Source organism: Roseovarius sp. BRH_c41 (assembly GCF_000961715.1).
Classification (GTDB): Bacteria; Pseudomonadota; Alphaproteobacteria; order Rhodobacterales; family Rhodobacteraceae; genus Roseovarius.
This window is the reverse complement of sequence record NZ_LADY01000026.1, coordinates 55574-168702: the sequence shown is the minus strand read 5'-3', so window position 1 is coordinate 168702 and position 113129 is coordinate 55574. Positions and strand designations below refer to the sequence as shown.

Here is a 113129-nt window from a genome sequence, read left to right as displayed (position 1 = left end):
GGCAATCCCGCCGAGACATCCAGCAACACCAAGAAAACAGATGCGCAGGCGAGGCAGGCCACTGTAACCCAGGGCAAGCCGCTCAGCGCCGCGCCAAAGACAAATAGCAGCCCCGACATCAAAAATCCTGCCCGAACAGCATGGCGGATAGACCGACGCTGCATCCAGCGCAGCATCAGCGGCGTCAGAAACAGCATGCCATTCGAGACAGAGAGCAGCATACCGCCGAGATCTTCGCCCAATCCCTGCTCAAGCGCGAAGATCGGCAAATAGACCACATAGGCCCACCACCCGCAGGAGCGGATTACGGCAAAAATCCAGCCGGCCACCAATCGGGGCTGTGCAAAAAACCTTGGCATCCAGGCAAGCGGATTGGGAGCCGGACGGCGTGCGCGGGTGATCAGGCGTCCATTCCCGAGCCGCATATAGAGAAAGAGCACCATCATCGTGAGCGCGGCCACCCCGGCAATCATAAAGGGCAACGGTCGCCAGACACCCAGAAGTGTAACGCCGAGCCATGGCCCCACCGTCCAGCCCAGCGCACTGTAGAACATGCGCGACGTCTCGCATCGACCGAGCTCAGTCTTGGCGATGAAATCGAGGACATAGGCATTAAAGCAGACAAAGACGGTGACCGTCGCGGCGGTGATAAGAGCCAGCGCGCCGATCATGCCCAATGCACCGCCCTGTGCCCCCAAGGTTGCGCCCCCCGCAAACATCGCACAGCCCATAACGTAGATCCAGCGACGCGGCATGAAGCGTGAAACGAACGGCACCATAAGCCCGGTGACAAGCGACAAGATACCCACAAGGAAATAGACCTCGGACACGAGTGCCGCGTCCCGGAGGGCGCGGTACATCTCGAGCGGCATAACGGATATCAGGATGCCACGCGCCATCGCCTCAGTGCCTGCCAGCGTGGCGAAACCTCGAACGGAGGGCGCGGGTGCATGGCGGAGCCATTCAGGAATGCGGCGTTGGTGCATCGTGTCGTTCCAATTTTTCGTAAGACTGACCACGGATATCGAGGGCGTGATTGGCAAACGACGACATCCTGTCGTTTTTGGAATGAGAGCCGCAAATTTTATTGGACCGTGTCGGCTGCTTCGAGCTTGCAGCGCATTGAGCGGCGCGGCAAAGCTGTCGCGATGTTCCATCCGCGCGCACAAGATCCTGCCCTTGCGGCCTTGCTTACCCTTCTGGCCGCCGCTTTGCTCGCGGGCACAACGCTTTTGGCCAAGGCGATAGGGACCGGGGCGCTCGGCACACCGCTGCCTGCGCTGCAGATCAGCCATGGAAGATTTCTTTTTGCGTTCCTCGTGATTGGCACGATGATTGGGGTGAAGCGGCCGCGCATGACCCGTCCTGACTTTGCCACCCACACCAAGCGATCAAGCCTTGGCTGGGCGGGGGTCACGTTAATGTTCGCCGCAGCGGCTTTCATTCCTCTCTCGGATGCAACCGCGATCAGCTTTCTCAACCCGGTGTTTGGCATGATGCTGGCAATCCCGCTTTTGGGCGAGCGCGTGGGTCCGGTTCGATGGGCGGCGGCGGGCACTGCCTTGATTGGTGCGGCAATTCTGATGCGTCCGGGTAGCGGGATCGTCGAATTTGGCGCGATACTGGCACTTGGGGCCGCGCTCTGCCTTGGGGCGGAACTGATCTTTATCAAACGCCTGTCGGGACGCGAGGGGCCGTGGCAGATTTTGCTCGTCAACAATGCCATTGGTCTCACAATCGCCAGCCTTGCCGTTGTCTGGGTCTGGCAGGCTCCCAATGCGGCACAATGGGCGGCGCTTGCGGCGATTGGTGTCCTGATGGCAGCGGCTCAGACCTGTTTTGTCAATGCCATGGCACGGGGGGATGCGAGCTATGTGGCCCCGTTCTTTTACACCGCGCTCATCTTTGCCGGGATCTATGACGGGGTGGTGTTCGGTGTCTGGCCTGACACCGTGTCCCTACTTGGTGCGGCTGTGATCGTCTGCGGCGCGGCCCTCCTTCTGTGGCGCGAGGGACGACGACGGGTTCCGCCTGGCTCGGTTTCAGGCGGATGACGTAACGCCACGTTTGACAAGTTCATAAATTCTTTGGCTAAACTTGTGACGAGGGAGGATACCATGCCGTTGAGCATCCTGTTGCCGATGGTTGTGCTTGGAATAGCGGGCATTGCGGTGCTTTTGCATGTGCTTGGTCTTTCGCGCAGAGCAATCCTAGCCGACGAGAGCGCCGCAAGCAGGGCATGGCTGCGCGAATTTTCCGGACATAGACCCACCCGCGTCATCCTATGCCAAAACCGCTTGGCCGCATTGGTCAAAACCGAGCAAGGCTACGGCGTCGTTTGGCCGATGGGTGCGGATACGACGGCTCGTTATCTGACCCAAGCACACATCACCACCGACGCAAAGGGCCTGCGCATCAACCTACCCGATTTCACAGCCCCGCGCATAGGCCTGTCTCTGGACCCTGACGAAGCGGCTCGCTGGCTCGAAACCCTGAAGGAACCAGCATGACGGACATGATAAGCTTTCCCGATGTGGTGAACTGGGCCGTACCGTTTTTCATCGCCGCGATTCTCGCAGAACTTCTCTGGATCACCTTCAAAGGGCGTGGCGGGCGATACGAGACACGCGACGCGTTGACCTCGCTTGTCATGGGTGCCGGCAATGTGGCCTCTGGTATTCTGTTCGGCTTCATCGCCTATGGGCTTTTCATGCTGCTCTGGCGGATCACACCGTTTGATCTGGGGACCTCTCTTTGGATCGTTGCGCTCTGCTTTGTGCTGGACGATCTGAGCTATTACTGGGTGCATCGCTTTGGTCACCGCGTTCGTTGGGTTTGGGCGAGCCATGTCAATCACCATTCTTCGCAGCATTACAATCTGACCACCGCGTTGCGTCAAACCTGGACCGGAATATTCACCTTTATGATGATCCTGCGTGCGCCGTTGATCCTGTTGGGGTTTCACCCCGCGATGGTTCTATTCGTAGGTGGTATGAACCTGATCTATCAATTCTGGATTCACACTGAAACGATTGGACGCCTTCCGCGCTGGTTCGAGGCTGTAATGAACACGCCCTCGCACCACCGCGTGCATCACGGGCGAAACCCTCGCTATCTTGATTGCAACTACGCCGGTGTCTTCATCATCTGGGACAAGCTATTTGGCACATTCGTGCCTGAAATGGACGAAGACAAGGTTGATTACGGGCTCGTCCACAACCTCGGCACTTTCAATCCTCTTCGCGTTGCCTTTCATGAGTGGGTCGGGATTTTCCGCGACGTGTTGCAGCCGGGTCTTTCTTGGCGAGAGCGGGCAAAATACTGTCTGATGCCGCCGGGCTGGAGCCATGACAACAGCCGCGGCACATCCGAGGTGATCAAGGCACGGTATGTCTCCCAGCATCCCGAGCTCGCTGGCACGCCAGGATTGCCACACAATCCCATTGGGCAAGCTGAGCAAATTAACGCCGCCCACAAAAATGTTATTTGACCGATCATTCCAAACAAAGTCATGTGGTCGAAGGCACATTGCGCCATCACTCAAGAACAGGTGCCGCTCCGCAGACTGTCGTGGGACGGACCACGAGCACCCGGCATCTTGGGCAAGGGCCCATTACTCACCCTTGTCCAAGGTGTCGGGGAAGTTCTAACGTTGTGACTATTGAGTGGCCGGTTTAATCCCTAATCATGCCGACATAGACGGATCAACCATGCCTTGGGAAAAGTCCTATGATGAAGCTGAAGTGCTCGAGTCTGCCATGCTCGCCTTTTGGACACAGGGCTATCAGGGTACCTCTATCGCTGATCTGGTATTGGCCACGGGTCTCAACCGTGGCAGTCTTTACGCCGGGTTTGGCAATAAGCGTGACCTCTTCCTGAGGGCCCTGAAACATTACGATCAGAGCTACAGGGTCGGGTTTCTCATGAAACTCCGACAGGACCGAGCACCGCGTGACGCAATTCTTGCAACATTCGACGCCATTGCCAGAGGTAATGACACGATGCCGGGAGGCTGCCTGATGGTGAATTCAGCCATGGAACTCGCCCCCCATGATGATGAAATCGCCGTCTTGATCGAAGACAGCATGGGGCAGGTCGAAGCCTTCTTTGTTGACTGCCTAGCTCAGGACAATCTCGAAAATCGGACCGAGGCTCAAATCACGGAAACCGCCAAAGTCCTGCAAGGGCTCATGGTGGGCCTTTTGGTCATGACCCGTGCCAATCGCGAAAGCCCCTCGATCGGCGCAATCCTCGCACAGGTGCGCAACCTCTTGGCCTGATCCGCCTACCAGCGCCCCGTCAAACTGCGTGCCAGCAAGCTGAGCTGCGCACGGGCGGGTGCCACACCAAGCCGCCCCTCGGCCACCGCGCGCGGATCACGTATCACACGCCCCAGAACCGGCCCCGCCAGCCAGAGCGGCAAGAGCGCCGCCCCTGCCGCGCGTGACACCTGCCGGCGTGCAGCCCGCGCACGGCGCAGCCGCGCCAACCCGTCCTTGGCCAAGGCCCGTACGGCCTCGGGGCGACCATCCACCAAGGGCTTGCGCCCCGCCGCCTCCAGCGCCGGAATGGCGCGAAACCAATTGGCAAGGCCAAGGGCATAGCCCGCATCGCGCAGCACCTCCGGCGCCGCCGGACCAAGCGCAAGCGCCGCCGCCTGCAAGAGATTGCCCGATGTGGTCTCAATATAGTGGGCAAAGGCAGCGGCATCCTCGAAAGGCTCGCGCGTAATGTCCCATCGCCGCGCCTCGACCAGATCCGTCAGCAGCGCGGCCCCGGACGCATCCAGCACATGCGCCAAAGGCGTCACCACCTCATGCCGCCGCACAAGGCCACCGGCCGCGATTTCCTCCAGCGCATCGGCCCACCATTGCAGCCGCATCTCAGCGATCATCGGCTCTTGCGTGACCCAAGGCGCGCGCGCCACCTCGATATTGAAGGCATAGACCGGAAAGAGCACTGCGCGTGCCGCAACAGGTGCCGCCATCGCTGCCAGAAACCGCTCAGGATCGGCTCGGCGTACCAAATCGGCACAGGCAGTTAGATCCGCGTCAAAACTTTGGCTCACGCCGCCCCCTGCCCGTGCAAGAGCTTCCAGTTGATCGCATCCAGCAGCGCCTCGAAACTGGCGTCCACGATATTGGGGCTGACCCCCACCGTGGACCAGCGCCGCCCCTGCCCGTCCTCACTGTCGATGATGACGCGCGTCGCGGCCTCGGTGCCACCTTGGGTGATGCGCACTTTGAAATCAACCAGCCGCATATCGTCGATCTGGCCCTGATAACGGCCCAGATCCTTGGCCAGTGCCTTGGCCAGCGCATTGACCGGCCCGCGGTCACAGCCGTGATCGTCCATCGACTCGGACACCGACAGCTTCTTGTCACCGTCCACCTTGACCACGACCACCGCCTCCGAGAGGCTGACCATGCGGTCATACTTGTTCTTGCGCCGCTCTACCGTCACCTTGTAGCGCTTGACCTCAAAGAAGTTGGGCATCTGACCCAGCTCCTTGCGCGCGAGGATTTCGAAACTCGCCTGCGCGCTGTCATAGGTATAGCCCTCTTCTTCGCGCGCCTTGATCGTTTCCAGCAGCCGCGCCAGCGCCGGATCACCCGGCTCCACCACAATCCCCGCCTCGCTCAGACGCTGGCGCAGGTTCGATTGGCCTGCCTGATTGGACATCGGAATAATGCGCGCATTGCCAACGGCGGCAGGGTCGACATGCTCATAGGTCGAAGGGTCCTTGAGGATGGCACTGGCATGCAGCCCCGCCTTATGAGCAAAGGCCGAGGCCCCCACATAGGCCGCCTGCCGCAGCGGCACGCGATTGAGGATCTCGTCCAACTGGCGGCTTATGGCAGTCAGGCCACGCAACCCGTCAAGCGTAACGCCTGTCTCATAGCCGCTGGCATAGGGTTCCTTGAGCAGCAGCGTCGGAATGAGCGTGGTCAGATTGGCATTGCCGCAACGCTCGCCCAAACCATTGAGCGTGCCCTGCACTTGCCGCACGCCTGCGTCTACCGCCGCCAGGCTGCCCGCAACCGCATTGCCGGTGTCGTCATGGGTGTGAATGCCAAGCCGCGCGCCGGGAATACCCGCCGCTATCACCTCGGTCACGATACGCCCGATTTCAGGCGGCAGCGTGCCGCCGTTCGTATCGCAGAGCACGACCCACCGCGCGCCCGCGTCCATCGCAGCGCGCAGGCAACTCAGCGCATAGGCGGGATTGGCCTGATAGCCGTCAAAGAAATGCTCGGCATCGAACAACGCCTCGCGCCCCTCGGCGACGACATGCGCGATGGAGCGGGCGATATTGTCGGTGTTTTCCGCAAGGCTGAGCCCGAGGGCGGTTGTGACGTGGAAATCATGGGTCTTGCCCACGAGGCAGACCGCTTTGGTCCCGGCGTTCAGCACCGCCGCCAAGACCTCGTCATTCTCAGCTGAGCGCCCGGCGCGTTTGGTCATGCCAAAGGCGGTCATCGTCGCGCGCGTGGCGGGGGCATCCGCGAAAAAGGCATTGTCCGTCGGGTTCGCCCCCGGCCAGCCGCCTTCGATGTAATCGACCCCCAGCCGGTCAAGCGCATGGGCGATCTGGGTTTTTTCCTGCGTAGAAAAACTCACGCCTTGCGTCTGCTGCCCGTCGCGCAGGGTTGTGTCGTAGAGATAGAGGCGGTCGCCGGTCATTTAGCACCCCCGCGCGGAATCAAGGCACCGCAGGTGCCGCCGCGCAGCGCCCGACCGCCCCCCCGGGCGGGCGCTTTCGCAACGTCGCAATCCTCACAATCGTTCAGGTATTTTACACCATAAACTGCTCCCCACATCTGTTGCAGCGCCCCCCCGGCGGTCGGGCACTGCGCGGCTTGCAGATGGTGTGCGAAAAAGCGCGTCACTTCAACGCCTCCAGCTTGGATGAGTCGAAGTCCCACCCCAAATCATATTCCACGCCGTCCTTACTAATCTTCAGTTCAATTCCAGAATCGACCAATGCCGCTTTAATCGCGTCCGCAGTCCTCCAGTCCTTTAAAGCTCTTGCGTCCTGCATGCGCACGATCAAAGCCTCAATCTTTTCTTTTTTCTCCTGTAAGTGTTCCGCATAAAGATGCTCAACATCTTTCCAATTGGATGAAATACCCAACAAGTCCAACGTCACCAATAGACGAGAAGCATCATCGCTCGACTCCAAATTATCAGCGTGCTCCTGCAGGCGCTTGATAGCCAAATGCGTGTTTAAATCATCGCACAAAGCTGCAACGACGTCGTCAAAGGGCTCATGATAGCGCTCGGCTCCATCCGACCACCTCTCACTGCCCTCAGCAATTTGCCTTAATTTTCGTAGCGTCTTCTCCGCATCCCGCGCCTTCTCCGCCGTCCAGTCCATCGGCTTCCGGTAATGTGTCGAGAGGAACACGAACCGGATCACCTCTCCCGGTATGCCCTGATCCAGCAAATCCCGCACCGTAAAGAAATTGCCCAAAGACTTGGACATTTTCTTGCCCTCGACCTGCAACATCTCGTTATGCAGCCAGTAGCGCGCGAATTCCCCCTCGGGATGCGCACAGCAGCTTTGGGCGATCTCGTTCTCGTGGTGCGGGAACATCAGGTCATTGCCGCCGCCGTGAATGTCGAAACTCTCGCCCAAGAGCTCATGCGCCATGGCCGAGCATTCGATATGCCAGCCGGGCCGTCCGCGCCCCCACGGGCTGTCCCACCCCGGCAAATCATCGCTCGACGGTTTCCACAGCACAAAATCCATCGGGTTGCGCTTATACGGTGCTACCTCGACCCGCGCGCCTGCGATCATGTCATCGACCGACCGCCCCGACAGTTTGCCATAGTGCTCGCGCCAGCTATCCACAGCAAAGAGCACATGGCCTTCCGCCTCATAGGCATGGCCCTTGGCGATCAGCCCTTCGATCATCGCCACCATCTGCGGGATATATTGCGTCGCGCGCGGCATCGCCTTTTGGTGGTCCGGATCATTTCGAATGGAGGGTTCCAGCGCCCCCAAGGCCGCCATATCGTCCAGAAACCATTGCGTCGTTTCCGCTGTGATCTCGGAAATCGAACGCCCGCTCTCGGCGGCGCGGGCGTTGATCTTGTCGTCCACATCGGTGAAGTTGCGCACATAGGTCACGTGCTCCGGCCCGTAGACATGGCGCAGCAAACGATAGAGCACGTCGAACACCACGACGGGGCGCGCATTGCCAAGATGCGCCCGGTCGTAGACCGTGGGCCCACAGACATACATCCGCACGTTATCTTTATCGAGAGGCTCGAAAACCTCTTTCCGCCGGGTCTTGGTGTTGTGCAGTTTCATCGTGGTCATTTTGTCCTCGCGCGCGGTCCCGCGGCGGGCTTAGCAACTTCGTGATCACTTGGAAACACAAGACCGGCCCGCCTGAGAAAACTCAGGTGATATTGCAGCAGATAATGCAAGGTGCGGTGCTCATCATGCTGTCCTAGCCCCCGCCGCAGCACCCGTCAAGCACGACGATAGGGGGCGCATTTGCGACACGGGTCGGAAATGGGACAGACAGCAGATGCAGAATCAGATGGTCTGGGTGTGTTCTGAAGGAGAGCCTCATGCACCCACGCAGCAAGATCGCACTTGTTGTCCGCACCATCGGTGCGGAACGGGGCAGAGCGGCGCGCGGGCGCCCTGTGTTCATCTGAGATAAGCACAGCCAACGCGTTCTTCTTTAACAGGAATTCTGAGATATGACCGAAACAATCACGCGCCGCGCAGGTGGCCGCGCGGCCCGCCGTGAGGCCCGCTCCAACCCCCTCGCCGCTAATCTGCGCCCCGTCCATCCGGGACAAGAGGGCGGCACCTATTGTCCCCTGAGCCAAGCGCAGATGGGCCGCATTCATCACGCCGTTCTGAACGCGCTCGAACAGATCGGCCTCGCCGATGCGCCGCCGTCTGGGGTGGCCTATTTGACGGGTGCGGGGGCTATTCTCGGGTCGGATGGACGCATTCGGTTCCCGAGGGCGCTGATTGAGGACACGATTGCACGCGCAAACCGGTCGATGACGCTGTTTGGTCGCGATCCCAAACATGACATGCTCTTGCAAGGCAATCGGGTGCATTATGGCACGGCGGGCGCGGCGGTGCATCTGGTTGATGTGCATAATCGCACATATCGCGAGTGCACAGTGCAGGACCTGCACGATGCCGCCCACATCGCTGATCAGCTCGACAACATCCATTTCGTGCAGCGTCCCATGGTGTGCCGAGATATTGTCGACAACCGCGAGATGGATCTGAACACGCTCTATGCCTGCTGTGCGGGGACCACGAAACACGTAGGTGTGTCCTTTACTGAGCCGGGTTTTGTGGCCGATGCAATGCAGATGCTTCACCTCATTGCGGGCGGTGAAGACAAATGGCGCGAGCGACCTTTTGTCAGCAATTCCAATTGCTTCGTCGTTCCACCGATGAAGTTCGCCACCGAGTCTTGCCTTGTGATGGAGGAATGTATTCGCGGCGGAATGCCCGTTCTACTGCTCTCGGCAGGCCAGGCTGGGGCCACCGCACCCGCCCCCATAGCTGGAGCCATCGTGCAGGCGACGGCGGAATGTCTGGCCGGACTGGTCTATGTCAACGCGATCAAACCGGGCTTTCCGGCGATCTTTGGCACCTGGCCATTTGTCAGTGATCTGCGCACCGGAGCCATGTCGGGCGGATCGGGTGAGCAGGCGCTTTTGACCGCTGGCTGTGCGCAAATGCACAAGTATTATGGGTTGCCGGGGGGGGCGGCGGGGGGGATTGCGGATGCGAAACTGCCGGATATGCAGGCTGGTTGGGAGCAGGCGACGTCGAATGTCATGGCCGGGCTTTCGGGGCTCAACATGGTCTATGAGGCGGCGGGAATGCATGCCTCTCTGTTGGGGTTTTGCCTTGAATCACTGATACTTGGCGACGATCTCATTGGTCAAGCTCTCAGGTGCACGCGAGGGATTGAGGTGGATGAGGACACGCTGAGCCTTGAGGTGATCCGCGCCACCTGTATTGGCGGTCCCGGTCATTTTCTTGGGGCAGAACAAACACTTAGCAGGATGCAGACGGATTATCTCTATCCCTGCCTCGCCAACCGATCCTCGCCCAAGGAATGGGATGAGTTGGGGAAACCTGATTTGATCGCAAAAGCCACTGAAAAGAAAGAGAAAATTCTGTCAGAGCGCGCGTCGGCGCGGTTTGATCCAGTGACAGACGCGGAGATCAGGGAGCGGTTCAAAATTCACCTTCCTGCGTGAGCTTTGCACCATAACCGTCGGATTAAAAATACTTAAAAGTAAATCTCAAACTTCCCGCATCTACCCGCGCCTGCTTGGCGCGGGTAGATTGAGCCGTTTGAGGCTGACCGTACGGATGTGCGGTCCCACCGTACGTTCATGCGATGCTCAGACTTGTGCGAAAATGCAGCGCCGCGTTCAGAAGAAAATATCCGCCAATGCGTCGCTCGAGTCTTGCGGTGCGGTGGCGGGTGGCACTGGAAAATCTGATTTGCCCGAGAAAACACGGTCATGGCCCCGGCGCTCGGATCCCATCGTATAGATCGCATAGAGTTGATCCAAGCGACCCTGCTCTGAGGCAAGAACATCATATTTGGTCTGCCCGCAGTTGGCGGGTGAAATCAGACCATGAAGATCCGAGATGAAGGAGGCTAGATCGGAGTCGGCCCTCTCGAAAGCAGACAGGGCCTTGTGGCTGGCGAGCAGAGCGGTCTTGAGGGCATAGCCCTCTATGACACAGGCCGCCTTGACCCCACAGACCGCCTGATCGGTGCCCTGCAACCGTTCTGTGAGGTCACACGCGATGGCGATTGTGCGCGACATCGTGTCGGCGGCGCGCAGGACATCGGGCATGGGTGTCGCGGCAAGTGCCGTGGTCGTCGCGTCGATCTGATCAAAGATCTCGTTGGAAGTTCTCGTCAACGACAGAACCTGACGCGAGAGTTCCTGCAAGGCACAGGCCTCGGAGCCGATGTTGCAGCAGACGATGAATGTATTGAGCCCGAGCAATCGGATTTGATGATCCAGCAGCCCCATATCAGCGGCGAGACCCTGAATCGCCTCGATATGGTCTTGGGTCATCCGGGTGATCCGCAGGAGCGTGTCCAGATTGACCTGTGACGACGTCAGAGCCGCAGACAGGCTATCGGCGCAGGCAATCATCGCCGAAACGCGCTTTCTCTGGGTGTCGTTCGGATCAAGATAGACCTGTTCCGCAGCGGAGAGAACCTGTTCGGCCCGGAGGTGTATGGCCGTCAGCCGTTGGAGCACCGACTGGACATCGCCCGTGATGTCATCACGGCTTTCTTCAGCCTGACAGACGGCGAGATATGTGAGAGCGTCGGAGGCGTCCTGACGCTCTTGCGCCAGCGCGGCGCCGAGAGCGGCGCGCGCGATGACATTGATATGTTCCAGACGTTGCCGGACGGAGTCCCCTCTCTGAAGTTCGCCGACGATGGCGGAAACCTCGGCGAATATGTCCCGCATTCCGGTTTCGATCACGGCGTTTCCGGCGGCCAATTCGTGATGGTCGCGTTGAGTCTTGCTGACTTGCTCTTCCAGACCGCGAAGGGCCGGACCGACCGTTTCCGTCATGTCTCGCGACAGGTTGAGAGACCCAAGATCAAGATCCGTCATATCGTGCTCGATGATTTCAAGGCGGTCCTGAAGCGATTTGAGCTGTTCGTTGGCGGTTGACGCAATGCGGGCCAATTCGATGGAGAATTCGTCGATCTTTGGCTCTCGCGTGGTCAGCGAATTGCCCAAGATACGCGAAATGGGCGCAGAGGTGGACATGGTGCGGGTCACCACGGGGATAGGCCGTTGGGCCATGATCTTGCACAGGAAATCCAGTCCGGACATGCGCGGCAGTTCCATATCCAGCAGCATGACATCAGGCAGACCCGATTGCATTTTCGAGACCGCGATGAAGGCATCCGCCGCCGTGGCGAAGAGTTTCAATGTCGGATCGGTTTCCACGATGCGCATGAGCATGGCACGCGCCGAGGCGGAATCGTCCATGATCAAGACGGAAATCTGAGGTTTGCAGGCAACATCCAGCATCACGCGGTCTACTCTTTTTGATAAACAGCCGTTGTGAGCTGTTTGAGATTGGGCTGTTTCACGGTCATGGATTCCGAATGGCCGACCACCAGATACCCTTTGGGCGCGAGGTGGCGTGCGAGGCGCGCGATCACCCTGGCCTGATCCTCGGGCTCGAAATAGATGAAGACGTTGCTCAGGAATATGATGTCGACGTCCTGATCCACGGGGTAGCTGTCATCTATCAGGTTGAGATGCGTGAAATTTGTCTTGCCCCGGAGAGGTGGCACGATCCGTGCTATCCCGCGCATGTCCTCTGTCTGACCCTGCATGGTGTAGCGCGTGCGCAGGGCTTCGGGGACCGGTGCCAGGGCCTGCGTGGTATAGATCGCGCGGCGGGCGGCCGCGACCATCCGGTTGGAGATATCGGTGCCGAGAATGGCGTATTGAAAGACCGTGCCCTTGCGCGCGGCCTCTTCGAGCAGCATCGCCGCCGTATAGGCCTCGGAGCTATCCGAACAGGCGGCGCTCCAGACCTTGAGGTCGACGGTCTTGTCGAGGCGTTGCTTGCGGTCGATGATATCGGGGAGCATATCCGTGACAAGACAGCGGAAATGGGCCGGTTCCCGGAAGAAATCGGTCTTGTTGGTGGTGATCAGGTCGATGACATCGCTGCGTTCCGCGCCAAATCCACCATCCTCGAAGAGATGGCGGAAATACTCCTCGAGCGAGGTGAACCCGAGCGTCTGCACGCGGCGGCGCAGACGGCTCTCGATCATCACCTTTTTGCCGGAGGGGAGTTTGATCCCGGTTTCGCGGGAAATCACCTCTGCGAAGTGGTCGTGGTGGGATCTGGCGCGGGACAGGCTCATGTCAGGGCAAGCTCTTGTGGGGTCTCGATGGGGCGTTCGGTTGCAAACGCGGGGGATTTGCGCCGGACGCCTTCGGCAAAGAGCTTTTCGAGATTGAGAATGCAGACGAAATCGCCGTTGCGGCGGCCGATGCCGGTGAGCACACTTTCATCCCAGGTGGTGATGCCGGCGTCGGCGGGGGATTTTATCCCCCCCCTCGTCCAGGTCCGTCACCTCGATCACCCGTTCGGTTTTCAGACCGACGGTTGAGCTGTGCTGGCCGTTGAGCAGGCTCAGGATGAGAATGCGCGTCTCGGAGGTGTCCTTGGTCGGGCCTCGGGACAAAAGCTCTGAGAGGTCGGTGACGGCGATGCTCTCGCCTCTGACATCAATCAGACCCAGAAGTTCCGCCGGGCTGTTGGGCAGCGCGGCGATGGGTTGGGTGTCGAGGATCTGCTGGACCCGGTTCACGGGTACAGCAAAGAGTGAGCCACTCGATTGGAAGGTGACGACTTGGGTGTTTTCGTTCATCGGTCAGCCCTCACGCCGCGTCGCGGGATGAAAAACCATGGTCGAGATCGTCCTTTTCGGCACCAAGGTTGAAGGCGAAGCCAGCGGAGTTCCGTCCGGCTTTGCCCGAGGAGGATTTGACCGAGCGAACAGTTGCGCGGGCTGGGGCGGACCGTTCCTGTGTCTGAACACCGGCTTTGGCGGACAGGACAAAGTAGGACACCGCTTCCTGCAACTGCTCGGATTGGCTTGAGAGTTCCTCGGCGGCAGACGTGTTCTCTTGGGTTACCTTGTCGAGTTGCTGGATCGCCAGATTGACCTGATTGGCCCCGGCAGAAAGCTCCTGCGAGGCCGCAGAAATTTCGCTGACAAGAGAGGATGTGCGTTCGATATCCGGCACGAGACCTTGCAGCATGGCCCCTGCGTTCACCGCTGACCGGACCGTGGTGGCAGAGAGGGCAGAGATTTCTGTCGCCGCTGTCTGGCTGCGTTCGGCCAGTTTACGCACCTCTGCGGCGACAACCGCAAAGCCGCGTCCGTGTTCTCCGGCGCGCGTAGCCTCGACTGCGGCGTTCAACGCAAGCAGGTCGGTCTGGCGCGCAATCTCTTGCACGACCATGATCCGGTTGGTATCGGTGCGGCAGCGGTGATCACGCTCTCCATCGCGCGGCGGGTGACAAAGGCCGCTGATCTGGCTCATGGACTCTCGCAAGGGGATCTGCGTCAGACGCTCGACGTGACGGGGCGCGATGAGGTTTCGACCTTGCAGGCCTCGATCAACGACATGGTCCTGCGCCTGCGCGATATCGTGGCCGATGTGACAAACTCGGTACGCAACGTGTCTTCGGGCGCGACCCAACTGGCGGAAACCTCGGAGGACCTGGCGCGCGGCGCGTCCGATCAGGCGGCCGCCACAGAAGAGGCCTCTTCTGCCGTGGAACAAATGACCGCGAATATCACGCAGAGTGCCGAGAGTTCGCAGACGACCGAAGGCATTGCGATCAAATCCGCCGAGGATGCACGCGCCAGCGGCCGCGCCGTGGCCGATGCGGTCAGCGCGATGCAGACGATTGCGGACCGTATCATGATCGTTCAGGAAATCGCGCGGCAAACCGATTCCTTGGCGCTCAACGCCGCCGTCGAGGCCGCACGCGCCGGGGAACATGGCCGGGGATTTGCCGTGGTGGCCGCCGAGGTGCGCAAGCTGGCCGAGCGCAGCCAGACCGCCGCCGCCGAGATATCCGCGCTATCCGCGACAACGGTGAGCACGGCGGTCGGCGCCAGAGCGATGCTGGCAGAGCTGGTGCCCAATATCGAGCGCACCTCGGGGCTGGTCACGGAAATCAGCGATGCCTAGCGCGAGCTCTCGACCGGATCGTCGCAAATTGCGCTCTTGATTCAACAGCTTGACCGTGTGACCCAGACCAACAACGCCGCCTCTGAGGAATGGTCGAGCAGCGCGACCCAGCTTGCCAGCCTCGCCGAGGAGCTGACGGTTGCGGTTGGGTTCTTTAAGGTGTCGGATCAGCCCGCCGCAACGGCACCGCGCGAGACCCGGAGTGTCGCGCCCAGTTCGGTCATCCCGCTCAAGCGTGGGACGTCCCCGGCGCGGGCGACAAAGCCTGTCGGTGCTCAAGCGGGGAGCGGGTTTGAGTTTGATCTGGGTGGTGTGGGCGACGCGTTGGACGCTCGCTTTACACGCAAGGAACGCGCCTGAGCGAGCGGTCGGGGCAGGTTGGGAAACCCACCTGCCCCGAGGTATTGGTTCAGTCGTTCCACGCCTTGTCGATGCCGTTGATCTGGACGCGGGTCGGCAGACCCAGCCGGTCCAGAACCGTAAGGAAGGGTTTGGGGTCCAGTTCTTCGACATTGCGCATGGTGCCGGTATCCCAGTCGCCCTGCGCGATCAGGATGGCGGCGGCGACGGGCGGCACGCCAGCGGTGTAGGAAATCCCCTGGCTGCCAACCTCGTCAAAGGCTTGCTTGTGGTCGGCGACGTTGTAGACAAAGACCTCGACCGGCGCGCCGTCCTTGGTGCCTTTGACCAGATCGCCGATACAGGTCTTGCCGGTATAATCCGGGGCCAAGGATGCGGGATCGGGGAGCACCGCCTTGACGACTTTGAGCGGCACGACCTCCAGCCCCTCGGCGGTTGTGACGGGATGTTCCGACAGCAGGCCAAGGTTTTGCAGCACGGTGAAGACGTTGATGTAATGCTCGCCAAAGCCCATCCAGAACCGCACATCGGCGTTGGGGTAATTGGCGGCCAGCGAATGCACCTCGTCATGCCCCGAGAGGTAGGCGCGGCAGGTGCCGACAACGGGCAAATCCCAATCGCGCCCCACCTCGAACATCTTGTTCTCTTGCCAGGCACCGTTCTGCCAGGAATAGACGGTGCCGGTGAACTCGCGGAAATTGATCTCGGGGTCGAAATTGGTCGCGAAGTAGCGCCCATGCGAGCCGGCGTTGATATCCACGATGTCGATGGAGGTGACCGTGTCCATATAGTCATCGGCAGCCAACCGCGCGAAGGCATTGACCACGCCGGGATCAAATCCGATGCCGAGAATGGCAGTCACGTCGTTCTGTGCGCAGAGATCGCGCTTTTTCCATTCGTAGTTGGCATACCACGGCGGCGTTTCGCAGATCTTGGCCGGGTCTTCGTGAATGGCCGTGTCGATATAGGCGGCCCCTGTTTCGATACAGGCGTCGAGCACGGACATGTTCACGAAAGGCGAGCCGACGTTGATCACGATCTCAGCCCCGGTCTCGCGGATGAGGTCTGCCACGGCAGCGCTGTCCATGGCGTCAATTTCATGACTGGCGAAGGTGCCGGGCTGTTTCATCGCTGATTTTGCGTGAACCGAGGCGATGATCGCGTCGCATTTGGCGAGCGTGCGCGAGGCGATGTGCAGATCGCCCAACATATCGTTATTCTGAGCGCATTTATGGGCGGTGACCTGAGCCACGCCACCGGCACCGATGATAAGCACGTTACGTTTCACTTCTGCTGTCTCCTTTTGTTGCAGGACAGGGGAAGGAGGGCGATCAGCCCCAGGAAAGAGAGAGGGTGGTCCTCATGAGAGCGAGGCGGCATAGTCCTCGAAGGTGAAGTTGCGAATCAGATCGACGGTCCCATCGGGGCGCCGGATGGCGATGGCGGGCATGTTGACGCCATTGAACCAGTTTTTCTTGACCATCGTGTAACCGGCGGTATCGGCGATGGAGATACGGTCGCCGATGGACAGCGGTGCCGCAAAACGCGCTTCGCCGAAAATATCGCCCGCAAGGCAGGATTTGCCGCAGATTTCATAGGCATGTGATCCCTCCTGCGGCAGCTTGGCGCTCTCGCGGTAGATCAGCAGGTCGAGCATATGCGCCTCGGTGCTGGAATCGACGATGGCGAGATCCTTACCGTTGTCGAGCAGATCGAGCACCGTCACCTCGAGCGTCGTCGATTGGGTGATCGCCGCCTCGCCCGGCTCGAGATAGACCTGCACGCCGAAGCGCTCGGCAAAGCCCTTGAGCCGCGCGGCAAGCTTTTCGAGCGGATAGTCGTCGCCGGTGAAATGGATACCGCCGCCGAGCGAGACCCATTGCAGCCGCTCGAGCACCGGCGCGAATTCCGCCTCGATGCGGGCAAGCTGCTGGTCGAAGAGGTCGAAATCGCTGTTCTCGCAATTGTAATGGATCATCACCCCGGAAATCCGGTCGATCACGCCCAAGATCTTGTCCACGTCCCATTCGCCCAAGCGCGAAAAAGGCCGCGCCGGATCGGCGAGATCGAAACTCGACGTTGAAAAGCGCGGGTTGAGGCGCAGGCCGCGCTCGATCCCGGCAGACTGGGTGTCATAGCGTGTCAACTGGCCCACGGTGTTGAAGATGATCTTGTCGGCGTAGGACACTGCCTCGTCGATCTCGGCATCGGACCATGCCACGGAATAGGCATGGGTTTCCTTGCCGAACTTTTCGCGCCCCAGCCGCAATTCAAAGAGCGACGATGAGGTGCTGCCATCCATATAGGGCTGCATCGTTGGAAAGGCCGACCAGGTGGCAAAACACTTTAGCGCCAAAAGCGCCTTGGCCCCCGAGAGCGCGCGCAGGCGCTCGATCTTGTGCATGTTCTGCAAGAGGCGCTGTTCGTCGATCAGATAATAGGGTGTCGGGATCATCTGGCCCCCCTTTTGCTGTCACAGGGTCATGCGGTGTCGCGCAGCGCATACCCCCCCGGGTCACGCGATGCAATGGCAGAGCGGCCCAATGCGCCGGGCAAGACCGCCGAACGGATTGACACAAAACGGGAACATGTGTAGAACAAAACCAAATGACCCCTGAGAGGATCCGGCCCATGCTGACCAAAAAACAACTCGATTTGCTGGAGTTTATTCAGAAGCGTGTGCAGCGGGACGGGGTTCCACCCAGTTTTGACGAGATGAAAGAGGCGCTTGATCTGCGGTCGAAATCCGGCATTCACCGCCTGATCACGGCGCTGGAGGAACGCGGGTTCATCCGACGTCTGGCGCACCGTGCGCGTGCGTTGGAAATTGTGCGTCTGCCCGAGAGCCTAGGGGGCGAGGCGCGCCACAGCTTTACCCCCCGCGTGATCGACGGCGATCGCCCGGATGGCCCGCGCCCGGCCAATTCCCAGCCGGTCGAGGTGGCGCATGCCTTTGAGGTGCCTCTGATGGGACGCATCGCCGCTGGTGTGCCGATCGAGGCGATTGCCCATGTGCAACACAATGTGTCGGTACCCGGCACCATGATCCGGGGCGCGGCCAATCACTATGCGCTCGAGGTGCGCGGCGATTCGATGATCGAGGCCGGGATCAACGATGGCGATGTGGTGATCATCCGCGAAACCTCGGTGGCGGATAATGGCGATATCGTCGTGGCCTTGATCGAGGATCAGGAGGCGACGCTGAAACGCTTTTATCGTCGGGGCAATGCCATCGCGCTCGAGGCGGCAAATCCCGCCTATGAAACCCGCCTCTTTCCCGAAGATCAGGTGCAGGTTCAGGGGCGGTTGGTCGGGTTGATCCGCAGCTATTGAGAATTCCAGAGCCTCTGTCCGATGAGATCGCGCGCGGTGACAAGGCGCAGGCCATTCGCGGTGGCGTAATAGGCCAGTGATCCTGTGGCGCGCAGAGTGTCAGGTGTAACGATCTGGCAATCAAGGGTTTCGGCCGGAGCGGTGTCAGGTGTGACGCTGAGAACGACCAGCCTGGCCCCATTGCAGCTGAGCGGCTTGGCGGCTGCGGCCTTGCCCGCCACGACGCGGACACCGCGGCTCTGGGCCAGACCCTCGGACCAGCGGGCAAAGGCCGCCTCGCGGCTGGCGTCGTCGCCGTCATTCTCCAACCAATTATCTGCCACGAACCCACCTCCTGTCGGTTTGTTGAGCGCGCGCCCGGCCTCTGTCATGACTCCGATCAACGCGCCAGTGTCCGAGACGACCATGACGGGCCGCTCTGTGAACGACCAGAACAGCGTGCCCAAGATGATCGGCAAGACGCCCAGAAACCGCGTCCGGCCCTGCCAGAGCACGATAAAGAGTGCCCCAAAGGCCAGCACGGGCAGCACATAGGGGCCGGGTGCCATCACCGGCACCCGCGCCCCGTCCAGTGCCGTAACCCATTCCGCGACGCCGAGAATCCAGCGCAGGCCAAGCTCCATCACGCGCAGTGCGATCCAATCCATCCCAAGCGGCACCAAGAGCGTGGCGATGACCGCCGCAGGCATGACCAGCGCCCCCATCAACGGCACGCTCACAAGATTGGCCAAGAGACCGAATTGCGCATATTGGTTGAAATGCGCGGCGGCGACCGGCGCCGTCGCGGCCCCGGCCACGGCTGAGGAGATCACCACCGCAAGCACCGGGCGCAGCCAGCGCGGCCCACGCGCGAGCCCCGCATCGCGCAGCCAGCCAAACACCGCGACCAGAGCCACGGTTGCCGCAAAGGACATCTGAAAGCCGGGACCGAGCAGCGCCTCGGGGTGCAGGGTCAGCACGATCACGGCCGCCACCGCCACCGCCCGCAGGCTGAAGGCACGACGTTCGAGCATCACGGCCCCAAAGATCACCGCGACCATGACAAAGGCGCGTTCGGTCGCGACATTGCCGCCCGAGAGGCCGAGATATCCCGCAGCCGCCAGAATGGCCAAAGCGGCCGAGAGCTTCTTGGCCGGAAGGCGCAGGCCAAGGCGCGGCGCGGCGGCAAAGCCGAGGCGGACGGCGGCAAAGACAAATCCCGCCAATAGCCCCATATGCAGCCCGGAAATCGCGAGCAGATGCGCCAGGTTGGAGATGCGCATGGCGTCGAGTGTCGCAAGGCTCAGCCCCGCGCGGTCGCCGGTCATGATCGCCGCGGCAAAGGCACCGGTCTGCCCCGGCAGGCGGCTCTGCACATGCTGCGACAGCGCCATGCGCGCCCGAAAGAGCGCCTGGCCACCCTGCCCCGCCTCGAGCCGCAGAACCGGCGTGCGGGTATAGCCGACAGCACCGATCCCCAGAAACCACGCGTGGCGCTGGAAATCAAAGCCGCCCGGTTCGACCGGCCCACCTGTCGGGCCGAGATGCGCCGTCATGATGACGCGCAGGTTGGGCTGTGGCGTAAAATGGGGTTGATCGCCGTGCAGGGAGACACGCACCCGGCGCGGCGTGCGGTTCGGGTCGGTGCGGTGCAGAACCACATGGTCGAGCGTCAGGCGCAGCGCGTCCGAGGCTGAGCGGTCGATGCCCACGATCCGCCCTTCGACCGGGCCATAGTAGCGCCAGCCCAGCATCGGCCCCGCCACCAGATGCGCCCGCAGACCCGCGAGCGCGAAGCCCGCCAGTATCAGCGTCATGGCCCAGAGAAGCGGGCCGGTCCATTCGCGCCCGCGTGCGGCCAAAAGCGCCAGCAAGAGCGCGCCCGCGCCACAGCCCCAGAGGACCGCAACCGAGGGTTCGCGCAACAGCGAGAAATAGGCCCCCACGCCACAGGCCATAAGAACCGGCACCCAAGGAAACAGCGCGTCGCGCTGTGCCAGCCAGATCGACTCTGCCCGGTGCCAGATTGGGTGCCAGGTCGGGTGCCAGATGCCCAAGGCTTGTTTCCCCCATGACGGGCCGATAGACAGGCGACAACGCTAGCCCCATCATCGTTACCGAGAGGTTAATCTGTCCCATGTCGCAACAGGTCGTGACCCGTTTTGCCCCTTCGCCCACTGGCTATCTGCATATCGGGGGGGCGCGCACGGCGCTGTTCAACTGGCTCTTTGCGCGCGGGCGCGGCGGCAAGTTTCTGCTGCGGATCGAGGATACCGACCGGGCGCGCTCGACTCCTGAGGCGACTCAAGCGATTCTGGATGGGTTGGCCTGGCTCGGCCTCGAGCATGACGGCGCGGCGATCAGCCAATTTGAGCGCGCCGACCGCCACGCCGAGGTGGCATGCAAATTGCTGGCGGAGGGGATGGCCTATAAATGCTTTGCCACGCAGGATGAGATCGAGACCTATCGCGAGTCCGCGCGCGCAGAGGGGCGCTCGACCTTGTTCCAGAGCCCGTGGCGCGACGCCACGCCCGATCAGCACCCCGAGGGCGTGCCGCATGTGATCCGCATCAAGGCCCCGCGCGAGGGCGTGACGGTGATCAAGGACGAGGTTCAGGGCGATGTGACCATCGGCAACGATCAGCTTGACGATATGGTCCTGCTGCGCGGCGATGGAACGCCGGTCTATATGCTGGCCGTGGTGGTGGATGATCACGACATGGGTGTCACCCATGTGATCCGGGGGGATGATCACCTCAACAATGCCGCGCGGCAGATGATGATTTATCAGGGGATGGGCTGGCCGCTGCCCGTCTATGCCCATATCCCGCTCATTCACGGACCCGACGGCAAGAAGCTGAGCAAGCGGCATGGCGCGCTTGGCGTCGAGGAATATCAAAAGATGGGCTATCCGGCGGCGGGGATACGCAACTATCTGGCGCGGCTTGGCTGGAGCCATGGCGATGCGGAATTCTTTGACGATGCACAGGCGCAGGCGTGGTTCGATCTCAAGGGAATCGGCAAATCCCCGGCGCGTCTGGACTTTAAGAAGCTGGAGAATCTCTGCGGTCAGCACATTGCCGCGGCCGACGATGCTGCGCTGCTGCATGAATTGTGCGATTTCCTTGCGGCGACGGAGCAACCGGCCTTGGATGACGCAAAAATGACGCTGTTCACCAAGGGCATGTATTGCCTCAAGGAACGCGCCAAGACATTTCCGGAACTCCTTGATAAAGCGGCTTTTATCCTTGCGACGCGGCCCATTCAGCCGGAGGAGAAAGCCGCCGAGCAGCTTGATTCAGTATCCCGTGGTATACTGGGAGAATTGACGCCGCAGTTGCAAACTGCTACGTGGACACGTGAGGCTATCGAGGGTCTGGCGACCCAATTCGCCGAAGACCATGGAATGAAGTTCGGCAAGCTGGCAGGCCCCCTTCGGGCGGCTCTGGCGGGCCGCAGTGCGACACCGAGTGTGTTCGACATGATGCTGGTTCTCGGGCGGGATGAAACCATCGCCCGGCTATCCGATGCGGCCTGTAGAGGGGATTAATCCCTTGGCAAGGCGTTACGTTTATCCAGCCTGAAGCGCAGATGGCGCATGCGGGCGCTGAAAGGGAGGACCCCTGATGTCAGACGACAAGAGAGTGGCGAAGCTGGAGATTGCGGGCAAGACCTATGAATTGCCGATGTATTCCCCCACGGCGGGCCCGGATGTGATCGACATCCGCAAGCTCTATGCCGATGCGGGCGTGTTCACCTATGACCCCGGCTATACCTCGACCGCAAGCTGTGACAGCACCATCACCTTTATCGACGGCGACAAGGGTGAATTGCTGCATCGCGGCTATCCGATCGACCAATTGGCCGAGAAATCGCATTACCTCGAAGTGTGTTATCTGCTGCTCTACGGCGAATTGCCGAGCCCCGCACAACTCGAGGATTTCGAGAGCCGCGTGACCAACCACACGATGATCCATGAGCAGATGCATTTCCTGTTCCGCGGCTTTCGCCGGGATGCGCATCCGATGGCGATCATGGTGGGGGTGGTCGGCGCGCTCAGTGCGTTCTATCACGACAGCACCGATATCACCGATCCCTGGCAGCGCGAAGTCGCCTCGATCCGGCTGATCGCCAAGATGCCGACCATTGCCGCGATGGCCTATAAATACACCATCGGTCAGCCGTTCGAGTATCCGCGCAACGACCTCGACTATGCGTCGAACTTTCTGCGCATGTGCTTTGCCGTGCCGGCGGAGAATTTCGTGGTCAACCCGATCCTGAGCCGTGCGATGGACCGGATTTTCACGCTTCATGCCGATCACGAGCAGAACGCCTCGACCTCGACCGTGCGGCTTGCCTCGTCTTCGGGGGCCAACCCGTTTGCTTGCGTCGCGGCCGGGATTGCCTGTCTCTGGGGGCCGGCACATGGCGGTGCCAATCAGGCCTGCCTCGAGATGTTGCAGGAAATCGGCACGCCCGATCGCATTCCGGAATTCATCGCCCGCGCCAAGGATAAGGACGACCCCTTCCGCCTGATGGGCTTTGGTCACCGGGTCTACAAGAATTTCGATCCGCGCGCCAAGGTGATGAAGCAATCCGCCGATGAGGTTCTGGAACTGCTGGGTGTCGAGAACAACCCGACGCTTCAGGTGGCCAAGGAGCTGGAAAAGCAGGCGCTGGCCGATCCGTATTTCTCGGATAAGAAGCTGTTCCCGAATGTGGATTTCTACTCGGGGATCATCTTGGAGGCGATGGGCTTCCCGACCTCGATGTTCACGCCGATTTTCGCGGTCAGCCGCACCATCGGCTGGATTTCGCAGTGGAAGGAAATGATCGCCGATCCGCAGCTCAAGATCGGACGCCCGCGCCAGCTCTACAAAGGGGCAACGCTGCGCGATTACGTGGATATCGAAAAGCGCTGAGGCGCATGCGCCCTCCCAAGACAAAAGCCCGGCTCCATGCCGGGCTTTTGAGTTTTAAAAAGTCGTAACCTATCCGGGTGCCAGTCCCGCGCCGATCATCATGCCTGCACCAAAGAGACTAGCCGCCGACAGCAGCGCCCAGCCAAAGAGTTTTGCCATCGAGAAAGGCCGCTCGCCAAAACAACGTCCGTCGATCCCAGACACAACAATGCGGTATGGCTTGCCCGCATAGCGATAATGCAGGATCCACAGCGGCAAGAGCACGCGTCGGAACCGGATTTCCGAAAGGTGCCCGGTCCAGGTGATATTCCTGATCCGCCCGCCGCCAGCATCCACCTGAATGCGCCGCCTTACCTGCTCTTCTATGTCCCGGCGCAGCTTGATCAACCCGTCAGACACCCGGCTCCCGTGCAGATCCGCCGCAAACCCAGCCAGATATTCCGGCTGATAAGGTTTGAGCCATTGAGGATAGAACCCGTGCATGATCCCGTCGCGAATATCCGGCGTGACATGGTCCGAGGCCCCGATCACCACGTCATCAAGCACCATCATTACCTGCCCGGAGACCCTCCGCCAGCGCGCAGATTTTCCGTGTCCAGTACGCCGTTGGGCCGTGTAGTTCACGTCTTTGGCCGCATCGAAGGTCCAGAAAGGTGCATAGACCGCCGCGATCTGGCCCGCTGTCACCACCTTGGAAAGCGGTGTCGGCGCTGACCAGAGCCCACGCACCCAGCAAGCGATTGCATCACCTGCGTCGGCCTTTGTATTGCCAATGGGGATAAGAGCAGAAGGCGTATAATGCGAATGCCCCCCGAACAGGACCACCGAACCGTTGCAATAGGGGCATTGTTCGGACACCGCACGGCCCACAAACACGACCTCACCGCCACAGGTATCGCAGCGATGTGCGTGCTCAATCTCGGGCGGCTCATCCTCGGGCGCGCCGGGATCATAGGCCGCCTCGCGCCGCGGGTTGAGGCCCGAATCTACAACGATCTCTGTCAGACGCCCACAGGAGTCGCATCTGAGGGACTGTGTTTGCGGATCAAACCCTTGCTGCCCACCGCACGACGCACACCGCAGGGCCGCCTGCACAGCGTCGAACTCTGGTTTGGTCTGCGCCCACGGGTTCATTGGTCGGACCCCATGATCATCACGGCAAGTTCAGTCACGAAACGCGACCGCTCCATCGCCCGCATCGCGGCCCCATCCAGATCCCCGGTTTTGGCCCAATCACCGTAGAAGGCACCGACAAAGAGCAATAGCAGCCCCCAGACCCCGACAAAGGACCACCCGCGCATACGCCGCAGCAGGCTCGGTGCGCTCGCCTGCATGCCGCATTTGCCTTCCATGATATCAATGCTCTTGCGTATCGGCCAAATGCCAATCAGCGCCATAACGCCAAGACTGCCAAGCGCCGACAGGACAAGCATCATGCGCCCGGCCCTCGCGGCTCAGCGCCCCTCAAACTGTGCGGGGCGTTTTTCGAGGAAAGCCACCACGCCTTCCTTGAAGTCGCGGCTCTGGCCGCAGGCGCCTTGCAATTTGGCCTCAAGGTCAAGCTGGGTTTCAAGCGTGTTGTCCCATGTGCTGCGGATCGCCTGTTTGATGGCACCATAAGTTTGCGTTGGTCCCTTGGCCAGATGGGCCGCACGGGCGCGCCAATGGGCGGCAAAGCCTTCGTCGCTGACCGCCTCCCAGATCATGCCCCAATCGCTCGCCTGACGCGCGGAGATGGGTTCCGCAAAGAGCGCGGCCCCCATTGCCTTGGCCATGCCCATCTGACGCGGCAGCGCATAGGTGCCGCCCGCATCCGGAATGAGGCCGATGCGGGCAAAGGCCTGAAGGAAATAGGCGCTCTCGGTCGCGATCACCACATCCGCCGACAGCGCCAGATTGGCCCCTGCCCCGGCCGCCGGTCCGTTGACCGCGCTGATCGTCGGCACCGGGCAATCGGTGATGGCGCGCAGCATCGGCACATATTCCTCGCGCAGCACCCGCTCGAGATCGAGCGTCGTGGCATTGCCCCCGTCGCCCAGATCCTGCCCCGAGCAAAACGCACGGCCCGTGCCCGTGAGCACCACAACACGCGCCTCGCGTCCCGCGTGGATCACCGCATCGGTGATCTCGGCCCGCATCTGGGTGTTGAGCGCGTTCATCTTATCCGCGCGATTGAGGCAGAGGAGCGCCACGCCGTCGGCGATCTCCAGCGTGATGGTTTGATAGTCTTTCACGGATTCGGGCCTTTCGGTCTGGTTTTGGGTATCAAACCCCAGACCTCCGTCCACGCCAAGCGAAACCGGGCGTCAGTCCTTGAGGATTTCGCGCAGGCGGCTTTCCTCGGCCTCGCTCAGCCGAGCCACGTCGGTTTCGGGCGCGCGTGACCGGCCCCGCAGATAAACCGCGCCAATCACCAGACCGGTTCCCAGCATCAGCGGTCCGGCCAACCACAGGAGGATGTTGGACCCGCCGATCCGGGGCTTGAGCAGGACATATTCGCCGTAGCGGTCGACGATGAACTGGACCGCCTCTTCGTTGCTGTCGCCCGCCAGCAACCGCTCGCGCACCAAGAGGCGCAGGTCGCGGGCCAGTTCGGCGTTGGAATCGTCGATGCTTTCGTTGCGGCAGACCAGACAGCGCAGGCCCGAGGAAATATCCCGCGCCCGCGCCTCGAGCGCGGGATCGTCAAGAACCTCATCCGGCTGCACAGCGAAGACCGGCGCGGCGATCACGCAAAGGGCGAGGATCAGGCGTTTCATTCCGCAGGCACCGCCTTGGCCAGTTTGCGCGCGCCAGCGGCCACGCGGTAACGCCGGTCGCTGAGCGACAAGACCCCGCCAAGCGCCATCAAAAGGGAACCGCCCCAGATCCAGTTGGCCAGTGGTTTGTAATAACTGCGCACCGCCCAGCCGCCGCCGATCTGCGGATCTCCGATCACGACGTAGATGTCACGCAAGAAGGCATTGTCGAGCGCGGCCTCTGTGGTGGGCATCTGCGCCACGGGGTATTCGCGTTTCTCGGGCTTCATCTTGGCGATTTCGCGCCCGTCCTTGGACAGGGTAAAGGTCGCCAAGGTGGCAAAGTAATTGGGGCCATCCTCTTTGTGAACCTCGTCGAGTTGCAGCGTGTAGCCCGCGATGTCGAACTGCTCACCCACCTGCAAGACGCGGATGTCTTCTTGTTGCCAAGCCATCATCGCCGCAATTCCGGCCATGGTCACGCCAAGCCCGCCATGCGCCACCGCCTTGCCCCAATCGGCGCGCGGCAGGCGGGTGAGGCGTGCAAAGCGCCCCGCCCCACGCCCCGTGCGTGTCCAGATATCGACCATTGCGCCGCCAATCAGCCACGCCGCCAGAAAGAGCCCCATGGGACCGAGCGCCGAGCGCCCGGTCTGCATCGCCCAAGCCAGAGCGCCGATGGCCACGGCAAGCGCGAAGACCGGGGCCAGTTGCCGGATGATCCGACCCAAAGTGGCCCGCTTCCACGGCAGCATCGCGCCCACCGGCAACAACAGGCCAAGCGCCACCATGAAGGGGGTGAAGGCCGCGTTGAAGAACGGCTCTCCCACCGACAGTTTGCGATCAAACAGCATTTCGGCGATGAGCGGCCAGATGGTCCCGATAAAGACCACGAAACAGGCCACCGCCAGCAGGAGGTTGTTGAGCACCAGCACGGATTCGCGGCTGACAAGGCTGAACACGCCCTTGGCCTGCATCACACCGGCGCGCGCCGCAAAAAGCGTGAGCGCGCCGGCCATGAACACAGCAAGGATGGCGAGCAGAAACACGCCGCGCTCCGGGTCCGTGGCAAAGGCATGCACCGAGGTCAGAACGCCAGACCGGGTGATGAAGGCACCGACCATGGAGAACCCGAACGCGATGATCGCCAAGAGGATCGTCCAGCTTTTCAGGCTTTCGCGCTTTTCCACAACGATAGCGGAATGCAGCAGGGCGGCGGCAATCAGCCATGGCATGAAAGACGCGTTTTCCACCGGGTCCCAGAACCAGAACCCGCCCCAGCCCAATTCGTAATAGGCCCACCAAGAGCCAAGACCGATGCCGATGGTCAGGAAGATCCACGCGGCCAGCGTGTAGGGCCGCACCCACCGCCCCCATGCCGCATCAACGCGCCCTTCGATCAGGGCCGCAACGGCAAAGGAAAAGGTCATCGAGAGGCCGACATAGCCGAGATAGAGGAACGGCGGATGGAAGGCGAGACCGGGATCTTGCAGCAGCGGATTGAGATCCTGCCCGTTGAAGGGCGGAACTGCCATGCGCAGGAACGGGTTGGAGGTCAGAAGGATAAAGGCAAAGAAGGCCACGCCCACCATCGCCTGCACGCTCAGCACCCGCGCGCGCAGAGACGGCGGCAGATTGGAGCCAAACCACGCCACCGCCGCGCCGAAGAGCGTGACGATCAGGACCCACAAGAGCATCGAGCCCTCGTGATTGCCCCAGACGCCCGTGACCTTGTAGAGCATCGGTTTGTCGGTGTGGCTGTTGAGCACAACCAGACGCAGCGAGAAATCCGAGGAGACAAAGGCCCATGTCAGCGCGGCAAAGGCCATGGCTGTCAGCAAGAACTGAATCGTCGCCGCCGGTTCGGCCAGGGCCATCCAGCCCGGCCAGCGTTTATAGGCACCAATCAGCGGAACGGTGGCCTGAACACAGGCCACCAGAAAGGCAAGGATGAGGGCGAAGTGACCGAGTTCTGTAATCATGCCCTGAGTATAGGGCAGGACCAAGCCCCGGCCAATCGCAATCGGCGCGCGCGCCGGATCACATTGTCGCGGGGCTCAGCCGCGCCGCCGCCACTCCGCCAACGCGGGATTATCGGTTGGGGTCAAGGCGCTCAACGCCACCTCCGCATCGCCGCCGCTATCGGCCACACCGGGGCTGGTGGGGCCGAGTGCGCGCAGGGTCCGGATGCTCTCGGCCACCAGCGGCGCACGGGCGATGGTGCTGGCGATGGAGCGTTGAAAGTCCTGCCCTTTGGCCTGATAGCGCGCACCGAAATAGAAACTGACAATCGCCCCCAAGAGCCACCAGAGCGGCTCTGGCACCAGCGCCAGCCCTGCCATGCGCTCGCCGAACCACAGGGGATCAACCATCGCCGCCACAAAGAGGCCGATCGTGCCAAGCGCCATTGCCGGGCGCGGAATGCGGTTCAGCCCGTCGATGATCCGGTCGAACAACCCGCGGTTCTCCAGCCGGAACTCGCCTGCCATCTGCTCCAGTGCCGCGCGCTGCGTCTCGACGCTGCGCTGGTCAGCGGCCTCGGCGTTGACGCGAAACACCTCGGCGGTCTCGCGCACCACATTGGCACCGCTGCCAAAGAGCGCCCGCAGAATATCCATCACCATGCGCTGATCCTCGCGTTGAACTGGGCCTGGCTGAGATGAAAGCGTGGCGAGATGAAGTCTTCCGCGCGTGTGATCCAGCCGCCCTTGCCGCCGGCGCGGCTGCGGGCGAATTTGCGGCTGGCGGGGCGGGCGTCGGCGAGGCTGAGGTAATAATTGCGCCGCGCAATCCCATAGGCATCGGCAATATGATCCGGCGCGGCCTTGGCTGCCACCTCAGCTGCCGTCACGGTAATTGGCCCGATCAGCCCATCCACCTCGATCCCCTGGCCCATCTCCCGCAACAGCCGTTGCAGGATCTTGACCGCATTCACCCCGGCGTTGACATACATGTCGAACACGCTGGCTTGCAGGCTCTCTGGCAGGCGCGCGATGCCGGGACGGCGATAATAATGGTCGATCAAGAGCGCCACAGCCCGATCACGCGTGAGCGCCCGCACATCGGAGGCATCCACCGCCCCGTCGCCTGTGAGGTCCAGCCCCAGACGTCGCAGCGTGTGGATCGTCACGCCAAAATTCGTGGCCCCGCCCGGATCATCGGGATCGTCCACATAGCCGCCCTCTCGGGCGACGATCTCTTGCGCAATCCGCTCGACAGTTTGCATCCGCTGGCCCGCCTTTTCCCGTGAAACACGAGCCTCAGCATTGGGACCAATCGTTAACGCCGCCCTGTCAAACCGCACGCGCCCCGGCCTTGCCTGACCGGGGCTTCTTCTTGGGGAAAATACTCAAATCCGTCAGAGGCGGCCTTAGCTGCCATTCGGGTCCTTGTAGACGCCCTGCGCCTTGAGCGCATCGACCACTTCCTTGGGCATATAGGTCTCGTCATGTTTGGCGAGAATTTCGCTGGCGACAAAGGTCCCGTCGCGGTAGCTGCCGGTGCCGACCATGCCCTGATTTTCCTCAAAGAGATCGGGCAGCACGCCCTTGTAGGTCACAGGCACCACGCCGTTGCCATCGGTCACGTTAAAGCGGATGGTCTCGCTCTCGCCGCGTTTGAGACTGCCCGCTTCCACCAGCCCACCGATGCGGAACACCTCTGTGGGGCTGGGCGGTTTTGCTAGCACTTGGGTTGGCGAGCGAAAGAAATTGATCCCGTCGCGCATGCCATAACCGATCAGGCCGGTGGCCAGCACAAGCGCCACGGCGGCAATCGCGATGACCTGCACGCGGCGCTTTTTCTTGAGCGATTTCATCGGTGTCATCCTTACGGGAAGACCGGGGCCAGCATCAGCCCCGTGGTCTCGGGTTCAGATAACATCAGATTGGCGTTTTGCAACGCCTGTCCGCTGCTACCTTTTGTCAGGTTATCAAGGACTGCAATCACGATCGTGCGCCCGGCACGCCGATCCGCCACCACGCCGATATGGCAAAAGTTACTGCCGCGAATGTGGCGCGTGCTGGGTGTCTCGCCCATCGGCAGAACCACGATGAACGGCTCCTCGGCATAGGCCGCCGCCAGTGTGGCGTGAATCTGCGCGGCCTCGCCCCGGACATAGCCGGTGGCGAGAATCCCGCGATTGGCGGGGATGAGATGCGGGGTAAACTGAACTTCGACGGGGCGCCCGGCAAGGGCAGAAAACTCCTGATCGAACTCGCCCAAGTGCCGATGCGTGCCGCCGACCGAATAGGCGTGATAGCCCTCGGACAGTTCCGCATGCAGCAGATTTTCCTTGAGGCTGCGCCCCGCGCCGGACACGCCGCATTTGAGGTCGAGAATGATCTCGTCGAGATCAATCACCCCGGCAGAGATCAGCGGCCGCAAGATAAACTGCCCCGTCGCCGCGTTACAACCCGTGCCCGCCACCAGCCGTGCGCCGCGAATGTCCTCGCGGTAGAATTCCGTGAGGCCGTACACCGCCTCTTTCTGAACCTCGGGAGCAGCATGGGCATTGCCATACCATTTCTGATAGGCGCTCGGATCACGCAGCCGGAAATCTGCCGACAAATCCACGATCTTGAGGTCGCGCGGCAGCGCCGCGATCACCTCTTGGCTGGTTTTGTGCGGCAATGCGCAGAAACAGAGGTCTATGTCAGAGAAATCAATCTCGTCGATGGTGACAAGATCGGGCAAATCGAGATGCCGCAGATGCGGAAACACCTGTCCCATGCTCTGCCCCGCCTTGGAATTGGCGGCGAGTGCGGTGATCTGCATGGCCGGATGGGTGGCAATCAGCCGGACAAGCTCGGCCCCGGTGTAGCCCGAGGCGCCCAGAATGGCGATGTTATGGGTCATTGTGACCTCACTTTCAGATGGGTTGAGGATAGGTCTATTTCGGACCCGCCGCAATGCGTCAGGCCCGTGAGATACGCCCGAAACGGATGCGGTCAGGCTGCCGAGAACTTGATCTCTCGTCGCAGGAATTGCGTGGCGCGGGAGGACACCCGCTTGGGATCGCCGGTGGTCAGGAACGCGGACTCGGTGCCCGCTCCGATCTTGTTCGGGTGCCGCCCCAGATAATCGGCAAGGCTCGACGCCACCAGATTGGGCTGCGAATAGACCGCCACATCGGGGCCGAGCGCGTCCTGAAACACCTCTTGCACCAACGGATAATGCGTGCAGCCCAGCACCGCCGCCTCTGGATGCGGCATCTTGCGCTTGAGCGCGTCGACATGGCTGCGCACCAGCGCTTCGGCCAGAATCATGTCGCCCTCTTCGATGGCATCAACCACGCCGCCGCAGGCCTGCGCCTCGACATCGACCCCTATGGCGCGAAACGCCAATTCGCGTTGGAACGCCCGGCTGCGCACGGTCGCGGGTGTCGCAAAGAGCGCCACGTTCTTGACCGCCACTTCGCGGGGCGGGGAATTGTCGCCCCATTGCCGCTCGGTCAGCGCCTCGATCAGCGGCACAAAGACGCCCAGCACCCGCTTGTCACGCGGCACCCAGGATTCCTGCATCCGCCGCAGCGCCGCCGCCGAGGCGGTGTTGCAGGCCAGAATCACCAGATCACAGCCCGCTGCGAACAGGCGATCCACCGATGTCGTCGTCAGATCGTAGATATCATCGGCATCGCGCACGCCATACGGTGTATGCGCGTTGTCCCCCAGATAAACAAAGGGTACATCCGGCAAGCGTTTGCTCACCGCATCCCACACCGTCAGGCCGCCCAGCCCGCTGTCGAAAATCCCTACCGCCATGTCCCGCGTCCAGTGCCGTTATTCGAATTCAAACCCGATTTCAGAAGAGACAACCGGGCTTGGCGACAATTCATAAGTCTTGGCGCGCAGGAATGCCATGAGGGATTTCGTGTCGCCGGCATATTGCGACAGTGTGCTACGCGGGATCGGATCGCCCACCACCACGCGCACCGGTGTATCGATGCGCTTGCGGAATTCCTTGATCAAGAGGCCCATGCGCAGCGTCACATGCAGATGGCTGGCGAGTTGAAAGAGGCGGCTGGTGTGTCCATCGAAATAGACCGGCACCACGGCGGCTTGGCTCTTGGCGATCATCTTGGCGGTAAAGCCGCGCCAACCGGGGTCCATCGGGTGCGAAAACGGCTTGGCCGCCGTGCTGACGGTGCCGCCCGGAAAGATGCCGATAGCCCCGCCCTGCCCCAGATAGTCGAGGGCTGTCTTGCGGGTGGCCAGATTGAGGGCGACCGCCTCCTTGGTCTCGTCGAAACTGATCGGCAGGATGACCTTGTTCAGATCCTCGGCCTTGCGAAAAATCTGATGCGCCAGAATGCGGAAATCGCCGCGGGTCTGGCTTAGGATATGGCCCATCATCAACCCGTCGAGAATGCCGTAGGGATGATTGGCGATCAGCACCAAGGGCCCCTCTTTCGGAATGTTCGAGAGGCTGCCGCCCACCACATCAAGCGTGAGGCCATAGCGCTCGACGATCACGTCCCAGAAATCACGCCCGCCCGCCACTTCGCTCTCATAGCCAGCCGCGCGCTTGATCAACGCGATTCGCCCGGTGAGGTTTTCCATCGTGCGGATCATCGCGCGCCCGCTCTTGGTCTGAGCCGAATAGGCGTAGGAAATGTCACGGGCAATCTGGCGATCTGGGCGCATGGGCGATCCTCGGCTGAGTCGCGTCTCGTTAAGATTATGCGACAGATGTGACCAGATCCCATGACAGTTTCGTGACGCCTATTCCGCCGCCTGTGCCATTTCCGCCCCGCCCGACCGGATCACCGCCAAGAGCTCTGTGCGCCGGGTTGCGGCCTTGGCGGCGTTGGCCTCCTTGACCGGACCAAAGCCCCGGATCGACAGCGGCAAGAGCGCCAGTGCGATGATCGCATCGCGGGTGCGGGCGGTGAGCAGCGGCAGAACCTCGGCCATATCGCCCTCATATTGCGTGATCAGCGCCCGTTCCAATTTACGCTCGGCGGTGCGGCCAAAGGGATCAAGCGGCGTGCCGCGCAGGATTTTGAGTTTTGCCAGCAGACCGAACGCCCGCAGGATGCCGGAGCCGAATTCGCGCTTCTTGGGCCGACCGTCGCTGCCCATCCTCGACAGCATCGGCGGGGCGAGATGGAATTTCAGCGTGAAATCCCCCCCGAACTCGGCCCGCGCCTTGTCCGCCGTCTCCAGATGCAGGCGCGCGACCTCGTATTCGTCCTTGTAGCTGAGCAGTTTGTGATAGCCCTGCGCCACCGCGTCCTTGACGCCCGCATCGGTGATCCCGTCCAGCAGGCGCAGATACCGCCGCGCCAGCCGCTTGCCCTGATAGGCGGTCAGATGCGTTTCGCGGTAAGCAATGCGTTCAGCCAGCGTTTTCGGCTTGGCAAGCACCGTGGGGGTCAACAGTTTCCCGACCTCCGCCGGATAGAGCGCCGTCCAACGCCCCACCTCAAACGCCCGCAGATTGGCATCGACCGCCGCCCCATTGAGACGAATGGCCTCGGTGATGGCGTCATGGCTGAGGGGCAACAGCCCGCGCTGCCAAGCCGCGCCAAAGATCATCATGTTGGAATAGATCGAATCGCCCATCACGGTTTTGGCCAGATCCGAGGCATCGAACATCTGCACCGCATCGCGCAACCGCGCCTCAAGTGCGAGTTGCAGGCGGTCGGCAGGCAGGGTGAATTCGGTGTTGCGGGTGAAATCGCCGGTGATGATCTCGTGGCTGTTGACCACCGCGCCGGTGCGACCCGGACGTGTCAGACCCAGCGTCTTGGCCCCTGCACTGACCACCAGATCGCCCCCGATGAGCGCATCACATTCCCCAGTCGCCACGCGAATGGCGCTGATATCGCCGGGGGTCTCGGCCAGACGACAATGGATATGCACCGCGCCGCCCTTTTGTGCGAGACCGGCCATTTCCATCATGCCCGCCCCCTTGCCATCAATCTGCGCCGCCTGCGCCATCACCGCGCCGATGGTCACAACCCCGGTGCCACCGACCCCGGTGATCACCACGTTATAGGTGCCGTCAATCGCGGGCAGCCCTGGGGTTGGCATCTCGGGCAGGGTCAGATCGGCGGTGCTGTCCTTGCGGATCTTCGCGCCTTCGAGCGTCACAAAAGAAGGACAAAATCCCTTGAGGCAGGAAAAATCCTTGTTGCAGCTCGATTGATCAATCGCCCGCTTGCGGCCCAGTTCGGTTTCCACCGGCACGATCGAGACGCAATTTGACTGCACCCCGCAATCGCCGCAGCCCTCGCAGACGTCGGTATTGATGAACACGCGGCGGTCGGGATCGGGGAACTTGCCCCGCTTGCGGCGGCGGCGCTTTTCGGCGGCGCAGGTCTGGATATAGAGGATGACACTCACCCCCTCGACCTCGGCCAGCCGTTCCTGCACGCTCATCAGATCGGATCGTTCTGAAAATTCAATACCTTGTGGGAAGGATTTAAAGTCCACGTCCTCTTTCTCGTCATAGACGACCGCCAGATGTTGCACCCCCATGGCGCGCAATTCGGCGGCGATGCGCGGTGCGTTCAGCCCGCCCTCGTTTGCCTGCCCGCCGGTCATTGCCACGGCGTCATTGTAGAGGATTTTATAGGTGATCGTCGTGCCTGCGGCCAAGGCTGCGCGGATGGCCTGCACGCCGGAATGGTTATAGGTGCCGTCGCCAAGGTTCTGGAACACATGTTTGCGCGTCGAAAACGGCGCCTCGCCGATCCAATTTGCCCCCTCGCCGCCCATATGGGTGAAGCCGGTCGTCTCGCGGTCCATCCACTGCACCATGTAGTGACAGCCGATCCCGGCATAGGCACGCGCGCCCTCGGGCAGCTTTGTCGAGGTGTTATGTGGGCAGCCCGAACAGAAATAGGGCAGACGGGTCGCAATCTCGGCGGCGTTGTCATTGCGCCGCGCCTCTGACAGCGCCTCGAGCCCCGCCTTGATCCGGTCGGTGCCGCGCCCCTCTTCGATCAGGATGCCGCCCAGCTTTTCCGCGATCCAAATCGGATCAAGCGCGCCGCGCGTCGGGAAGAGTTCCTCGCGGTGCATGCCCCCGGCACCGCCCTTGTACCAGCCATAGACGCGCCGCCCGCGCCGGTCGTCAAAGATCGCCTCCTTGATCTGCACCTCGATGAGCTTGCGCTTTTCCTCGACCACCACGATCAGATCAAGGTCTTCGGCCCAGTCGTGAAACCCTTGCATGTCGAGCGGGAACACCTGCCCGACCTTGTAGGTGGTGATGCCAAGGCGCTCTGCCTCATTGGCATCAACCCCCAATAAGTCCAAGGCATGCACCAGATCGAGCCAGTTCTTGCCCGCCGCAACAAAGCCGATCTTGGCCCCCGGCTTGCCCAGCATACGCTTGTCCATTCCATTGGCACGGGAAAACGCCTCGGCGGCAAAGCGTTTGAAGTCGATCATCCGCGTCTCTTGCGCATGCGGCGTGTCGATCAGGCGAATGTTCAGCCCGCCTTCTGGCATCGGGAAATCGGGCGTCACAAGCTGCACGCGGTCCGGGCGGCCATCGACCACCGAGGTTGCCTCGACCGTATCCTTCATCGTCTTGAGACCCACCCAGACCCCGGCAAAGCGGCTGAGCGCATAGCCGTAGATGCCGTAATCGAGGATTTCCTGCACGCCCGCCGGGCTGACCACCGGCATATAGGCATCGACCAGCGCCCATTCGCTCTGATGCAGCACGGTCGAGGATTCGCCCGTGTGATCATCGCCCATCGCCATGAGCACGCCGCCATGTTTCGACGTGCCCGCCATATTGGCGTGCCGCATCACATCGCCCGAGCGGTCCACCCCCGGCCCCTTGCCATACCAAAGGCCGAACACGCCGTCATACTTGCCCTCGCCCCGGAGTTCCGCCTGTTGCGCGCCCCAGAGGGCGGTGGCTGCCAGATCCTCGTTCAGCCCTTCCTCGAAGCGCACCTGCGCCTCTGTCAGGACCTTTCCGGCGCGCCGCATCTGGAGATCGACGGCCCCCAAAGGCGAACCGCGATAGCCCGTTACAAAGCCCGCCGTGTTCAGCCCTGCGGCGCGGTCACGGGCTGCTTGGGTCACCATCAAACGTACAAGCGCCTGCGTGCCATTGAGCAGAACGGGTGATTTCTCCAGATCGAAGCGGTCGTTCAGCGTTACCTTTTGCGTGGTCATAGCGTGCCTCCCTTGGTTGAGGGCCATGCCTCAATATAGAGCAATATTAGGTCATAATTCATGACCTACCAAGTGGAATTTTACGAAAATGTCGCACCTCCCCTATAGTTGACCGAGGATTATCTGCTATTGCGTCATAGGCGTTGGTTTCCTCAGAAAGTTAAATTTATGGATTGGGACAAGCTCAGAATATTTCATGCGGTGGCGGATGCCGGGAGTCTCACCCATGCCGGAGAGCAGTTGCATCTGTCGCAATCGGCGGTAAGTCGCCAAATCCGCGCGTTGGAAGAATCGCTGAATGCCACCCTGTTTCACCGCCACGCACGCGGGCTGATTCTCACCGAACAGGGGGAATTGCTGTTCGATGCCACCCGCGCGATGATGAAACGGCTCGATGCCGCGACCGCCCGCATTCGTGACAGCGAGGAGGAGGTGTTTGGTGATTTGCGCGTGACCACGACCACCGGGTTCGGCACGCTCTGGCTGGCACCGCGCCTGCCCAAGCTCTATGAAAAATACCCGGATCTCAAGATCGACCTCATGCTTGAAGAGCGCGTGCTCGACCTGCCGATGCGCGAGGCCGATGTGGCGATCCGCATGAAAGAGCCGTCACAGGCCGATCTTATCCGCAAGCGGCTCATGAGTGTGCATATGTGCCTCTATGCGACGCAGTCCTATCTGGAAGTGCACGGCGAGCCAACATCGCTGGATGATATGAACGCGCATCGCCTGATCTGTCAGAACCCGCGTTCGGCGCAGGTCGGGGCCGGTGCGATGCTGGTGAACGAGTTGATGACCAATGACATCTCCTCGCTCTTGACCGTCAACAACTACTTTGGCGTTCTCCAGGGCGTTCTGCACAATCTCGGCATCGGCGTCCTACCAGATTACCTGACGCGTGATTTCCCGCAATTGGTGCGCGTTCTGCCCGAGGTGCAATCGGTCGAAGTACCGGTGTTTCTTGCCTATCCGGAAGAGTTGCGCCACTCCAAGCGGATCGCCGCCTTTCGGGATTTCGTGCAGGACGAGATTATATCCTATCGCAAAACGCTGAAAGAACAGGCGGTTAGCTGAGGTTCCGGGCTAAACGGGTTTCAGCCATGCATCTCTTGCATAGCGGACATGCTGCATGTGCGGCATTTTTTTCCTTGAATGGACGGAGAGGCACCCTTAATTGCCAATCGTGACGGTGATAGCCGCAAGGCAGTCACCCTCATACCTCCCTGTTGGACTTCGGCCGAGCTTAGTGCTCGGCCTTTTTTTTCGTGGTGCCAGAATTTGAGGCAGGCCGCTCAGATCACCGGCAGGGCGGATGGGGCAAACCGGGACAGGCGCTGTGCCCGACCTTCGCGGATCACGATGTTTTCCTCATGCACCATGATCGACCCCGGTGCGAGTTCCACCCCCGGTTCCAGCGTGATCACCATACCGGGCTTGAGGAGGGTATGATCCTTGGCCGTCAGGGACAGACCTTCGGTTAGTTGCATGCCCAGACCGTGCCCCAGACGGCCCGAGGTTTCATCGCCGCCGGTGATCCGCGCCATCGCCCGCCAGACATCAGAGGCGGTAGCACCGGCGCGCGCCGCCTCTTCTCCGGCCTCGGTGGCCTCGATCAACCGCGCATGCGCTGCGCTTTGCTCTGCCGTGGCATGGCCAATCGCGAAATTCCGGTCATAGTCGCAGAAATACCCGTCCCAGACCGCGCCGGTGTCGAGCATGAGCACATAGCCCGCTGCCAGCGGCGTGTCGCCGGCGGGCGAGATCACATCCCCATAGCCCAATGGCCCGGCGCCTCCGGCCAGATACGGCACCCAATCAGCGCCCTTTTCGAGCAAAAGCCGCTGGAAATCGCGAAACACCGCGCAGAGCGGCACGCCGGGCTCTGCAATCTCGGCCACCCGGTCAAAGGCGCGCCCGGCGATATCGCAGATATGCGCGATCTTGACGATTTCGGCCTCGGATTTGACGGCGCGCAGCCCCGCCATGATCCCGGCATCATCGCGAAACGCCAGAGCACTCGCACGTTTCACCCGCTCGAAATCCGCCAAGGGCATGCGCACATGGCTCTCGGGGCCCGAGGGCACACCCACGGGGCCGCCAATCTCGCGCAGCGTCTCGGCCAGCAGCGACACGCCATCATCCTCGGGGTCCGGGGCCGCCCAAGTGCGAATATCGCGCAGCCCTGTCCGCGCCATCAGCGGCGCTCCAATCGTGGGGATCACCGCCACCGGATCACCCGAAGCAGGCAGGATCAAAAACCACGGACGGCTTGGGCTTTCCCAGAACCGCGTGAGATATCCGGTGAAATAGCGGATTTCCGGCTCTGTCGTCAGCAAGAGCGCGCCAAGCCCTGCCTCGGCCATGCCGAATTGCGCCGCGCGCAGCCGCGCCCGGAACTCTGCCTGCGAAAACCCGCGCCTCATGCCTCTGGTCCTTCGCTCAGGATGCAGAGCACCCGAGCGTCCGCGCCGAGCGCGAGTCCCGGCAGCGCCGCCAAACCCGCCGCGCCCGACGGCGTCGTGGCCAATCCCTGTGCTGCCAATCCAGCCAGCACCGCCTCGGCCTCTTGATCCGTGATCGTCACGAACGCATCCGCGTCCCGCGCCAATCCCTTGAGCGCAATCAGCGACGGCACCTTGCAATCGAGCCGCCCCATGGTGGAGGCAGGTCCAGTTGTCTCCAGTGGACGGCCTGCGCGAATGCTCTCGTAAAGGGCTGGCGCGCGGTCAGGCTCGACCACAATGATCCGGGGCGCATCGCCCCAGACCTGCCGGAACCATGCCGCACAGGCCCCGGCCAGCCCGCCAACGCCCGCCTGTAGCAGAATATGCGTTGGTGCCTCGGGTATTTGGCGCGCGGCCTCTTCGGCCATGGCCAGATAGCCCTCCATCAACCGGTGCGGCAGATCGAAATATCCCGGCCAGGAACTGTCTGACAATAGGGTCCAGTCGTTCTCCATCGCCGCGCGCCCCGCCGCGACCATGCTGGCCTCGTAATCTTGCCCTTCTCGCACCACGTCGGCCCCTTTGGCCCGCAGCCGCGCGGCAAAACTCTCGGGCACGGTCTCGGCCAGATAGATCACCGCCCGCGCGCCAAAGAGCCGCGCCCCCGCCGCGACAGACATGCCGTGATTGCCCGCACTCGCCGTCACATAGCTGCGCCCCACAAGCGCGCGGCTCATATCTTCGGGCCCGGTCTCTGCCGCTTCATGGGCGATCACATAGGCCGCGCCCAGCGCCTTGAAACTGCCCAGCCCCATGCGCCCGCGTTCGTCCTTGGCCCAGATTTTTGGCCCAAACCCCATGACCGGCACCAGCGGGGTCTCTGTCGCCGCCGGACAGCGCCCCAAGAGCGCGCGCACCGCGTCCACATCGACGCTCGGCCATGGCGCGCCGGTCAGCACGGCCTCGGGCAAGCCCTCACCACGCCACGGATTGTCGATTTCTTGCATCTCGCCCCCTGTCCCTCACGAAAATGGCGGGTCTTGAGACCCGCCATTTCAAACCTCACCGCAGTGTAACAGCGCTCAGCTTGCCGCCGCAACCGCGCGGCGGGTCATCACCCCCACCAGATGCGCGCGGTAGGCCCCCGAGCCATGCATGTCCGAGATCATGCTATCGCCCGAGAGCGTCAGCCCTTCGAGAGCCTCCGGCGCGAAGTTGGCCGTGAGCACCGCCTCAGCCTCGGCCCAGCGGAACACCCCGTCTTCCGAGGCACCGGTCACCGCCACGCGCACGCCGTCCGCATATTTCGCGACAAACACGCCGACGAGGGCAAAGCGTGAGGCGGGTTGCTCGAACTTCTGGTAGTTGGCCTTTTCCGGCACCGGAAACCGCACTTCGGTGATGATCTCTCCATCTTCAAGCGCGGTGGTGAACATGCCCTGAAAATAGTCATCCGCCGCGATGCTGCGATTTGACGTGATCACCGTCGCCCCCGATCCCAGCACCGCCGCCGGGTAGCAGGCCGAGGGGTCGTTATTGGCGAGGCTACCGCCGATGGTGCCACGGTTGCGCACCGCCGGATCACCGATATGACCCGCCAGCGCAGCAAGCGCCGGATAGGCCCCGGCCCCTGCGGACACAGCGGCATGGGTGGTTCCCCCACCGATGCAGAGCGCGCCGTCGTCGGCGCTGCAAATCCCCTGCATCTCCTTGATCGCCGAGAGGCACACCAGCTTGGCGGGTGCCGCCAGCCGTTGCTTGAGCGTCGGGATCAGGGTCTGCCCCCCGCCCAGCGCCTGCGCCTCCTCAGACCCGAGGGCCGCGATGGCATCCGCGATGGTGGCGGGACGTTCGATATCGAATGCATACATGATCGTTCTCCTTACCCTTGCATCGCTTGCCAGACGCGCGATGGCGACAGCGGCATATCAATATGGGTGACGTTCCGGCCCGAGCGTTGCAGCGCATCAATCACCGCGTTGACCACCGCAGGCGGGCTGCCGATCGCCCCCGCCTCGCCACAGCCCTTGACGCCCAAGGGGTTGTGCGTGCAGGGCGTCTGACAGGAATGATCGACCTGATAGAACGGGACATCATCGGCACGCGGCATGGCATAATCCATGTAAGACCCGGTCTGAAGCTGACCGTTCTCATCATAGACGCAAGCCTCGAGCAGCGCCTGCCCAATCCCCTGCCCGATACCGCCATGCACCTGCCCCGACACGATCATCGGGTTGATGATATTGCCGAAGTCATCCGCAGCGGAGAATCGCTCGATTGTGACCTTGCCGGTTTCGGGATCGACCTCGACTTCGCAGGCATAGGCCCCGGAGGGATAGGTGAAATTCGACGGATCGTAAAACGCCGTCTCTTCCAGCCCCGGCTCGATATCCGCCAGCGGATAGTTGTGCGGCACATAGGCGGCGAGGGTCACATCGCCCCAGGCCACGGATTTATCCGTGCCCGCAACGCTGAACTTGCCATCCTTGAGTTCGATATCGGCATCCGATGCCTCCATCAGATGCGCCGCGATCTTCTTGGCCTTGTTGATGATCTTTTCGGTCGCCCGCACCATAGCCGAGCCCCCGACAGCGATAGACCGGGAGCCATAGGTGCCCATGCCCATCGGCGTGTTGGCGGTGTCACCATGCACGATCTCGATCATATTGGCGTCAATGCCGATCATCTCGGCCACAACCTGCGCGAATGAGGTCTCATGCCCCTGCCCGTGGCTGTGTGAGCCGGTCATCACCACCAGACCACCCGTTGCATTGACCCGCACGGTGGCACTCTCATATAGGCCCGCGCGCGCGCCTAATTGCCCGACAAGGTTCGAGGGCGCGATGCCGCAGGCTTCGATATAGCAATTGATGCCCAGACCGCGCAGCTTGCCCTTGGCTTCGCTCGCCGTGCGTCGCGCCTCAAAGCCCTTGAAATCAGCGATCTCTTCGAGCTTGTCCATGGTTGCGTGATAATCGCCTGTGTCATATTCCACCGCCACGGGCGTGGCATAGGGGAATTCCGTAATAAAGTTCTGGCGGCGCAGCGCGATCGGATCGACCCCCAATTCCCGCGCCGCCTTGTCGATGACCCGCTCCAATTGATAGGTCGCCTCGGGGCGGCCCGCGCCGCGATAGGCATCAACCGGCACGGTGTTGGTAAACACCGCCTTGACGTTCACATAGATCAGCGGTGTGCGGTAATTGCCCGCCATCAGCGTGCCATGCAGCCAAGTCGGCACCGACGGCGCAAAGGTGCTCAGATACGCCCCCATATTCGCATGGGTATCGGTGCGGATGGCGGTAAAGTTGTTGTCCGCATCCAGCGCCAATTCGATCTTGGTCACATGGTCGCGCCCATGCGCATCGGTCATGAAGGCCTCAGAGCGCGAACAGGTCCATTTCACCGGGCGATTGAGTGCCTTGGCGGCAAAGGTGCAGAACGCCTCTTCCGCGTAGTGAAAGATCTTGGAGCCGAAACCACCGCCCACATCGGGGGCCACCACGCGCAATTTGTGCTCCGGGATGCCCAGCACGAAGGCGCCCATCAAGAGGCGGATCACATGCGGGTTCTGCGAGGTGGTGTAGAGGGTATGATCGCCTGTCGAGCGGTTGAAATCGCCGACCGCCACGCGCGGTTCCATCGGATTGGCAATCAGGCGGTTGTTGATCAACTCGAGCGAGGTGACATGCGCGGCCGTCTCAAAGGCCTCGTTCACCGCCGCCTTGTTCTCTTCGACAAAGCCCCAGTCATAACACAGGTTGCTCTTGAGGTCGTCGTGCACCTTGGGCGCGCCGTCCTCGAGCGCCTTCTTCATGTCCACGACAGCAGGCAATTCCTCGATGTCGAGGACAATCGCCTCAGCGGCGTCGCGCGCCTGCGCATAGGTCTCGGCCACCACTGCGGCAATCGGATCGCCGACATGGCGCACCTTGCCACGCGCCAGAACCGGATGGCCCGGCTCCTGCATCACCTCGCCGAAGCGGTCCGTCACCTGCCAGCCGCAGGGCAACCCGCCGATGCCTTCGAAATCCGCACCGGTAAAGATGCGGATCACGCCGGGCATCCCCTCGGCGGCGCTCGTGTCGACCTTGTTCAGCCGCCCATGCGCCACATCCGAGCGCAGGAAATGCACATAGGCCTGCCCGCGCAGGTTGATGTCATCGGTGTAATGGCCATTCCCGGTCAGAAACCGGATATCCTCGCGGCGCGGGGTCGCGGCCCCAATGCCTCCGTCTTTCGGCATGTCATTCTCCTCCCTGATCGAACGGGGTCACCCCCATGATCACCCGCAGCGCTTTCTTCTTGCCCGAAATATCCCGGGGGGCGCCGCAGGCGCGGGGGCAGCGCCCCCAAATGCACCTTATTCCGCGGCGATACGGCTCACGTCCTGACCGCTCGCCGCCAAGATCGCCTTGACGATGTTGTGATAGCCGGTGCAGCGGCAGATATTCCCCTCTAGGTAATCGCGCACCTCGGTCTCTGTCGGCGTCGGGTTCTCAGCCAAGAGGGCCGCCGCCGACATCACCATGCCCGGCGTGCAAAAGCCGCATTGCAACCCATGGTGATCCTGAAACGCCTGCTGAATCGGATGCAGCGTGCCGTCAGGTTCGGCCATGGCCTCGATGGTTGTGATCTCGGCGCCTTCCGCCTCGGCGGCGAACATGGTGCAGGATTTCACTGCCTTGCCATCCACATGCACCACGCAGGCGCCACACTGGCTGGTGTCGCAGCCCACATGCGTGCCCGTCAGGCCAAGCGTCTCTCTCAGAAATTCGACAAGAAGCGTGCGGCCCTCGATCTGGCCCGACGCTGGCTTGCCATTCACGGTCATTTTGACCTCAGGCATTGGCTCCTCCCGGTTTGATGTGTTCGTCTCCCTCTGAGACCTTAGTAGGAAAGGCCTCGCTGTCCAGTGCGACTAAAGCATGCCTCCCGCGACTTGAGAACCCGATTTCTTTGGCCTCAGCTGCGCCCGGCCCGGCGCGGCTGTGGTCGGGTGGGAATTTCCTTGAGCAGGCCACCCACGCCCATCGCCGCAATCTCTGCCGCCCCGCAGGGCAGACCGCAGGCGACCCGCGCCAGAACCCAGTCGGCCCCATGTAGAACCGGGCTACGCGCTGATCCGGGCAGGCCAATGACAGGCCGCGCGCCCAAGCGGCCCAGAAAGAGCAGATTGCCCGGATCCACCGGCATGCCAAACCGCTCGACCTGTCCGCCCGCCGCGCGTAGCGCCTGAGGGGCGGTATCAAACGGGTCCGACGTGGCCGAAGCGGTGAGAATCAGCACAATCTCACCCTTGGCGCTGGTGATCGCCGCCGCCAGCGCCGCCTCGTCATGCGCACAGAGCACCGTTTCCACCATCTCCATGCCCAGCCCGGTGACACGCGCCGCAATCGCATCGCGCCCCTTGTCTCCCGGCCCGCCGGGGACATCGGTGATGATCAGGCTCGCCGTGCGGTACTGTGCCACCGCCAGCCGCACCGCGCCCTGCGCCGCCTCTGCCGCGCGCTCCAGCGCCGCGCGAGGCACGCCGTAGGCGATGATCTTGACCGTCGCGATCATGCCGCCTGCGTGGATCTGATGATGCTGCGCCACGGTGGCCACTGTGATCATCGGATCGACCGCATTGGCCGCATGGATGGCCGCGACATCAAGACAGACCACACCGGGCCGCTCGGCACTCAGGTTGACGCGACCGGTGAAGGGCGTGCTCAGGGCAAGGTCGGGGGTCGTTGCGCGCAGGGCCGTCGCCAGGGCCTCTGCCGCTGCGTTCTCGTGGACATCCTGCGCATCGAGAACGGCCACCGTAACCGCAGCATAGCCCGCTGCGCGCAAGGCCGCGATCTGCGTAGCATCGAGCACGACACCCTTGCGCAACCGCCCCCCGGCCACCTGTTCGGAATGCGCCAGAATGCCGCCCTCGGCCTGATCCAGCGGCACGGGGCCGAATTTCATGCGCCTTTCCTTAGCACGCGGGTCATCTCGGCCAGGATGCTCACCGCGATCTCAGACGGGCCAGCCGCGCCGATATCGAGACCGATGGGGCCATGTATGCGAGAGATGTCAGCCTCTGAGAACCCGACCTCCTGCAACCGCGCCACCCGCTTGGCATGGGTGCGGATCGATCCCAGCGCGCCGATGTAAAACACCTCCGAGCGCAGCGCCTCGATCAGTGCCGGATCATCCAGCTTGGGGTCATGGGTCAGCAAAACCAATGCGGTGCGGGCATCCAGACCAAAGGCACGCACGCCCTCATCCGGCCAGTCGTGCAGCACAATCTCGCCCGGAAACCGCGCCTCTGACGCAAAGCTCTCACGCGGATCAATCAGCAGCGGATCATAGCCCGCAATCCGCGCCATCGGCACGAGGGCCTGCGCAATATGCACCGCCCCCACGATGATCAGGCGCAGCGGCGGGTTGTGAATGGCCACGAATGTCTCGCCATCCTCCTCAAAGCCAGAGCGGTCCATGCGGAACCGCGCGCCGTGCCCCTCGCGCTCCAATCGCTGTCCGTCCCGCCCGGTGACATAGGCCACGGGAATACGGGCATCCCGTGCCAAAACCAGATCCGCCAGCAGATCCTCGGGCATCACCGATCCGATTGGTTCCACCAACACGCGGATCGTGCCGCCACAGGCGAGCCCCACGGCAAAAGCATCGCCATCCGACACGCCGTAGTGCAGCTCCACCGGCTTGCCCGCCTCTATTGCGTCAAGCGCCTCGGCCACCACAGCGCCCTCGACGCAACCACCCGATACCGACCCGGCAATCTCACCCTCTCCGGAAATCGCCAGTTGGCTCCCCACCCGGCGCGGCGCACTGCCCCAGGTTTCGACCACCGTGGCCAAGGCCGCCCCCTTGCCCGCCCGATACCACGCCAGCGCGGTTTCCGGGATGTTGTCAAAGCGATCCATTTTGCTCATCTCCCCTGCATCGCCGCCATCAGCCGCGCCTTTTCGCCACTGTCGTCGCGGCGCGAGATGGCCTCGGCCAGCTCCTCCAGCGTGGCGATGGAATGGCCGGCGCGTAAGGCGTCCACATGCGGCAGCATCGCTCGGATGCCTTGGGCCTTCGGCGCAAAGCCTTCCCACCTAAGCAGCGGGTTGAGCCATATGAGCCGCCGCGCTGATAGATGCAGCCGCTCCATCTCATGGCTGAGCGCCTCAGGCGCATCACGGTCCAAACCGTCCGTGATCAAGAGCACCACCGCCCCCTGCCCCATCACCCGCCGTGACCAGTCGCGGTTGAAATCGTGCAGACAAGCGCCGATGCGCGTGCCGCCCTCCCAATCCTGCGCCTGTTTTCCGGCGGCGGCAAGGGCCGCATCGACATCCCGCGTCGCCAATTGCCGTGTGATGTTGGTCAACCGCGTGCCAAAGGTAAAGGCATGCACCCGCGCCCAGCCCGCGCCCTTTTGATTGGCAACGGCATGGAGAAAATGCAAAACCATCCGGCTATACTGGCTCATAGAGCCTGAGATATCGCAAAGCACCACAAGATTGGGCCAGCGCTCGCGCGGCTTTTGCAGGTGAATGCGTCGCATTTCGCCACCATGGCGCAGCGCCGCGCGCAGGGTCCGGCCCGCATCAACCCGGCGACCATTGAACGCGGCCATACCACGACGCGACGCAAAGGGTTTGACCGGCAAGGTCAGCCGCGCGAGCATACGTTTTGCTTGTGCGACCTCTGCCGTACTCATCTGCTCAAAATCGAGGGTGCGCAGCCGTTCCTCGCCCGAGAGGGTGGCGCTGGCGTCTACGTCGATCTGCACCTCATCGCTGTCGTGCTCTTCGATCTGTGGCGCGTCGCGTGTCACCCCGTCCAAGAGCGCTTCGGCTGCACGCTTTTCCGCCGCCTGCGCGCTGCGGTCCTCCTGCACGCCCCGGATAGCGGGCAGCATCATCGCCATCATATGCTCCATGTAGCGCGGATCGCGCCAATAGAGGCGAAAAATCTGCGCGAAAACAACCAGATGCTCGGGTCGCGTCACGAGGCAGGCGCGCAGCGTGTAAAAGAAATCACTCCGGCTGGAAAATCCGGCAACCGCCACGGCGCGGATCGCATCCAGCACCCGACCAGTGCCGATTGGCAACCCCGCCGCCCGCAAGGCCCGCGCGAAATGCGTGATGTTATGCGTGAGCTTGGGATCGTCCGGCAATTCGAGGGTCGGCAGCTCAGTCATGCCCATATAACTCTAGGGTTCGTTGAACATTCTGGGCATGGATATCGGCGTAGGGCGCGAACCATTCCAAAATACCGGTCGCCAGATCATCCGCGATGATCTCTTGCAGCGGTGTCACGCATTTCTCTGGTGCCGCTTCTAGTCCCATAAGCCAACGAATATAGCGTTGCGTCGCGCGGATAACCTCGGGGTCATACCCACCGCGCGCCAAAATGTCCGGTGCCCCGTGATCCGGTAGCACAAACTGCGGCTCAAGCGCGGCCAACCGATCGAGATCTCGTAAATGCGCGGCGAAATCCGCAGGCTCATCCACATAGGTCACACAATCCTCGACGGTGTCACCTGCCAGCAAAATCCGCCGCTCTGGCAACCACAGCACTGTGGCATCATCGCTGTGAATATTGGCCTCGATCAGCGTGACCCTCTGGTCGCCAAATATCATGTCAAACTGCCCGGAAAAGACCTGCGTCGGCAGGATCAGCGGCTTGATCTCTGGCAGGCCATGATAGGTGCCCGCTTCAATCGCTTCACGCCGGTCTGCAAGATGCGCAGCCGTGCGCGCGTTTGCAATCACCTCGCAGTCGGCAAAAGCTGACGTGCCGGCAACATGATCCAGATGCCAATGGCTATAGATGACCGTGAATTCGGTAACACCCATCTGCTCAAGATGCGCCCGTATTGCCGCGCCATGCTCGGATGAAACGCTGGTATCATACACCAGCGCCGATTGTCCTGCGACCAGCGCATAGGTGGCAATACCCAGACCGATTGCCCCTTCGTCAACCCAGTTGTCACCCTCCATGAATCGGTAACCCGGCACCCGGCCATCGTAATAGGCGTATAGTCCGGGATGCGGTTGAAGGATGCGCAAGTGCTGCGTTTTGCCCATTATTGCGACTCCAACCCCGCACGCACCTCATCCAGCAGGCGCTTGGCCTCGGAGCCCTGCAATTTTGAGATGTCATCCTGATATTTCAGGATTGCCCCCAGCGTATCTGCAATCACCTCGGGGCTGAGCGCTATCACATCAAGCGCCAGCAGGCATTTGGCCCAATCAATGGTCTCCGCCACCCCCGGTTTCTTGAAGAGATCCTCGGTGCGCAACCGCTGCACAAAGGCCACGATCTCGCGGCTGAGCACCTCTGCGGCCTCAGGCGCGCGGGCGTGCAGAATCTCGATCTCCCGGTCAAACGTCGGGTAATCCACCCAATGATAGAGGCACCGCCGCTTTAATGCGTCATGCACCTCGCGGGTGCGGTTGGAGGTGAGGATGACAATCGGCGGCTCGGGTGCGTGGATCGTGCCCAATTCTGGAATCGTCACCTGAAAATCGCTGAGCGCCTCCAGGAGAAACGCCTCGAACGGCTCGTCGGTGCGGTCGATCTCGTCAATGAGGAGCACCGGCGCGCCACCCGGTTGCGGGCGCATCGCCTGCAAAAGCGGACGCTCTATGAGGAACTCTTGGGTGAACAGTTCGTCCTTGAGATGGCCCCGGTCCACGCCCCCCGACGCCTCGGCGGCGCGGATGGCGATCATCTGCCCGGTGAAATTCCACTCATAGACCGCGCTCGCCGCATCCAGCCCCTCGTAGCATTGCAACCGGATCAATCGCCGCCCCAGCGCCTTGGCCAAGGCCTTGGCGATCTCGGTCTTGCCCGTCCCGGCTTCGCCCTCAAGAAAGAGCGGTCGACCAAGCGTCAAGGCCAGATAGGTCACGGTGCCAAGCGCCCGCCCGCAGACATAATCCTGCCCGGCCAGCAGGCTTTGCACCGCGTCAATGGATGTGGGGGTCTGCACGCTCTTGCCTCCGGTTTTCACTGCGTGCACCAGAACTGCATCGCAACCCCCGGCGGGTCAAGGGCGGCCCGCTCACACAATCGTGGGAGCCTCCCCCGGAAAGCCCTTGGTTTCTCCAAAGTTTTGCCCGATTTCAGGAACAGTCTATATACCAACAGGACCGCAGTCGAACGGTTCCGACACGACCGAGGGCACGAGTGATCATGCAGGACAACGCCGATATTTTTGATGCCGATCTCTCTGGTCTTGGCTGGGCAGAGTGGTGCGAACGTGCCAACGACCTCGCTGGCGACGACGGCTATGCCGAGCGGTTGGGAGACAAACATGTCGCGGTCCTGATCGAGCGCAAGCCGACATTGCTGGTGACGTTCGAATGCTTTTCCCGACTGCCGGACCTGTCGCCGCAATCGCAACCGCTGGGCTGGTCGATGACCAAAGCGCTTGGCTGGTCGCATCTCTGCCTGATCAGCGCACAGGATACATGGTTTCGCGACAGCCGGGTCTATGGCTATTTCGACCGGTTGATCGACGACGGATTCTTTGACGAGTTCGAGCAGGTGATCTTTTACGGGGCCGGCCCCTGCGGCTATGCGGCGGCGGCGTTTTCGGTGGCCGCCCCCGGTGCCAAGGTGGTGATGCTCAGCCCGCAGGCGACGCTCGATCCGCGCGTGGCCGAATGGGACGACAGGTTCCTGCGGATGCGCCGGGCCTCGTTCAGCGACCGCTACGGCTATGCGCCCGACATGCTGGATGCCGCCGCCTCGGCGGTGCTGCTCTATGATCCCGAGATCGAGCTTGATGCGATGCATGCCGCGCTCTTTACCCGCCCCAACGTGATGAAGTTCCGCACTCGCTATCTGGGCTATCAGATAGAGCCGGCCTTGTTGCGGATGGGGGTGATCTTTCGTCTGCTGGCGCAGGTCAGTGCCGATAAGCTGACACGCCTCAGCCTCGCGCAACTCTATCGCAAGCGGCGCGAGGATACGCCCTATCTCGTGAGTGTTCTGCAACGGCTGATGGCTGAGGAGCGACCGCACCTGACAATCCTGCACTGTCAAAACGCCATTGCGCGCGGCGTCGGTGGCCCACGGTTTCGCAAGGCATTGAAGCTCATGCAAACGCGGATGCAGGAAGAATAGGACGGGCCCGCGCCGACTCTCTGGTCTTGGGCGGTCCGATTGTGTATGCGCGAGCGCATGACCCAGACCCTGACCCTCCGCCGCCCCGACGATTGGCACCTGCATCTGCGCGATGGCGCGATGCTGCGCGCCGTCCTGCCTGAAACCACGCGCCATTTCGCCCGCGCCATCGTGATGCCCAATCTGGTGCCGCCGGTGGTCACCGGACAGGATGCCGCCGCCTACCGCGCACGGATCATGGCCGCGATGCCCGAGGGCACGGATTTCACCCCGCTGATGACGCTCTATTTGACCGAAGAGACCGATCCAGAGGATGTGGCGGCCGCCCATGCCGCGGGGCTTATCTCGGCGGTCAAGCTCTATCCCGCCGGGGCCACCACCAATTCCGCGAGCGGTGTGCGCGATTTCGACAAGGTGCGCGGCGTGCTGGAAAAGATGGCCGACATCGGCCTGCCGCTCTGCGTGCATGGCGAAGTGACGGACCCGAGCGTTGATATCTTCGACCGCGAGGCGGTCTTTATCGACCGCGTGCTCGATCCCGTGCGCCGCGCCACCCCCGGTTTGCGCGTCGTGATGGAACATATCACGACCGCCAATGGCGTCGACTATGTGCGCGCCCATGATCAAGACCTTGGGGCCACGATCACCACGCATCACCTCGTGATCAACCGCAACCATATCCTCGTGGGCGGGATCAAGCCGCATTATTACTGCTTGCCCGTGGCCAAGCGCGAGGAGCACCGCCTCGCTCTGCGCGCCGCCGCCACCTCTGGCGATGCGCGGTTTTTCCTCGGCACCGACAGCGCGCCGCATATCGATCCGCTCAAGGAAAGCGCCTGTGGCTGCGCGGGGTGTTTCACCGCGACCAATACGATGTCCATCCTTGCGCATGTGTTCGAGGTCGAGGGCGCGCTTGAGCGGCTCGAGGGCTTTACCTCGCTCAACGGCCCTGCCTTCTATGGCCTGCCCGCCAATGAGGCCACGCTGACCCTGACCAAGGGCGATGCGGTCACCTACCCCGAAAAGATCGACACCGGCGACGGCCCCGTCACCGTCTTTGACCCCGGCTTCGCGCTCGATTGGCGCGTGACCTGAGTTTCATCGTTCCCTCAATACTCTCGCCGGAGGCCTCATAACTCTTCGGCGCACTGCTCAACCCAAGGACCACGCCATGATCCCCGCCACCTACCCACCCAAGGACGAAATCGCCCGCCTCACCGCCCGGATGCTGCTGGAAATCGGCGCGGTGCATTTCAACGCGGCCGAGCCCTTTACGCTGGCCTCCGGCCTGCCCTCGCCCACCTATATCGACTGCCGCAAGCTCATCAGCTACCCGCGCATCCGCGCGACGCTGATGGATTTTCTCACCATCACCGTGATGCGTGAGGCCGGGTTCGAGGCGTTCGACAATATCGCGGGCGGCGAGACGGCGGGCATTCCCTTTGCCGCCCTTGTGGCCGAGCGCATGGCCCTGCCGATGACCTATGTGCGCAAGAAACCCAAGGGCTACGGGCGCAACGCCCGTATCGAAGGCGCCATGACCGAGGGGCAGCGCGTCCTTTTGGTCGAGGATCTGACCACCGATGGCGGCTCAAAGCTGAGCTTCGTGGATGCCATCCGCGAAACGGGGGCCACCTGCGGCCACACAGCAGTGATATTTTACTACGGCATCTTCCCCGAGACCGAGAAAACCCTTGGCGATCACGGTATCGCGCTGCATCACCTCTGCACTTGGTGGGATGTTCTGTCCGAGGCACGCGCGCAGGCCATTTTCGATGCCGCAACCCTGAACGCGGTCGAGGATTTCCTGCGCGATCCGCGTAAGTGGCAGGCGGCACACAAGAAATAAACTTGTCCTCAGGGGGTGGGGATAACCCATCTCTCGAATCGCAAAGCGCGTCCAGATGTGGTAGGCTAAAGCGATGAGGCCACAGGATGCGGGTGCCCCGTTTGCGGCGCGCGCCTATCCACCGGCTTATCCCGCCAAAGGTCCACAGAGTTATACAAGTGGCGGGCGTCGCGGGATTGGCCTAGAACACGCGAACCAAGACGACCGAAACGATACCGATAAAAAACCGATAGACGGGGACCGCAGGCATGAATGAAATCAGCGCTTTCAATCCGACCGGAGCAGAGATTCAATCCGCCGATAGCGTGCCGCATTCCATCGAGGCCGAACAGCAACTCCTCGGCGCGATTCTGACCAATAATGACGTCTATGATCGCATCGCCGCCATCATCGGGCCACAGCATTTCTACGATCCGGTGCATGCCCGCATCTTTGAGACCGCCGCCGCCCGCATTGCCAAGAACAACCTCGCCTCGCCCGTGACCCTGCGCGCATTCCTGGAGAATGATGAGGGATTGAAAGAGCTTGGCGGTCCCGCCTATCTCGCCAAACTGGCAGGCGCTGCGATTTCAACCTTTGCGGTGCGCGACTATGCGCAGATGATCTATGACCTCGCGATCCGCCGCGCCCTGATTGCCCTTGGCCATGATATCGCGGGCAAGGCCGCGCGCGTCAACGTGGATAGCGAGCCCAAGGATCAGATCGTCGAGGCCGAACAAAAGCTCTATCAATTGGCCGAACAGGGCCAGTCCGAAAGCGGATTTCAAAGCTTTCTCAAGGCGGTAACTGACGCTGTTAATGTGGCCAATGCCGCCTATCAGCGCGAAGGCGGGCTGGCGGGCATCTCGACCGGGCTGGTCGATCTCGATGGCAAACTGGGCGGGCTGCACAAATCCGACCTTCTGATCCTCGCCGGTCGCCCGTCGATGGGCAAGACCTCGCTGGCCACCAATATTGCCTTCAACGTGGCCAAGGCCTATCGCCGCGGCACCCTGCCCGATGGCACCGAAGGTGCGGTGGATGGGGGCGTCGTGGGCTTTTTCTCGCTCGAGATGAGCGCCGAACAATTGGCAGGCCGGGTGCTGGCCGAAGCCTCGGAAATCTCGTCGCATAAAATTCGTCAGGGCGATATGGACGAAAGCGAATTCCGCCGCTTTGTCGAGGCTGCCAAGACGCTCGAATCCTGCCCGCTCTATATTGACGACACCGCCGCCATCCCGATTTCGCAGCTTGCGGCCCGCGCGCGGCGGCTCAAACGGACCCATGGTCTTGACCTGCTGATCGTCGACTACCTGCAACTGGTGCGCGGCTCGTCCGACAACCGTGTGCAGGAGATTGGCGAAATTTCTATGGGACTCAAGGCGATAGCCAAGGAACTTAATATCCCCGTGGTCGCGCTCTCGCAGCTCTCGCGTCAGGTCGAGAACCGCGAGGACAAGCGGCCGCAATTGTCGGACCTGCGCGAATCCGGTTCTATCGAACAGGACGCAGATGTGGTGATGTTCGTGTTCCGCGAGGAATATTACAAGGAACGCGAAAAGCCGGGCGATCACGAAATGGACAAGATGGCCGAATGGCAAGAGGCGATGTCGCGCCTGCATGGCAAGGCGGACGTCATCATCGGCAAACAGCGTCACGGCCCGATTGGCACGGTCGAGTTGAGCTTTGAGGCTCAGTTCACCCGGTTCGGCAATCTGGTGAAATCCTGGCAACAGGGCGGCAACGCCGACTATTAATCCGCCCGTTGACGGGGGCGCTGCCCCCGGCCCCCCGAGGTATTTCGGGCCAGATGACACCCAATCCAGAAGCAAGCCAAGTCGCACCATGCCCCGCTATGCCCTCAAGATCGAATATGACGGCGCGCCCTTTGCCGGCTGGCAGAGGCAGGTTGACCACCCGTCGGTTCAAGGCGCAATCGAGGCGGCGCTCGGACGCATTGAACCGGGCCCACACACCATCGCTGCCGCCGGGCGCACGGATGCCGGGGTGCATGCGCTGGCGCAGGTCGCGCATTGCGATCTGCCGCGGGATTGGGGGACGTTTCGCCTGTCAGAGGCCCTCAATTACCACCTCAAGCCGCTGCCCGTCGCAATCACTGGCTGTGCGCGTGTCCCCGAGGACTGGCACGCGCGATTCTCCGCAACCGAGCGGCAGTATCTCTTTCGCATCCTGTCACGCCGGGCGCCGGTCACACTCGATCAGGGGCGCGTCTGGCATGTGCGCCCAATGCTGGACATCGACGCGATGCGGGCGGGCGCGGCGCATCTCATCGGCACGCATGATTTCACCACCTTCCGCTCGACCATCTGTCAGGCGGCCAGCCCGATCAAGACATTGGACTCGATAGAGATTTCAGAACATTCCACGCCCACCGGAATGGAGATCCATTTCCAATTGCGGGCGCGGTCCTTTTTGCACAACCAGGTCCGCAGCATCGTTGGAACGCTCGAACGCGTGGGGGCGGGATCGTGGCATCCCGATCAGGTGCGCGGCGCGCTTGACGCCCGCGACCGCGCCGCCTGCGGTCCGGTTTGCCCGCCCTATGGGCTCTATCTCGCGCATGTTGTCTACGACATGGAGCCCTTTGGGACGGATTAATCCCCGCGCAACGGTCCCGTGACGCACCCGTGACGCGGTTGACGGAGCGGTGGGCGCCTGCGCATCCGGTCGGAACGAAAAGAGGAATCAGAACAGGTGGCTGGACAGGGGGAGCGTGGTTGCGCACCGTTTTCCGAACCGTTATCAGACTGATATGGCCCCGTAGCTCAACTGGATAGAGCACGGACCTTCTAAGTCTGGGGTTGGGGGTTCAAGTCCTCCCGGGGTCGCCATGTCTGCATCGCATTCTCTCTGCGATGTTCGCTGTCTCAGGCGATCATTTCGATTCGGGTGCCCGGAAACTGTTCGACCGCCACAATCGCATGTTCTCGCCGCATGAGCGCAATCGCGGTGGAAAGCCCGTCGGCCACGGCCGCAGAGGGGGACGAGACGCTGACGATCTTGTGGCGGGGACGATGGCCATTCGGGCAGACGATATACACGCCGTCATCCGATTTTTTAACGCCCATCGGTTTCGTGGTGGCGAGCGCCCGGTTGCAGAGCGCAACATGATGATCGTACTCACCATTAGCAGAGTTAATCCTCGCCTTCCAAGTATTCCCAATTGGGTTCCGCCCAATCGCCTGCAACTCCCCAATGTCAATGAGCACATCGGTCAAACCCTCGGCGCGCAGAAACGCGGCGATCCGGTCTGTCACATACCCCCGGGCGATTCCGTTGAGGGTTAGCGCCATGCCGGCGCGCTCAAAGGATATTTCACGCGCATCAATTTTGACCTTGTCCCAACCAATGAGCCCGAAGACCCGTGCCCGTGCGCGCGCCATCATACCAGCCTGCAAAAGCGGCTGCACCGTGGGGTCGAACGCGCCACCTGTGGCCTTGTTCAGACGATCCGACAGGTCGATCACGTTAAAGAACTCGGGCGGTGGGGCCACAAGGCGCCCGGTCTGGTTGAGCTGAACCAAAGTGCTGTCGGGGCGAAAGAGGCTGAACAAGCGATCAAGCCGATCCAATTCGGCCTCAAACGCCGCAAAGATAGGCTGTGCGGCCTCGGGATTCAGTCCTGCCAAAACCAAGCTGGCGGGCGCACCCATTGCCCGACCTTGCCAGCGGGCACTTTGGGACGCCAAGGCAAACGAGGGTGCCGCGATGGCTGTGGCAGCGATGGTCAGAAAGCGGCGGCGGGTCAAATTCATTTATAAAACTCCGGGGCTTGACTATGAGAGCCATGCCGGAGGTACTCAAAGAGGATGGATAAAAAGGGGACTAAAGAACCTCTGAGAATCACACCGAACAAGTGGCCTTAACCACAACCTATGGGCTAGGACAGCGGGGCTTTTTGATCCAAATCAAAGTTTCCGGGGATTGCATAAAAAGATTACTCGAATTGGCTCTTTTACACCCAATGCGAAATCGGTGGTCGCCTCAGAGGGGCCGCCACCGTTGAGAGAGGCGCACAAGGCCGATGCCGCAGGCAGCCCCGAGACCGTCAGCGAAAAGGTCCGCCCATTCGGCGCCACGCCCCACATAGGGCTGCACAATCTCGATCAGGCCGCCATATGTCAGCGCCGCGACCCAGATCAATCGCCAATGCTTGGGATGCCGCGCGGCCATGGGGAGCACAAGCAGGCCAAAGGCCAGCACGTGCGCCGCCTTGTCTAGCCCCATAGGTGGCGCAACGCCCGTCGAAGAGGGCATCAGTGTCGTTATGCCAATCGCGAGCGCCAGCAGAAAGGTGAGAACTTGGGCCATCCCTGCCCTTACCCTCCGCACGGGCCCGCTTCAACCCAAAGGCTCAGAAGTCGAAGAGGTCTTCCAGAAATCCGCCACGCTTTTTCCGCCGGGATTGCCCATGGTCCGAATGGCCCCGGTCCGAATACCCACGGCCTCCATGATCCGGAGCGGCCTGCGGTGCCGCTGCTGTGCCCGCTGCGCGGTCGATGATCTTGTCCAACTCACCCCGGTCGAGCCAGACACCCCGGCATTGCGGGCAATAGTCGATCTCGACCCCGGTGCGTTCCGCGAGAATCAGTTGCGTGCCGTCTATCGGACATTGCATGGGCGCTCTCCTTATTTAGTGCGTCAGAGGGCATGTGGGCATGCCCTGCCCTCTGTGCAACCCAGAGCGCCCAAGGACAGGCTCAGCGGATCACATGCACCGCGCAATTGGCATGGCGCACGACCTTGGCCGCGGTGGACCCGAGCAAAAGATCCTGCATACCGGGGCGGTGGCTCGCAATCACGATACAATCCGGCGTGTACCGCTCGGCCCAGTCGAGGATGGTACGGCCCGAATGCCCCTCGACCACATGACAGGAGCCATTTGGCAAAGTGGCGGCAATATCGGCCAATTCCGCTTCGATTGCCTTGCGCGCCTCGTTGACATAGCCCTGTGGCAGGTAGGATATCGCATAGCCCGGCACCTGCTCGATCACATGCAAAAGGCTGATATGTCCGGTCTCCTCGGCCAAGAGCCGTGCCACCCGAAGGGCCGCCTCCGAATCACGTTCCTGATCGAACGACACCGGAACCAAGATGTGAGAATACATGGCGTTTCCTTTCCTTTTGACTAATCCGATTATGGGGCGGTGACGACACAAGCACCATGATCCAGATCAGGACCGGATCAGTTCTGCATGTCTCGCACTTGCGCCGCGATTTGCGCCGCCCATTCGCCAATGATTGGCAGAAACTCGATCTGGCTCAACATCCAGATCATCACCGAAATCAGCACAGTCGCCCCAAGCACGGTGCCCAACCCCGCGGCCAGCCCCCGCGCCAGATTGAAGGCCAGCATGCGCGGGAATGAATTGTGCACCCGGATGAATCGATGCGCATTCAGGGTCTGCAACTCGCGGCGCAGCGCCGCCACTTCGCGCATCAGGTCGTCGGATGGTCCGGTGTCCTCACTCATCCGAAGGTCGCCACCACGTCATACATCACCGGCTCAAAGCTCTTGCAGAGTTCGTTGATCTCGCGGTTGCGGGCGCGCATGTCGTCACTTCGCAGCATCGCCTGAAAATCCGCCCGCGCGCGCCATTGCGAGTAATTGGCGATCCGGGTCTGCGCATCGTTCACATGCAGCCCGGCCGAGATGAAGCCCGGTTGATGCGAGATGAAATCGCGGTACGCGGCAGTCAGGAGATCCATGAGATCCTGACAGGTACCGGGTGTCACCTCGAATGTCGTGATCACGGTCTGATGGTCGGTGACGGTACTGATCTGGGGCATGGCGGACCTCCTTTGCAAGGCGAGCGTAACACGCGGTTCCCGAACGGTAAATTCCCCGCCGATCTTAACCCGCGCTTTACCCTTTTTAACGAGGGTTAACGCAGAGGTAGCCATGCTGAGATGTCTTACCCTTGCACTCATGCTGCTGCCTTGGCTGATCACCACGGCAGAGGCGGGTGCCTGGCTGCGTGACAAGGGCCAAATCTTTCTGGCAACATCCGGACAGATGGAGGGGCCGGATGAATTCGGTCTCTACCGACAGAGTTTCACACTCTACGCTGAGTACGGCCTGACCGAACGGGTGACGCTGGGGCTGGATCTTGGGGGCGACACCCTGCGCATGACCAAGAGCATTGCCTTTGCCCGCTGGCCGATAGGCCGGGCAGGACGCAAGCTCAGACTGGCATTTGAGATTGGCCTCGGTGAAGTGGACGAGACTGCGGCGCTGCGCCCCGGCTTGTCATTGGGGCGTGGCCTCACGCTCTGGGGGCGTCATGCCTGGGCGGCATTTGACGGGCGCGCCGTGGTCTTTGGTGACAGCCGGATGACGCTGGAAAGCGACATCACCTTTGGCCTCAATACCACCCAACGCAGCAAGGCGATCCTGCAACTCCAGACCGGGCGCCCGTCCTTTGGTCGCGCCTACAGCCGATTTGTCCCGTCATTTGTCTACGAAACCAAACCCGGCGCGCATCTCGAATTCGGCGTGATCCTGCCGCTCACGGGACAAGATGAGCGTGGTGTGAAACTGGGTCTCTGGCGACAGTTCTGACGCGTCGCCAGAGACCGGACCGCCTTACAGCGGATCGTCGATCCGAAGCCGCAAGATCACGGAGCCCGCCACCGGGCTCGGCCAACGCAGATTGATCCGATCCTTGTTCGGTCCCTGCTGCGCCTCGAAATAGGGGCTGGCGTGGATCACTGCATCCGCCGCATTGCGCAACGGTCCCACCGCCATGACCGACTCGACCCCCTGCGCCCAGGCGCCGAATGGCAAGCGTGGAGCTGGCTCTACGACCCAGGTCGATGCCGCGCTGGCTTGGGTGTGTTGCATGACCAGCGGAGTCGTGACGGGGATGTCCACATTGTGAAAGCTGTTGTCGGCAAAGGTGACATTGCGCACCCGGTCATAGTCAAGGTCGGCAAAGCTGGTATCGACCGCCTCGACCCGCGTGATGGTCCCGATGGTCCGAAAGGTATTGCCCGTGACGGTCATCCCATCCAGAAAATGCCCCGCCCCATGCGGTTTGACCACGAGAAAGGTGAACCAAGGTGCCATGTCACTGGCCAGAAATACATTGTCCGTGATGCTCAGCGCACTGAACGAGAACTCGCTGGCAAACCCCGGCTCTGCGTCATGCTCATTGACCCATTCGACAAAACAGTTGTCGATGTAATTCCCGGTGATGGTGCCGCGATTGTTGATCCGCGTCAGAACCAACCCCGCCGCACGCACACCGTTCGTGGCGCTATCGCCCTGAAACACATGATTGCCCGAGATGATCGAACTGCTACCGGCCATGACGGCAAAATGGCGAAAGAGAACCACCCGATTGTCGCGGATCTTGAGGTCATTGGCGTTTGAGTTGAACCCGATCGAGCGCCGCTCCGTCGATAAGAGCGGCCCCTCGTTGGAGATGAATTGACAGCGGTCGATCATCATCCCCTGATCGCCCTCGCCATGGCTGGTGATGCCGCGATCCTTGGGGCGGGTAAAGAAACAGTCGCGGAAATGGTTGGCGGACCCCTGCGGCGGCAAAAGCACCCCGCTGCAATCGCCGGTGCATTGAAAGTCCACCTCGGAGACCACCATGCGCGACACATCCTCGAAGCCGCTGAAATCCAGCAGATACTTGAAGCGTCGGAAGGTATAGACCTGCGTGCCCGCCGCATCGAAAAGCGGCTGGCTGATGTCGAGCCGCTGGGCCGCTACGTTCTTGGCGGTGACATAGACCTCGCGGCCCACGCCATTGCCTTCGATCAGCGCGCCAACAGGAATATTGGCCACATTGGTCACATTGGTCAGGCGTTTGGAATTGGCGATGTCATAGCTGGCCTGCGAGGTCATGACCTCTGTCTCCCATGCCGGACCCGGAAAAACCGAGATCTGGCCATTCTGGATCACATGGCGCTGATTGTAGGTTGTCCGATTGACCACCGCCGCTGCCATGTCGACAGGTGCGCGCAGCGACACTTTGCGGCCGGCCAGATCAAGCGTGACATGATCCGGATTGTTCAAGAGCGCCTGATACGCTTTCTTGAAAGCCAGTTCGCTGTCGCCGAACGCATCTATATAGGCGGGCAGGTCAAAATTCTTGGTCAAGGCAAGGATCGCGGCATCGGGCATTTCGACAGTGCCTTCAAACCGGATACGGCTCTGGATCGTGGTGCTCTGACCTAGAACATACTGCCCCGCCGGAACAATGATCTCTCGCCCTTCGGCCGCGGTATCAGCCGCCTCAAAGGCTGCGTGATCATCCGCCACCCCGTTGCCAAGCGCGCCATAGTCACGCACGTCGACGGTGCTGATCACGTCGCGCAGAAAAAACCGGCTGACATCCTCGATGACGATATCGTCGATCCGAACCACGCCCCCACTCGGGCCAGTCAAATCGAGACCGAAATGTCCAAAGATCGCGGCGCGTCCCCAGGCCATGTCAACGCCGGTCCGGGTGCCTGTGCCCACGATGGCCGTTACCTCGACCACGTCGCCATAGGTGGTGAGCGCGACCTGCGGCCCGGTCACGGTGACGCCGGACAGCGCGACGCCGCCTGCGCCTCCGGCAAAGGCCGCGATCCGAACACTGGGCAGGTTGCCCGCAATCGCCTTGATCCGCACCCGGATCTGAAGATAACACCCGGGCAGAATCGGCGTCTCGCCCATGTACCGCAAGCGCTGCACGCTTTGCGTCTTTTGCAACTCCAGCGCCCCGCCGAAATCCTGATCCGCTGGCACAAACGCCGAATCGGCGGCATTGGCATAGGTGTCAGAGCCGGGTCGCCCGTCCTCGCGCGACCATTGGTCGAGACCGATTGCGAAGGGTTGCGGCATGAAAACGATGCCGTCGGTGATTGCCTTGTTCATGGATATCCCTTTCCTTTTGCCGCACCGCATGCGTGCTGCCCGTGGCCAGAGCGATGGGCCAGAGCAATGGGAAAGGGATGTATCAACGGACCATTAACCGTATGTCATGGCACCGTCACGGTGCCCGGCAGCACGCGCCACACGGATCAGGCTCACGGGATTGTGACGCCAACCTTGCCTGAAACGCAAAGAACCCTGCCGATTGGCAGGGTTCTTGACTCTCGCGCGGGACTATCGCGCGGGAGCGAAATCAGGACGCTTCGGTGATGAACTTGACCGCGTCGCCAAAGGTCTGGATCGTGTCCGCCGCATCATCGGGGATCTCGATGCCGAACTCTTCTTCGAATGCCATGACCAGCTCGACCGTGTCGAGACTGTCCGCGCCGAGATCGTCAATGAAAGAGGCTTTGTCGACAACCTTGTCCTCTTCAACGCCCAGGTGTTCCACAACGATCTTCTTAACGCGGTCTGCGATATCGCTCATGTCTTGTTCCTCGTTTTGTCTTGGGCAGTCTTGCCCGTTGTCTGCCCCCGCCCAAGCCGGGAAGTGGCGATGATTATGCCCCAATGGGCGGTTCTCGACTGCCTTCATACAAAGGCCACCGGGAGAATCCGCATATCCCTCCGGCTAATCTCGGTGGCCTATAGCATATGCGCGGGCAATGGCAAATGCTTTCACTCGGGCCGATTGTGACGGAGAGACCAGCCTCGACTCAGTACATGGACATCCCGCCATTCACATGCAGGGTGGCGCCTGTGACATAGCCTGCCTCGGGGCTGGCAAGATAAAGAACAGCCGCCGCAATCTCCTCGGACGTGCCCATACGGGCCATCGGGATCTGAACATAAAGCGCGGACTTCTGATCCTCGCTCAATTTATCGGTCATCGGCGTTGCGATAAAGCCCGGTGCCACCACATTGGCGGTGATGCCCCGGCTTGCCACCTCTGCGGCGATGGATTTGGTCATGCCCACCAGCCCGGCCTTGGCAGCGGCATAATTGGCCTGACCGGGGTTGCCGCTCGACCCGACGATTGAGCCGATATTGATGATCCGGCCCCAACGCGCCTTCATCATCGGGCGCACAGCCCCCCGGCAAAGACGCATCGCAGAGGTCAGGTTGACATCGAGCACGTCATGCCAGTCCTTGTCCGACATCCGCATAAAGAGCTGATCACGCGTGATCCCGGCGTTGTTCACCAGAATATCGAGCCCGCCCATCGCGGCGATGGCATCCTTGGTCAATGCATCGACCGCCTCGGCATCGCTGAGGTTGCAGGGCAGGACATGCGCGCGCTGGCCCAGGTCCGCCGCCAGCGTCTCAAGAGGCTCGACGCGGGTGCCACTTAGTCCGACGGTTGCACCCGCACCATGCAGCGCGCGCGCAATCGACGCGCCGATGCCACCAGAGGCGCCCGTCACAAGCGCGGATTTCCCAGTCAAATCAAACATCTTATGTCCTTCTCTCTTTAGCGCTGCACAGCATCAAATATCGGCGACGACTTGGGCCGTCGCTTTCACCTCTTCCGAGGTGCCAATCGCGCGGCAGGTGATCTCGCGCTCAATGCGCCGGATCATACCCGAGAGCGCCTTGCCCGCCCCGATCTCCCATATCTCGGTGACACCTTGTGCCGCCATGTAGATCACCGACTCGCGCCAGCGCACAGAGCCGGTGACCTGCTCCACCAATAGCGCGCGGATCTCCGCCGGGTCCGTCACGGCGCTGGCGCGCACATTGGCAACCAGCGGCACCACAGGTGCATGGATCGTGACATCCGCCAGGGCCGCCGCCATCACCTCGGCGGCGGGTGCCATCAGGGCACAATGAAAGGGCGCGCTGACTGGCAAGAGCATCGCCCGTTTCGCCCCCCGCGCCTTGGCGAGATCCAGCGCGCGCTCCACGGCTCCTTTGTGGCCAGATACCACAACCTGCCCCGGATCATTGTCATTTGCAGCCTGACAGACCTCGCCTTGCGCGGCCTCTTGTGCCACATCGCGGGCTGTCTCAAAATCCAGACCCAACAGCGCCGCCATCGCGCCCACACCCACCGGCACCGCCTGTTGCATCGCCTGTCCCCGAATGCGCAGAAGGCGCGCGGTATCTGCCACGCTGATCGCGCCCGCCGCCGCAAGGGCCGAATATTCCCCCAGGGAATGCCCGGCCACATGGCCAGCGACCTGCGCCAGATCCACGCCTTCGGCCTCAAGCGCGCGCAGGGCCGCCAACGACGTGGCCATAAGCGCCGGTTGGGCATTTTCGGTCAGGGTCAGCGCCTCCTGCTCGCCCTCCCAGATCAACGCCGAAAGCTTTTGTCCAAGCGCCTCGTCCACCTCGTCGAAAACTGCCCGTGCCGCCGGATAGTTGGCCGCAAGATCCGCCCCCATGCCGATCACCTGCGCGCCCTGCCCCGGAAATACGAATGCTCGGCTCATCTGCTCACCTCCCTTGAAAAGTGCCTCCCGATACATCGCCGCGTCTGCCAAAGCAACGTGTTTGCCAGAGATTGCACAGTGTTTGCGCAAGGATTGTGCAGACCCGCAAAGACGCAGCCCCCCTGTGCGCGGGCAGTCATTGCGCCTCTGGCATATCCAGCTAGATTAGCGCTGCAATCATGAGGACGTCTGCGATGCAAATCACCAACTCGGCCACCAGCTATGGCAGCATCACCAAGAGCTTTCATTGGCTCACCGCTTTGTTGATCCTGTCCAACCTGCCGCTGGGTTGGCTTGCCACCCAGGTTGCGCATCAGATCGAGGCAACGCCGACCGAGGACTTGATCGCACGCGCGACAGTCTTGTTCTCCCTGCACAAGACCCTCGGGGTCGCCATCTTCTTTGTGGCGCTCGCCCGCATTGTCTGGGCAATCAGCCAACCCAAACCGGGGCTGCTCAACGGTGACAGGACGATCGAGGCATGGGCGGCGGAAACCGTGCATTGGCTGCTCTATGGGTCGCTGGTTCTGGTGCCGCTCTCGGGCTGGGTGCATCATGCCGCAACCTCCGGCTTTGCGCCGATCTGGTGGCCGCTGGGGCAAAACCTGCCCTTGGTTCCGAAATCCGAAACTCTGTCCGAGATCGCCTCAACGCTGCATTTCGTGCTGATGCTGGTGCTTGCGGCTGCGATAACCGCGCATGTGGCTGGTGCGCTCAAACATCACCTGCTCGATGGCGATGCAACTCTGCGCCGGATGCTGCCGGGGCGCATGGACGCCATCCCCACCGCAAACCAACCAAATCACGCCCTGCCCCTCGTTGCCGCCCTCGCCATCTGGCTCGGCGCAGTCGGTGGCGCCACCTGGCTCGGCTGGTTCGGCGCGGCCGAAACCAGCAGCCCCGCAACACTGGCCGCGGTCGAGAGTGACTGGCAGGTCGAGAGCGGCCAGTTGCAAGTGACCGTCCAGCAATTGGGCTCCGCCGTCACCGGCAGCTTTGCGGACTGGACCGCCAATATCGCCTATTCCGAATCCCCCGATGACGCAGGACAACACGGCACAGTGGAGGTGACCGTCGGCATCGCCTCTCTGTCCCTTGGATCAGTGACCCAACAGGCGATGGGCACGGATTTCTTCAACACCAGTGAATTTCCGACCGCGCGTTTCGCCGCTGACCTGATGGCAACCGAATCCGGCCCGGTGGCGCGCGGCACGCTGACGATCCGCGATCAATCCGTGCCGGTCGAGATGCCCTTTGATCTGACCATCACAGGCGACACGGCCATCGCACAGGGCACGCTCACGCTGGACCGCCGCAATTTCAACGTCGGTAACGGGGTTAAGGATGAAAAATCGCTCGGCTTTGGGGTCGATGTCAGCTTTGATCTGACTGCGACGCGGGCAAATTAATCCAGCTTGCGCGCTTCGTCGATCAACATCACCGGGATGCCGTTTCGGATAGGATAGGCCAAATCGGCAGACCGGCTGATCAATTCCTGCGCCGCCACGTCGTATTCCAGCGTGGCATGAGTCTGCGGGCAGATCAGCGCCTCAAGCATACGACGATCAAACGCCGGAGGAAGCTGGATGTCATCGCTCATTGCATGATGTCCTCATTGTCACCGCCTCGCAGCACATATTCGATCAGTGTCACCAACGTCTCGCGCCGTGTGCTGAGCGACGGGGCCTCCAAAAGCGCCTGTTTGTCCTCCGGCTCAAACCCAAGGAGCATCGAGAGGGAGTTGATCAGCAACTCATCCTCGGCCTCTTTCAGCGAATCCCAATCCGTCTGCAACTCCCGCGCCTGAAAATAGCGGCCCAGAAGGCCAAGAAAGGCGTTCCGATCAAATCCGGGATCACTGTCCACCGGCCCCATATCACGCTCGAACCCGGTCCAGGAAACGCGCGCCCGCCGATAGGGCGTGAACCCCTCGACCTCGTCCTGCACGCGAAACCGCGACAGGCCCGTCAGGGTGATCATATACCGCCCGTCCTCGGTCTCGGAAAACTGCGTAACCCGGCCAACACAGCCGATCGCATGAAGCCCGGTGCCGCCCTCGCGGCCCGGCACCCGGTTGGGTTGGATCATGCCGATCAACCGCCCCGGTGTCTTGAGGCAATCTTCGAGCATCGCCAGATAGCGTGGCTCGAACAAATGCAGGGGCAGGCGCGACCGCGGCAGCAACAGCGCACCGGGCAGCGGAAAGACGGGAATGATCTCTGGAAGATCGAGCTTATGTGTCATGCCGCTTACCTAGCCCGCACCGGAGCTCAGGCAAATATCATTGAGCTCAATTTACGCCGCCCACTCAACAAGACCGGATCATTCGGCTTGAGCGCCTCGAAGATGGTGAAAAGTTGGGTCTTGGCCGCCCCGTCGTTCCACTCCCGGTCACGCCGGAACAGGTCGAGCAATTCATCCACCGCCTCTTGCGCCTGCCCATTGGCATAGAGCGCCTGCGCCAGATCGAACCGCGCCTGCGGATTCGCTGGGTCCGCCTCGACCGCCGCGCGCAAGTCGGTCACAGGACCGGCATCCTGCGCCTGCCGTGCCAGCGCCAGTTGTGCATGTGCGGCGTCAATCTCTGTCGCATGGCTGATCTCGGCCGGGGCACCGTTCAGGATCGCTTCGGCCTGATCCAGCTCTCCCAATGCGATATGCGCACGGGCCAACCCGGCATAGCCACGGGCATTCACCGGGTCTTCTTGCAGGATGGCGGCATAGGTCTGTGCGGCATCGGCCACGGCACCGGCCTCCAGCATCTCATCAGCGGCATCAAGCGCCTCGTCCAGACCGCCATCCGCCTCGCCGCCTGCCGCCGCGACAACCCGCGCGACAAAGGCGTCAATTTCGGAAGGGGGCAAGGCGCCCTGAAATCCGTCAATCGGCTGACCCTGCCAAAAGGCATAGACAGTGGGAATCGATTGCACCCGCATCTGGCCCGCGATCGCTTGATTCTGATCGACATTGATTTTGGCCATCTTGACCGCCCCTTTGGCGCGCGTCACCGCCGCCTCGAGCGCCGGGCCCAATGTCTTGCAGGGTCCACACCACGGCGCCCAGAAATCGACGATCACCGGCACGGTTTGCGAGGCGTCCACCACATCCGCCATAAAGGTGGCCTCGGACACATCCTTGATCAAATCGCCCGCCGCAGGGGCGCTGTTGCTCTTGCCAAGTTCCAGCATGTTCAGCCTCCTAATGATATTTGCCCCCTATATGTGGGCGCACCCGGCGGAGTCAAAGATCAAATGTGGCAAACACCGGCGCGTGATCCGAGGGCTGGTCCCAACCGCGTGCGCCGCGCAGGATACGGCTGGAATGCGCCGCCGCACGGATGTCACCGCTGGCCCAGACATGATCAAGCCTGCGCCCCTTGTTCGCCGCATCCCAGTCGCTCGCACGGTAGGACCACCAGCTATAGAGTTGCCCCTCGGGAATATCGGCACGGGTCACATCCTGCCATCCCCCGGCCTCCATCACATCGCCCAAATGTTCCACCTCAACCGGCGTGTGGCTGACGATCTTGAGAAGTTGCTTGTGGTTCCACACATCATCCTCACGCGGGGCGATGTTGAGATCGCCCACAAGGATCGACTTTTCGGGGCGGCTGTCCCGAAACCAGTCGCGCATCTCGGTGAGGTAGTCGAGTTTCTGGCCGAATTTGTCGTTCACCGCCCGGTCGGGGATATCGCCACCGGCCGGCACGTAAAAATTATGGATGACGGTGCCATTCTCGAGTTGGCCCGCGATATGGCGGGCATGTCCGAGACCCGCGAAATCCATCGCGCCCACCTCTGCCATGGGCAGCTTGGACAGGATGGCGACGCCGTTATAGCCCTTTTGTCCACGCGCCACGACATGCCGATATCCAAGCGCGGCAAAGGCCTCGAGCGGCATCTTGTCCACCGGGCTCTTGCATTCCTGCAAACACAGAATGTCCGGCATCTCTTCCTGCATCAACCGCGCCACCAGACCTTCGCGCAGGCGGACCGAATTGATGTTCCATGTGGCGAGGGTAAAGGGCATGCGGCATCTCCTGTCTGGGTTCGGGCAGACAGTAGAGCGATGCGCCCGGCGTTTCCAGCCGCGATTGCCGTGCCTCTGGACTAAATAATCCACCCAGGTCGAGACCGCCAAAACCGGCCCCAGAAAAAGAGTCCCCGGCACAGGGGCCGGGGCAGTCCAACAGGGAGGTTCATGTGTGAAACCGCACACATACTGAATAATAGCAGATTAAACGTCACGCGCAGATACGACTTTGATACAGGTCAAGAAACCGTGGTTTTTAAACCACAAGGCGATATCCGCCGGATTCTGTTACCAGAAGGCGAGCGTTGCCGGGATCAGGTTCGATCTTTTGCCGCAGGCGGTAAATGTGGGTTTCGAGCGTATGGGTTGTGACCCCCGCATTATAACCCCAGACCTCGTGCAGCAGAATATCGCGCGGCACCACACCTTCGGTCGCACGGTACAGATATTTAAGGATATTTGTCTCTTTCTCGGTCAGCCGAACCTTGCGCTCATCATCCGTGATCAGCATCTTCATCGCCGGTTTGAAGGTGTAGGGCCCAAGCTGGAACACCGCATCCTCGGATTGCTCATGTTGGCGCAGCTGTGCGCGAATCCGCGCCAGAAGCACCGGGAACTTGAAGGGCTTGGTGATGTAGTCATTGGCCCCGGCATCGAGACCCAGAATTGTATCGGCGTCGCCGTCATGGCCAGTCAGCATGAGAATCGGTGCCTTGACCCCTTGCTTGCGCATCAACCGGCAGAGTTCGCGCCCATCCGTGTCGGGCAGTCCCACGTCAAGGATCACCAGATCATGAATCATGTCCTTGATTTTTCCCATCGCAGCGGACCCACTGGCGGCTTCGAACACGTCGAAATCTTCGGTCATGACCAATTGCTCGCCCAAGGCTTCTCGCAGGTCATCATCGTCATCCACGAGAAGAATTTTCTTGACTTGTGCCATCTCGGTATCCCCTTCCGTGACAAGAGCATGCGGTACAAGCGACTTGGCGGCAAGATGTGCAACAACACATTCACGCCCAAGTGTTGCGTTGCGAGCGTTTCTTTCAATTCGTTACAAAAGCTTATATCTAACTCTGGTCCAAAGACAGGAGCGTCGCATGAGCCTTGCCCCAGATATCACCGAAATCGCCGCCCGTGCGCGCAGCGACCTGCGTATGGGCGTGCCTGTTGTGCTGGCCGGGCCGCAAGGTGCCGCGCTCATCATGGCCGCCGAAACGCTGGATGCTCAGCGTCTGGCCGATCTGCGCGCTCTGGGCGGCGCGCCGAGTCTGGCGATTACAGCACGCCGCGCCACCACACTCAAGGCGCGCGCCTATGACGGCGATCTGGCACGGGTTGTGGTGCCGCCCGATGCCTCGCTGGGCTGGGTTCTCGGGGTTGCCGATCCGGCAGATGATCTCAAGAGCCCGATGAAAGGGCCGCTCACCTCCGAACGCGGCGGCAACGTGGAGCTGCACCGCTTGGCATTGGCGCTGGTGAAATCCGCGCGGCTCCTGCCTGCTGCTCTGGTTCTGCCCATGAGCGAGGGCGCGGGCTTTGCCGCGCGCAATGGGTTGACCCTGCTCGACAGTGCCGCAGCCCTCGGGCTTGAGGCCACCAGCCCCCTGCACCCGGTTGTCAGCGCCCGCTTGCCGCTGGCGGTGTCCGAGGCGGGACGTCTGCATATCTTTCGTCCCGAAGACGGTGGTGAGGAACATTATGCAATCGAAATCGGTCAACCAGACCGCACCGCGCCCGTTCTGGCGCGGCTTCATTCGGCCTGTTTCACCGGCGATCTGATGGGCAGCCTCAAATGCGATTGCGGCCCGCAATTGCGCGGTGCTCTGGCGCAAATGGGCTCCGAAGGGGCGGGCGTGCTGCTCTATCTCAACCAAGAGGGGCGCGGCATCGGCCTTGCCAACAAGATGCGCGCCTATTCTCTGCAGGATCAGGGATTTGACACCGTCGAGGCCAATCACCGTTTGGGATTCGAGGATGACGAGCGCGATTTCCGCATCGGCGCGCGCATTCTGTCGCTCATGGGCTTTTCCGCCGTGCGCCTGCTGACCAACAACCCCGCCAAGATCGAGATGATGCGCCAGAACGGCATCGACGTGGTCGAGCGCGTGCCGCTGAAACTGGGCGAGAACGCGCATAACCATGCCTATCTCGCGACCAAGGCGGCAAAATCCGGGCATATGCTCTGACGGAGAGGGTTTAGAGCGGACAGTGGCCCCAAGCGGTGAGCCGCGCAGTGCCGGTCCGCCGGGTGGGCGCTACACCATAGTCGGCTGGCACTTTATCTCGGCCAAACACTTCCGCAATTTCAAGAGACTGCACCGTTGCAAAAGCGCCCGCCCGAGGGGGCGGACCATGCCAGAGGCATGCCTTCAGCATGACCGCTGCGCGGCGGCGCGTGCCGCGCCTAGATTCCGCGCTTTGGAGATTGCGGCCAATGTCCCCTCCAATCTCTCGACGCCACGCCCCCACTACGATCCCTGCTTCTCAAACCAGATGATCACCTCGCCGATTTCCACGCCAAACTTGTCCATATAGGCCCGGTTCAACACACGGCCCTCTTTCATCTGCCACATCCAATCGTCAAAGCTGACGCGCAATGTGCCCTCAGGCACCGGCAGATCAATCGTGTAGCGCCAATTGAAGGCATCGCCGCGTTCTTCCCCCATCGCCAGACCGATCACCCCCGGTGCCGTGCCTTGCCATGTCTGATCGCCGGTTTTGGTCAGGGTCCAGACGCGGGTCTCGGTGCTTCCGTCCTCATAGGTGAAATCCTCATCAAGCGTCAGGACGCGCCCATCCCAATCGCCTGCGACCTGCACCTCGAACCGCCGCCGCACCGTGCCGAACCGATCCTGAAATTGCCCATAGCCCACCACCTGCCCGTCAAAGAACTCTTCGAGGTTGAACTCTCGCGCAGACAGGCGCTCGTCACTCAGATCGGGCCGCCCGGCACAGGCGCTCAGCAGTCCCAGCGACAGCAGGATAAAGACAATGCGCATAAGAAAAGGCCCCCTGCGGTGATCACCGCCGAGGACCTAAGCCGAAGTCGCCTCTTAGCAAGGTTCAGACGCGCCGCGCCCCAAAGAGCACAGCGCCAAAACCAACGATCAGCACCCCGGCGCAGATCAGCAAGAGCTGCTCGTATTTATGCGTCTCGGGCAGGATCGCCATGGCCCACTCCGCCTCGCGCGCGAAATAAACGACCGCCCCGACCATCGCCGCCCCAAAGGCCACCAGATACGACCAGAGCGGAATGCACCACCCCATCACCAGCCCAACAATCAGGATGGGCGTGAGGAACATGCTCGCGGTGCCACTGACCGCCACCGCGTCAAACAATGTCTGATTGCCCCAGAGCGTGAGGCCAGTCCCCAACACCATGAAGGCAACCATCGCCATCCGCCCGCCCGCAAGCGACCGCCGGCCGAGTTTCAGCTCGTCCACCACCAGCCGCGCCGCACTGGCCAGCGCGGAATCGAGCGTGCTGATCGCCGAGATCAACAGCGACACCAAGAGCGCGACAAAAAGCCAAGCCGGGAACATGCCCGCCCAGGTTCCAATCAACTCCCCCTCATATTCCGCACCGATCAAGCCTGCCTGAATCCCGAAAAACCCAAACCCGATGATGCAGAGCGTCGAGATCCAGAACGCGTGCAGAAAGGATTTGCGCGTCGTCTCAGGATCAGCAAGAAAGCCGCGATCCATCATCACAGGATCATGTGCCGGATAAGAGAACACCTGCAACAGCGCGACCAGCAAGAGTATCTGCCCGTTCCACGCCCCCGCTGTGCCCGGTGCCGTCAGCACCGCTCCGATGTGAAACCCGGGGCTGAGCACGAGCGCGACAAAAGCCACCGCAAAGACCGCGAGAAACACCAGCATCTGCAAGACATCTGTGCGCAATGCGGCGCTTAGCCCGCCCCATGCGCTATAGATCAGGCCCAGCACCGCCACGATCAGGATCGACGCATCACGCGCCACGCCCATTTCCGGCAGGGCCGCCGCAAAGATCAACCCCACCACCAGCAAATTGGCGAACACTTCGGACAAGAGCCGTAGCCCAATCACCAAATTGTAACAGGCATTGCCCGTGGCCCCGAACCGGCCCCCGAGCCAATCCTGCACCGATCCCGCCCCTTGGGCGCGCAGACGGCTCACGATAAAGCCGCCCGTCACAAAGGACCCGTAATAGGCGGCATAGGCCAGCGTGCCCCAGATTCCGTAGAAATATCCCAAAATGGCCGAATTCATCAGTGACCGAGCAAAGATCCACGTCGTGACCTGACTCAGCACCAGCACCCAGAGCCCCGGCGCGCGGCCATCCGCCCCCGTGCCATTGAAGAACCCCTCAATGGTGGCACGCCGTGGCGCGACCAGCAGGCTACCCAAGATGACCAGCCCAAAGAGGCCAATGATCGCCAATGCTTGCATGTTATCTTTCCCCGACCGATTGTGTTGCCTTAGCGCTAGCCACACAACCCCCGCGACACCAGCCCAAAATCAGTGACTTTACAGTTTTGTGATCTCTCTGCCCGCACCCGTGCCTTGGGCAAGGCTGCGGTGCCGCCTAAAGCGTCGCGTTCACACCGCCTCCGTCCAAGAGGATGTTCTGCCCGACGATAAACCCGGCATGCTGGCTGCACAGAAAGGCACAGGCGGCGCCGAACTCATCAGCCGTGCCATAACGGCCCGCCGGAATACCGGCACAGCGGCGCGCGTGGGCCTCCTCCATGCTGATCCCCTGCGCCTCCGCCACCCCCTTGTCGAGCGAGGTGGCACGGTCCGTGGCATGAATGCCCGGCAACAGATTGTTGATCGTCACCCCCTTGCCCGCCACTTGTCGCGAGGTGCCTGCAACATAGCCGGTGAGCCCAGTCCGCGCCGCGTTTGACAGCCCCAGTGCTGGAATAGGGGCCTTGACCGATTGCGAGGTGATGTTGACCACCCTGCCCCAGCCCCGCGCCATCATCTCCGGCACCAGCGCCTTGATCAGCGCGATGGGGGTCAGCATATTGGCATCGAGCGCGCGGATGAAATCCTCCCGCTCCCAATCCGACCAGAGCCCCGGCGGCGGGCCGCCGGCATTGTTCACCAGAATATCCACCCCCTGCGCCACCTCTAGCACTGCGGCGCGCCCGGTCTCGGTCGTGATATCCGCCGCAACCGTTATCACCTCAACACCGAATTCGGCGCGAATCGCCGCCGCTGCGGTTTCCAGCGCCTCGGCTCCGCGCGCGTTCATCACCAGATCGACACCGGCCTCGGCCAAAGCCCGCGCACAGCCAAGCCCCAACCCCTTGGATGAGGCGCAGACCAGCGCCTTCTTGCCTTTGATGCCCAGATCCATCTCGCGTCCTCCTGCTGCTTCAACGCGGAATTAACACTCTGCGCGTCAGAATGGCCAGATGTTTACCAAAACCCGCCTCTCAGGGGGACGTGACGGGGACCACCCGCCGAGGCCCGGTTTCTCCGCCACATTGACGCCATGGGGCCATACACCTAAGCTAGCGGACCTGAATGGAAATCGCTCTTTTCCCAGCTTTTGGAAACGCCCCCGTCAATGACCTCTGACACTGCCCTGTCCGATCACATCATCTCCGTCTATCAGGGGCTTGATTTTCGTGTGGTCAACGGGGCCAATATGGGCGACGCACTGTCCTTTGCCGCCGAACTCGATCTCGATGATGTCTACGAATTGCAGGCGCAGGCCCGGCAATTCCGCCTCTCGCTGTCGCTTCAGGGGGGCGCTCCCTTTACCATCGCGCAGAATTCCGACATGGGCCGCCCCGGCGCTCAGGTGCATCTGGACAGCTGCCTCACCCTGATGTCCGGCACCGGGCGCACCACCGAAATGCTGGTTCTGGTCGAGGTCGATGACGCGGGCAATGTGGTCGAGGTCTTTGCCATGCCGCTGGCCCAGATGCGGCCCAAGACCGGCTATGCGCTGGTCGGGATCGACACTGACGATGTGCTGCAACGTTTTGCGCAGGTGGCCTGCGTGTCCTTTTCGCGCGGCACCCATATCACCATGGCGACAGGCGAACAGCGCCCGGTCGAAACCCTCGCACCCGGCGACATGGTCCTGACCCGCGATGACGGGGTGCGACCAATCCGTTGGGTCGGGCAGTCGACAGTGCGCGCAGTGGGTGATTTCGCGCCCATCCGGATCGTGGCGGGTGCGCTGCACAATGAACACGACCTGCTGGTCAGCCCCGACCACCGGCTCTTCATCTATCAGCGCTCCGATGCCTTGGGCGCTGGCCGCGCCGAGGTGCTGGTGCGCGCGAGGCATCTGGTCAACGGCGATACCGTGCGCCGCGAGAGCGGCGGTTTTGTCGACTATGTGCAATTGCTCTTTGATCGGCATCAGATCATCTATGCCGAAGGCATCGCCGCCGAAACCCTGCTGGTCGATCCCCGCACCAGTGCCGCCCTTCCTGCCGATCTCAAAGAGGCGCTGAGCCAGCAAATCGCGGGCAAGAACGCCCCCAGCCACCTGCAATTCGAAGTCGGTCAAGCCTTGCTCAATCACCCCAATGCTGCCGACATTCTCAAACGGGCGTCCACACGCTGAGCATATTGCGCCGCACCGTCCAGCCCTCTATATCCGGCCCCATGTTGGACACCCTTTCAAACCGCCCCGATCTGCCGGCAGAGATTGCCCGCCGCCGCACCTTTGCGATCATCTCGCATCCGGATGCGGGCAAGACGACGCTGACCGAAAAGTTCCTCCTGTATGGCGGCGCCATTCAGATGGCCGGGCAAGTGCGCGCCAAGGGCGAGGCGCGGCGCACGCGCTCGGACTTCATGCAGATGGAAAAGGACCGGGGCATATCGGTCTCGGCTTCGGCCATGTCCTTCGACTTTGGCCGCCTCCGCTTTAATCTCGTGGATACGCCCGGCCACTCGGATTTCTCCGAGGATACGTACCGCACGCTGACGGCAGTCGATGCCGCCGTGATGGTGATCGACGGGGCCAAGGGCGTCGAGAGCCAGACCCAGAAACTCTTTGAGGTCTGTCGCCTGCGCGATCTACCGATCCTGACCTTTTGCAACAAGATGGACCGCGAGGCGCGCGATACCTTTGATATCATAGACGAAATTCAGCAGAACCTCGCCATCGACGTGACCCCGGCCAGTTGGCCCATCGGCATGGGGCGCGATTTTGTTGGCTGCTATGACATGCTGAACAATCGCCTCGAACTGATGGACCGCGCCGACCGCAACAAGGTGGCGGAATCGATCAAGATCAACGGGTTGGATGATCCAAAACTGGCCCAGCATGTGCCCGCTAACCTCATCGAAAAGCTGCGCGAAGAGATTGAGATGGCGCGCGAACTCCTGCCCGCCCTCAATCCGCAATCGGTGCTTGAGGGTCATATGACGCCCATCTGGTTCGGGTCCGCGATCAACTCCTTTGGCGTCAAGGAATTGATGGACGGCATCGGCACCTATGGCCCCGAACCGCAGGTGCAAAAGGCCACTCCCCGCGCCATTGCCCCCGAAGAAACCGCCGTCACTGGCTTTGTCTTCAAGGTGCAGGCCAATATGGACCCCAAACACCGCGACCGCGTGGCCTTTGTCCGGCTTGCCTCGGGCCATTTCAAACGCGGCATGAAGCTCACGCATGTGCGCTCAAAGAAACCGATGACGGTCTCGGCCCCGGTGCTCTTTCTCGCCGCCGACCGCGAACTCGCCGAAGAGGCCTGGGCCGGCGACATCATCGGCATCCCCAACCATGGCCAGTTGCGCATCGGCGACACCCTGACCGAAGGCGAGGCCCTGCGCGTAACCGGCATCCCGTCCTTCGCGCCGGAACTCTTGCAACAGGCGCGTGCAGGCGATCCGATGAAGGCCAAGCATCTGGAAAAGGCGCTGATGCAATTCGCCGAAGAGGGGGCCGCCAAGGTTTTCAAGCCGGCCTTTGGCTCGGGCTTTATTGTCGGCGTCGTGGGCGCGCTGCAATTCGAGGTTCTGGCCAGCCGGATCGAGCTGGAATACGGTCTGCCGGTGCGCTTTGAGGGCTCGCAATTCACCTCTGCCCGTTGGGTATCGGGTGACAAGCTGGCGGTTGAGAAATTCACTGACGCCAACAAGCAACACATCGCCCATGACCATGATGGTGACATCGTCTATCTGACACGCCTGCAATGGGACATTGACCGCGTTGCACGCGATTACCCCGATGTCACGCTGACGGCGACCAAAGAGATGATGGTCTGAACCGGCGCGGCATCCGTCGCGCCGCACTCAATCGCGTTCCACCTTTGGCAGCTTGTGGGCAATGCCCTTGTGGCAATCTATACAGGTTGAAGACCCGTCTGGCGCATGGCCCTCCAACGCCACGACTTCCATCTTTTCGCGGGCGCGGCGCGCCTGCTTGTCGAAATCCATGGCTTCGAAACTGTGACAGTTGCGGCATTCGCGCGAATTTGTAGCTTTCATCGTTGCCCAGACATGCATGGCAAGCTGCTCGCGTTTGGCCTCGAATTTCTCCGGCGTGTTGATGGTTCCGCGCAGCGTATGCCAAAGCTCATTGCTGGCTTGGATCTTGCGCACCACCTTTGGGGCCCATTCATGCGGGACATGGCAATCGGAACAGATGGCACGCACTCCAGACGCATTCTTGTAATGCACGCTGGTCTTGTATTCCTCATAAACCGTGTCTCGCATCTCATGGCAGGAGACGCAGAACTCTAACGTATTGGTTGCCTCCATGGCGGTGTGAAACCCGCCCCAAAAGATGATCCCACCGATCCCACCAATCACCAGCAGCACCCCTTGCCCAATCAGAACGCTAGGCCGTGTGAACCAGTGCCACAGTTGTTTAAAACGTTTCATCATCACCGTTGTGTCCCAAGAGTTGCGCCGGGCACATCAATATGCGCCCGGTCGTTCATGTGGCGCGGTCGCGCTCTATTCCTTGGGCAATTCCGCCTCGATATAGGCGATCACATCTGCTGCGTTCTGGTGATCGAACGCCCGCAGCGCAGGCATTACTTCTTTGGGCTGACCGTTCAGCACCTTGTGCATCAACTCCCACGGGTTACCGGTGAGCGAGGCCAGCGGAGGCATTTCCTTGGGCAGCTTTCCGTCTGCTCCATGGCAATTGGCGCAGACGGTGCCAAAGACCTGCTTGCCACGCTCGACGTCCCCGACAATCTTGCTGTCGCTGACGTAATCGGCATAGGCGTCCTGCCCTTGGACCACGAAATTCGCCAGATCAGTCAGATCTTGCTCGCCAAGATAGTCACCATATCCATGCGCCGGGGCCGACAAGAGCGCAACAACCGCCGCCGGATCGCCACCTTTCATGCCATTTATGCCCTTGATCCCGGAAAAATGCTTGCCCCCGGAATAGGCGCCATCCACACCCATGCCGTCCCAGCCATGACACTCCTTGCAGCGCCAATTTGTTCCGGGCTTGTCGGCGTATTCCGCATCCGTGGGATACAGCTTGTGCGACGCGGCCGGTGCGTCTTGTCCGATTACCGAATACCACTTGTCATAGAGCCGGCCACCCCGCGCGATCGAGCCTTCATCGGCGGCATAGGCCGCAGTTCCGGCTACCATAGACAGAGCCGCCAACATCACTGGCAAACCACACGTCTTGGTCTTTGCTTGAAAAATCATTGCATTCCTCCAAAACCACAAGGGAGGAATGGACCTGAGAGCCAATTCTCAGATGACCTCCCCGTTCGGAGTATATGCCAGTCTCAAAAGGTTTATCTTGATGCAGATCATCACGTTAAACCAAAGGCTCTTGACTGCGGTCGCGTGACAGGCCGCATCTGACCTGCCACCACGGACCGCCTACAGACCCGAGATACGCCCTCAGGCGCGTTCGGAATATTCCATGGTCTCGGTGTTGACGATGATATCCTCATCCGGACCAACGAACGGCGGCACCATGACCTTGACGCCATTGTCGAGGATGGCAGGCTTGAAGCTGTTGGCAGCCGTCTGGCCTTTGACCACCGGCTCGGTCTCGACGATCTTGCAAGTCACCTTTTGCGGCAAGGAGGCATGCAGCGCTTCGCTGTTGTGGAATTCCACCGTGATGGTCATGCCATCCTGAAGAAACGGGCGGCGCTCGCCCAACAGATCGGCGGGCAGTTCGATTTGCTCATAGGTTTCGGTATCCATGAACACCAGCTTGCCGTTCTCTTCATAGAGGAATTGCTGGTCCTTCTGTTCCAGCCGCACCCGCTCCACCTTGTCGGCGCTGCGAAACCGCTCGTTGAGTTTGGTGCCGTTGCGCAGGTTCTTCATCTCGACCTGAGCAAAGGCGCCGCCCTTGCCGGGTTTCACATGATCGACCTTGACCGCGGCCCAGAGGCCACCGTTATGTTCCAGCACATTGCCGGGGCGAATTTCGTTTCCGTTGATCTTGGGCATTGCGTTCAAACCATGACAAAAGGTTGATAAGGGATTGTTGCTCCCTATATCTGGAGGGATGATGGGTGGCAAGACAACGAAATGTCGTTACGTGTCGGGCGGAGATATGCAGTATTTGCATAGAAGTTATGCATATGTGCTCTATCCGAATCACAAAAACTCCGCCATAAGGTCCGTCACGCCCAAAACGCAAGAGCAATAAGAACAAGGACGAATGATGAAGGATTTCGTTGACGGTACGGCTTTCAATGCCGAACAGGGCAACCGTGCTCGTAAACTCTTTGCGGCCGTCGTACTGGCCGCGCTGGATGATGCCATTTCCGACGACAAGAAATATGGCAACGGCCCCGAGCAGATTGCCCGCTGGGCACGGTCCCGCGATGGACGCGAAGTATTGTCCTGCGCCGGAATTGACCCGAATGAGCGCGTTGTGTCTGGCCTGATGGATTTCGTATCCAAGGGCGTGCGCACCTCCGTGGCCCTCTCTCGCGAAGAGAGCGAGCGCCGCAATGCCGCCGCACAGGCCGAAGCCGCCTGAGAGGCAGCACACTCCGCCGAATAGTCGAGGCCCTGCCAATTTTGGCAGGGCTTTTGCTTTTGGGTCGGGAAAACGGCACGCTGTGACGTGATCTGCCTTCCGCTGCGCCCCGGCACTTTGTATCACCGCCCAAGGACAGCAACGGGACATCGGAATGACACGCGCGATCATGATTCAGGGGGCTGGCTCGAATGTGGGCAAGTCGATGCTGGTCGCAGGGCTCGCCCGCGCATTTGCCCGACGCGGCCTGAGCGTCGCCCCCTTCAAGCCGCAGAACATGTCCAACAACGCCGCTGTGACGGTGGATGGCGGCGAGATTGGCCGCGCACAGGCGCTTCAGGCCTTGGCCGCCTTCCGTGCACCCCACACCGACATGAACCCGGTCCTGCTCAAACCCGAGAGCGACATCGGCGCGCAGGTGATCGTGCAGGGCCGCCGCTTTGCCACACTGCGCGCCCGCGATTATGCCCGGGCAAAGCCACAATTGCTGGCTCCGACATTGGAGAGCTTTCACCGCCTCGCCACCACAGCCGATCTTCTGTTGATCGAGGGCGCAGGCAGCCCGGCGGAAATCAACCTGCGCGCCGGTGACATCGCCAACATGGGCTTTGCCGAGGCCGCTGGCGTTCCAGTGATCCTTGTCGGCGATATCGACCGGGGCGGCGTCATCGCGCAAATCGTCGGCACCCAAGCCGTGCTTCCCCTCGACGATGCCACACGGATCAAGGGGTTTGCCATCAACAAGTTTCGTGGCGATGTCAGCCTGTTTGACGACGGTCTGCACGAGATAGCGGCGCGCACGGGCTGGCCCTCACTTGGAGTCGTGCCGTGGTTCGCCGATGCCTGGCGCCTTCCGGCAGAGGATGTGATGGACATCGCCTCGACAAAGGGCGGCGCGTTCAAAGTGGTGGTCCCCCGACTGGGTCGCATTGCCAATTTCGACGATCTGGATCCTCTGAGCAGCGAACCGGACGTCACCGTCGAGATCATCGCCGCAGGCCAGCCCCTGCCCGGGGATGCCGATCTGGTACTGATCCCCGGCAGCAAATCCACCATCGCCGATCTGGCGCATTTCCGCGCCCAGGGTTGGGATATCGACCTTGCCGCCCATATCCGGCGCGGCGGGCATGTGCTGGGCATCTGCGGCGGCTATCAGATGCTGGGTCAACGGATCGAAGATCCCGAGGGCATCGAAGGCTCGCCCGCGTCGGTCGCCGGGTTGGGGCATCTCGATGTGGTCACGGTCATGAAGCCGGAAAAGCGGCTGGCCTTGACGCAGGCCACCTATCTCGCCAGCGGCGAGACCGTCGAGGGCTATGAAATCCATCTCGGCATAACAACCGGCCCGGATTGCGCCCGCGCATGGCTTCACGTCGGGGATCGCCCCGAAGGGGCCGCTTCGGCCAGTGGTCGGGTGCGCGGCGCGTATCTGCATGGGCTTTTCGCCTCAGACCCGTTTCGCGCTGCGTTTCTCGCGGGATTGGGTGCCGTGTCAGACCTGCGCTATGGGGCCGATGTCGAGACGACGCTCGATGCCTTGGCCGCACATCTGGAGCGGCACATGGACCTTGATCTGCTCTTGTCGCTCAGCGCGGAAATCCCGGCTCAGTCGAAATCCTGACTGGTCAGCGCCCGGTGAATCTCGCGGCGCACGAGTTTGCGCACATTGCGGGTGATCCGCTCCCCTAACGCGCCTTGCAACTCCTGCCGAACGATCTCGGCGACCAGATCGCGCAACGCGTCCTCGTCCAGAACCGCATCATCCATAAACAGAGCATCGGTGCGCCCCGCCGCAGACGATTGCTCCGCGCTCTCCTGCGCGTCCTCCGCATCCTGCCAGTTTTGCGTATGGCGCTCTGAGCCAAGATCATCCGCCTCGGCCCAATCAGGATCGGCTGATGCCTCATCCTCTTCTGAGGGTTCAACCGCCTCAGTCCAGGTGATCGCCGAAACCGGACCCCCAGCGTAATCGTCCCCGGATGCACCATCCGGCTCCCATTGATCGTCCCGTCCGGCCACGAGCGCCTCAAACTCGGCAGCCTGCGTGCCCAGCTCGGATTGAAGGTCACGTTGCAGCTCGGCTTCGGGCTCACCCTGCGCCTCGGTCTCTGGCTGCTCAACCACAAGAGCTTCCGGCTCCTGATTGTCCGGCTCCGGATCTTCTGGTGTGGTGTCCTCGGACAGGCTGTCCTGCACGGGTGTCTCGGGATCTGCTTCGGACTCCCATATGCTCATGTGATCCGACAGAGTTTCCTCAGCAAGCGGCACCTCTGCGACATCGGGCGCGGTGTCCGCCCGCCGCGTGCCATCCACCCGCAAGGACGGGGTCAGCACCAACCGCTCCGCCCCGGAGTCAAAAACTCCATGCGGCACGGCTTTCGTCTCAGGGCTGCGATCGGATTGACCGTTCGACACCAGCCGCCGGATCGACGACAGGACATCCTCGATTTCCACATTGGTCACGGGGTCGGACATATTTTTATACCACTCTTGCCTGAGGGCAGTTTACCCCTCAGGACGACCTCGCACAACCGATTCAAAAACTTTTCAGTTCTTTCCAATTGCCCGCAACACCCGGTCGAGTTTCCGACCCTGTGGGCTGATGGCGATCGGGGCATCCTTGACCAGATTGTAATAGGCGGTTGGATCATAGGTCTGCACACCCAGATTGAGATCCCGCGCCGTCAATTCACCAATCGACGCCAACACCGAATAGGCCGCAATCACCACATCTGCATTGGCCGAAATCAGATTGGCCTGCGCATCCAGCAGATCCTGTTCGGAATCCAGCACGTCCAGCGTGGTGCGCGCGCCCAACGTCGCCTCTTCGCGCGTACCCTCAAAGGCGACCTGAGCGGCGCGCACGGCCTCGCGGCTCGCGGTGCGGCTTGCCCGCGCCGCGCGCAGATTGGCATAGGAGTTGCCCACGTCCTGCTTCACCTGAAGCCCGGCCAGATGCAGCTGCGCCAGTTGCGAATCGCGCTGCGCCATTGCCTGACGCTGAGCCGAATTCAAACGCCCGCCCTGATAGATAGGACCACGCAATTCGACCCCGACGCTGCCGGTGCGCGACATGTCGGGCCCATCCAGATCCTCAGACGCTCCGATCCGCGCCGTCAGGTTCACCGTGGGCATCAAAGCGGCCTCGGCAGCCCGGATGTTCAACTCTGCAGCCGCAACATTGTGCTGCGCCTGCAAGATGTCGGGATGACGCCGCACGGCCACGGCCTTGGCGGCATCGACATTCTCGCCAAGTTGCGGCAAATCCCCCGGTGTTTGCAAAGGCCCCGGATCGCGCCCCACCGCCTCGCGGAATTCCTCGATCGCGCTGGTCAGGTCGCCCTGCGCCGCCGCCAGCCCGCTCTGCGCCAGTGCCACGGCGGACTCCGCCTGCGCCACATCGGTCCGTGTGACTTCACCCACATCAAAGCGATCCTGCGCAGCCCGCAATTCTTCGCGCAAGAGCCGCAAGTTGTTCTGACGCAGCGCCACGAACTCCTGATTGCGGATCACGTTCATATAGGCCTGCACGCCGGTCAGCAGCACAAATTGCTCAACGCTGATCAGGGTCTGTCGCGTCGCAAGAACGATCTCTTTGGCCGACTCGGTCAAAAAATCACTGCGTCCGAAATCATAGAGCAGCAGGCTCCCCGTGATCCCAAGGTTGAGCGAGGTCGAGGTCGTATTGCGGTTGATCGTTTGAGACCGCGTATCACTTGAATCAAGACTGATCCCAGAGGTCCAGTCGATAATCGGCCGCAGGCTGGCCACAGCCTGCGCCACATCCTCATCGGCAGACCGCAGCAAGGCACGGTTCTGGTCCAACAAGCCGCTGTTGATATAGGCACTCTTGAGCGTGTCAGCCAAGGTCTCCGCTCGGACCGCAAGCGGCACGACGCTCAGAACCGTCAGTCCAAACACAAAGCCGAGGGCCCGCACGTTTCCTGTTTTCATGCTCTGCACTCTCTCTTTTTTTGCCGCGCCCGTCCCGTCACAGGGTAAAGGCCGCGTGCCTTTCAAATCCGGGCAGGATCGGCGCGCCCGCATTGAACGCGTAACGCCAACTGATCTGACCGTCGATCTTGTAACCGATCCGCACCACACCCAAGGCCCCCTCCATGAACAGACAGGCGATGCGCCCGCCGTCCTTGAGTTGCGCCAGCAACGCCTCGGGCAGATGGGCAACCGCACCCTGCACAGTAATTACGTCGTAGGGTCCATGCTCCGGCGCACCATCCGCAAGCGGCCCCTCATGCATCACCACATTGTCGGCACCTTGCTCGGACAGAGTGCGCTGTGCCTCTTCGACCATTGCCGCTTTGTCCTCGACCCCGACAACCGCTTCGGCCATGCGGGCAATCACGGCTGCGGAATACCCATAGGCCGGCCCGATATCGAGCACCAGATCGTCGCCCTCGATCTCCAGCGCGTCCAACATCTTGGCCAGCGTGCGCGGATCGAGCATCACCCGCCCCTCACCCAGATCGAGGTTCTCGCCCATATAGGCCGCCTCGCGCAACGCGGTCGGTACAAACACCTCGCGCGGGACCGAGAGCATGGCGTCGATGATCGGGAATTTGGTCACATCAGACGGGCGTACTTGCGTATCCACCATCATCGTGCGCCGCGCGGCATAGTCTGTCATGGTCTAAACTCTTGCGTTCGGAATCCTATCCTTTAGGTTTTCGCACAGAAGCCACCCGGCGGCAACGGCAATAGGTCCAATGCGCTTCGGGCAATCTGGCCATGCAAAACACCGCATTGCCCACTTGCGCCGCCCCGCCCGATCATATAATTCACCCCAACCACTTGGAGCGGCGAGTTGGCGGAGTGGTGACGCAGCGGATTGCAAATCCGTGAACAGGAGTTCGATTCTCCTACTCGCCTCCATTGGCCCCCTCACCATTGGCCCCCTCTTCATGATTGCCCCATAGCGGCGCCGTCGGCAGGATAAGGCCGCAACTAATCCGGCACGGCTGGTTCGACGCCATGACCTCTGGCCGTTGAGGTAGAGAACCGGCACGCCTCCAACAGACCGCTCCGAGACGCCCGCGCGGCCCTGTCTTGCCGGTGCCGCGCCTGCAGGATCACGCCACCAGAGGGGCGGGCACGGCATCCGAAGATGCCGCGCGACCACTTACTTCAGGATGCTTCGTCCCGCGTAAATCGCGGTCTCGCCCAGCATTTCCTCGATGCGGATCAGCTGGTTGTATTTCGCCAACCGGTCCGACCGCGCCAGACTGCCGGTCTTGATCTGCCCGCAATTGGTGGCCACGGCCAGATCGGCAATGGTGGCATCCTCGGTCTCGCCCGAGCGGTGCGACATCACATTGGTCATCCGCGCGCGATGCGCCATATCGACCGCTTGCAGCGTCTCGGTCAGCGTGCCGATCTGATTGACCTTGACCAGCATCGAATTGGCGCACCCGCGCTCGATCCCCATCGCCAGACGTTCCGGGTTGGTGACAAAGAGGTCATCCCCCACCAGTTGCACCTTGTCGCCCAACGCGTCGGTCAGGGCGCGCCAACCATCCCAATCGTCCTCGGCCATGCCATCCTCGATGGAAATAATCGGGTAATCCGCCACCAGCGCTTGCAGATATGCAACATTTTCGGCGCTGCTCAGGCTCAGACCCTCGCCTGAAATTTCATATTTGCCACCTTTGTAATATTCGGTCGCAGCGCAATCGAGACCAAGGTAAATTTCCTCGCCGGGGCGATACCCGGCCTTCTCGATCGACTTCAGAATGAAATTCAGCGCATCGCGCGTCGAGGACAGGTTGGGGGCAAAGCCGCCCTCATCGCCCACGCCGGTCGCCAGACCCGCCGCCGACAGTTCCTTTTTCAGCGTGTGAAACACCTCCGACCCCATGCGCACGGCATCGCGAATATTCTCCGCCGCCACCGGCAGGATCATGAATTCCTGAATATCAATGGGGTTGTCGGCATGCTCGCCGCCGTTGATGATGTTCATCATCGGCACCGGCAGCACGCGGGCCGAGGTGCCACCGACATAGCGATAGAGCGGTTGGCCGGAAAAATCCGCCGCCGCTTTGGCGCAGGCCAGGCTCACGCCGAGGATCGCATTGGCCCCGAGCCGCGCCTTGTTGGGCGTGCCGTCGAGCTCGATCATCGCCATGTCGAGCGAGACCTGCTCGGTCGCATCCATACCCGCCAGCGCCTCGGCGATCTCGCCATTGACGGCGGCCACAGCCGCCAGCACGCCCTTGCCCATGTAGCGCGCCGTGTCACCATCGCGCCGCTCGACGGCCTCATGCGCGCCCGTAGACGCGCCCGACGGCACCGCCGCGCGGCCCATGGTGCCGTCCTCCAGCGTCACATCGACCTCAACCGTGGGATTGCCCCGGCTGTCCAGAATTTCGCGGGCGTGAATGTCGATGATGCTGCTCATAGCGGGGAATCCTTTGCTGGAATTGGCTCGCGCCTGCCTTAGCAAGTTTTCCGCGCTTTGCAAACGCGGCAAAGCCCGCGCTACTCCGCCGCCTGCGCCGCCGTCTCCGCCTCGATCTCCGCCGCCCGCCGCTCGACCTGTTCGACGATGTGGTCGATCATCTGGACGTTATCCATCCGGTGGCTCTGCTTGCCCGCCAGATAGACCATGCCATTGCCTGCCCCGCCGCCGGTAAAGCCGACATCGGTCATCAGCGCCTCGCCGGGGCCATTGACCACACAGCCGATGATGCTCAGGCTCATTGGCGTCTTGATATGCTCCAGCCGCTTTTCCAGCGCCTCGACCGTGCGGATCACGTCAAACCCCTGCCGCGCGCAAGAGGGGCAAGAGATGATATTCACCCCGCGATGCCGCAGGCCCAGCGATTTCAGGATTTCATAGCCAACCTTGACCTCTTCCACCGGATCGGCGCTCAGGCTCACCCGGATCGTATCGCCAATCCCCATCCACAACAGGTTGCCCAGACCAATCGCGCTCTTGATCGTGCCGGACATGAGGCCACCCGCCTCGGTGATCCCCAGATGGATCGGCGCATCGGTGGCCTCGGCCAATTGCTGATAGGCGGCGGCGGCCATGAAGACATCCGACGCTTTCACACTGATCTTGAATTCGTGGAAATCATTGTCTTGCAGAATACGGATATGCTCCAAACCGCTCTCGACCATCGCATCGGGGCAAGGCTCGCCGTATTTATCCAAGAGATGCTTTTCCAATGACCCGGCATTGACGCCGATCCGCATCGAACAGCCATGATCCCGCGCCGCCGCAATCACCTCGCGCACGCGGCGCTCATCGCCGATATTGCCCGGATTGATCCGCAAACAGGCGGCCCCCGCCTCGGCGGCCTCGATCCCGCGCTTATAATGGAAATGAATATCTGCCACGATCGGCACCGGGCTTTCGCGCACGATATCCTTGAGCGCCTTCGCACTCGCCTCATCGGGCACCGAGACCCGGACAATATCCGCCCCCGCCTCTGCCGCCGCCTGCACCTGTGCCACCGTGCCCGCCACATCGGTGGTCAGGGTGTTGGTCATGGTCTGAACCGTGATGGGCGCATCGCCGCCCACGGGCACGTTGCCCACCATGATCTGACGGGATTTGCGGCGATAAATATTGCGCCACGGGCGGATATGGTTGAGCGACATCGCGTCTTGCCCCGTTTCATCTGAGAGTGACCGTTACCCCTAGATAATACGACAGGGGGGTCGGGGCAATCGCGCGACGCTGATTGCCGCTTATTGCAGCGGTGCAGCCTCTGGCGCAATCTGCGCCTCTGCGACATAGCGCATCAGATCCTGATCCGCCTCGATATTGGCCAGCGCATAGCGTCCGGTCAATTCTTCCGCAGTCAAGGCCAGACCAGAGGTCACAGCGCCCCGTTCTCCTGCGGGGCCGTAATGCGCGCCGTTCACCGCGAAATAAACAGCTCCCGATTCGCCTACCCGCAAGGTCGGCGGCTCTTCTGTCGCAGGCACCGGATAGGTGTCACCCGCGTTCAGAATGCCCTCAAAGATCACACTGCCATCGGCGGCCCGCACCCGCACCCAAGCCGGGCGTACTGCGACCATTTGCACAGCCGCCATCGTATCGGCCACAACCTGTGGACGGTTCGGGCCGGGGAGCTCATCGCCAAGCGGTTCAAACCCTTGCGCCTCATTCAGCGCAAGCGCGATACCGCTGTCACGATCCGCATTCGGTGCAACCGGACTCAAGGTCCCCACGTCGCGCGGGTCCAGCGTGGAAATCGGCGCATCCCGCGCCACCATCACCGGCACATCCAGCGCCTTGGGGCGATAGAGGCGGCTCAACCGTTCATCGCGTGGCGGCTGAAACACACCTGATGCGGCATCCTCGCCTTGGGGTACATCGCCGGGGATCACAGTGGCGCCGCTCAGCGGGTCAAGATCGGCCAAGACCACCGGCGTATTTTCGACCGGGGCAAGTTGCACCTGTTGCACCTGACGCAACACGCTCCACCCGCCATAGCCAATAGCGCCGATCAACGCGACCAGTACCAGAGCAGATCCAATCGCCCCCGGCTCGATGCGTGACAAAAAGCTTTCGGAGGCTGGCAGAAACGGGGTGTTTGGGGACATCAGCGGATCTTGTAGCGCCGCCTTGCGTTGCTTGGACGGACCCGGCTTGCGGATCGAAGACGCCTCCGCCGACATGCCATGAGCAATGGAAAAGCCGGACTCAAGACAAAATGTCTTGAACGCCTGATCCGGATCCATACCGAGATAGCGCGCGTAGGACCGCACGTAGCCGGGAATGAAACCGGGGGTATCAAAGGCCGATGGCTCGCAATTCTCGATCGCAGCCACGTAATTGGCCTTGATCCGCAACTCACGTTCCACATCCAACAGGGATTTTCCGAGCGTCGCGCGCTCACCGCGCATCAGATCGCCAAGGCGCAAATCAAAAGCGTCAAAGCCACGGGCCTCAACCTCTTCCACGTCGGCCTTTCGCGAAAATCGCCGCCCAATCATGCGGGTCCCTGCCTCTCGAGTCTTTTGCCCAACTGCCCGAATGTCCCGATTCGAACTCAGAACTTTTCTTCATCAGACGGTAACACAAGGCAAGGTATAATGCACGCGCAGAGAGACTAGCCGGCCAATTCGGCGCGATTCAGCGCACAATGACTCCACAATTCATCCATCGCACGCACCAATGCATCCATCTCCTTGGGCCCATGCACCGGCGAGGGCGTAAAGCGCAGCCGCTCGGTGCCGCGCGGAACGGTCGGAAAATTGATCGGCTGCACATAAATGCCATAGCCTTCCAAAAGCATATCGCTCAACTTCTTGGTGTGGACCGGGTCTCCGACGATCACGGGCACGATGTGGCTGCCGTGGTCGATCATCGGGAGCCCCATGCCCTTGAGCCGGGTCTTGAGGATGGTCGCCTGCGTCTGATGCTGCACGCGCAGCTTTTGTCCCTCAGAGGTCTTGAGCAAGGCAACCGATGCCGTCGCCCCCGCCGCCAGGGCCGGTGCCAGCGATGTCGAAAAGATGAATCCCGGAGCATAACTCCTTACTGCGTCGCACATTTTAGCCGAGGTCGCGATATAGCCACCCATCACACCGTAGGCCTTGGCGAGCGTGCCGTTGATGATGTCGAGACGGTGCATCAGCCGGTCGCGTTCGCAAATCCCTGCCCCGCGCGCGCCATACATGCCCACCGCATGCACCTCGTCGATATAGGTCAGCGCGCCAAACTCATCCGCCAGATCACAAATCGCCTCGATCGGACCAAAATCGCCATCCATCGAATAGACGCTCTCAAAGGCAATCAGCTTGGGTGCTGTTGGGTCATCGGCGGCCAGCAATTCGCGCAGATGTTCGACATCATTGTGCCGGAAAATCCGCTTGGCCCCGCCATTGCGGCGCACACCTTCGATCATGCTGGCATGGTTGAGCGCGTCGGAATAGATGATCAGCCCCGGAAAGAGCTTGGGCAGCGTGCTCAGCGTCGCGTCATTGGCGATATAGGCGCTGGTAAAGAGCAGCGCCGATTCCTTGCCATGCAGATCGGCAAGTTCCGCCTCCAGCCGCTTATGATAAACCGTGGTGCCGGAAATGTTGCGCGTGCCGCCAGACCCGGCACCCGTGGCATCAAGCGCCTCATGCATCGCCGCCAGCACAGCCGGGTGCTGTCCCATGCCCAGATAGTCATTGCCACACCAGACCGTGATCGGCTGCTCCACCCCGTCGGGCTTGTGCCAGATCGCATGCGGGAAATTGCCGTTGCGGCGCTCGATATCAATAAAGGTCCGATAGCGACCTTCCTGATGCAGACGGTCAATCGCTTGATCCAGCTTGGCTGTGTAATCCACTGGCTGTTCCTTCCTGATCGGTACCGGCGAGCGGTGCCAGCCGCCTTTCGGGTCTTGGTGGCAAATCCTGTGCCACTTATTCAACATTTAGAATGGATATATAATCCTACCCTCTGAGACAACAGGTTACAAATTGCCGCTCCCCTCTTCCTTGACTTGGGTCAAGTCACTGGACAGTGCCGCCCGGCCTGATACCCTCGCCACAATCCATAGTCAAAACCCAAAGGCCAGTCATGTCGCTTTCCGCCGTTCTCTCCCGCATCGACGACCAATTGCCCAGCGCCCTCGACCGGCTCATGGGCCTGCTCCGCATCCCCTCGATCTCCACTGATCCGGCCTATGCCGGCGAGTGTGACGCCGCCGCCGATTGGCTGGTTGCAGAGCTGCAAGCTCTTGGCGTCACAGCAGAAAAGCGCGCGACGCCGGGCCGCGCAATGGTGGTGGGCCATGTCGATGGCCCCTCCGGTGGCACCGGACCGCACCTGCTCTTTTACGGCCATTACGATGTCCAGCCGGTCGATCCTCTGGCGCTCTGGCACACCGATCCCTTCGCCCCCGAAATTCAGGACACGCCGCACGGAAAAGTGATCCGCGCGCGCGGGTCGTCAGATGACAAGGGCCAGCTCATGACCTTTGTTGAGGCCTGCCGCGCCTATCGGGACGTGACCGGCACCCTGCCCTGCCGCATCACCTTCTTTTTCGAAGGCGAAGAAGAATCAGGCTCACCCTCGCTCATCCCCTTCATGCGCGAGAATGCCGCCGAGCTTTCCGCCGATCTGGCGCTGATCTGCGACACCTCCATGGTGGCCCCCGGCGTGCCCTCCATCGCCTCGCAACTGCGCGGCATGCTCAAGGACGAATTCACCATTCATGGCCCGCGCATCGACCTGCACTCCGGCCATTATGGGGGCCCCGCCCTCAACCCTTTGCGCGAACTCTCGCGCCTCATCGCCTCCTTCCATGACGATACGGGCCGCGTCGCGGTCGAGGGCTTCTATGAAGGCGTCCATGAGGTGCCCGCCGACCTCCTGCGCCAATGGGAAAGCTGCGGCTTTGACGAACACGAGTATCTCTCGTCCGTCGGCATGACCCGTGCGCATGGCGAAGAGGGCTATTCCACCCTCGTCCAGCAATGGGCGCGCCCAACGCTGGAAATCAACGGGCTATGGGGTGGCTATCAGGGCGCGGGCACCAAAACGGTGATCCCATCAGAGGCGCATTGCAAACTGACCTGCCGCCTTGTTGGCGACATGGACCCAGACAAGTTGCGCAAAAAGGTCCGCAAACACGTCGAGGATCGCCTCTCGCCCGATGCCAAAATCACCTGGAATCAGGATCTTGACGGCTCACCCGCCGCAGTGATGAACATCAACCGCCCCGAATTCGAGGCCGCCCGTCAGGCGCTCTCCGACGAATGGGCGCGCGAAGCGGTCTTTACCGGCATGGGCGGATCCATCCCCATCGCCGGGTTTTTCAAAGAGGTGCTCGGCCTCGACGCCATGCTCATCGGCTTTGCCCAAGAGGATGACGCCATCCATTCCCCAAATGAGAAATACAACGTCCAGAGCTTTCACAAAGGCATCCGAAGCTGGGCGCGGGTGCTGGATGCGCTGGCAAAATAACCGGGCTGGCACCGAGATGCCCTTGGCCCCAATCGCCCCGCGCGGAATCAAGGGCGAAGCCCGCCGCGCGGATCGCTGGACCGTCCCGCGGCCTAGCGATTTGGAAAGGGAGTGCTTCTCTGAGGGGGCATACGGACTTTGCTGGCATAAAGAGGTAGCCATTTCCGTGGCTTCGCTAGTCCCCGGCCCAGCGACCGCACGGCTCAGCGTTTCGGGCTAACGTCCATTCTGGACGGAACGCCCCCTCACACCTGCGCCTGATACACCGCCCCCACCTCGGCCCGGATGATCCGCGCAATCTGTGCGCAATCCTCGAGGCTAAAGGTCAGCGGCAGGCGCATATCGACAATCCCACGCAAAATCCGGTCGCTCGCGGGCATCGGCGCAGACGGCGCATAGCGCCAACTGTCATAGCGGCTGGTGAATCCCACCGGCTCCGCCCCACCAAACCACTTCAACTCCACCCCGCGCGTGAGGCACCGCTTCAACACATCCGCAATCCGCCCCCCGTCCCAGTCCAGCAACAGGAACTGAATGGACGATCCCACATAGCGCTCCGCCTCGGCCCGCTCCACCACCGTCAACCCCGGCGTGCCGCGCAAGCCATCCTCAACCACGCGGTAGCGCGCATTCCACTTCTCGCACTGCGCGCCCAGAGCCCGCAATTGCGGCCGCAATATCGCCGCGCGCAGATGATCCATCCGCCCTGAAACATTGGGCGTGTCATATTTCACCCGCTCAAAAACCTCGGGGGCAGGCACCGTGCCATGCTTGCCATAGAGCATATAGGACCCTGACAGCATCACCGCCCGCGCCATCACCTCGTCATCATCCGTGATCAGAAACCCGCCCTCGCCGGAATTCATATGCTTGTAGGTCTGGGTGGAATAGCACCCGATCTTGCCCCAGCGTCCCGAGGGGATACCGCGCCACGCCGCCCCCATCGTATGCGCGCAATCCTCGATCACCGTCACACCGGCCGCATCGCAAATCGCCATGAGCGCATCCATATCCGCCAGATGCCCGCGCATATGGCTCAGCATCAGGACCTGCGCCTGATCCACCTTGGCCGCCAGATCCTCCAGATCAATCGTCAGCGCCTCGGTCACACCCACGAAAACCGGCACCGCCCCCACGCTGGCAATCGACCCCGGCACAGGCGCGAGCGTAAAGGCATTGGTAAGCACCCTGTCCCCCGGCCCCACGCCCAAGGCCCGCAGCGCCGTGGCCATCGCATAGCCGCCCGATGTGACCGCCAGCGCATAGCGCGCGCCGGTATAGGCGGCGAACTCGCGCTCCAGCGCCGCCACCTCGCCCGCCTCCTCACCCACGAGGTTATACCGATGCAACCGGCCCGAGCGCAGCACCTCGAGCGCCGCCGCAATCCCCTCTTCGGGGATCGGCTCCTGTTGCGTGAAATTGCCTGTGAATCTCTCTGTCATACCCATGTTTTGGGGCGCTCCCCCGCCCTCGTCAATGGTTTTGCGGCGTGTCCCCGGCTTCCTTCAGAAAACCCGAAACCGCCCTGCGGCTCAGCCGATAAGACGCCGCACAACGCCGGGCAACTCGTCGTAATGCCCGATCACCGCCTCGGGATTCAGCGCCGCCACCGCCGCCCCGCCGGGGCCGAACCCCACCAGGACCGACGGCACGCCCGCCGCCCGCGCGGTCTCGTGATCCGTGACCGTATCCCCCACCATCAGGGCGCGGTTTGGGTCACCCCCCGCCCGCCGCACGGTTTCGCGCAGATGCTCCGGGTCCGGCTTGCGCACCGCCAGCGTATCGGCGCCGGTCAGCGCCTGAAACGCCCCCAACACCCCCAACCGCTCCAAGAGGATACGCGCCAGACCCTCGGGCTTGTTGGTGCAGACCGCCACGCGGTAGCCATCTCCGCTCAACTGCGCCACCGCCGCCATCGCGCCGGGATAGAGCACGGTATGCACATCAATCGCCTCGGCATAGGCCTCCAGCAGCACCGGGTAATAGCGGTCGATCGTGGCCTCGTCCCCGGCCCGCCCCAACCGCTCCATCCCCAGCCGCAGCATTGCACGCCCCCCGCGCAGCGCGACGCCAGTATCGGTCTCCAGCGTCAAGAGATCGCCCGCGCCCATATCCCGAAAACAGGCATTGGCCGCCGCCAGCAAATCGCCGCTGGTATCGGCCAGCGTCCCATCCAGATCGAAAACAACCGTGCGCATGCCCTGCCCCCTATCCGCCTCTCGCCAGCGGATAGAGCGACCCTGCCCGAAATACAAAGGAAAAGACGCGCAGGCTTAGTCTGCCAGCCGGTAAACCCGCAGTTCTGGTAGCGCCGTCAGCGCCGCCCCCACAGCCCGGAACCCCGCCAGCGACAATTGGCTGCCCGCCCCCCGCTCCGCCTCTAGCGGAATGAGGTCCACCGCCACCGACTGCCCGGTCGCGGCATAATCCACCCGACCCCGCCCCGGTGCATCGACCAAAGGCGTCTTGAGCCAGAGCCCCGGCTCAGCGGGCGACCCAAGCGAGGCCACGGTTGTTCCCAGCGCCCCCGCCGGCGCAGTCGCGGCCTCGACGCGCGCCGCCTTGCGCTCGGCGGGCGTCGTTGCGTCCAGCGTTTCAGGGGTCATCGGCGCCACCGCTTCGGGCACAGGCACCGCGCGCGGCGCGAACACCCGGTCCACCTGCGCACAGCCTGCCACGCCGCCTGCCACGCCCAAAACTCCCAAGATCATGGCCAAATATCTCATATGTCCACCCTACCCGCCTGAACTTGCCCCTTCAACGGCCAAGTTGTCCCTTGCCCCGCCTCGCCCCCCCGCCTAGATTTACGCCATGACAGCACCTCTGATAGACCCGTTCCAGCGCGCCATCTCCTACCTGCGCGTCTCCGTGACAGACCGCTGCGATTTCCGCTGCGTCTATTGCATGTCCGAGAACATGACCTTCCTGCCCAAGCGTGAATTGCTCACGCTGGAGGAATTGGACCGCATGTGCTCGACCTTCATCCGCATGGGCGTCGAGAAACTGCGCATCACCGGCGGAGAACCGCTGGTGCGCAAGGGCATCATGACCTTCTTTGACGCCATGACACGCCATTTGGAAACGGGCGCGCTCAAGGAACTGACCCTCACCACCAACGGCAGCCAGATGGAACGCTTCGCAGGCGATCTCTTTGCCGCTGGCGTGCGCCGGGTGAATATCTCGCTCGACACGCTCGATGATCAGAAATTCGCCGATATCACCCGTTGGGGTCGCCTGCCGCAGGTGCTCAAAGGGATTGACGCGGCCCAGAACGCCGGGCTGCGCGTCAAGATCAATACCGTCGCGCTCAAAGGCTTCAACGAGGACGAGCTCTTCACCCTGACCGAGTGGTGCGCCTCCCGCGACATGGATCTCACCTTCATCGAAGTCATGCCGATGGGCGACATCGGCAATGAGGACCGGCTCGACCAATACTGGAAACTCTCGGACCTGCGCACCCGCCTGCGCGAGCGCTTCACGCTCACCGATTTGCCCGAGCGCACGGGCGGCCCCGCCCGCTATGTGCGGATCGAGGAAACGGGGCAGAAAATCGGTTTCATCACGCCGCTCACGCATAATTTCTGCGAAAGCTGCAACCGCGTGCGCCTCACCTGCACCGGCGAGCTTTACATGTGCCTGGGTCAAGAGGATATGGCCGACCTGCGCGCGCCCCTGCGCAACAATCCCGGCAGCGATGTCCTGCTCCAAGAGGCGATTCGCGCCGCCATCACGCGCAAACCCAAAGGCCATGATTTCGACTATTCCCGTCAGACCGTGGATGGCCGCGTCTCGCGCCACATGAGCCACACTGGCGGCTGATGCCCGCCCGTGCGTCTCATCGTTCCGGAAATACTCAAATCAGACGGGGCGATCCGCCGCGCGCTCACCGGAGATGCGCCACGGCCTCGATCGTCCCATGATCCAGGTATTGCAGCAGAACCACCGCATTGTCCTCGCGCGCCAATTCCACATCCAACTCCAGCGGTTCGCGGCTGTCCCAGACGGTCAGAGGCGTCATCTCGGTCACAATATTGGCATAGGTGATTGTTTGGCCTGCATTTTCACCCCGCTCGATCGCAACGGTTTCCTTCGGAATGTAGCGCACCAATTGCACCATCAGCGGCATGGCGCGCGCCGGGTCGGCGGTGGCGCGGATCTGCACCCGTTTCTCATCGCGCGTGACCTCGACATCTATGCCATTCGTCGCCTGCGCCCGGTGCTTTTCGATCAGATCGGACACATCCTTGAGCCGCGTGCCCACAACATGATCCTCACCATTGATGATCATCTGCGGCGTATAGACCATCTTGCGCTCCGCGGTCTTGGCATACCCGCGCTGCCGCGCGCTATTGTCCGGACTGCCAAAACTGTCCGTCCAGCCGATGTAATCCCAGTAATCCACATGCAGCGACAGTGCGACCACATCCTCCCGCGCCACCAGTTCAAGAAAAAACGCATCTGCCGGCGGACAAGAGGCGCATCCCTGCGACGTGAAAAGCTCCACCACCACAGGTCTGTCAGGATCGGGTCGCTCCTGCGCCCCGCCCTGCGCCGCCCAAAGGCACAAAAGCCCCGCGACCACGCTCGCTGCCATCTGTCGCATAACGTCTGCTTCCCGTTGGATCTGCCCTGTCACACCGCGACTGTATCATATCGCTCACCGCTCGTATCTAGGTCGCGTGCCCTGCAATAACCAATCAACGTTTCGAGAGTCGGACGTGATTTCTTGAAATAACCATCAATTGTGTGCAATAGTATACAAATCTATCTTCACCCCTCTTGATCGAGCGTTTCAAATCGGTCAGAAGCAGGGGCAAGTGATCCAGCCTCGACCATGAAAGGACGGCCCCATGCCCATCAGTGTCGGACAAGACAGCGCCAAGACCCGCAAGACCCTCACCGTCGGTGACCAGTCGGTCGCCTATTACTCGATCGCCGCCGCCGAAGAGGCCGGACTAGGCGATTTCTCGCGCCTGCCCGCCGCCCTCAAGGTCGTGCTGGAAAACATGCTGCGGTTCGAGGATGCCAAGACCGTCTCACTCGACGACATCCGCGCCTTCTCAGACTGGGCTGAAAACGGTGGCCGCGCCAACCGCGAACTGGCCTATCGCCCGGCCCGCGTGCTGATGCAGGATTTCACCGGAGTGCCGGCCGTCGTCGATCTCGCCGCCATGCGCGACGGGATCAAGGCCCTGGGTGGGGACGCCCAGCAGATCAACCCGCTCAATCCCGTCGATCTCGTCATCGACCACTCGGTGATGATCGACGAATTCGGCAATCCCCGCGCCTTCCAGATGAACGTCGACCGCGAATACGAGCGGAACATGGAGCGCTACCAATTCCTGAAATGGGGCCAGGGTGCGTTCAACAACTTCCGCGTCGTGCCGCCAGGCACCGGCATCTGCCATCAGGTCAATCTCGAATATCTCGCCCAAACCGTCTGGACCGACACCGACCAGAATGGCGAGGTCGTGGCCTACCCGGATACGCTCGTCGGCACCGACAGCCACACCACCATGGTCAACGGCATGGCCGTGCTTGGCTGGGGCGTGGGCGGGATCGAGGCCGAGGCCGCGATGCTGGGGCAACCGATTTCGATGCTCATCCCAGAGGTTGTCGGCTTTGAGCTGACCGGCCGGATGATCGAGGGCACGACCGGCACAGACCTTGTGCTCAAAGTCGTCGAAATGCTGCGCAAAAAGGGCGTTGTCGGCAAATTCGTCGAATTCTACGGTGCCGGTCTCGATCACCTGCCGCTGGCGGATCGCGCCACAATCGCCAACATGGCCCCCGAATACGGCGCCACTTGCGGCTTCTTCCCGATCGACGACGAGACCCTGCGCTACCTGCGCAACACCGGCCGCGATGAGGCCCGCGTGCAATTGGTCGAGGCCTATGCCAAGACCAACGGTTTCTGGCGCGGTGCCGATTACGCGCCGGTCTATACCGATACGCTCAGCCTCGATATGGGCACCATCGTGCCCGCCATCTCCGGTCCGAAACGCCCGCAGGATTACGTCACCCTCGACAAATCCGCGGCGGCCTTCCTTGATGTTGTCTCCGAATACCGGGGCAAGGATACCAGCCCCGCCGCCACAGACATGGCCGCCGAGGGACCGGCCACCGCCGTGGCCTCCGACCCGCGCAAATCGGTCAAGGTCACGGGTGAGGATTACACGATCCGCGACGGCTCTGTGGTGATCGCCTCGATCACCTCCTGCACCAACACCTCGAACCCCTATGTGATGATCGGTGCCGGTCTCGTCGCCCGCAAGGCGCGCGCCCTCGGCCTCAACCGCAAGCCTTGGGTCAAAACCTCGCTCGCCCCCGGCTCTCAAGTGGTCTCCGCCTATCTCGAGGCCGCCGGGTTGCAAGAGGATCTCGATGCCATCGGCTTCAACCTCGTGGGCTATGGCTGCACCACCTGCATCGGCAACTCCGGCCCGCTGCAAAAGGAAATCTCCGAGGCGATTGCCGAAGGCGACCTGATGGCCACCTCCGTGCTGTCGGGCAACCGCAATTTCGAGGGTCGCATTTCCCCCGACGTGCGCGCCAACTACCTCGCCTCGCCGCCCCTTGTTGTGGCCTATGCCATCGCGGGCGACATGAACATCGACCTGTCGACCGAGCCGCTGGGCACCGACCGGGACGGCAACCCGGTCCATCTCAAGGACATCTGGCCGAGCCAGAAAGAGATCGCGGATCTGGTGGAACGCACGGTGACGCGCGAGGCGTTCCAGTCGAAATATGCCGATGTCTTCAAAGGCGACGAAATGTGGCAAGCCGTTGAGACCTCCGAAGGCGAGACCTATGATTGGCCCGCGCAATCGACATATGTGCAAAATCCCCCCTATTTCAAAGGCATGGCCAAAGAGCCGGGCACGATCTCCAACATCTCGGGCGCACGCGTTCTGGCGCTCTTGGGGGATATGGTCACCACAGACCACATCTCGCCCGCTGGCTCTTTCAAGGACAGCACCCCCGCTGGCAAGTACCTGACCGAGCGTCAGGTGCCCGTGCGCGAGTTCAACTCCTACGGATCGCGGCGCGGCAACCACGAGGTGATGATGCGCGGCACCTTCGCCAATATCCGCATCCGCAACGAGATGCTGGCCAATGAAACCGGAGGCGTCGAGGGCGGCTACACCAAGGGGCCGGACGGCGCGCAGACGTCGATCTTTGATGCGTCCATGGCCTATCAAGAGGCAGGCACGCCTCTGGTGATCTTTGGCGGCGAGCAGTATGGCGCGGGCTCTTCGCGCGACTGGGCGGCCAAGGGCACGGCGCTTCTGGGCGTCAAGGCCGTGATCGCCGAGAGCTTTGAGCGTATCCACCGCTCCAACCTCGTGGGCATGGGCGTGATCCCGTTCGAGTTCACCGGCGGTGACACGCGCAAGACGCTGGACCTTACCGGCGATGAAACCGTGGCCATCTCGGGCCTCGACACGATCAAACCGTTGCAAGAGGTGCCCTGCACCATCACCTATGCCGATGGCTCGACCAAGACGATCACGCTCAAATGCCGGATCGATACCGCGATCGAGATCGAATATATCGAACATGGCGGTGTCCTGCATTACGTGCTGCGCAACCTCGCCAAATCCGTGGCCTGATCCAGTCCACGGCATCATCGACAGGGCGGCCCCGCATACGGGCCGCCTTTTTCATTTCCTGCGCAGGGTTTCGCCACCTCTGCCCAAATTCCGGCCAATCCCTGCCGATCGCGCTGATCTGATGTCATTGTGACGTGAGTCCCCTTTCAAACACGGTGTCGCCCCCCAATCTTGAAGGCAAGACATTGAAGAAAGGTAAATCATGCGTAGCACCGCACTCATTCTCGCTCAGGCCGGTCTGCTCAGCCTGCTTGCCGTCTACGGCGCTTTCGGCGAAAGCACGGCACGGCACACCTGTCCTCTGCCCGAAACGACCACCGGATCAGCGACCTGTCACGTTCCTGACTGACGGATGCCGTCGCCTGTGTACAAAACCCGCGTACACAAGGTGCATCCTTTACACCTCAGCGCGCCGCCTCGATCGCTGGCAGGATCGTGCTCTGCATCACCCGTTCGGTGATTGGTCCGGCAAAGCGCAACACGATATTGCCTTTGCCGTCAATGACATAGGTCTCGGGCACGCCATAGACACCCCAGTCGAGCGCCATCCGTCCCGTTTCATCCGCCCCTAGCGCGGCATAGGGATTTCCAAGTTCTTTAAGGAAATTCAAAGCGTTATCCGGCTTATCCTTGTAATTCACCCCATAGATCGCAACACCATCCTTGGCGAGTTTCTCGAGATTGGGATGCTCCACCCGACACGGCGCACACCAGCTTGCCCAATAATTCACAAGTTTGACAGTTCCGTCTCGTAAATCATTGTCATCGAACGTTTTTCCATCACCCAGCGGAGTCACCAACACCGCGGGTGCCGCCTTGCCCGCCAGCGCCGAAGGCAGCTCATTGGGGTTGTCCCGTTGCAAGCCGACAAAGGCCAGACCGGCAAATCCCGCGAAAATGACCAGCGGCAGCATCATCAACGGTGAGATCTTAGCCATTTGATTTCACCTTGTTTTCAATCTGTTGCAGCTCTTTGTTCACGCGATTTGAGCGCATCACACTGACCGTGATGAGGCCCGCGATCAGCACAATCGCCACCGCATAAGAGGACAGAACCGCCTCGGCGTATTTTCCAAGTTCCGGCATCATACCCCCATCCTCTCACGCGCCAAGAGCGCCCGCATCCGCCGCGCGCGGATTTCCGTGCGCGTTCGCATCAGCACCAAGGCTATGAAAAGAAAAACAAATCCTGCCATGCAGACCAGCAGAGGATACCAAAACACATCCGCCACATTCTCTTCTTTGTCGAGGCTGAGCGACGCCCCTTGATGCAATCCTTGGTTCCAGAAATTCACCGCATAGCGACTCAAGAGGGCAAAGACCGATCCGACAAGGCACAGAATGCTGGTCAGATCCGCCGCCGTATCATCGTTCTCGATTGCTTCCCACAGGGCTATGTATCCGAGATAAAAGAGAAAAAGGATAAGAAAGCTGGTGAGTCGTGGATCCCAGGCCCACCATGTTCCCCACATCGGCTGACCCCAGATTGCCCCGGTCAAGAGCGCAATCACGGTCATCACCATCCCCACCGGTGCCGCAGCCCGTGCCGCCAAGGCGCTGACATGATGCCGCCGCACGATCCAGACCAGCGAGGTGACCAACATCATCAGCCAGGCATTGATCGCCATCAAGGCGCTAGGCACATGTAAATAAATGATTTTAACGGTCGCCCCTTGGCGGTAATCGGCAGGCGTGAAGAAGAATCCCCAGATCAGCCCCCCCACCAACGTCACCGCTGCCAGCCCGGCAAACCAAGGCAAAACCCGGTCCGTCGTCTGGATGAATTTCTTGGGATTGGCATATTCCCAGAGTGCGTTCAGGTTCATCGCTTTCCCCGTGTCATCAGCGCAGGTTCACTCTCAATACCGCAGCCGAGGCAAAAGGCAAAAGCGCGATGGTGCCGCAGGTGATCCCCGCCAGCATCAAGAGCGGTGTCGTGGTGTCAAACCCGTCTGCCCCTCGCCGCGCGACCTCGGCCCCGAAAATCAGTGTAGGCACATAAAGCGGTAGCACAAGCAGGCTCAGCAACAGGCCTCCGCGCTTGAGCCCCACGGTCAGCGCGGCCCCGAAGGTGCCGATAACACTCAGGGCAGGCGTTCCCACAAAAAGAGATATAATCAACCACTTATAGCCCGCTTCTGGCAGGCTGAGCAGCAGACCAAGGACCGGTGTCACCGCTACCAGAGGCAAGCCAGTCGTCACCCAATGCGCGAGGGCTTTCACGCTGACGACCCCCTCCATCGGCAGCGGAGACGTCGCCAGAAGGTCGAGACTGCCATCCTCCCAATCGAGCGCCAGAATGCGATCGAGCGACAACAGGCAGGCCAGAAGCGCCCCCAGCCAAAGCATCCCCGGCGCAATCTTCGCCAGAAGCACGCTCTGTGGCCCGACGCCAAAGGGAACGAGCACGACGACTATGAGAAAGAACGACACCCCAAGGCCAAAGCCACCGCCCGCCCGCATCGCCAAACGGATATCGCGAAGCAAGAGGGCGATCACAGGAAGGCCCCATCAAAATCGTTCTCTGCCAAAGGCTTGGCACGATAGCCCTCGACATCGAGCACCTGCGCTTCGCTTAGCCCAAGGTCGATATGCGTCGCGATCAGCGCCAAGCCCCCTGCCGCCAGATGTCCGCGCACAGCGGTTGCGAACAGCGCAACGGCCTCTCCATCCAAGGAAACTGTCGGCTCATCGAGAACCCAGATTGTCCGTCCCGTCACCAAGAGCCGCGCCAATCCGAGACGGCGCTTTTGCCCCGCTGACAGTGCGCCAGCCGGCCGGTCGGCAAGAGGAGCCAGCTTGAAAGCATCAATTGCATGAGAATAGTCTTTATTTCCAAAGACCTCCGCCCAGAACTTCAAGTTCTCGGCAACGCTCAGCGTCGGTTTGATCCCATCCGCATGCCCCGCATAAACGAGGCTTTCAGGCGGCACGTCGATGCGCCCCAACACGGCCGGTTGCAGCCCCGCCACCGTGCGCAAGAGCGTGGTCTTGCCGCTCCCATTCGGCCCTCGCAAAACAAGCGCTTGGCCAGAGTCCAGCGCAAAGCTCAACCCTTCCAGCACCGGAATTCCGCCGCGCGCAATCGTCAGGTCTGAGACTTTCAGCTTCATGCGCTTTGCTTAACCCAATGCACCATAATCGAAAAGCGCGATCCTTGCGCGGATCGTCACACTGGCAACACCGCCGCCGCCACCCTGCGCCCTTCGGACAAGAGCACATTATAGGTCCGGCATGCTGCGGGTGAATTCATTGTCTCAGCGCCAAGTCCAGCCGCATCAAGAGCGGAACGTAACTCATTGGGAATATGCGTAACTTCTGAACCGGTGCCGATGAAAACCACGTCGATATCATCCACCAGCGCGAGCAATGCATCGACATCATCATAGCCGCCCCACCTTCGGGCCCCGGTGGGAGTGACCAATATCGCACCCTCCATCACCTGTCCGGCCACCCGAAAGAACCCCGCCCCGTAGCCATCAATCGGAGTCGCGCCAGAAAAACTGATCTCAGTCATACGCATGGCTCATACCCCCTTGTTCCAGATTGGCAGGCCGCTCAAAACCGCAAGGCCGATCACCGCATAGGCCACCCAACGGTAAAGCCGCTCGTGACGTGGGTCAAACAACGATTGACCAATGAGCGAGGTGATAAAATACGGCACGGCCAGCACCAGCGCCAGCAGAAAGATCTGACCGTTGACCGCTCCGCGCAGCAGCAGGTTCACGACAATCACCACATCAAGTGCCGCCAGAAACAAGATCGTGTTGGCCCGCACCGACTGCGCCACCGACTGACCTGCGAGGTAAAAGAGGATCACCACCGGGCCGGTCAGGCCGGTCAAGCCACCAATCACCCCGGCCACGCCGCCGATTGCCACGAGCATGGGTCGACTCACATGCCCCGAGAACCGCCAACCGGTGATCAGGGCACCAAGGGTAACGGAGCCCACACCAGCAACCACCCAACGGATGCTGACCGGATCAAGCTGCGCCATGAGCCAGAGTCCGACCGGAACGGTCACAAGGGCTGCACATGCCAGAACCGCCACCTCTCGCCGGTCTGCGTGCTTCCAGGCGCGCGGCAAGAGCGCAGAGGTGCTGGCAATACCTGTAAGTGTGATCACCCCAACGATAATTTGCGGCGGCAGAAATATTCCCGCCACCGGTACAAAAATCAACGCGGTCCCAAACCCGGTGAATCCCCGGACAATGCCGGCCAAGCCGATCGCCAGCAGGAGCCAGATCAGGCCTGGTGTTGCTCCGACTGCGCTCAGCGCCTCAGGCATCTATATTGGCGAACTGAGTGCCTGCATTGGCATCCGGTTTCGACCAATCGCGCTTGATTCCAAGCCACATGAGAACCGTGCTTGCCACGAAAATCGAAGAATACGTTCCCACGATCACGCCCCAGATCATGGCAAACACAAAGCCCCGGATCACATCTCCCCCCAAGAAGTAGAGCGCGACCAAGGCCAGCAATGTCGTGACCGAGGTCATCATGGTCCGGCTCAGGGTTTCGTTGATCGAGAGGTTGAGCACGTCACGCAGTGGCTTTTGCTTGTACTTACGCAGGTTCTCGCGGACCCGGTCAAACACCACCACCGTATCGTTGAGCGAGTAGCCGACGATGGTCAAGAGGGCCGCAATGATCGCCAGATCGAACTGAATCTGAAGCTCTGAAAAGACACCAATCGTCAAGGCAACATCGTGCACCAAGGCAATCACGGCCCCGACGGCGAATTGCCACTCAAACCGCATCCAGATATAGACAAGCACCGCTCCGATGGCGAGCGCCACCGCCAGCATGGCCGCTTGAATGAGCTCGCCCGACACCTTCGGCCCGACGCTTTCAACCGAGGTGAACTGAATATCCGGCACGGCCTGCTGCAACGCCGCCTCCACCGCTGCAATCACCTCTGGTGTGACACTTTCGGCCTCATCCTGCGCCTGAATTCGAAGCATCGCGACGTTTTCATCTGGGCCAAAGGTTGGATCGAACACCTCCGTAATGCTGATATCGCCCAATCCCAGCCCGCCAATCGCCTCGCGATAGGTGCCGATATCCACCTCCTGCGCGCTTTGCGTGCGGATTGTGGTGCCGCCCTTGAAATCAATGCCAAAATTCAGCCCCTGCACTGCAAAAGAGCCAAGCGCCACGAGGATCATAACCCCGGAAATTCCCAACCAAAGTTTCCAACGGCCAAAGAAATCCAGTGATGTCACCTCTGGCACAATTCGAAGGTATCGTCCGGTCAGGACCGTCTTGGGACGCTGCCGCTCGAACCAGATGACCGCAATCAGGCGCGTGACAAAAAGCGCGGTAAAGACTGAGGTGATGATCCCCAGCCCAAGTGTGATGGCAAACCCCCGCACCGGTCCCGAGCCCATCACATAGAGAATGAGAGCCGTCATGAAGGTGGTGATATTGGCATCAACGATGGCGCTCATCGCCTTCTCATAGCCCAGATCAATGGCGCGCGCGGCGCCTTTGGCCGATTTCATCTCTTCACGGATGCGCTCAAACACCAACACATTGGCATCCACCGCCATCCCGATGGTCAGCACGATCCCGGCAATACCCGGCAAGGTAAGCGTAGACCCGATCAGGCTGAGAAGACCAAAGATCAAGCCAACATTGATGATCAAGGCGATATTGGCAAAGATGCCGAAGACGCCATAGCTCAGCACCATATAAACCAGCACCAAGGCAAAGGCCACGAGACAGGCCAGCTTGCCCGCTTCAATACTGTCCGCCCCGAGTTCCGGCCCGACGGTCCGCTCTTCGAGAAACTCGAGCCCCGCCGGCAACGCTCCCGCCCGCAGCAGAACTGCAAGATTGGTGCTGTCTTCCACATTGAAATTACCAGTGATGATGCCAGAGCCACCGGCAATGTGGCTTTGGATCACCGGTGCGCTGATCACCTCGCCATCGAGCACGATAGCAAATGGATTGCCAATATTCTCAGCCGTGTAGTCGCCGAATTTGCGCGCGCCCGTCGGATTGAACCGGAACGACACCGCTGGTCGCCCGTTCTGGTCGAAATCGGGCTGCGCGTCGACCAGTTCCTCACCTGTCACCACTGGGGCTCGCTCTAGGATGTAGAACACGCCTTCCTCATCCAGCGACGGCAAAACCTCGTTGCCCGCACCGGCCTGCGCGTCCGCAGACGACGCGCGGCTTATGACCGGTTGAAAGGTCAATTGCGCGGTGGTGCCGATCAGCGCCTTCAACTCGGCCGCACTGCCAATTCCCGGCACCTGGATGAGGATACGGTCCGCGCCCTGCCGTTGAATGGTCGGCTCCCGCGTGCCCACCTCGTCGATCCGGCGTCGGATAATCTCCAGCGCCTGCCGTACGGTGCGATCATCGGTGGCGCGTCGCTCGGCCTCGCTCAGCCGTACGATGATGTCAGCACCTTCACTTGTCACATCGATGTCGCTGCCCCCGACACCGGTCAGAGTATCGGTCACAGGCCGGGCAATACCACGCACCAGAGCGGCAGCCTCAGCTGCCATCTCGGGCCTCTCCACAAGACGAATCCGCAATTCCGGCGCCTCGGTCGTTTGCAAGCGGATCGGTCCGACCCGATCACGCTCCTCGCGCAAGAGATCGCGCACCTCTGGCCACATGCCTTCGACGCGCGCCTGATAGACATCAGCAACCTTGACCTCAGCAAGAAGATGCGCGCCGCCCCGCAGATCAAGACCCAGATTGACAAGGTTGGACGGCATCCACTCCGGCCAAAGCGCGAGATCCTCGGCCACCGAGTCCGGATCAACGCCCGCCTCGACAGAGGTGACGGCATCATTATGCCGCTCGACGCGTGAATAGAATCCGTTGGGCAGGGCCAGCATCAGACCAAGAGCAACGAGCCCCCAGATGCAGAGGCGTTTCCACAGGTCGATTTGCAGCATTTTCCTGCCCTTTCAGTGCTTTGGCGCGGGTAGGATGGGCTTAGCCCTCGGCGGGCTCGGTTTTGGAGAGCACCTGCGCGATGGTGGCGCGCACGACGCGAACCTTCACGCCGTCGGCCAATTCAACCTCGATTTCACTGTCATCCTTGACCTTCGACACCTTGCCGATCAGACCGCCTTGCGTCACCACCTGATCGCCCCGACGCAGCGCCTCGACCATCGCCTTGTGTTCTTTGAGCTTCTTTTGTTGCGGACGGATCAGCAGGAAATACATGATCGCAAAGATCAGAATGAGCGGGATGAACTGGCCAAAGGCTTCCATGGGGTATCCTCTATCTGTGGCGCGGACACCTGCCCGCGAATTGCCCGGGAACCTAGGCGCGGCGGGGGGTATTTGCAAGGCGCGAAAGCATGGCGCAGGCCCGGTTTCTGGTGCATAACGCCGCCCAAGCGATTCACCGATAGCTCCAAGGACCAAGGCCATGCACGATATCCGCGCCATCCGCGAGACCCCCGACGCCTTTGACGCCGCCCTCGCGCGCCGTGGTCTGGCCCCGGTCACGCCAGAGATCCTCGCGCTCGATGAGGCCCGTCGCACCCGCATCCACGCGGCTGAAACCGCGCAAGCCGAGCAGAACCGCGCCAGCAAAGAAGCAGGTGCCGCCAAAGGGCGCGGCGATGAAGCGGAATTTGAGCGGCTTCGCGCATTGGTGGCAGATAAAAAGGCTGAAATGGCCGCAATGCAGGCCGAGGCCAAGACGCTCGACATGCAACTGACGGATCACTTGATGGCCCTGCCCAACCTGCCCTTTGACGATGTGCCAGACGGCACAGACGAGAGTGGCAATGTCGAGCTGCGCCGTTGGGGCACGCCCGCCATTTTCGATTTCCAACCCAAAGAGCATTACGAGATCACCGGCGTGCAGCCGGGAATGGATTTTGAGACGGCGGCCAAACTCTCCGGCGCGCGCTTTGTGGTCCTCTCCGGCAGCATCGCCCGTCTGCACCGCGCGCTCGCGCAATTCATGCTCGACACCCATGTCGAGGAAAACGGGTTGCAAGAGACATGGACGCCCGTGCTCGTGCGCCCCGAAATGATGCTGGGCACCGGGCAATTGCCGAAATTCGGCGAGGACAGCTATGAGACCACCAATGGCTGGTGGCTGGTGCCCACCGCCGAGGTGACGCTCACCAATATCGTGCATGGCGAGACGGTTGAGGCCGGCACCCTACCGCGCCGCTACGTGGCCCATACCCAATGCTTCCGCTCCGAGGCGGGCAGCGCGGGGCGGGACACCGCAGGCATGCTGCGCCAACACCAGTTCGAAAAGGTCGAAATGGTCTCGATCACCCACCCCGACGTGAGCCGCGCCGAGTTAGACCGCATGACCGGCTGTGCCGAAGGCATCCTCGAGCGGCTTGGCCTGCCCTATCGCACCATCGTGCTTTGCACCGGCGACATGGGCTTTGGCGCGCGCCGCACCCATGACATCGAGGTCTGGCTGCCGGGGCAAAACACCTACCGCGAGATTTCCTCGGTCTCCGTCTGCGGCGACTTTCAAGCGCGCCGCATGAACGCCCGCTTCAAACCGCAGGGCGGCGGCAAACCCGAATTCCTGCACACGCTCAACGGCTCGGGTCTCGCCGTCGGCCGCTGCCTGATCGCGGTGCTGGAGAACGGCCAACAGGCCGACGGCTCCGTCCGTATCCCCGACGCCCTCCACCCCTATCTGCGCGGCAAGACGATCCTCAACGCGGATGGAAGCCTCGCCTAACCGGCGCTTTCATCTGGCCTTAAATACCTTCGGGGGGTGTCGAACATCGCGTATTTTTGACACGATAAGGCTGATTTTCTGCATCAAACCGCGTTGAACCGTCAGGAAATCTTGACCCAAACGTCAAGCACCTCCGACCCAGAACCGGTCTTTTGATGCGGAGCACGCGAAGGCTCGATGCGGACAAAGTGAGCTTTCGCAGCGTCGCGTCGAATGGCCGATTGTGCGTAAACGTCGAGGAAAACCAATGTCCGCTCCTCTTGACATGTTACCATCGTTACATCAAAAATGTGCCATGGAAAGCATTTCTTGGTTACTACTCACCTACAAGGTGCCCGCTGAACCCGCTGCGAAACGCGTGGCCCTTTGGCGCAAGCTGAAGGGCATGGGAGCCATCTATCTTCAGAACGGGGTCTGTCTTCTGCCCAAAACAGACGACCACGTGCGCCGGCTCAAGATGCTGGAGAATGATATTGAAGAAGCGCAGGGCGAGTCGGTCATCCTCGAAACCGTCGCTCTCGATCCCGGTCAGGAAGCCAAGGTTCTGGCGCGCTTCAAGGCGGAGCGGGACGACGCCTATGAAGAGTTCATCGATAAGTGCGACGACTTCGAGGCTGAGGTCGCCAAGGAAGTGGCCGCCAACCACTTCACCTACGCCGAACTAGAAGAGAACGACGTCGATCTGAAGAAGCTCCAGGGTTGGCTGACAAAAATCCAGAAACTCGATTTTTACGGGGCCGACCGTGCCTCCGAGGCACAGGATCGGCTGAAAGGCTGCGTCACCGTGTTGGACGACTATGCGCGGAAGGTCTTCGACGCCCACGATGAAAACAAGTGAGGCCAAGGCAATGAACTTCCTGACAATTCAAGGGCCACACCCTTGGAGCCGGTTCGCACCATACCTGTCCCGATCACCCGGACCAACGGCTTTCGCCTTCTGGCTCGACCGGCAGCGCCAGCGCGCCCACCTGTCCCAACTCGACGCGCATCTGCTCGACGACATTGCCGTGAACCGCGTCGAAGCAGTCAGAGAGGCGAGGCGATGGGACTGAACCGCGCAAGCGCCAAAAAGGAGAACAACAATGCTTGAATGGTCCACCGCAGGTCCCGCCGTCGGGGCGGCCTTTCTGGCCTCTATTGTCGAGGTCGTCGAGGCGTTCACCATCGTGCTGGTGGTCGCCACCCTGCGCGGCTGGAAACCGGCCGTGCTTGGCACGGGTGCTGCGCTGTTCGTTTTGGCTGCGATTGTTGTGATCTTGGGGCCGCTGCTAGATCAGGTGCCGCTACACCTGTTGCAACTTGTGATCGGGGTGCTTTTGCTGCTGTTCGGTATCGGCTGGCTGCGCAAAGCCGCGCTTCGGGCGGGCGGCGTCATTCCCCTGCACGACGAGGATGCAATTTTTGCGCGTGAAACGGCCGACCTCACCGCCGAGGTCGAACGCCGGCAGACATCGCAGGACTGGATCGCGGGAATCGCCGCGTTCAAGGCTGTGCTGCTGGAAGGTTTGGAGGTCATCTTCATCGTCATAGCGGTCGGTGCAGGGCGCGGGATGCTCTGGCTGCCAGTCTGGGCGCGCTTGCGGCCTGCATACTGGTGCTTTTGGTCGGGGCCATTGCTCATCGGCCGCTGGCACGAGTGCCGGAAAACACCCTCAAGTTCGGCGTTGGCGTCATGCTATCGGCCTTCGGCGTTTTCTGGACCGGCGAAGGTCTGGGCGTGGATTGGCCAGGGCATGACCTTGCCCTGTTTGTCTTTGCGGCGCTGTTTCTTGTTGCAGGGCTCATGGCTGCTCGCATGGTCCGACAGCCCATCAAGGAGGTGACCCCATGAACATCCTGAAGGACGTATTCGCAGAGCTGTTCAGCATGTTCGTGGCTGACGCCCGGCTTACTGCGGCCATTCTGGCGACGGTTGCGCTCGCTGCGATACTGATCGACGCGACCAGTTTGCCCCCCCTCGCAGGTGGCTTGGTCCTGTTGCTGGGCTGCATCGCGGTCTTGGTCCTCAGCGTTAGCCGGGAAGTCAAGCGACGAGCAGCAGCAGTTTAGGAAATCCCGCCAACGTTCGTTTTCGGAAGATACGGCAACGACATCGCCTTGTGTCACCAGGAAACCTTTCCAAATCCGGCAGTTGCTGAAGGTTTTTGAGTGATCTCAAATAGCAGTCATTCGCTGCGCAGCAGAATGTCAGTCGTCTGGGCTCTTTCCAGACCTTCGCCGCACACAGCTCGAATGTCCGATTTCGGTGTTGCCTCAACGGTATGACTTGAAAGTCATATGACCTGCCAACTCCCCCCTACTCCGCCGCCACAATCCCCACGGCGTCCGCCTTCGGAAACGGCACCAACCGCCCCGCCGCCTCATCCCAGAGCTTCAACCGGAAACTGCGGATCGCCTCGGGCCAGCGGATCACGTCATGGGACCGCAAGCTGTCGGGTAGATCATTCTGACACCGCCGCAGGTTGTAGGACGGGATGCCGGGGTTGTAGTGGTGCAGGTCGTGATAGGCGATATTGCCCGTCCCCAGATCCCACAACCATCCCAGATCAAGCGAGCTTGACCCCACAAGCGTCGCCTTGCGGAAATCCAGCGACGGTTTGCGGTCCCAATAGGTCTCTTCGAAATTATGCTGGAGAAAGACCAAAAAGACCCCGATCACCCCAGCAATCACCGCACTCAGACACCAAACCAAGACACCCGTCACGCCAAACATGGTCCAGACAAGCCCAATAAGGCCCATCAACATCACGTTATGCGCGATGACCCCCCATACGCCCACCAGCCGGGTGTTGCGCGGCCAGCGATAGGCGATGAAATAGGCATAAATCCCGCCCAACGACAGCATCACCAGCGGATTGCGATACATGCGATACCACAGCCGCCGCGACCAAGGTGCGGCCTGCCATTCGGCCAGCGTCATCGTATAGACCTCGGTCGTCTCGCGATGATCCAGATTGCCGAGATAGGCGTGATGCTGATTGTGATTGTATTGCATGACCCGGTAAGGGGTCAGGGAAAAGATCGACAGCAGATGACCCGCCGCGTCATTCATCCGGCGATTGGCAAACAGCGACTGATGCCCACAATCATGTTGCAGCACATAGAGCCGAACCGAAGCAAAGGCCATCACTACGATCAGCACCCCTGCCCCGACCCACTGCTGGTGCATCGCGAGCCACGCTCCAAAGATCAAAGCGCTTGCATAGGTCGCGAATGTCCCTGTCAACGACACTGCGCCGCGCAAGTCGCTCTTGGCCGTATAGGGTTTTAGAAACGCGCGTAGTGCAGCCTGATCGGGGGTCTCGGTCACGTCAGCCTCCTTGCCACAGAGAGGTAACAGTCTTACGTGCAAAGGATTTGAACTTGTCGGCGACGAATGCAAGAGGGCAAATTCGATTTTCATCTCGATGCCCCCTTGATAGGAGCATCGGCTAGTCGCTCGGACGGCCCGACAAATGCTTGCGTAGGCTCGACGGGCCCGCCTTCTTTTTGGCCTTGTAGGGGTTCTTGTCCGCCTGACTGCGGAAATAGAGGCGGATCGGCGTGCCGGGCATGTCGAAATCCGTGCGCAACCCGTTGACCAGATAGCGCGAATAGCTCTCGGGCAATTTTTCCGGATGGCTGCACATGACGACAAATCCCGGTGGTCGCGTCTTGGCCTGGGTCATGTAGCGGAGCTTCACGCGCTTGCCACCCGGTGCGGGGGGCGGATGCTGCTCTAGCATTCCCACCAGCCAGCGGTTGAGTTGCGCCGTGGTCACACGCCGGTTCCAGACTTCATGCGCCTTGGAGACGGCATCGCGCAGCCGGTCGAGCCCCTTGCCGGTCTTGGCGGACACTGTCACCAGCGGCGCACCGCGCAACTGCGGCAAGAGTCGCTCAAAGGCCTCGCGCAATTCGCGGATCTTGTCGCTCTTGTCGGGTTCCATATCCCATTTGTTGATGGCGACCACGACCGCGCGCCCCTCGCGCTCGGCCAGATCAGCAATCCGCAAATCCTGTTGTTCAAACGGAATCGCAGCATCCAACAGAACCACAACCACTTCGGCGAATTTTACCGCCCTTAGCCCATCCGACACGGACAGCTTTTCCAGCTTGTCTTGAATCCGCGCCTTTTTTCGCATGCCCGCCGTGTCGAAAATCCGCACCGGCAACCCATCCCAGTCGATCTGGAGTGAGATAGCATCGCGCGTGATCCCGGCCTCAGGGCCAGTCAAGAGCCGCTCTTCGCCAAGGATCTTGTTGATCAGCGTCGATTTTCCTGCATTGGGTCTCCCCACGACCGCGACCTGCATCGGGCGCGCCTTGGTGGGCTTGCGGTAAGTCAGATCCTCGTCGTCCTCGTCTTCCTCAAGGGCTACGTCAATTTCGGGCGCTTCTGCCTCGGCACGTTTTTCAAAGGCGTCCGACAGCGGCATCAATTGGGAATAGAGGTCGTTCAGACCCTCGCCATGCTCAGCCGACAGGCGAATAGGCTCGCCCAGCCCCAGACCCCAGGCCTCTATCACGCCCGCATCCGCTGCCGACCCCTCGGCCTTATTGGCCGCAAGGATTACATGGGCTGAGCGTTTGCGCAGGATTTCAGCCAGAATCTCATCGGTAGGGGTCACGCCCGCGCGCGCATCAATCAAAAAGAGGCAGACATCTGCCATGTCGACCGCGCGCTCCGTCAGCTTGCGCATGCGACCCTGAAGGCTCTCGTCCGTGGCCTCTTCCAGACCGGCGGTATCAATGACGGTGAACCGCAGATCACCCAGCCGTGCCGCACCTTCGCGCAGATCACGCGTGACGCCGGGCTGGTTATCAACCAGAGCAAGGCGCTTGCCCACCAGACGGTTGAACAGCGTCGATTTGCCAACATTGGGACGGCCCACGATGGCGAGAGAAAAGGTCATGTTGCGGCTCCGGTGCGGATCAAGTGGCCCTGATACAGGATCGCGCGCTCAACGGAAAGCCAGCAATTGACCCTTTTTCGATACGACGTAAAGCGTGTTGCCAGCCACCACTGGATTGGACGTGGCCCCACCCGGAAGATTGCGCGCGCCCGTCAACTGACCAGAGGCCGGATCGAAAAATCGCAACTGCCCATCACCAGAAGCCAGAATCAACTGACCACCGGCCAGAATGGGTCCGAAATGGCCGACGATCTCGGCTTGGCGCTTGGGTTTGCGATCCGCAAAGAGCGGCAGTTCGTGGCCCCAAATGCGTGTGCCATCCTCGGTCGAGAGACGCACCAATTCATTGCGGTCCGTAACCATAAAGACCGAGTCACCCGCAGGCCACACCGGATTGAGCGGACCTTCTTCAGCCGTCCACAGCCGATTGCCGCTGCCAAGGCTCAGGGCCACCATGCGGCCAGAGTGACTGCCAGTGTAAATCCGGTCGCCCACAACCACCGGATCGCCGGTGATGTCATCCACACGCGCACTCGCCACGCCCAACCGCTCGCCGGCAATTTGGGCATCCCATAGACGCAGACCACCTTGGCGGAACGCTCCCTGCAATTCCCCCGCACCAAAGGCAAAGACCACGTATTTGTCGGTAATCGCCGGGGCTGGCCCGCCCAGAACGTTGTGAATATCCGGCGTGCCGCTCAACTGCCATGCAATCCGCCCGGTATCTGTTTCCAGCGCCCAAGCGACGTCGTCGCCCGCAACCACATAGACCAGCCCGTCCAACACGGCAGGATTTCCGGTTCCGGTCGAGCCAAGCTCTTGTTGCCAGACCACAGCCCCCGTTGCGGGATCAAGCGCGGTCAAACGGCCAAAACCTGATGAAACAAAGAGCTTGCCGTCGCCATAGGCCAAACCGCCGCCGCTTGCGTTGCTCGAGTTGTCATTCGCCGGAGTGAGATCGGTTGTCCAGAGCAGTTGTCCAGCGGTCGAGACCGCCGCCACCTGTGCCTCTGCGTCAAGGGTGAACACCCGCCCTTGTGCCACGACCGGATCTGCCGTGATCCGAACACGCCGCCCGTCGCCTGCACCGATATTGACGGTCCACGCCAATTGTGGCGCGCGCCCAAGCGCCGGATGCGCCGTGCGTGTTGCAGGCGAGCCGATCCGTTGCCGCCAGTCTGCATTCACCGTCGCTGCTGGCAAGGCAACTGGACGAACCTGATTTTCCGGGGTCACGTCGGTCTGCGCGCGTGCCGCCTCGCTCTGGAGCACCTCGCGAATACCTTCCCGCTCGCCACTTAGAATCTGTGTTTTCTTACTACAGGCCGTAAGGGCAAGGACTGCAACCAGTCCAAGGATCAATCCGTTCGGTTTCACTGCTCTTGCCCTCATGCTTAGTCTGCTGCCGCCCCGTCAGCCCTTGGCCCGAAGCCGCATCTGTTATTCACCCACGGTCGTCGCACCCTGCACCGGTTCCGGCAAGTCGGGCAAGTCTTCACCAAGGGCCACAATCACTTGTGTAACCCGTCTACGCAAGCCTGTCGTGGCCTCGGCATCGGTGGCGATCGCGGTCAGCCGCGCGACAGCCTCGGTGCGATTGCCGGTTTCAAGATCAATCAAGGCAAGCTGTTCCTCGGCCAAAAGCCGCAAAACACCGCCGCTGAGGGCCAAACCGTTCAACCGCGTGCGTCGTGCCTCGGCATCAAGCCCAGACCCCGGCAGCATCACAGCCTTGAGTGTGGCGAGGTTGCGATATACCGCATCCACGTCCGGGCGATCGGCAAGCGCCAGCAGGCGTTCCGCCGCTGTCTCGGGGGTCTCCGCCGCCGCCTCTGCCGCAGCCAAAAGCGCTATCACCGCCTCGGTCTGCGGGTTCTGCACCTCGATGGCGTTCAGGGCATCGGCGCGCGCAGCGCGGTCTTCCGTCGCCAAAGCGGCAAGCATCGCATCGCCAAGCGCCTGCGCAGCAGCCCGGTCCTGCGCCTTGCGCCATTCGTTCCACGCAGCCCCGCCCACCAGCATGAGGATCGCCAGAACCGCAATCCAGCCATATCGA

The 113129-nt window shown here is 61.5% G+C and carries 110 protein-coding genes, 2 tRNA genes and 1 pseudogene (2 of these 113 running past the window's edge); 34 read left to right on the top strand and 79 right to left on the bottom strand.

What is annotated here, in order from left to right; all coding sequences use genetic code 11:
• Positions 1-986, bottom strand: partial view of an MFS transporter gene (locus VR71_RS09305; RefSeq protein ID WP_009819069.1) — the 5' portion only. Its footprint begins 274 nt before the window's first position; 986 of the gene's 1260 nt are visible here — the first part of the coding sequence; it begins with the start codon at positions 984-986; the stop codon falls past the left edge of the window.
• A gap of 162 nt (positions 987-1148) precedes the next feature.
• Here VR71_RS09305 and VR71_RS09300 point away from each other — a divergent pair, with 162 nt between their 5' ends.
• The 4 genes from VR71_RS09300 (at position 1149) to VR71_RS24830 (ending at position 4280) form a co-directional block, all read left to right on the top strand.
• On the top strand, positions 1149-2054 hold the full coding sequence (locus tag VR71_RS09300; RefSeq protein WP_045683218.1) for a DMT family transporter: 906 nt from the start codon (positions 1149-1151) through the stop codon (positions 2052-2054).
• A gap of 63 nt (positions 2055-2117) precedes the next feature.
• The gene (locus VR71_RS09295) at positions 2118-2510 is read left to right on the top strand and encodes a hypothetical protein (protein WP_045683215.1); all 393 of its coding nucleotides are present in this window, start codon (positions 2118-2120) and stop codon (positions 2508-2510) included.
• The gene (locus VR71_RS09290; RefSeq protein ID WP_045683213.1) at positions 2507-3490 is read left to right on the top strand and encodes a sterol desaturase family protein; all 984 of its coding nucleotides are present in this window, start codon (positions 2507-2509) and stop codon (positions 3488-3490) included. Before VR71_RS09295 ends, VR71_RS09290 begins: the two co-directional genes overlap by 4 nt.
• A 220-nt stretch (positions 3491-3710) precedes the next feature.
• Complete coding sequence (locus tag VR71_RS24830) at positions 3711-4280, top strand: TetR/AcrR family transcriptional regulator (protein WP_296430131.1); 570 nt, start codon at positions 3711-3713, stop codon at positions 4278-4280.
• A 5-nt stretch (positions 4281-4285) separates the two neighbouring features.
• Here VR71_RS24830 and VR71_RS09280 read toward each other — a convergent pair whose 3' ends face one another.
• From VR71_RS09280 to cysS, 3 genes are all read right to left on the bottom strand, one after another.
• Positions 4286-5068, bottom strand: a complete 783-nt coding sequence (locus VR71_RS09280) for a squalene/phytoene synthase family protein (protein WP_045683211.1) — start codon at positions 5066-5068, stop codon at positions 4286-4288.
• Complete coding sequence (cimA, locus tag VR71_RS09275; protein ID WP_045683209.1) at positions 5065-6684, bottom strand: citramalate synthase; 1620 nt, start codon at positions 6682-6684, stop codon at positions 5065-5067. Before cimA ends, VR71_RS09280 begins: the two co-directional genes overlap by 4 nt.
• Positions 6685-6886: 202 nt before the next feature.
• Positions 6887-8326: a cysteine--tRNA ligase gene (cysS, locus tag VR71_RS09270; protein ID WP_045683207.1), complete on the bottom strand. Its 1440-nt coding sequence runs from the start codon at positions 8324-8326 to the stop codon at positions 6887-6889.
• Positions 8327-8718: 392 nt separating this feature from the next.
• Between cysS and VR71_RS09265 the strand changes: the two genes are divergently transcribed.
• Positions 8719-10257 (top strand): trimethylamine methyltransferase family protein, encoded by a 1539-nt coding sequence (locus VR71_RS09265; RefSeq protein WP_045683204.1) that lies wholly within the window; start codon positions 8719-8721, stop codon positions 10255-10257.
• Between the two features lie 177 nt (positions 10258-10434).
• Here the strand turns inward: VR71_RS09265 and VR71_RS09260 are convergent, their stop codons facing one another.
• From VR71_RS09260 to VR71_RS09245, 5 genes and pseudogenes are all read right to left on the bottom strand, one after another.
• Complete coding sequence (locus VR71_RS09260) at positions 10435-12078, bottom strand: response regulator (protein ID WP_045683202.1); 1644 nt, start codon at positions 12076-12078, stop codon at positions 10435-10437.
• 8 nt (positions 12079-12086) lie between these two features.
• The gene (locus tag VR71_RS09255; RefSeq protein ID WP_045683200.1) at positions 12087-12929 is read right to left on the bottom strand and encodes a CheR family methyltransferase; all 843 of its coding nucleotides are present in this window, start codon (positions 12927-12929) and stop codon (positions 12087-12089) included.
• The gene (locus tag VR71_RS24825) at positions 12926-13072 is read right to left on the bottom strand and encodes a hypothetical protein (RefSeq protein WP_296430129.1); all 147 of its coding nucleotides are present in this window, start codon (positions 13070-13072) and stop codon (positions 12926-12928) included. Before VR71_RS24825 ends, VR71_RS09255 begins: the two co-directional genes overlap by 4 nt.
• A gap of 4 nt (positions 13073-13076) precedes the next feature.
• Positions 13077-13439: a chemotaxis protein CheW gene (locus tag VR71_RS09250; protein WP_009819081.1), complete on the bottom strand. Its 363-nt coding sequence runs from the start codon at positions 13437-13439 to the stop codon at positions 13077-13079.
• Between the two features lie 10 nt (positions 13440-13449).
• A pseudogene (locus tag VR71_RS09245) lies at positions 13450-14043 on the bottom strand (methyl-accepting chemotaxis protein); the annotation flags it as partial.
• Between VR71_RS09245 and VR71_RS09240 the strand changes: the two are divergent.
• Positions 13957-14775 (top strand): methyl-accepting chemotaxis protein, encoded by an 819-nt coding sequence (locus tag VR71_RS09240; protein ID WP_367118645.1) that lies wholly within the window; start codon positions 13957-13959, stop codon positions 14773-14775. The pseudogene VR71_RS09245 and the gene VR71_RS09240 overlap by 87 nt on opposite strands.
• Before the next feature lie 57 nt (positions 14776-14832).
• Positions 14833-15135: a hypothetical protein gene (locus VR71_RS24820; protein WP_296430125.1), complete on the top strand. Its 303-nt coding sequence runs from the start codon at positions 14833-14835 to the stop codon at positions 15133-15135.
• A gap of 49 nt (positions 15136-15184) precedes the next feature.
• Here VR71_RS24820 and VR71_RS09235 read toward each other — a convergent pair whose 3' ends face one another.
• A complete protein-coding gene (locus VR71_RS09235) occupies positions 15185-16423 on the bottom strand; it encodes a saccharopine dehydrogenase family protein (RefSeq protein ID WP_045683197.1) in 1239 nt (412 codons plus the stop codon).
• 72 nt (positions 16424-16495) lie between these two features.
• Positions 16496-17590, bottom strand: a complete 1095-nt coding sequence (locus tag VR71_RS09230; protein WP_045683195.1) for a carboxynorspermidine decarboxylase — start codon at positions 17588-17590, stop codon at positions 16496-16498.
• A 176-nt stretch (positions 17591-17766) separates the two neighbouring features.
• On the opposite strand from VR71_RS09230, the gene lexA reads away from it, so the two are divergent.
• A complete protein-coding gene (gene lexA, locus VR71_RS09225; protein WP_045683193.1) occupies positions 17767-18468 on the top strand; it encodes a transcriptional repressor LexA in 702 nt (233 codons plus the stop codon).
• Here lexA and VR71_RS09220 read toward each other — a convergent pair.
• Complete coding sequence (locus tag VR71_RS09220) at positions 18462-20504, bottom strand: ComEC/Rec2 family competence protein (protein WP_045683191.1); 2043 nt, start codon at positions 20502-20504, stop codon at positions 18462-18464. The two genes, lexA and VR71_RS09220, sit on opposite strands and share 7 nt — an antisense overlap.
• Before the next feature lie 80 nt (positions 20505-20584).
• Here VR71_RS09220 and gltX point away from each other — a divergent pair, with 80 nt between their 5' ends.
• Positions 20585-21997 (top strand): glutamate--tRNA ligase, encoded by a 1413-nt coding sequence (gene gltX, locus VR71_RS09215; protein ID WP_045683189.1) that lies wholly within the window; start codon positions 20585-20587, stop codon positions 21995-21997.
• 76 nt (positions 21998-22073) lie between these two features.
• A complete protein-coding gene (gene gltA / locus VR71_RS09210; RefSeq protein ID WP_045683187.1) occupies positions 22074-23369 on the top strand; it encodes a citrate synthase in 1296 nt (431 codons plus the stop codon).
• 69 nt (positions 23370-23438) lie between these two features.
• Here gltA and VR71_RS09205 read toward each other — a convergent pair whose 3' ends face one another.
• The 12 genes from VR71_RS09205 to VR71_RS09150 form a co-directional block, all read right to left on the bottom strand.
• A complete protein-coding gene (locus VR71_RS09205) occupies positions 23439-24503 on the bottom strand; it encodes a hypothetical protein (RefSeq protein WP_045683185.1) in 1065 nt (354 codons plus the stop codon).
• Entirely contained in the window at positions 24500-24805 is a 306-nt protein-coding gene (locus VR71_RS09200) for a hypothetical protein (protein WP_045683183.1), read from the bottom strand. The genes VR71_RS09205 and VR71_RS09200 overlap by 4 nt, the downstream gene beginning before the upstream one ends.
• A gap of 18 nt (positions 24806-24823) precedes the next feature.
• Positions 24824-25603 carry an enoyl-CoA hydratase-related protein gene (locus tag VR71_RS09195; protein ID WP_040651658.1) on the bottom strand — a complete coding sequence of 260 codons (780 nt, stop codon included), beginning with the start codon at positions 25601-25603 and terminating at the stop codon, positions 24824-24826.
• Between the two features lie 72 nt (positions 25604-25675).
• On the bottom strand, positions 25676-26128 hold the full coding sequence (locus VR71_RS09190; protein WP_009819094.1) for a cytochrome c-type biogenesis protein: 453 nt from the start codon (positions 26126-26128) through the stop codon (positions 25676-25678).
• The gene (locus VR71_RS09185; protein ID WP_045683182.1) at positions 26125-28089 is read right to left on the bottom strand and encodes a heme lyase CcmF/NrfE family subunit; all 1965 of its coding nucleotides are present in this window, start codon (positions 28087-28089) and stop codon (positions 26125-26127) included. Before VR71_RS09185 ends, VR71_RS09190 begins: the two co-directional genes overlap by 4 nt.
• Positions 28090-28164: 75 nt before the next feature.
• A complete protein-coding gene (locus VR71_RS09180; protein ID WP_045683180.1) occupies positions 28165-28731 on the bottom strand; it encodes a holin family protein in 567 nt (188 codons plus the stop codon).
• Positions 28725-29333, bottom strand: coding sequence for a holin-associated N-acetylmuramidase (locus tag VR71_RS09175; protein ID WP_045683177.1), 609 nt, complete (start codon positions 29331-29333; stop codon positions 28725-28727). The genes VR71_RS09180 and VR71_RS09175 overlap by 7 nt, the downstream gene beginning before the upstream one ends.
• 144 nt (positions 29334-29477) lie before the next feature.
• On the bottom strand, positions 29478-29924 hold the full coding sequence (gene ccmE, locus VR71_RS09170) for a cytochrome c maturation protein CcmE (protein WP_045683175.1): 447 nt from the start codon (positions 29922-29924) through the stop codon (positions 29478-29480).
• Positions 29925-29935: 11 nt separating this feature from the next.
• Positions 29936-30964: an N-acetyl-gamma-glutamyl-phosphate reductase gene (argC, locus tag VR71_RS09165; RefSeq protein WP_045683173.1), complete on the bottom strand. Its 1029-nt coding sequence runs from the start codon at positions 30962-30964 to the stop codon at positions 29936-29938.
• A 92-nt stretch (positions 30965-31056) separates the two neighbouring features.
• On the bottom strand, positions 31057-31869 hold the full coding sequence (locus tag VR71_RS09160; protein WP_009819101.1) for a glutamate racemase: 813 nt from the start codon (positions 31867-31869) through the stop codon (positions 31057-31059).
• A gap of 18 nt (positions 31870-31887) precedes the next feature.
• The gene (locus VR71_RS09155) at positions 31888-32751 is read right to left on the bottom strand and encodes a lysophospholipid acyltransferase family protein (RefSeq protein ID WP_045683171.1); all 864 of its coding nucleotides are present in this window, start codon (positions 32749-32751) and stop codon (positions 31888-31890) included.
• 78 nt (positions 32752-32829) lie between these two features.
• The gene (locus VR71_RS09150; RefSeq protein ID WP_045683168.1) at positions 32830-36249 is read right to left on the bottom strand and encodes an indolepyruvate ferredoxin oxidoreductase family protein; all 3420 of its coding nucleotides are present in this window, start codon (positions 36247-36249) and stop codon (positions 32830-32832) included.
• 168 nt (positions 36250-36417) lie between these two features.
• Here VR71_RS09150 and VR71_RS09145 point away from each other — a divergent pair, with 168 nt between their 5' ends.
• The gene (locus VR71_RS09145) at positions 36418-37323 is read left to right on the top strand and encodes a LysR family transcriptional regulator (protein WP_009819104.1); all 906 of its coding nucleotides are present in this window, start codon (positions 36418-36420) and stop codon (positions 37321-37323) included.
• 218 nt (positions 37324-37541) lie between these two features.
• Here the strand turns inward: VR71_RS09145 and VR71_RS09140 are convergent, their stop codons facing one another.
• The 10 genes from VR71_RS09140 to VR71_RS09095 all read right to left on the bottom strand — a co-directional run bounded on the left by VR71_RS09140 (position 37542) and on the right by VR71_RS09095 (position 48675).
• Positions 37542-38672 carry a Xaa-Pro peptidase family protein gene (locus VR71_RS09140; RefSeq protein ID WP_045683166.1) on the bottom strand — a complete coding sequence of 377 codons (1131 nt, stop codon included), beginning with the start codon at positions 38670-38672 and terminating at the stop codon, positions 37542-37544.
• Entirely contained in the window at positions 38669-39700 is a 1032-nt protein-coding gene (locus VR71_RS09135) for a pyridoxal-phosphate dependent enzyme (protein ID WP_045683164.1), read from the bottom strand. The genes VR71_RS09140 and VR71_RS09135 overlap by 4 nt, the downstream gene beginning before the upstream one ends.
• Before the next feature lie 75 nt (positions 39701-39775).
• Positions 39776-40564: a xanthine dehydrogenase family protein subunit M gene (locus tag VR71_RS09130; RefSeq protein ID WP_045683162.1), complete on the bottom strand. Its 789-nt coding sequence runs from the start codon at positions 40562-40564 to the stop codon at positions 39776-39778.
• An 11-nt stretch (positions 40565-40575) separates the two neighbouring features.
• Complete coding sequence (locus VR71_RS09125) at positions 40576-42939, bottom strand: xanthine dehydrogenase family protein molybdopterin-binding subunit (RefSeq protein ID WP_045683159.1); 2364 nt, start codon at positions 42937-42939, stop codon at positions 40576-40578.
• 117 nt (positions 42940-43056) lie between these two features.
• Positions 43057-43542 carry a (2Fe-2S)-binding protein gene (locus tag VR71_RS09120; RefSeq protein WP_045683156.1) on the bottom strand — a complete coding sequence of 162 codons (486 nt, stop codon included), beginning with the start codon at positions 43540-43542 and terminating at the stop codon, positions 43057-43059.
• A gap of 116 nt (positions 43543-43658) precedes the next feature.
• Positions 43659-44651: a molybdopterin-binding protein gene (locus VR71_RS09115; protein ID WP_045683154.1), complete on the bottom strand. Its 993-nt coding sequence runs from the start codon at positions 44649-44651 to the stop codon at positions 43659-43661.
• Positions 44648-45610, bottom strand: a complete 963-nt coding sequence (locus VR71_RS09110; protein ID WP_296430123.1) for an XdhC family protein — start codon at positions 45608-45610, stop codon at positions 44648-44650. The genes VR71_RS09115 and VR71_RS09110 overlap by 4 nt, the downstream gene beginning before the upstream one ends.
• A gap of 5 nt (positions 45611-45615) precedes the next feature.
• A complete protein-coding gene (locus VR71_RS09105) occupies positions 45616-46878 on the bottom strand; it encodes a VWA domain-containing protein (protein WP_045683260.1) in 1263 nt (420 codons plus the stop codon).
• Complete coding sequence (locus VR71_RS09100; RefSeq protein WP_045683149.1) at positions 46871-47767, bottom strand: MBL fold metallo-hydrolase; 897 nt, start codon at positions 47765-47767, stop codon at positions 46871-46873. Before VR71_RS09100 ends, VR71_RS09105 begins: the two co-directional genes overlap by 8 nt.
• Positions 47767-48675 (bottom strand): MoxR family ATPase, encoded by a 909-nt coding sequence (locus VR71_RS09095; protein ID WP_040651665.1) that lies wholly within the window; start codon positions 48673-48675, stop codon positions 47767-47769. The genes VR71_RS09100 and VR71_RS09095 overlap by 1 nt, the downstream gene beginning before the upstream one ends.
• Positions 48676-48878: 203 nt before the next feature.
• Between VR71_RS09095 and VR71_RS09090 the strand changes: the two genes are divergently transcribed.
• The 6 genes from VR71_RS09090 to VR71_RS09065 all read left to right on the top strand — a co-directional run bounded on the left by VR71_RS09090 (position 48879) and on the right by VR71_RS09065 (position 54494).
• Entirely contained in the window at positions 48879-49814 is a 936-nt protein-coding gene (locus VR71_RS09090; protein WP_083781560.1) for a phosphoadenosine phosphosulfate reductase, read from the top strand.
• Between the two features lie 57 nt (positions 49815-49871).
• Positions 49872-50909: a dihydroorotase gene (gene pyrC / locus VR71_RS09085; RefSeq protein WP_045683258.1), complete on the top strand. Its 1038-nt coding sequence runs from the start codon at positions 49872-49874 to the stop codon at positions 50907-50909.
• Between the two features lie 76 nt (positions 50910-50985).
• Positions 50986-51663, top strand: a complete 678-nt coding sequence (locus VR71_RS09080; RefSeq protein ID WP_045683142.1) for an orotate phosphoribosyltransferase — start codon at positions 50986-50988, stop codon at positions 51661-51663.
• A 248-nt stretch (positions 51664-51911) separates the two neighbouring features.
• Entirely contained in the window at positions 51912-53399 is a 1488-nt protein-coding gene (locus VR71_RS09075) for a replicative DNA helicase (RefSeq protein WP_009819118.1), read from the top strand.
• Between the two features lie 88 nt (positions 53400-53487).
• A complete protein-coding gene (gene truA / locus VR71_RS09070; RefSeq protein ID WP_045683139.1) occupies positions 53488-54261 on the top strand; it encodes a tRNA pseudouridine(38-40) synthase TruA in 774 nt (257 codons plus the stop codon).
• 156 nt (positions 54262-54417) lie between these two features.
• A tRNA-Arg gene (locus tag VR71_RS09065) sits at positions 54418-54494 on the top strand.
• Between the two features lie 36 nt (positions 54495-54530).
• On the opposite strand, the gene VR71_RS09060 is transcribed toward VR71_RS09065, so the two are convergent.
• The 6 genes from VR71_RS09060 to VR71_RS09035 all read right to left on the bottom strand — a co-directional run bounded on the left by VR71_RS09060 (position 54531) and on the right by VR71_RS09035 (position 57453).
• The gene (locus tag VR71_RS09060; protein ID WP_045683137.1) at positions 54531-55418 is read right to left on the bottom strand and encodes an FAD:protein FMN transferase; all 888 of its coding nucleotides are present in this window, start codon (positions 55416-55418) and stop codon (positions 54531-54533) included.
• 229 nt (positions 55419-55647) lie between these two features.
• Complete coding sequence (locus VR71_RS09055) at positions 55648-55974, bottom strand: VanZ family protein (RefSeq protein ID WP_045683128.1); 327 nt, start codon at positions 55972-55974, stop codon at positions 55648-55650.
• 43 nt (positions 55975-56017) lie between these two features.
• Positions 56018-56281, bottom strand: a complete 264-nt coding sequence (locus tag VR71_RS09050) for a zf-TFIIB domain-containing protein (RefSeq protein ID WP_045683127.1) — start codon at positions 56279-56281, stop codon at positions 56018-56020.
• Between the two features lie 82 nt (positions 56282-56363).
• Positions 56364-56771 (bottom strand): universal stress protein, encoded by a 408-nt coding sequence (locus tag VR71_RS09045; RefSeq protein ID WP_009819123.1) that lies wholly within the window; start codon positions 56769-56771, stop codon positions 56364-56366.
• A 77-nt stretch (positions 56772-56848) separates the two neighbouring features.
• Positions 56849-57136, bottom strand: coding sequence for a DUF5665 domain-containing protein (locus tag VR71_RS09040; protein WP_009819124.1), 288 nt, complete (start codon positions 57134-57136; stop codon positions 56849-56851).
• Positions 57133-57453 (bottom strand): antibiotic biosynthesis monooxygenase, encoded by a 321-nt coding sequence (locus VR71_RS09035; protein WP_009819125.1) that lies wholly within the window; start codon positions 57451-57453, stop codon positions 57133-57135. The genes VR71_RS09040 and VR71_RS09035 overlap by 4 nt, the downstream gene beginning before the upstream one ends.
• Positions 57454-57565: 112 nt before the next feature.
• On the opposite strand from VR71_RS09035, the gene VR71_RS09030 reads away from it, so the two are divergent.
• Positions 57566-58225, top strand: coding sequence for a hypothetical protein (locus VR71_RS09030; protein ID WP_045683124.1), 660 nt, complete (start codon positions 57566-57568; stop codon positions 58223-58225).
• A 24-nt stretch (positions 58226-58249) separates the two neighbouring features.
• On the opposite strand, the gene VR71_RS09025 is transcribed toward VR71_RS09030, so the two are convergent.
• From VR71_RS09025 to fabD, 4 genes are all read right to left on the bottom strand, one after another.
• Positions 58250-60538, bottom strand: coding sequence for a right-handed parallel beta-helix repeat-containing protein (locus VR71_RS09025; RefSeq protein ID WP_045683122.1), 2289 nt, complete (start codon positions 60536-60538; stop codon positions 58250-58252).
• Positions 60539-60788: 250 nt separating this feature from the next.
• Positions 60789-61022: an acyl carrier protein gene (locus VR71_RS09020; protein WP_008282321.1), complete on the bottom strand. Its 234-nt coding sequence runs from the start codon at positions 61020-61022 to the stop codon at positions 60789-60791.
• Positions 61023-61251: 229 nt separating this feature from the next.
• Positions 61252-61989, bottom strand: a complete 738-nt coding sequence (fabG, locus tag VR71_RS09015; protein ID WP_045683120.1) for a 3-oxoacyl-[acyl-carrier-protein] reductase — start codon at positions 61987-61989, stop codon at positions 61252-61254.
• Positions 61990-62022: 33 nt separating this feature from the next.
• The gene (gene fabD / locus VR71_RS09010) at positions 62023-62970 is read right to left on the bottom strand and encodes an ACP S-malonyltransferase (RefSeq protein WP_040651671.1); all 948 of its coding nucleotides are present in this window, start codon (positions 62968-62970) and stop codon (positions 62023-62025) included.
• Between the two features lie 194 nt (positions 62971-63164).
• Between fabD and VR71_RS09005 the strand changes: the two genes are divergently transcribed.
• On the top strand, positions 63165-64379 hold the full coding sequence (locus VR71_RS09005) for a cytochrome b/b6 domain-containing protein (RefSeq protein ID WP_045683119.1): 1215 nt from the start codon (positions 63165-63167) through the stop codon (positions 64377-64379).
• Here the strand turns inward: VR71_RS09005 and VR71_RS09000 are convergent.
• The 5 genes from VR71_RS09000 to VR71_RS08980 form a co-directional block, all read right to left on the bottom strand.
• Complete coding sequence (locus VR71_RS09000; RefSeq protein WP_009819131.1) at positions 64376-64570, bottom strand: Trm112 family protein; 195 nt, start codon at positions 64568-64570, stop codon at positions 64376-64378. The genes VR71_RS09005 and VR71_RS09000 overlap by 4 nt on opposite strands.
• On the bottom strand, positions 64567-65214 hold the full coding sequence (locus tag VR71_RS08995; protein ID WP_009819132.1) for an LON peptidase substrate-binding domain-containing protein: 648 nt from the start codon (positions 65212-65214) through the stop codon (positions 64567-64569). The genes VR71_RS09000 and VR71_RS08995 overlap by 4 nt, the downstream gene beginning before the upstream one ends.
• A 26-nt stretch (positions 65215-65240) precedes the next feature.
• Entirely contained in the window at positions 65241-66158 is a 918-nt protein-coding gene (locus tag VR71_RS08990; protein ID WP_009819133.1) for a tetratricopeptide repeat protein, read from the bottom strand.
• Between the two features lie 52 nt (positions 66159-66210).
• The gene (locus tag VR71_RS08985) at positions 66211-66999 is read right to left on the bottom strand and encodes an exodeoxyribonuclease III (RefSeq protein ID WP_009819134.1); all 789 of its coding nucleotides are present in this window, start codon (positions 66997-66999) and stop codon (positions 66211-66213) included.
• 259 nt (positions 67000-67258) lie between these two features.
• Complete coding sequence (locus VR71_RS08980) at positions 67259-67945, bottom strand: response regulator transcription factor (RefSeq protein ID WP_009819135.1); 687 nt, start codon at positions 67943-67945, stop codon at positions 67259-67261.
• A 157-nt stretch (positions 67946-68102) separates the two neighbouring features.
• Here VR71_RS08980 and ribA point away from each other — a divergent pair, with 157 nt between their 5' ends.
• Complete coding sequence (ribA, locus tag VR71_RS08975) at positions 68103-69191, top strand: GTP cyclohydrolase II (protein ID WP_009819136.1); 1089 nt, start codon at positions 68103-68105, stop codon at positions 69189-69191.
• Between the two features lie 282 nt (positions 69192-69473).
• Here the strand turns inward: ribA and VR71_RS08970 are convergent, their stop codons facing one another.
• The 3 genes from VR71_RS08970 to VR71_RS08960 form a co-directional block, all read right to left on the bottom strand.
• Complete coding sequence (locus VR71_RS08970; protein WP_045683116.1) at positions 69474-70004, bottom strand: DUF3833 domain-containing protein; 531 nt, start codon at positions 70002-70004, stop codon at positions 69474-69476.
• Between the two features lie 64 nt (positions 70005-70068).
• Complete coding sequence (locus VR71_RS08965) at positions 70069-71436, bottom strand: sodium:proline symporter (RefSeq protein ID WP_045683115.1); 1368 nt, start codon at positions 71434-71436, stop codon at positions 70069-70071.
• Positions 71437-71572: 136 nt separating this feature from the next.
• Positions 71573-72352: an SDR family oxidoreductase gene (locus VR71_RS08960; RefSeq protein ID WP_045683113.1), complete on the bottom strand. Its 780-nt coding sequence runs from the start codon at positions 72350-72352 to the stop codon at positions 71573-71575.
• Between the two features lie 213 nt (positions 72353-72565).
• Between VR71_RS08960 and VR71_RS08955 the strand changes: the two genes are divergently transcribed.
• Both VR71_RS08955 and VR71_RS08950 read left to right on the top strand, forming a co-directional pair.
• The gene (locus VR71_RS08955) at positions 72566-73579 is read left to right on the top strand and encodes a Hint domain-containing protein (protein WP_045683111.1); all 1014 of its coding nucleotides are present in this window, start codon (positions 72566-72568) and stop codon (positions 73577-73579) included.
• Positions 73580-73620: 41 nt separating this feature from the next.
• Complete coding sequence (locus tag VR71_RS08950; protein ID WP_045683108.1) at positions 73621-75228, top strand: peptide chain release factor 3; 1608 nt, start codon at positions 73621-73623, stop codon at positions 75226-75228.
• 27 nt (positions 75229-75255) lie between these two features.
• Here VR71_RS08950 and VR71_RS08945 read toward each other — a convergent pair whose 3' ends face one another.
• From VR71_RS08945 to efp, 3 genes are all read right to left on the bottom strand, one after another.
• A complete protein-coding gene (locus VR71_RS08945; protein ID WP_045683107.1) occupies positions 75256-75849 on the bottom strand; it encodes a NapC/NirT family cytochrome c in 594 nt (197 codons plus the stop codon).
• 72 nt (positions 75850-75921) lie between these two features.
• Entirely contained in the window at positions 75922-76638 is a 717-nt protein-coding gene (locus VR71_RS08940) for a cytochrome c (RefSeq protein ID WP_045683106.1), read from the bottom strand.
• Positions 76639-76839: 201 nt separating this feature from the next.
• Positions 76840-77403 carry an elongation factor P gene (gene efp, locus VR71_RS08935; protein WP_009819145.1) on the bottom strand — a complete coding sequence of 188 codons (564 nt, stop codon included), beginning with the start codon at positions 77401-77403 and terminating at the stop codon, positions 76840-76842.
• A 217-nt stretch (positions 77404-77620) separates the two neighbouring features.
• Between efp and VR71_RS08930 the strand changes: the two genes are divergently transcribed.
• Both VR71_RS08930 and VR71_RS08925 read left to right on the top strand, forming a co-directional pair.
• The gene (locus VR71_RS08930; protein WP_037248548.1) at positions 77621-77941 is read left to right on the top strand and encodes a DUF6280 family protein; all 321 of its coding nucleotides are present in this window, start codon (positions 77621-77623) and stop codon (positions 77939-77941) included.
• A 154-nt stretch (positions 77942-78095) separates the two neighbouring features.
• Complete coding sequence (locus tag VR71_RS08925) at positions 78096-79562, top strand: cobyric acid synthase (protein ID WP_045683104.1); 1467 nt, start codon at positions 78096-78098, stop codon at positions 79560-79562.
• Here VR71_RS08925 and VR71_RS08920 read toward each other — a convergent pair.
• The 3 genes from VR71_RS08920 to VR71_RS08910 all read right to left on the bottom strand — a co-directional run bounded on the left by VR71_RS08920 (position 79547) and on the right by VR71_RS08910 (position 82586).
• Positions 79547-80416 (bottom strand): hypothetical protein, encoded by an 870-nt coding sequence (locus VR71_RS08920; protein WP_045683102.1) that lies wholly within the window; start codon positions 80414-80416, stop codon positions 79547-79549. The genes VR71_RS08925 and VR71_RS08920 overlap by 16 nt on opposite strands.
• A 72-nt stretch (positions 80417-80488) precedes the next feature.
• Positions 80489-81895, bottom strand: coding sequence for a TolC family outer membrane protein (locus VR71_RS08915; protein WP_009819149.1), 1407 nt, complete (start codon positions 81893-81895; stop codon positions 80489-80491).
• A 37-nt stretch (positions 81896-81932) separates the two neighbouring features.
• Positions 81933-82586, bottom strand: coding sequence for a protein-L-isoaspartate O-methyltransferase (locus VR71_RS08910; protein ID WP_045683100.1), 654 nt, complete (start codon positions 82584-82586; stop codon positions 81933-81935).
• Between the two features lie 171 nt (positions 82587-82757).
• Between VR71_RS08910 and VR71_RS08905 the strand changes: the two genes are divergently transcribed.
• Positions 82758-82831: transfer RNA gene (locus tag VR71_RS08905), tRNA-Cys, on the top strand.
• Positions 82832-83078: 247 nt separating this feature from the next.
• On the opposite strand, the gene eno is transcribed toward VR71_RS08905, so the two are convergent.
• The 4 genes from eno to hemA all read right to left on the bottom strand — a co-directional run bounded on the left by eno (position 83079) and on the right by hemA (position 88251).
• Positions 83079-84353 (bottom strand): phosphopyruvate hydratase, encoded by a 1275-nt coding sequence (gene eno, locus VR71_RS08900; RefSeq protein ID WP_045683098.1) that lies wholly within the window; start codon positions 84351-84353, stop codon positions 83079-83081.
• An 80-nt stretch (positions 84354-84433) separates the two neighbouring features.
• The gene (ispG, locus tag VR71_RS08895; RefSeq protein ID WP_045683096.1) at positions 84434-85561 is read right to left on the bottom strand and encodes a flavodoxin-dependent (E)-4-hydroxy-3-methylbut-2-enyl-diphosphate synthase; all 1128 of its coding nucleotides are present in this window, start codon (positions 85559-85561) and stop codon (positions 84434-84436) included.
• A 90-nt stretch (positions 85562-85651) separates the two neighbouring features.
• Complete coding sequence (locus VR71_RS08890) at positions 85652-86905, bottom strand: helix-turn-helix domain-containing protein (RefSeq protein WP_045683091.1); 1254 nt, start codon at positions 86903-86905, stop codon at positions 85652-85654.
• Between the two features lie 116 nt (positions 86906-87021).
• Positions 87022-88251, bottom strand: coding sequence for a 5-aminolevulinate synthase (hemA, locus tag VR71_RS08885; protein ID WP_045683089.1), 1230 nt, complete (start codon positions 88249-88251; stop codon positions 87022-87024).
• A gap of 233 nt (positions 88252-88484) precedes the next feature.
• Between hemA and VR71_RS08880 the strand changes: the two genes are divergently transcribed.
• Positions 88485-89873, top strand: coding sequence for a M20/M25/M40 family metallo-hydrolase (locus VR71_RS08880; protein ID WP_045683083.1), 1389 nt, complete (start codon positions 88485-88487; stop codon positions 89871-89873).
• A gap of 245 nt (positions 89874-90118) precedes the next feature.
• On the opposite strand, the gene VR71_RS08875 is transcribed toward VR71_RS08880, so the two are convergent.
• From VR71_RS08875 to VR71_RS08865, 3 genes are all read right to left on the bottom strand, one after another.
• Complete coding sequence (locus VR71_RS08875; protein ID WP_045683256.1) at positions 90119-91315, bottom strand: DegT/DnrJ/EryC1/StrS family aminotransferase; 1197 nt, start codon at positions 91313-91315, stop codon at positions 90119-90121.
• Between the two features lie 90 nt (positions 91316-91405).
• Complete coding sequence (locus VR71_RS08870) at positions 91406-92071, bottom strand: HAD-IA family hydrolase (protein ID WP_009819157.1); 666 nt, start codon at positions 92069-92071, stop codon at positions 91406-91408.
• A gap of 75 nt (positions 92072-92146) precedes the next feature.
• Positions 92147-92599 carry a hypothetical protein gene (locus tag VR71_RS08865; RefSeq protein WP_045683077.1) on the bottom strand — a complete coding sequence of 151 codons (453 nt, stop codon included), beginning with the start codon at positions 92597-92599 and terminating at the stop codon, positions 92147-92149.
• Positions 92600-92684: 85 nt separating this feature from the next.
• On the opposite strand from VR71_RS08865, the gene moaA reads away from it, so the two are divergent.
• The gene (gene moaA / locus VR71_RS08860) at positions 92685-93692 is read left to right on the top strand and encodes a GTP 3',8-cyclase MoaA (protein ID WP_045683076.1); all 1008 of its coding nucleotides are present in this window, start codon (positions 92685-92687) and stop codon (positions 93690-93692) included.
• Between the two features lie 64 nt (positions 93693-93756).
• On the opposite strand, the gene VR71_RS08855 is transcribed toward moaA, so the two are convergent.
• A complete protein-coding gene (locus VR71_RS08855; protein WP_045683075.1) occupies positions 93757-94476 on the bottom strand; it encodes a thioredoxin family protein in 720 nt (239 codons plus the stop codon).
• A gap of 247 nt (positions 94477-94723) precedes the next feature.
• Here VR71_RS08855 and acnA point away from each other — a divergent pair, with 247 nt between their 5' ends.
• On the top strand, positions 94724-97486 hold the full coding sequence (gene acnA / locus VR71_RS08850) for an aconitate hydratase AcnA (RefSeq protein ID WP_045683074.1): 2763 nt from the start codon (positions 94724-94726) through the stop codon (positions 97484-97486).
• A 202-nt stretch (positions 97487-97688) separates the two neighbouring features.
• Positions 97689-97835 (top strand): hypothetical protein, encoded by a 147-nt coding sequence (locus VR71_RS24815; protein WP_296430122.1) that lies wholly within the window; start codon positions 97689-97691, stop codon positions 97833-97835.
• 55 nt (positions 97836-97890) lie between these two features.
• Here the strand turns inward: VR71_RS24815 and VR71_RS08845 are convergent, their stop codons facing one another.
• From VR71_RS08845 to yajC, 9 genes are read right to left on the bottom strand one after another with little or no spacing between them, the layout of a single operon-like run.
• On the bottom strand, positions 97891-98424 hold the full coding sequence (locus tag VR71_RS08845; protein ID WP_296430120.1) for a DsbE family thiol:disulfide interchange protein: 534 nt from the start codon (positions 98422-98424) through the stop codon (positions 97891-97893).
• Positions 98417-98575 (bottom strand): heme exporter protein CcmD, encoded by a 159-nt coding sequence (gene ccmD, locus VR71_RS08840; RefSeq protein ID WP_296430118.1) that lies wholly within the window; start codon positions 98573-98575, stop codon positions 98417-98419. The genes VR71_RS08845 and ccmD overlap by 8 nt, the downstream gene beginning before the upstream one ends.
• Positions 98572-99312, bottom strand: coding sequence for a heme ABC transporter permease (locus VR71_RS08835; protein ID WP_045683070.1), 741 nt, complete (start codon positions 99310-99312; stop codon positions 98572-98574). The genes ccmD and VR71_RS08835 overlap by 4 nt, the downstream gene beginning before the upstream one ends.
• Positions 99313-99328: 16 nt before the next feature.
• A complete protein-coding gene (gene ccmB, locus VR71_RS08830) occupies positions 99329-99985 on the bottom strand; it encodes a heme exporter protein CcmB (protein ID WP_009819165.1) in 657 nt (218 codons plus the stop codon).
• Positions 99982-100599 (bottom strand): heme ABC exporter ATP-binding protein CcmA, encoded by a 618-nt coding sequence (gene ccmA, locus VR71_RS08825; RefSeq protein ID WP_045683069.1) that lies wholly within the window; start codon positions 100597-100599, stop codon positions 99982-99984. Before ccmA ends, ccmB begins: the two co-directional genes overlap by 4 nt.
• Before the next feature lie 56 nt (positions 100600-100655).
• A complete protein-coding gene (locus VR71_RS08820; RefSeq protein WP_045683068.1) occupies positions 100656-101009 on the bottom strand; it encodes an Mth938-like domain-containing protein in 354 nt (117 codons plus the stop codon).
• 3 nt (positions 101010-101012) lie between these two features.
• Entirely contained in the window at positions 101013-101774 is a 762-nt protein-coding gene (locus VR71_RS08815) for a sulfite exporter TauE/SafE family protein (RefSeq protein WP_045683066.1), read from the bottom strand.
• Positions 101767-104403 carry a protein translocase subunit SecD gene (secD, locus tag VR71_RS08810; protein ID WP_045683064.1) on the bottom strand — a complete coding sequence of 879 codons (2637 nt, stop codon included), beginning with the start codon at positions 104401-104403 and terminating at the stop codon, positions 101767-101769. The genes VR71_RS08815 and secD overlap by 8 nt, the downstream gene beginning before the upstream one ends.
• 40 nt (positions 104404-104443) lie before the next feature.
• Entirely contained in the window at positions 104444-104725 is a 282-nt protein-coding gene (gene yajC / locus VR71_RS08805; protein ID WP_009819170.1) for a preprotein translocase subunit YajC, read from the bottom strand.
• Between the two features lie 160 nt (positions 104726-104885).
• Here yajC and serS point away from each other — a divergent pair, with 160 nt between their 5' ends.
• The 5 genes from serS to VR71_RS08780 all read left to right on the top strand — a co-directional run bounded on the left by serS (position 104886) and on the right by VR71_RS08780 (position 108227).
• The gene (gene serS / locus VR71_RS08800; protein WP_045683062.1) at positions 104886-106178 is read left to right on the top strand and encodes a serine--tRNA ligase; all 1293 of its coding nucleotides are present in this window, start codon (positions 104886-104888) and stop codon (positions 106176-106178) included.
• Positions 106179-106473: 295 nt separating this feature from the next.
• Positions 106474-107016 (top strand): Chromate resistance protein ChrB, encoded by a 543-nt coding sequence (locus VR71_RS08795; RefSeq protein WP_045683059.1) that lies wholly within the window; start codon positions 106474-106476, stop codon positions 107014-107016.
• The gene (locus tag VR71_RS25545; protein WP_363301830.1) at positions 106976-107230 is read left to right on the top strand and encodes a DUF1127 domain-containing protein; all 255 of its coding nucleotides are present in this window, start codon (positions 106976-106978) and stop codon (positions 107228-107230) included. The genes VR71_RS08795 and VR71_RS25545 overlap by 41 nt, the downstream gene beginning before the upstream one ends.
• Positions 107231-107260: 30 nt before the next feature.
• A complete protein-coding gene (locus VR71_RS08785) occupies positions 107261-108001 on the top strand; it encodes a TMEM165/GDT1 family protein (RefSeq protein ID WP_296430114.1) in 741 nt (246 codons plus the stop codon).
• 4 nt (positions 108002-108005) lie between these two features.
• The gene (locus tag VR71_RS08780) at positions 108006-108227 is read left to right on the top strand and encodes a hypothetical protein (RefSeq protein WP_045683055.1); all 222 of its coding nucleotides are present in this window, start codon (positions 108006-108008) and stop codon (positions 108225-108227) included.
• 247 nt (positions 108228-108474) lie between these two features.
• Here VR71_RS08780 and VR71_RS08775 read toward each other — a convergent pair whose 3' ends face one another.
• The 4 genes from VR71_RS08775 to VR71_RS08760 form a co-directional block, all read right to left on the bottom strand.
• Entirely contained in the window at positions 108475-109488 is a 1014-nt protein-coding gene (locus tag VR71_RS08775; RefSeq protein ID WP_045683249.1) for a fatty acid desaturase, read from the bottom strand.
• 121 nt (positions 109489-109609) lie between these two features.
• Positions 109610-111073, bottom strand: coding sequence for a ribosome biogenesis GTPase Der (gene der / locus VR71_RS08770; protein ID WP_045683054.1), 1464 nt, complete (start codon positions 111071-111073; stop codon positions 109610-109612).
• Positions 111074-111121: 48 nt separating this feature from the next.
• The gene (locus tag VR71_RS08765; RefSeq protein WP_045683052.1) at positions 111122-112465 is read right to left on the bottom strand and encodes a PQQ-like beta-propeller repeat protein; all 1344 of its coding nucleotides are present in this window, start codon (positions 112463-112465) and stop codon (positions 111122-111124) included.
• A 48-nt stretch (positions 112466-112513) separates the two neighbouring features.
• A protein-coding gene (locus tag VR71_RS08760; RefSeq protein WP_040651677.1) for a hypothetical protein crosses the window boundary here: on the bottom strand, positions 112514-113129 show its 3' portion. The gene runs 74 nt beyond the window's last position; only the last 616 of its 690 coding nucleotides appear in the window; its start codon lies beyond the right edge, outside the window — the gene reads right to left on this strand; its stop codon occupies positions 112514-112516.

Bases quoted from the DNA above. Each gene is read 5' to 3' on its own strand.
- VR71_RS09265 (WP_045683204.1), top strand. From the start codon at position 8,719: ATGACCGAAACAATCACGCGCCGCGCAGGTGGCCGCGCGGCCCGCCGT.
- VR71_RS08780 (WP_045683055.1), top strand. From the start codon at position 108,006: ATGAACATCCTGAAGGACGTATTCGCAGAGCTGTTCAGCATGTTCGTG.
- fabG (WP_045683120.1), bottom strand. From the start codon at position 61,989: ATGTTTGATTTGACTGGGAAATCCGCGCTTGTGACGGGCGCCTCTGGT.
- VR71_RS09135 (WP_045683164.1), bottom strand. From the start codon at position 39,700: ATGCAAGAAATCGACAATCCGTGGCGTGGTGAGGGCTTGCCCGAGGCC.
- VR71_RS08995 (WP_009819132.1), bottom strand. From the start codon at position 65,214: ATGACACATAAGCTCGATCTTCCAGAGATCATTCCCGTCTTTCCGCTG.
- VR71_RS08970 (WP_045683116.1), bottom strand. From the start codon at position 70,004: ATGCGCATTGTCTTTATCCTGCTGTCGCTGGGACTGCTGAGCGCCTGT.
- VR71_RS24830 (WP_296430131.1), top strand. From the start codon at position 3,711: ATGCCTTGGGAAAAGTCCTATGATGAAGCTGAAGTGCTCGAGTCTGCC.
- der (WP_045683054.1), bottom strand. From the start codon at position 111,073: ATGACCTTTTCTCTCGCCATCGTGGGCCGTCCCAATGTTGGCAAATCG.
- VR71_RS08795 (WP_045683059.1), top strand. From the start codon at position 106,474: ATGGAAAGCATTTCTTGGTTACTACTCACCTACAAGGTGCCCGCTGAA.
- VR71_RS09185 (WP_045683182.1), bottom strand. From the start codon at position 28,089: ATGATTACAGAACTCGGTCACTTCGCCCTCATCCTTGCCTTTCTGGTG.
- VR71_RS09060 (WP_045683137.1), bottom strand. From the start codon at position 55,418: ATGAATTTGACCCGCCGCCGCTTTCTGACCATCGCTGCCACAGCCATC.
- VR71_RS09190 (WP_009819094.1), bottom strand. From the start codon at position 26,128: ATGAAACGCCTGATCCTCGCCCTTTGCGTGATCGCCGCGCCGGTCTTC.
- pyrC (WP_045683258.1), top strand. From the start codon at position 49,872: ATGACCCAGACCCTGACCCTCCGCCGCCCCGACGATTGGCACCTGCAT.
- VR71_RS09020 (WP_008282321.1), bottom strand. From the start codon at position 61,022: ATGAGCGATATCGCAGACCGCGTTAAGAAGATCGTTGTGGAACACCTG.
- VR71_RS09040 (WP_009819124.1), bottom strand. From the start codon at position 57,136: ATGAGTGAGGACACCGGACCATCCGACGACCTGATGCGCGAAGTGGCG.
- ribA (WP_009819136.1), top strand. From the start codon at position 68,103: ATGAGCCTTGCCCCAGATATCACCGAAATCGCCGCCCGTGCGCGCAGC.
- VR71_RS09050 (WP_045683127.1), bottom strand. From the start codon at position 56,281: ATGCAATGTCCGATAGACGGCACGCAACTGATTCTCGCGGAACGCACC.
- VR71_RS09260 (WP_045683202.1), bottom strand. From the start codon at position 12,078: ATGCTGGATGTTGCCTGCAAACCTCAGATTTCCGTCTTGATCATGGAC.
- secD (WP_045683064.1), bottom strand. From the start codon at position 104,403: ATGCTGCAAATCGACCTGTGGAAACGCCTCTGCATCTGGGGGCTCGTT.
- VR71_RS08925 (WP_045683104.1), top strand. From the start codon at position 78,096: ATGACACGCGCGATCATGATTCAGGGGGCTGGCTCGAATGTGGGCAAG.
- VR71_RS09000 (WP_009819131.1), bottom strand. From the start codon at position 64,570: ATGAGCGATGACATCCAGCTTCCTCCGGCGTTTGATCGTCGTATGCTT.
- VR71_RS09250 (WP_009819081.1), bottom strand. From the start codon at position 13,439: ATGAACGAAAACACCCAAGTCGTCACCTTCCAATCGAGTGGCTCACTC.
- acnA (WP_045683074.1), top strand. From the start codon at position 94,724: ATGCCCATCAGTGTCGGACAAGACAGCGCCAAGACCCGCAAGACCCTC.
- gltA (WP_045683187.1), top strand. From the start codon at position 22,074: ATGTCAGACGACAAGAGAGTGGCGAAGCTGGAGATTGCGGGCAAGACC.
- VR71_RS09145 (WP_009819104.1), top strand. From the start codon at position 36,418: ATGGATTGGGACAAGCTCAGAATATTTCATGCGGTGGCGGATGCCGGG.
- truA (WP_045683139.1), top strand. From the start codon at position 53,488: ATGCCCCGCTATGCCCTCAAGATCGAATATGACGGCGCGCCCTTTGCC.
- eno (WP_045683098.1), bottom strand. From the start codon at position 84,353: ATGAGCAGCATCATCGACATTCACGCCCGCGAAATTCTGGACAGCCGG.
- VR71_RS08890 (WP_045683091.1), bottom strand. From the start codon at position 86,905: ATGATTGGGCGGCGATTTTCGCGAAAGGCCGACGTGGAAGAGGTTGAG.
- VR71_RS09255 (WP_045683200.1), bottom strand. From the start codon at position 12,929: ATGAGCCTGTCCCGCGCCAGATCCCACCACGACCACTTCGCAGAGGTG.
- moaA (WP_045683076.1), top strand. From the start codon at position 92,685: ATGACAGCACCTCTGATAGACCCGTTCCAGCGCGCCATCTCCTACCTG.
- VR71_RS09035 (WP_009819125.1), bottom strand. From the start codon at position 57,453: ATGCCCCAGATCAGTACCGTCACCGACCATCAGACCGTGATCACGACA.
- VR71_RS09105 (WP_045683260.1), bottom strand. From the start codon at position 46,878: ATGACTGAGCTGCCGACCCTCGAATTGCCGGACGATCCCAAGCTCACG.
- VR71_RS09115 (WP_045683154.1), bottom strand. From the start codon at position 44,651: ATGAAATTCGGCCCCGTGCCGCTGGATCAGGCCGAGGGCGGCATTCTG.
- VR71_RS09300 (WP_045683218.1), top strand. From the start codon at position 1,149: ATGTTCCATCCGCGCGCACAAGATCCTGCCCTTGCGGCCTTGCTTACC.
- VR71_RS09055 (WP_045683128.1), bottom strand. From the start codon at position 55,974: ATGGCCCAAGTTCTCACCTTTCTGCTGGCGCTCGCGATTGGCATAACG.
- VR71_RS24815 (WP_296430122.1), top strand. From the start codon at position 97,689: ATGCGTAGCACCGCACTCATTCTCGCTCAGGCCGGTCTGCTCAGCCTG.
- VR71_RS08865 (WP_045683077.1), bottom strand. From the start codon at position 92,599: ATGAGATATTTGGCCATGATCTTGGGAGTTTTGGGCGTGGCAGGCGGC.
- VR71_RS09120 (WP_045683156.1), bottom strand. From the start codon at position 43,542: ATGCCTGAGGTCAAAATGACCGTGAATGGCAAGCCAGCGTCGGGCCAG.
- VR71_RS08910 (WP_045683100.1), bottom strand. From the start codon at position 82,586: ATGACAGACTATGCCGCGCGGCGCACGATGATGGTGGATACGCAAGTA.
- serS (WP_045683062.1), top strand. From the start codon at position 104,886: ATGCACGATATCCGCGCCATCCGCGAGACCCCCGACGCCTTTGACGCC.
- argC (WP_045683173.1), bottom strand. From the start codon at position 30,964: ATGACCCATAACATCGCCATTCTGGGCGCCTCGGGCTACACCGGGGCC.
- ispG (WP_045683096.1), bottom strand. From the start codon at position 85,561: ATGTCGCTCAACCATATCCGCCCGTGGCGCAATATTTATCGCCGCAAA.
- VR71_RS08920 (WP_045683102.1), bottom strand. From the start codon at position 80,416: ATGTCCGACCCCGTGACCAATGTGGAAATCGAGGATGTCCTGTCGTCG.
- VR71_RS25545 (WP_363301830.1), top strand. From the start codon at position 106,976: ATGCGCGGAAGGTCTTCGACGCCCACGATGAAAACAAGTGAGGCCAAG.
- VR71_RS08945 (WP_045683107.1), bottom strand. From the start codon at position 75,849: ATGATGAAACGTTTTAAACAACTGTGGCACTGGTTCACACGGCCTAGC.
- VR71_RS08845 (WP_296430120.1), bottom strand. From the start codon at position 98,424: ATGGCTAAGATCTCACCGTTGATGATGCTGCCGCTGGTCATTTTCGCG.
- VR71_RS08950 (WP_045683108.1), top strand. From the start codon at position 73,621: ATGTTGGACACCCTTTCAAACCGCCCCGATCTGCCGGCAGAGATTGCC.
- cimA (WP_045683209.1), bottom strand. From the start codon at position 6,684: ATGACCGGCGACCGCCTCTATCTCTACGACACAACCCTGCGCGACGGG.
- cysS (WP_045683207.1), bottom strand. From the start codon at position 8,326: ATGACCACGATGAAACTGCACAACACCAAGACCCGGCGGAAAGAGGTT.
- VR71_RS08955 (WP_045683111.1), top strand. From the start codon at position 72,566: ATGACCTCTGACACTGCCCTGTCCGATCACATCATCTCCGTCTATCAG.
- VR71_RS09150 (WP_045683168.1), bottom strand. From the start codon at position 36,249: ATGACCACGCAAAAGGTAACGCTGAACGACCGCTTCGATCTGGAGAAA.
- VR71_RS08870 (WP_009819157.1), bottom strand. From the start codon at position 92,071: ATGCGCACGGTTGTTTTCGATCTGGATGGGACGCTGGCCGATACCAGC.
- VR71_RS09290 (WP_045683213.1), top strand. From the start codon at position 2,507: ATGACGGACATGATAAGCTTTCCCGATGTGGTGAACTGGGCCGTACCG.
- yajC (WP_009819170.1), bottom strand. From the start codon at position 104,725: ATGGAAGCCTTTGGCCAGTTCATCCCGCTCATTCTGATCTTTGCGATC.
- VR71_RS09045 (WP_009819123.1), bottom strand. From the start codon at position 56,771: ATGTATTCTCACATCTTGGTTCCGGTGTCGTTCGATCAGGAACGTGAT.
- VR71_RS09100 (WP_045683149.1), bottom strand. From the start codon at position 47,767: ATGGGCAAAACGCAGCACTTGCGCATCCTTCAACCGCATCCCGGACTA.
- VR71_RS08765 (WP_045683052.1), bottom strand. From the start codon at position 112,465: ATGAGGGCAAGAGCAGTGAAACCGAACGGATTGATCCTTGGACTGGTT.
- VR71_RS09110 (WP_296430123.1), bottom strand. From the start codon at position 45,610: ATGGATCGCTTTGACAACATCCCGGAAACCGCGCTGGCGTGGTATCGG.
- VR71_RS08880 (WP_045683083.1), top strand. From the start codon at position 88,485: ATGTCGCTTTCCGCCGTTCTCTCCCGCATCGACGACCAATTGCCCAGC.
- gltX (WP_045683189.1), top strand. From the start codon at position 20,585: ATGTCGCAACAGGTCGTGACCCGTTTTGCCCCTTCGCCCACTGGCTAT.
- VR71_RS08980 (WP_009819135.1), bottom strand. From the start codon at position 67,945: ATGGCACAAGTCAAGAAAATTCTTCTCGTGGATGACGATGATGACCTG.
- VR71_RS08940 (WP_045683106.1), bottom strand. From the start codon at position 76,638: ATGATTTTTCAAGCAAAGACCAAGACGTGTGGTTTGCCAGTGATGTTG.
- VR71_RS09175 (WP_045683177.1), bottom strand. From the start codon at position 29,333: ATGCAAACTGTCGAGCGGATTGCGCAAGAGATCGTCGCCCGAGAGGGC.
- VR71_RS09025 (WP_045683122.1), bottom strand. From the start codon at position 60,538: ATGAACAAGGCAATCACCGACGGCATCGTTTTCATGCCGCAACCCTTC.
- VR71_RS08785 (WP_296430114.1), top strand. From the start codon at position 107,261: ATGCTTGAATGGTCCACCGCAGGTCCCGCCGTCGGGGCGGCCTTTCTG.
- VR71_RS08820 (WP_045683068.1), bottom strand. From the start codon at position 101,009: ATGCGTATGACTGAGATCAGTTTTTCTGGCGCGACTCCGATTGATGGC.
- VR71_RS09130 (WP_045683162.1), bottom strand. From the start codon at position 40,564: ATGTATGCATTCGATATCGAACGTCCCGCCACCATCGCGGATGCCATC.
- VR71_RS09155 (WP_045683171.1), bottom strand. From the start codon at position 32,751: ATGCGCCCAGATCGCCAGATTGCCCGTGACATTTCCTACGCCTATTCG.
- VR71_RS08965 (WP_045683115.1), bottom strand. From the start codon at position 71,436: ATGCAAGCATTGGCGATCATTGGCCTCTTTGGGCTGGTCATCTTGGGT.
- VR71_RS08875 (WP_045683256.1), bottom strand. From the start codon at position 91,315: ATGACAGAGAGATTCACAGGCAATTTCACGCAACAGGAGCCGATCCCC.
- ccmE (WP_045683175.1), bottom strand. From the start codon at position 29,924: ATGAAATCGCTCAAGAAAAAGCGCCGCGTGCAGGTCATCGCGATTGCC.
- VR71_RS09160 (WP_009819101.1), bottom strand. From the start codon at position 31,869: ATGGCGGTAGGGATTTTCGACAGCGGGCTGGGCGGCCTGACGGTGTGG.
- VR71_RS09075 (WP_009819118.1), top strand. From the start codon at position 51,912: ATGAATGAAATCAGCGCTTTCAATCCGACCGGAGCAGAGATTCAATCC.
- VR71_RS09030 (WP_045683124.1), top strand. From the start codon at position 57,566: ATGCTGAGATGTCTTACCCTTGCACTCATGCTGCTGCCTTGGCTGATC.
- VR71_RS09180 (WP_045683180.1), bottom strand. From the start codon at position 28,731: ATGGTGATGGATATTCTGCGGGCGCTCTTTGGCAGCGGTGCCAATGTG.
- VR71_RS08815 (WP_045683066.1), bottom strand. From the start codon at position 101,774: ATGCCTGAGGCGCTGAGCGCAGTCGGAGCAACACCAGGCCTGATCTGG.
- fabD (WP_040651671.1), bottom strand. From the start codon at position 62,970: ATGAGCCGAGCATTCGTATTTCCGGGGCAGGGCGCGCAGGTGATCGGC.
- VR71_RS08990 (WP_009819133.1), bottom strand. From the start codon at position 66,158: ATGCTGGAACTTGGCAAGAGCAACAGCGCCCCTGCGGCGGGCGATTTG.
- efp (WP_009819145.1), bottom strand. From the start codon at position 77,403: ATGCCCAAGATCAACGGAAACGAAATTCGCCCCGGCAATGTGCTGGAA.
- VR71_RS08835 (WP_045683070.1), bottom strand. From the start codon at position 99,312: ATGAACCTGAACGCACTCTGGGAATATGCCAATCCCAAGAAATTCATC.
- VR71_RS09140 (WP_045683166.1), bottom strand. From the start codon at position 38,672: ATGAGGCGCGGGTTTTCGCAGGCAGAGTTCCGGGCGCGGCTGCGCGCG.
- VR71_RS09200 (WP_045683183.1), bottom strand. From the start codon at position 24,805: ATGATGCTTGTCCTGTCGGCGCTTGGCAGTCTTGGCGTTATGGCGCTG.
- lexA (WP_045683193.1), top strand. From the start codon at position 17,767: ATGCTGACCAAAAAACAACTCGATTTGCTGGAGTTTATTCAGAAGCGT.
- VR71_RS09295 (WP_045683215.1), top strand. From the start codon at position 2,118: ATGCCGTTGAGCATCCTGTTGCCGATGGTTGTGCTTGGAATAGCGGGC.
- VR71_RS08960 (WP_045683113.1), bottom strand. From the start codon at position 72,352: ATGGATCTGGGCATCAAAGGCAAGAAGGCGCTGGTCTGCGCCTCATCC.
- VR71_RS08930 (WP_037248548.1), top strand. From the start codon at position 77,621: ATGAAGGATTTCGTTGACGGTACGGCTTTCAATGCCGAACAGGGCAAC.
- ccmD (WP_296430118.1), bottom strand. From the start codon at position 98,575: ATGATGCCGGAACTTGGAAAATACGCCGAGGCGGTTCTGTCCTCTTAT.
- VR71_RS08855 (WP_045683075.1), bottom strand. From the start codon at position 94,476: ATGCGACAGATGGCAGCGAGCGTGGTCGCGGGGCTTTTGTGCCTTTGG.
- VR71_RS08985 (WP_009819134.1), bottom strand. From the start codon at position 66,999: ATGCCCTTTACCCTCGCCACATGGAACATCAATTCGGTCCGCCTGCGC.
- VR71_RS09080 (WP_045683142.1), top strand. From the start codon at position 50,986: ATGATCCCCGCCACCTACCCACCCAAGGACGAAATCGCCCGCCTCACC.
- VR71_RS09125 (WP_045683159.1), bottom strand. From the start codon at position 42,939: ATGCCGAAAGACGGAGGCATTGGGGCCGCGACCCCGCGCCGCGAGGAT.
- ccmA (WP_045683069.1), bottom strand. From the start codon at position 100,599: ATGAAGCTGAAAGTCTCAGACCTGACGATTGCGCGCGGCGGAATTCCG.
- VR71_RS09230 (WP_045683195.1), bottom strand. From the start codon at position 17,590: ATGATCCCGACACCCTATTATCTGATCGACGAACAGCGCCTCTTGCAG.
- VR71_RS09005 (WP_045683119.1), top strand. From the start codon at position 63,165: ATGCAAATCACCAACTCGGCCACCAGCTATGGCAGCATCACCAAGAGC.
- VR71_RS08915 (WP_009819149.1), bottom strand. From the start codon at position 81,895: ATGAAAACAGGAAACGTGCGGGCCCTCGGCTTTGTGTTTGGACTGACG.
- VR71_RS09205 (WP_045683185.1), bottom strand. From the start codon at position 24,503: ATGAACCCGTGGGCGCAGACCAAACCAGAGTTCGACGCTGTGCAGGCG.
- VR71_RS09090 (WP_083781560.1), top strand. From the start codon at position 48,879: ATGCAGGACAACGCCGATATTTTTGATGCCGATCTCTCTGGTCTTGGC.